We start from the raw sequence: 103,844 nt of genomic DNA on the forward strand, positions 1-103,844 counted from the left end.
GTCCAGCGAAGATTTTTTTCCGGATATACCACGGCCTCCTCTTCTCCGAATTTGTGGACCTGCTCAGCCAACAGCCCGCCAACTGTGAGATCCAACAATTCCGCCACTCGCCGCCGCCCCCTTTTTTCTGTGAAAATTTTTTGCTATTCCCTGTTAACAGCCGATCTCCCGCGCGATGATGTTGCGCTGTATCTCCGATGTCCCTTCCCCGATTTCCGTCAATTTGGCATCACGGAAGAAGCGCTCCACTTTATAATCGCGCATATAGCCCCAACCGCCGAGAATCTGCACCGCCTGTGTCGTCACCCACATCGCCGTCTCGGAAGCAAACAGTTTGCACATCGAGGCTTCTTTGGTAAATTTGCGCCCCTGATCCTTCAGCCAGGCGGCTTTATACACATAAGTCCTCGCCAATTCGATTTTCATATGCATATCGGCCAATTTATGGGCAACTGCCTGAAATTTGGAGATGGATTGGCCAAATTGAGTCCGTTCTTTGGCATATTGAAGAGCCAGTTCATAGGCTCCTTGGGCGATTCCCACAGCCATCGCCCCGATTCCGATTCGCCCTCCGTCGAGCGTGATCAAAAACTGTTTAAACCCTCTGCCGATTTCGCCCAGGCGATTTTCATCGGGAACCCGTACGTTTTCCAGAACCAGCTCCGTGGTATTGGAACTGTGAAGCCCCAATTTTTCATAATTATCAATCACCCGGAATCCCGGTTGGTCCGTTGAAACGATAAAAGAAGTGATTTCCCTTTTGCCTTGCGAGTTTCCCGTCACTGCGGTCAGGGCCAAGAAATCAGCGTAACTCGCATTGGTGATAAAGCATTTGGAACCGTTAATAATCCATTCATTGCCTTCTTTCACCGCACGTGTTTTGGTACCGCCTGCATCCGAACCGGCATTCGGCTCCGTCAGACCAAATGCCCCCAGTGTCTTCCCCTCACACAACGGAACCAGGTATTTCTGTTTCTGCTCCTCCGTGCCAAACAGGTAGAGCGGGGCACAACCGAGAGAAATATGGGCGGAATAGGTGATCCCAGTCGAAGCGCAAACCCGGCTCAGTTCTTCCACGGCAATCGCAAAGCTGACCGTATCCGCACCGGCCCCGCCATATTCTTCCGGAAAGGGCAATCCCATCAGCTTCAATTCGCCCATTTTCTCGAATATCTCTTTTGGAAATCGCTTGGTCCGATCCCGCTCATCCGCTCCGGGAGCAACTTCTCCTTCGGCAAAATCACGCATCAAGTTGCGAATCATCTTTTGTTCGCTCGTCAGTTCATAGTTCACCGCACTCCACTCCTCCCAGATGTATGACAGCGCTTTCATTTTCATTATAGGTTGACTTGTTTTATTACTTCAAGAATTTTTAAAAGTCAGTTGGATGCCTGCCAAATTCACAAAAATTGTCCGAAACTTATTTGCATTGGGGATTGAAAAGGGATAAAATTTAATCAACAAAAAACAAAAAAGCACCCAATCCGTGTGGGTGCCCAGTTTGCGGGAAAGAGTTATTCAAGGAAATCTTTAAGCCGTTTGCTGCGACTCGGGTGGCGCAGTTTCCGTAAAGCCTTGGCTTCAATCTGGCGAATCCGTTCCCGTGTAACACCAAAAACTTTTCCTACCTCTTCGAGAGTCCGGGTACGTCCGTCATCCAGCCCGAAACGCAGGCGCAAGACGTTTTCTTCCCGTTCCGAGAGAGTGTCCAGCACTTCTTTCAACTGCTCTTTCAGCAGTTCGTAAGCTGCAGCATCCGCAGGAGCTTGTGCATCGTCATCCGGAATGAAATCCCCCAGGTGAGAGTCGTCCTCTTCACCGATCGGCGTTTCCAGAGAAACAGGCTCTTGGGCGATTTTCATGATCTCACGCACTTTTTCCGGGCTGAGCCCCATCTCTTCCGCAATTTCTTCGGGAGACGGCTCTCGTCCCAACTCCTGAAGCAACTGCCTGGAAACACGTATCAATTTATTGATGGTTTCCACCATATGAACGGGAATCCGAATCGTCCTGGCCTGATCGGCAATGGCGCGGGTGATCGCCTGGCGAATCCACCAGGTTGCGTATGTGCTGAATTTGTATCCTTTGCGGTAATCGAACTTCTCAACGGCTTTGATCAAACCCATATTGCCCTCCTGAATCAAATCCAGGAACAACATGCCACGCCCGACATAGCGTTTGGCGATGCTGACAACCAGGCGCAGGTTTGCCTCAGCCAGCCTTCTCTTCGCTTCTTCATCCCCCTGTTCGATCCGTTTGGCCAACTCCACTTCTTCTTCCGCCGTCAACAGGGGAACACGGCCGATCTCTTTCAGGTACATCCGAACGGGGTCATTGATTTTAACCCCCGGGGGAGGGGTCAAATCCTCTTCCAGATAATCCTCGGCTTCTACGTCGACATCATCCGCATCTTCAAACTCATCGTCGTTGTCCTCGTTAATCACTTCAATTCCCTGATCGCTCAGATGTTCAAAAAACTCATCGATATGCTGGGAATCCTGCTCAAATGGAGCCATTTTTTCCATAATCAGCTTATATGTGAGAACCCCTTGTTTTTTCCCAAGTTCGACCAGTTGCTCTTTCACTTGGTCCAGAGTTAATTCCAACTCGGTATCCACATTTTGTTCCTTTGCCAAATTCGTCTTCCTCCTTTCTGATGAACTCGCTTACTTCATCCGCATTTGCAACTGCTTTCTGAGCTGCAAAATTTCCAAGGACAACTGGGCGGCTTTGACGGGTTCATCAGCACGCGATAATTGTTCAACCATTTTCTCTTTTTCTTCGATCTCTTTAAGAAGAGGAGCCATTTTCACATGCCGGACATAATCCAGAAGCGCATCCTCCGCAATCTCCTCCGGTAACTCGAGCATAGCCAGTTCGCTCGCTTTTGAAGACAGGCTCTCATCCTCGAGAGAACTTATAAAACGGCCAGGGTTTTCGGGATTTCCTTGGTCATAATAAGCATATAGATAAGCAGCCAGCGCTGCGTAAATTTCATTATAAAAGTCTGCTCCCAAATGATTTTTCACCCATTCGGTAACAGATTTGCTTCGGATCATATGGGCTATAAGAAACATCTCGGATTTTTCGGCAACCGATGCCGGACCACCACTACCGAGCAAATGTTTGCTAACCTCTCGATACCCATTATTCCACTTGGTTCCCTCTTTATCCCTTCTGGCCTCTCTCTTTTTTCGCGTTCGCGCCTTTCTTCTCTCTTCCTTCAGGGCCTCCAGCGACAGCTGAAACTCTTCGGACAAACGGCGCAGGTAGTGATCCTGTTCGATGGCCAGCGGCAGTTCGGCAATCGCATCAATAGCTTCAGCCAAATACTTCATCCGCTGGTCTTCGTCCTTAAGATCATAATTTTTCTTTAGACTTTCCAGTTTAAACGCAGTTAATGACAACGAGGCAGCCAAGATTTCCTCTTTAAAGGCTGTACCCCCAAATTGCCTGATGTAATCATCGGGATCAAGTCCGACAGGCATCTGCGCCACCTTGACGGCCACTTCACTCCCTTTCAGCACATCAAGACCGCGTACCGCGGCATTCTGTCCCGCGTTGTCCGCGTCATAGCAGATATAAACCGTATCGGTGTTTCGCTTGATCAAGCGCGCATGGGCATCGGTCAATGATGTCCCCAGGGTGGCTACGGTGTTGCAAATCCCCGCCTGCCAAGCAGTAATGACATCCATATACCCTTCAAACAAAAGGACAGACGCTTCTTTTCTCATGTGAGAACGTGAACGATGAAGATTAAATAAATGATTCCTTTTATGAAATAACGGTGACTCCGGACTGTTTAAGTATTTTGGACGTCCATCACCAAGCAGGCGACCGCCAAACGCGATCACTTTTCCCTGCGAATCGTGGATGGGAAACATGATCCGGTCACGGAAGAGATCAAAATACCTTTTCTTCGATCCTTTGTCCCGTGAGGTGATTAACCCTGCTTTTTCGAGCAGTTCTTCATGAAACCCTCTTTTTTTAAGAAATGGAAGAAGAAATTGATAAGAAGGAGGTGCATACCCGAGCTGAAACTCGGCAATTGCTTCCGGAGAGACATTTCGCCGGCGCAAATATTGTCTTGCTGCTTTTCCATACTCGGTTGCCACCAAGATGTGATGATAAAGCTTCGCTGCCAAGTCCAAGGCTTTGCGCATCTGCTGGCGTTCATCCTCTTCCGGATCACCAGGATCGGCGTCCGTATCCGGTATGTGAATGCCGGCTTGATCTGCCAAATGCCTGATCGCTTCGGCAAATGTGAGCTGTTCAATCTCCATAATAAATTTTATGCAATCCCCGCCCGCTCCACAGCCAAAACAATAAAAAATCTGCTTGTCCGGCGAAACTGAAAAGGAAGGGGATTTTTCGGAATGAAACGGACATAATCCAAAATAATTTCTTCCGCTTTTTTTGAGCTGAACATATTGTTGGACGAGATCGACAATATCAAAATGCTGCCTCACTTGGTCAATCAATTCGTCAGGGATTCTTCCTCCCATAAAAACCACTGCTTTCTACCCCAGACCATGGTATGACTCCTGATCAAACTCTTCCAGAAACGCGGAACGAATGTTATCATTCGCCACCATTCGGCAAAGTCCTTCCGATTTTTTCGCTCCCGCCACTGGTAATATATAGATATTAAAGTTCGTTCATTTCCTTATCCTCCTATTCTACAAAAAAATAGCTTCTCCTTCTGTTAACCTTTTTTTACAATAGAAGAAAACGAAAAAAATGTCGAGCCTGCCCAGTATGTTTTCTTAACAATTTATCTTACTTCGATCAAAGAATTATTTCAATAAAAAATGCCCAGGATCTGGCTGGGCATTTTAAGGGAATCTCTGTCAATTTTTTTGTTTTTGTTCCTTTTTAACGGATATTGCCGCTTGTGCTGCTGCCAACCGCGCGAGCGGCACCCGGAACGGCGAACAGCTCACATACTGAAGGCCGGCTTCATGGCAAAATTGAATGGAGTTTTTCTCCCCGCCGTGTTCCCCGCAAATGCCGACTTTCAATTCCGGTTTGACCGAACGCCCTTTTTCCACGCCCAGGCGGACCAACTGGCCGACGCCTTTCCGATCCAGCGTGACAAAAGGATTATCCGCCAGAATTTTATTTTCCACATACCCGTGCAAAAATTTCCCTTCCGCATCATCACGGCTGAAGCCAAATGTCGTCTGGGTCAGATCGTTGGTGCCGAACGAGAAGAAATCGGCTTCCGTTGCGATCTCATCCGCTGTCAGCGCAGCACGCGGCACTTCGATCATCGTCCCGACGGAATAGGAAATCGCTTCTCCCTCTTTTACCGTTTCCGCCGCCACGCGTTCGACCAGCTCCCGCATCCGTTTTAATTCGTTCACATGCCCGACGAGCGGAATCATGATTTCCGGCATCACGTTAATTCCTTCCCTCCGACATTCGTCGGCGGCAAGGAATATTGCCTTTACCTGCATTTCGTAGATTTCCGGATGAGTGAGCCCCAAACGGCATCCGCGGTGACCGAGCATCGGATTAAATTCGCTGAGCGCCCGAACTTTTTTCAGCAATTTTTCCTTTTCAAGGTATTCTTCTTCCTTGTCTCTGCCTTGCATTTGCATTTTGGTCAGTTCAACGATCAATTCCTCACTGTTCGGCAAAAATTCATGCAACGGGGGATCAAGCAACCGGATTGTTACCGGCAAACCGTCCATTTCGCGAAAGATTCCTTTAAAATCTTCTTTCTGCATGGGAAGCAGTTTGGCAAGTGCCCGCTCCCTTTCGGCAAACGTCTCCGCCAAAATCATTTCCTGGACGATCGGAACCCGTTCCGCCTCCATGAACATGTGCTCCGTCCGGCACAAACCGATTCCTTCCGCACCCAGCTGCCGCGCTTTCCCTGCGTCGACAGGATTGTCCGCATTGGCTCTCACGCCCAGAACGCGCCGCTCATCAGCCCAATTTAACAACTCCCGGAATTCGGCGGACAACTCCGGATCGATCAGCGGAACTTCTCCCCGAATCACCTGTCCCGTGCTTCCATCGATGGAAATGAAATCGCCTTCCTTGAGCCGAATTTCCCCGAGCACTGCTTCCTTCAGGCGCAGGTCGATTTTTAATTGTTCCAATCCGCAAACACAGGCTTTCCCCATGCCACGGGCAACCACGGCAGCATGGCTGGTCATTCCACCCCGTGTCGTCAGAATTCCCTGAGCCGCCAAAATCCCGTGAATATCTTCCGGCGTCGTTTCCGGACGAACCAGGATCACCTTTTCCCCTTTACCTGCCAACTGCTCTGCCTGATCCGCGTCAAATACGATTTTTCCGGAAGCCGCACCGGGGGAAGCGGGAAGCCCTTTCGCCAGCACCTCCTTGGGCGCATTGGGATCAATCCGGCGGTGCAACATTTGATCCAGTTGTTCCGGTGCGATGCGGAGAAGCGCTTCATCCCGGTCGATAATCCCCTCATACGCCAGATCGACGGCGATTTTCACCGCAGCCTGCGCTGTGCGCTTTCCGGCCCTGGTTTGCAGAATATACAGTTTTCCCCGCTCAATGGTAAATTCGATGTCCTGCATGTCCTGATAATATCGCTCCAGTTCCTGGCAGATCCTCTTCAGTTCTTGATCAATCTCCGGCATTTTCTCCTGCAAAACGCGGATGGGCTGGGGTGTGCGAATTCCCGCCACGACATCTTCTCCCTGGGCGTTAAGCAAAAACTCGCCGTAAAGCTCCCGGTCCCCGGAAGAAGGATTTCGTGTAAAGGCCACACCAGTTCCCGAATCCTCTCCCATATTGCCGAACACCATCATCTGAACGTTGACGGCGGTTCCCAGCGTATCCGGAATCCTGTTCATTTTGCGATAAACCTTTGCCCGGGCATTATTCCATGATTTAAATACGGCCTCGGCAGCCTGACGCAACTGCTCCATCGGATCTTCCGGAAAGCGCTTTCCCGTTTGCCGTAAAATCAGCTGTTTAAATCGGGACGTCACTTCTTTCCAGTCGGCCGCCTCCAATTCCGTATCATATTGAACTTTGGCTTTCTCTTTCCGCTCATTGATGATCTTTTCAAACAGATAATGGGGAATCTCCAGCACGACATCTCCAAACATCTGAATAAAGCGGCGGTAACAATCGTAAGCGAAGCGGGGATTACCGGTGGCACTCGACAGCCCTTCGACGGTACGGTCGTTCAGCCCCAGGTTTAAAATCGTATCCATCATCCCGGGCATGGAGAATTTTGCCCCCGAGCGAACGGAAACGAGCAACGGTGAATCAGGATCCCCAAATCTTTTTCCGCTCTCCTTCTCCAGGTGTTGCAAGGCTTCCTTCACTTGCTCCCACAAACCGTCCGGCAACATTCCCCCGTTGTTCATATAGAAGCGACAGGCGTCTGTTGTAATGGTAAACCCGGGAGGAACCGGGAGGCCGGCCCGGGTCATCTCCGCCAGATTGGCCCCTTTTCCTCCCAGTAAATCCTTCATGCCCGCATTTCCTTCATGAAAATGAACCACCCATTTCTCACGCATGCCTGTTTCCTCCTCTTTTTAAGATATCCAGGATGATATTCGCCGTTTCCTCAACCGCTTTATTGGAAACATCGATCATCGGGCAACCCAGACGGCGGATCACCTTTTCGGAATACTCCAGTTCATACAAAATCCGCTCCATGCTGGCATAATTGGCGCCGGAGGCGAGCCCGAGCGCTTTCAGCCGTTCGCGGCGAATATTATTGAGCTGGTTCGGATCGATCGTTAACCCGATCAGGCGGTGAACAGGCACACGATACAACTCCTCCGGCGGTTCAACCTCGGGAACCAAGGGCACATTGGCTACTTTGTATCGTTTATGCGCCAAATACATCGACAGCGGCGTCTTTGATGTACGTGATACCCCCACCAGCACAACATCGGCACTTAAAAGTCCCCTCGGGTCTTTTCCGTCATCATATTTCACGGCAAACTCAATCGCTTCAACCTTGCGGAAATACTCTTCGTCCAATTTATGAATCAAGCCCGGTTCCATTTTCGGGGTAAGCTGGTACAAACGGGACATTCCCTCCAGCATCGGGCCCATAATATCGACATAGATCACCTGCTTGCGCTCCGCCTCTTCAATCAGCAGCTGACGCAGCTCATGAATAACCAAGGTAAAGGCGATCATCGCATGTTCTTCTTTTGCTGCCTGTACTGTCTCGATAATCGTTTCGCGATCAGTGGCATAGGGGACACGGCGAATTTCAATGTCACCGCAACTAAACTGGCTGGAAGCAGCTTTTACAACAAGTTCAGCCGTCTCCCCGACCGAATCGGAGATGACGTAAACAATGGGTTGATTGTTCATGAAAATGGGTTTCCCCTCCTTCAGGTTTGTTTCTATGGTTGTCCGAGTTCCACAAAAACTTTGACCAGTGTTGTTTTGCTGATGCGCCCGATTACTTCCCATTCACCGGGCCTGTCGGCGAAGGGTCTGACCACGGGCAGCGAATCCACCTCGTGCCGCATCATGGACAGTGCAGCTTCAAACAGGGTGTCATCCGGCTGGCAGGTGATGATGTTGGGCATCCGGGTCATGACCACCCCCACCGGCATTGTGTGCAGATCCTGTTTTCCCATGGCCGCCTGCAACAAATCCTTTCTGGAAATGACCCCCGCCAGCTGCCCTTCTTTTTTGATTACGTAAAGGGAACCCACATCTTCCAAGAACATGCTGCAAATCGCGTCGTATACAGAAGTATCCTCCTGCACAACAACCGGCATCGATTTGTAATCTCTGACGTAGAGATTGCGAACATGTTCACCCATCAACTGATTTGCTGTTTTTCCCGAATAAAAATAGCCAACGCGCGGACGCGCCTCCAATAAGCCGGCCATCGTCAGGATCGCCAGATCCGGTCGCAGGGTTGCACGGGTCAGATTCAGCTTTTCAGCAATCGATTCACCAGTGATGGGCCCCTCCGCTTTTACGATTTCAAGGATTTTTTCCTGACGTTTCGAAAGTTCGATTTCAATCGCACCTCCAGATCACGGGGATGTAGTTAATTGTGACATACTTTTATTTTGATATCCACATATAGTATATACTAATCGACGAGCGAATTACCACCGTAAATTTTCTTCGGGAGAAAGAGCCCGTTTCACATCCTGCTTTGAATGGAATTTTTGTTTTGCGATCATCCTAACAAAAGAAGTTCGCAGCTCTTATTCTGCCTCGGCGATATTTTATCCCGATCGCAAGGGAAGCTATCAAAACAAATCATTCCCGATCAACCCACACCCTCTAATAACCTACAATCATACAGGCAGGTGTAAAACACATGATGAAAAGCAATCAAGACTTAAAACACACTCTTTCCTATCTACACTCTGAACTGAACCGCATTGAAACGATGGCGGGAACATTGGCCACGATTGAACAAGAACACTACGGCAAACTCACCAACTATGATCATCGTGAGTTGGTCGACATTGCCGTGGAAGAGCAACATGCGGCCCGTCAGCTGGGGACCATCAGGCAAATGTGCCTGGCGATGGCACAAAAGGTGGAAAGCCTCAAAAACGGGATCGACCGCGTGGGACCCAAGGAGCATACGGATCATGCTGAAATTCATTGAACGATGGATTCGGGCCACGATCAACGAAACAATCGATCAGGCGATTCTCCGGACCATTCGGGATCAGTACATCGAAAACCTGTTTGAAATGGTTCCCGCCACGACAAAAGTGGGGGTCACCAATCTGATGGAAATCGCCATGAGGGCAAATCAGGGCACTCCGGTTTCCCGTCCGTTGGGCAGCCCGATACACTTGTCCCCGTGGGAGAAAATCCTGTTTAATCCCGTCCATCTCTTCCGCTTCCCCACCCCTGAAAATGTCGGAATCAACACTTCGGTGACCATCGGCCCCCGCGCCAAAAAACCGATGACTATCTCCATTCCGATCATGATCGCCGCCATGTCGTTTGGAGGAGCACTGAGCAAACCGGCCAAAATCGCGCTCGCCAAAGCAGCCACTATGGTCGGGACAGCGACCAACTCAGGGGAAGCGGGACTCATGAAAGAAGAACGGGAAGCGGCCAATCTGTTTATCGGTCAGTACAATCGGGGCGGTTGGATGAACCAGCCCGAGAAATACAAGCTTCTGGATGCGGTGGAGATCCAGTTGGGGCAGGGGGCTCAGGGTTCGGCCCCGCAACGTACCGCCGCGCATAATATCGGGGAAGATTACAGGGAAGTGTTTGGTTTGCGACCGGGGGAAGATGCACGAATCCACTCACGGCTACCCGGTGTCAATTCCAAAGAAGACTTCATCCGGCTGGTGAGAAGGTTGCGCGAGGAGACCGGTGTACCTGTCGGTTTGAAAATCGCCGCTACGCATCACTTGGAAAAAGAATTGCAGATTGCTGTCGAGGCAGGAGTCGACTTTATCACGATCGATGGTGCGGAGGGGGGAACGCATGGGGGAGTTCCCACGTTGCAGGATGATGTCGGTTTGCCCACTCTCTTCGCCATCACCAGAGCTTCGGATTTCCTGGCGCGAAAAGGAGCCACACGCAAGATCAGCCTGATTGCCACCGGAGGGTTGGTCACTCCGGGTCAAATGTTGAAGGCACTCGCCCTGGGCGCAGACAGCGTTTATATCGGAACGGCGGCTTTAATGGCACTGGCGAGCGAGCAAATGGTAAAAGCACTTCCCTTTGAACCGCCAACCAGCCTGCTCGTTTACACAGGCAAAAAGACGGATCAACTGGATGTCGAGCAGGCGGCACGAAACTTGGTACGGTATCTGAACGCCGTGGTCCGGGAAATGGAATTGGTCATCCTATCGTTGGGCAAAACGGCTGTCGCCGACTTGTCCAAATCGGATTTATGCACGATTGATCCTTTTATCGCCAAAGCTACGGGAATCCAGTTAGGCTATGTCTCTCCCGAAGATCAATCCCGTTTCTTTGCGGAGACGGAACCGGCGTTTCATCATTTCCGCGATTTCCCTCAGCCGGAAAAGGAGCAACCTGTTATTCCCCCACACTAAACGTCATTGATCCGTTGCAGGGATATTCCTGCAACGGATCAATCAATCATAAAATTGGTTCCTGTTATTCGGGATTCACTGCTGCATCCCCAAAAAAGCTTCATACAGCCACTCTTCAATTTGTTCTGCACTCTGTGTGCCATCGGGGTTTTTCACAGCTTCCGCTTCTTCCCTGGTCACACCGTAAACTCTGGCCTCGCGATTGTTGGCTATCCCTTTGCTTATGTAATAAAGCTTGCTGTTTCCGAAAAAGGTTTCATCAAAGCCAAAAAAATCAGGCAGCTGATAGCTTTTTTCATCAAAAGCAACATGGCCGACCCTTTTCCATTCTCGTGTGGCTAAAGGCGCCCGGTCTGTGCAAAGAGTCCATAATATCGTTTTCTCTTTGTTTTTGAACTCGGTAAGCGTCCATTTCTTTTTGCTGAATAACGAGTAATATTCCAAATATAAATCCTCATCCTGTTTCCCGCCCCGAACGATCATGCCATAACCATAAACTTTTTTCCCGAGCAGTGGAATGGCCACCACATCGCCCGGTCTCCATTCAGCCTGCTTCGTCAGCTTTTTCTTCTTCAATTTTCCTTCCGTGATCTGATACCCGGTCAAATCAGCGATCACTTTTTCTTCCATCCCTTGGAAACCCAGGGCAATCATGCGCTCCCACTCTTCCAGAGAGGGAATCCTCCCGGTCAGGCTTTGGTACAGCTTTGCTGCTTCCAGAAAAGACTTTTGCAGAAATGTGCGCAATTCTCCCTCAACTGCACTGTTTAAATGTAGTTCGCTTTTGCTTTTGCTTTTCTTTTTCTCTCCCATCATGGTGCCTCGCTTTCCTGACTAGATCGTAAAAAAGCCCCTACGCAGAGGAAGGGGATAATTTTACCATGACATGAATCCCGACTGACTGCAAGCGGTTTTTGTGAATAACGATTTCCCTGGAAATAGTCCAGACGGGCCTCTGAAAAGAAAAGCGCATATCATCCCCGTGGACGACATGCGCTGATCGTTTTAAGCAAATACCAGATATTCAAAGGAAGCGAATCTCCTGGTCAACCGCATAATCCCGGCAAGCAGGGCCAACCGGTTAAAGCGGACTGCCGGATCATCGACCATTACCATGATCTCATCAAAAAAGCGGTGAATTTCCGGAACCATATGGGCAAGCGCACTGTAGAGAGCCGCCGGATCCTTTTGCTCGGCCGCACGCTCCCATAGTGCTTCCGCTTCTTCAAACGCCCGAAGTAAAGCCTGTTCTGCCGGTTCCGTGAGCGCCTCTTTGTTCAATTCTGCGCCATCTGCTTTGGCTGCGAGATTGGCAACGCGCGTAAACCCTTCAACTTCCTGTTTGAACGATTCGCGCGAAAGCTGATCCATCAGCACTCCGGCTTTTTCCAGCACTTCTGCCGGATGGGAAATGCCGGAAGCAATGACGGCATCGATGACATCATAGCGGATTCCCTCTTCCTGAAGCACCGTTTTGATGCGCAGGGAAAAGAACTCCGTCAGATCCTTTTTCACACCAGCCCTATCCTGTTTTAGCAGGCCTGCTTGCTCCAATTGTTCCAGAGAAAGCTCCAACAGTTCATCCAACGACAACGAACGGTATGCCGGAGACAGCAAAATTTGCACAATTCCTGCCGCTTTGCGCCGCAATCCGTATGGATCCTGCGAACCGGTCGGCTGAATGCCGATGCCAAAGCTTGAACAAATCGCATCCAGTTTATCGGCAAGGGCCAGGATCCCTCCGATTTTTGTTTGCGGCAGTTTATCGCTGGCGAATCGGGGCAAGTGATGTTCAAAGATCGCTTCGGCAACCGCCTCCTCTTCCCCTGCTTTCCGCGCATACGTTCTTCCCATGAAACCTTCCAATTCGGGGAATTCTCCAACCATTTGCGTGGCCAGGTCAAATTTGGCGATTTGGGCCGCACGGCTTAATTGCTGCAACTCTTTCTGCTCAAGGTTCAAGCGCTCACCGATGGCCGATGCAAGATTTGCCATCCGCCGAATCCGGTCTCCGACACTGCCCAAATTCTCTTGGTAAACGATCTGTTCCAGTTTGGCAACCGCTTGCCCGATCGGCTGTTTCAAATCTTCTTCATAGAAGAAACGCGCATCGGCCAAGCGGGCGCGGAGCACCTTCTCGTTCCCTTTGACCACTGTTTGCAGATAACGGTCATCGCCGTTGCGCACCGTCACAAAATAAGGGAGCAAATGCCCGTCCGCATCTTCGACGGGAAAATAGCGCTGGTGTTCCCGCATGGTGGTGATCAGCACTTCCTTGGGAAGCGTCAAAAATTCTTCGTTAAACGTTCCATACAGCGCTGTCGGGTATTCCACCAGATAAGTGACTTCCTCGAGCAGACCGGGGTCAACCGGAATAACCCAACCCCGTTGTTCCTGCAATTGGCGCAGTTGCTGCAAAATGAGCTCGCGCCGTTCGGTCGCGTCAACCAACACATATTGCTGTTTCAACGCATTCACGTATTCCGCCGCATGGGTGATCTCAATCTCATGCCCCAAAAAGCGGTGTCCACGCGTCTTGCGTCCGGCTGTCAACCCTGCCCACTCAACCGGTACAACCGCGTCATCGAAGAGGCAAACCAACCAGCGAACCGGGCGGATAAACCGGGTACGCCCCTGCCAGCGCATCGTTTTGGGGAAATGCAACGCTTGAAGCACCTCCGGCAACCCTTCCTGCAATTGGCGTACGGTGTCTGCCCCTTCATGGTGCACTTTGGCAAATACATAATTTTCTCCCTTGATCTCTTTAAACACGAGGTCGTCGACCGCCACTCCCTGTTTGCGCGCAAACCCCTCCGCTGCTTTGCTCCAGCTTCCATCCGGGGTTTTGGCAATCCGCTCGGCGGGCCCTTTTACTTCTTCATAGAGATCTGCTTGCCGTTCGGCCACTCCGTGAACGTGCACAGCCAAGCGGCGCGGTGTGGCATAGGTATGGTACGTCTCATATGAGATCCTCTGTTCATTGAGCCAATCGGCCAGCTTTTGGCCAAGTTGCCTGACTGCATCGCCGACAAAGCGGGCGGGAATTTCCTCACAACCAATCTCCACCAACAGGTCTCGCTTATTCATTCTCTTCCCCTCCCTTTCGGTTCATCAATGGGAAGCCCAGTTTTTCTCTCTCTTCGATGTACGCCCGGGCAATTTTGCGTGCCAGATTGCGGACGCGGCCGATGTAGCCCGTTCGTTCCGTCACACTGATCGCTCCGCGCGCATCCAGCAGGTTAAAAGTGTGGGAACATTTCAAAGCGAAATCATAAGCCGGAAATACCAAGTTTTCGCTCAATGCCCGTTTGGCTTCCCGCTCAAAATCATCGAATTGCCGGAACAGCCAATCCGGATCGGAAATTTCAAATGTATATTTGGAATGCTCATATTCCGGCTGGCCGAATACATCGCCGTACAGCACTCCGGGAACCCATTCCAATTCAAACACATTTTCTTTGTCCTGGATATAGGAAGCCAACCGCTCCAGCCCGTATGTCAATTCAACCGAAACAGGATCGACATCCAGGCTCCCTACTTGCTGGAAATAGGTGAATTGCGTCACTTCCATCCCGTCGAGCCAAACTTCCCAACCGAGGCCTGCCGCGCCAAACGTGGGGTTTTCCCAGTTGTCTTCCACGAAGCGGATGTCATGTTGCAACGGGTCCACACCCAGGGCGCGCAAACTGTTCAGATAAATTTCCTGAATGTCGGCCGGTGCCGGTTTCAAAATCACCTGGAACTGATGGTGCTGATACAAGCGGTTGGGATTCTCGCCGTAACGCCCGTCAGCAGGGCGACGCGAAGGCTCCACATAGGCCGCTTTCCACGGTTCAGGGCCGAGTGAGCGCAAAAACGTCATCGGGTTTAACGTCCCTGCCCCTTTTTCCACATCATACGGCTGGCAGAGGATGCATCCCTGTTCCGACCAGAAATCTTGCAATCGCTTGATCATTTCTTGCATATTCATCGCAGCCACCTCCAATAATTCCCCAAATTAAATAAACCTCCCGCCCTTATGACACGATTCGATGCCATAGGGACGAGAGGTTGTTCTCCCGCGGTTCCACCCTATTTGGTCAGCATGCAGCGTGCTGACCCGCTTTTTCTTCAAACCTTCATCCGCGCTCAAGAACTGCCATTCACCAAACACCAAGATCGGGCTTGCACCCTCCCCGACTCGCTATGCATGGCTCTTTTGGTTACTCCTTTTCTCTCATTGCGCTGTATATTGAAAAAATGTTAATTACAGATATAGCAAATCAATCAGACTTTGTCAACCATCGTTTGGCTTATTTTATCCAAGTTGCGCGAATCTGTTCCAACAAGTTGAGGGATTTGGACTGAAACGGCAAATATTCCTGCATAAAGGAACGGACAATCTGTTGCAATTGCGCTTCCGTTTCCGGTCTTACCTTTACTTCCCCCAACCGTTCCACCGGGATGCGCTCCAAAACCGGCAGAATTTTGCCCGTTGCCGCTGAAACCGGAATCGCCTCCGGATCGCGTTCCTGGCATTCTTCACACAAAAAACCGCCCTGACGGACACTGAAGCGAACAGGGCTGCGGTCCCGGCGGCAGATGACACAATGATTCAATACCGGCGTATATCCGGCCAATTTCAAGATGCGGAGTTCAAAAATCCGCGTCAAAATCTCCGGATTGGTTCCTTTTTCCAAACGTTTGAGCAGGGCGCTGAGCAATCGGTGAAGCGGCGGCAGGGGTTCTCTCTCTTCCGTGCATTTATCCAAAAGATCAAGCCAATAGGCGCCATAGGCTGTGAGCAGCAAATCGGAGCGAATCGGGTGATGGGAATCGAGCGAATCGGCCTGCGACAAGGTGGCAACCCCGCTCCCTCCCGTAAACAGGACAAATTGCGCCTCTGTAAACGGCTCCGTCACTGCACTGAAACGACTCTTTGTTTTTTTGGAACCGCGGGCCATCGCCGCCAGTTTTCCCTGCTCTTTCGTAAACAGCGTCAAAATTTGGTGGCTTTCGCCGTAATCTTTCGCTTTGAGGACAATCCCTTCCACTTTCACCAACATGAGATTCGCCCTTTCCTCTCAGCAGCAGTTTTCCTCCCCTTCTTCCTCTTGTTCCGCCCTTTCCGCAACATCCTCCAGTGTTTGGAGTTCCTTGAACAAGAGGTAAGCGTCGATACTGCCAGTCACTTGGAAACAATTCCAGACAAAATTTCGCAACTAGCATCATCCTTTCTCTATGCCTCATTACAACCATTAGGATGACCTAGAGCAGCGGGGAGTATTAGATGGAAAAATTGGCATTCTCCCTGTTATTGACTTTCACTCATGATGTTGTTCCTGCGTGCTCTCACGGGCCGGGTGGCGGTGTGCGTCCAACACTCGGCACGCAGGGAATTCCTCCGGGATCGAAAAAGTCATGATCATTTCCCGTACGGTTCACTCGTCTTCCGTATAACCAAACTGCCGCAGCATCAACACTTCATTGCGCCAGTCTTTTTTTACCTTGACCCACAAATCGAGAAAAATCCGGGTTCCGAGCAAATGCTCAATCTCCAGCCGGGCCCGTTTCCCCACTTCTTTAAGCAGTGCTCCTTTTTTGCCGATCAAGATTCCCTTTTGCGACGGACGTTCCGTGTAGATGGTGGCCCGCACATCGATGAGGTCTTTCTCCTCTCGTTTGCTCATCTCTTCCACCACAACCGCCACCGAATGGGGCACTTCCTCCCGGGTCAGTTCCAACACTTTCTCGCGAATCAACTCGCCTACGATGAAGCGTTCGGGATGGTCAGTGATCTGGTCAGCCGGGTAATATTGCGGCCCCTCCGGCAAGTAGCGAAAGATCTGCTCGACCAGTGTCGATGTATTATTGCCCTGGAGGGCGGAAATGGGAATCACTTCGGCAAACGAAAATTGGTTGCGGTACCGGTCGATGAGCGGCAGCAAATCATCCGGATGAACCTGGTCAATTTTGTTGACCACCAGAAAGACCGGCGTTTCGACTCCCTGCAAATTCTCCATGATAAAGCGGTCGCCCGGCCCCTCTCCTTCTGCCGCATCGATCAGAAACAGGATCAAATCGACTTCATCCAACGCATTCCGGGCTGTTTGTACCAGGAATTCGCCCAGCTTGGAGCGGGGTTTGTGGATGCCCGGAGTATCCAGAAAGACAATCTGCCCTTCTTCTCTGGTCAGAACTCCATGGATCTTGTTGCGCGTCGTTTGCGGTTTATCTGACATAATCGCGATTTTTTGTCCGATTAAATGATTCATCAATGTCGATTTTCCGACGTTTGGACGCCCGATCAGCGCCACAAATCCGGAACGAAAATCATCCTTGTGCATCTAAATCCCCTTTCTGAAACGCTCCTGGCAGCAAATCGGCCACCGTCGTTTCCTGAATCGCCCCTTTCAAGTTGGACAAAAATACTTTCATATCGGGAGGGCATAACTCAACCATGACCTGACGGCATGCTCCGCACGGTGAAACCGGTCCCTCGGTATCGGCGATGACCGCAATCCCCGCAAACTCGCGATAACCTTCGGAAATCGCTTTAAACAGGGCCGTGCGTTCAGCACAGTTCGTCAATCCGTAAGAAGCATTTTCCACATTGCATCCCCGGATAATCTCTCCGTCTTTGGTCAATACAGCCGCTCCCACCCGAAATTTTGAATAGGGAACATAAGCCATTTCCCTTGCTTGTTTCGCTGCTTCAATCAACTCTTTCATCTTTCCATGCTCCTTCTTTTGGCTGGGTGCCTCTATTATAGAGAAAGGATGGAATCATTTACAATAACTGCAGACCGATCGTCGCCACAAAAATGCCGAGAATGCCTCCGATCACCACGGACAGTCGCCGAGGCTGGTAACGAAGGCGCATGCCCACCAGCATCATGAGCAGGAGCAGAACCAAAAACGTAATATGCAGGTTGCCCGTTACCAGAATCAGCAGAGTTGAGATGCAGAGTGAAATCGAAGAGGTCATGCTCGGCTCCCATGTATGCTTTTCGACACGGTGGCACCAACCCTTTAAAAGCAGAGTGAGGAAAAAGTCGAACACGATGATCACGGCCAGCCCGATGTTGGCAGGATAAGAAGTACCCGCGGTCAGGCGGATAAACAGTTTATCGAGATACGGATAAAAGACACTGATTCCGACAATCACCGCAAGCCCAGCGGTCAACAGCACCGCTCCCGCAGCCACATCTTTCGCGATTTTGGCCAGCGGATGGTATTCCTCCGTCACCATGTCCACCACCGCTTCAACAGCGGTATTGATCAACTCCGCAAATAAAACCAGAATAATCGTGATAAACACGACAAGTACCTCCAACTTGCTGATCGGGAGGTACAAGGCGAAAAAAAGGACAGCGAGGGCAATGAGAAAATGGATGCGCATGTTCCGTTGCGTAATGACCGTATACTTTAGCCCTTCCAGAGCGTAAACAAAGCTGCGCAGCAATTTGGTCACCCACATGAGAAGAAGCCCCCTTCTATCGCTGAAGACCGATCCGGCTTAAAATCTCCTCCTGTCTTGAAAACATTTCTTTTTCTTCTTGCTCGGTCTCATGATCATAGCCAAGGAGATGCAAAAAACCGTGCACAGCCAAAAAACCGAGTTCACGGGCAAGCGTATGGCCGTATTCCGCAGCCTGCTCTTTTGCCTTCGGCAGGGAAATCACGATATCTCCCAGCATGACTCCCTCTTCTTCTTCATCGATTACCCACTCTTCATCGGGTTCCCACAGCGGAAATGACAAAACATCGGTCGGGCGGTCGATCCCGCGGTATTCCCGGTTCAGCTGGTGAATTTTTTCATTGTCAACAATGGTTACGGCCACTTCAACCGGCGGCAGCTCTTCAAAATCCGCGGCAGCCTGCAACGCTTTTTCCAGCGAGGAGATCGCTTCTCTCTCCTCTTCCGTCACCTCTAATTCTATACCCAGTTCCAAACGCAAATTCATCCTTGCTTTACTCCTTTTACTTTAACAGGTTCTTCCGGATATTCGATCCTGGAGTGAAAAATGCCCTGCAACGTTTCACAGATCGACTTTGTGATCATGTCCAGCTCTTTGAACGTAAGATCACACTCATCAAATTGCCCGTCCTCCAGGCGATCCTGCACAATTTTCTTGACCATGTTTTCAATCCGGGACGGGGTGGGCCGGGCGAGGGAGCGAACTGCTGCTTCCACACAATCGCAAATACCCACGATCGCCGCTTCCTTGAATTGAGCTTTGGGTCCCGGATAACGGTAATCCTCCTCCAACACCTGGGTCCCGCTATTTTGTTTCAACGCTTTATAATAAAAATATTTGAGCAAGGTGGTTCCGTGGTGTTGGGCGGCAATATCCTGAATCGGTTTCGGAATGCGGTATTGTTTTAACAATTCCACTCCGTCCCGCGCGTGGGAAATGATGATCGTTTTGCTTAAATTCGGCGAAATTTTATCATGCGGATTGGAGCGGTTCAGCTGGTTCTCGACAAAAAACTGCGGCCGTTTCGTCTTGCCGATATCGTGATAATAAGCCCCCACCCGGGCCAGCAATCCGTCTGCCCCGATCGCTTCCGCGGCTGCTTCCGACAAATTTCCGACAATGATGGAATGGTGGTATGTACCCGGGGATTTGATCAGCAGCTGCCTCAGCAGAGGTTGGTTGGGATTCCCCAGTTCCACCAAACGCATGGGTGACAGGATGCCAAAAGCCGTCTCAAAAAACGGCAAAAAACCGATCGTCAGCACGGCCGAAAAGATTCCGCCCAACATGCCGAACCCGATGGATAAAAACAGTTCGTTCATCGTTCCTTCCGTAGGATACATCATATAAAGGGCCAGGATGGCCAAACTGACGGAAAGTGCGGCGACCAGTCCCGCCCGTAAAATCCCGCTCCGCCTGCGGACATCGGTCAGAGCGAAGGCACTGGCTGCACCGCTGACCAGCGCGGTAAAACCAAAGCGAAAATCAAACAAAATATGATTATCCCCGTTAAAAAAGATGCTGGCAAAAACAGCGAGCAATACGTTGCACACCATGGCCACCTGAAGATCGAGGAGCAGCGTGATCAGCATCGCCCCGAAGCCGACCGGCGCGAGAAAACCGATCATACTACATTCCAAATTCTGCCCAATGGCCACCATCTTCATCCCGAGCACCGTCAACAGCAAAATTGAAAACAGGAGAAGCAGATTCATATTATTTTTATAAAGCCGGGGCTTATAATTGCGAATATAGGTAAAGATGGCAGCCAACACCACGAAAATAAAGAGCAGCAAGCCTAAATGCGGCCAAAAATTAGTCTCTTTGCGCAAAAGACCCAGTTCCTGCAGTTTATTGTACTGATCCGGAGTGACGACCTCACCCAGAGCGATGATAATTTGCCCTTTTCGAATCGGAATGGGCTGCACGGCATCTTTCGCTGCCTCACGCAAAGCCGTGGTTCGTTCCCGATCAAAAAAATCATTGGGAACAATGCTCTTTTTGGCCAATTCGCGCACAATCGAACGGGAACGATTGTCCAACGAGTCCTGATCCAGCAAAGTAGTAACCAGGACGCGGTCCACCGAATCCCTTTTGTTCTCCAGCTCCTCCTGGCGAACTCCCTTGTTCAGGATATCAAACACAATGTCCCTCGTCTTCAGCCGGATCGCCGTCAGATCGTCGGGAGAGATTTTCAGCAAGTTCGCATAAAAGGTATCGGAAAATGCATCGGAAAATGTTTCTTCCAAAATCAGTTTCACTTTCTGCTTTTTTTCATCATCGGACAAAGTGTGATCAGTCAGCACCTTTCTGACTTCGGCGAAAAAGCGGTCGATTTTGTCAATCTGCTGATTGGTAACCCGGTCATCCTTGGTGTAAACGCGTTCCACCTTTTCCGCCGCCTGCTCTTTTGCCATTTCGGTCGCATATTCATCGATCTTCGTGACGGGGGAAACGATCGTGGCCGGGCTGACTTGTCCCACGCGTATGACGTATTGTTCGGGCAATACATGTTTTAAGAGTAATAAATAGAACGCGATCCCTATGATCGCGTATAAGAGCAAGTGTATGCGAAAACTCGTTTTCCAGGTCTCAACCTTTTTCCCTTTTTTCTCCCGCTGGGATGACGGTTCCTTTTTCTCCTTCATCTTTGAACCGACTCCTTGCTGCTTATTCCTTTACTCGATCCTGTTCATAAGCATCAATAATTTTCTGCACCAACGTATGACGAACAACGTCTTCCTGTCCGAGATAGATAAACTGAATCTCCGGTACTGCCTTTAAAATCCGTTCAGCCTCTTTCAATCCCGAATTTTTGCCTCTGGGCAAATCCACCTGGGTCACGTCGCCGGTAATCACCATTTTAGACCCAAAGCCGAGGCGGGTCAAAAACATCTTCATCTGCTCGGGGGTCGTATTTTGCGCTTCATCGAGAATGACAAAGGAATCTTCCAATGTCCGCCCCCGCATGTAGGCCAGAGGAGCCACCTCAATCAATCCGCGCTCCATCATCTTCGCCACTTGTTCCGTTCCCAGCATGGTGTAGAGACTGTCATATAACGGGCGAAGATACGGATCCACTTTTTCCTGCAAATCCCCGGGCAAAAAGCCCAAATTTTCCCCGGCTTCCACAGCAGGACGTGTAAGGACGATCTTTTTCACGCTGTGCGCTTTCAGGGCAGATACGGCCAACACGACTGCGAGAAAGGTTTTTCCAGTACCGGCCGGCCCGATTCCGAAGACGATATCCGACTTCTTGATGGCGGACACATAATGGCGTTGTCCGAGCGTTTTAACGCGAATCGCCTTCCCTTTTTGCGTCGTGCCGATCTCTTCCTGATAAAGTTCGAGCAGTTCGTCTGCTTGTCCCTGTCTGGCCAGACGGTGGGCATAGACAATATCGCGATCTGATATCGTTTTTCCCTGCCTGATCAAGGACAGCAGCACACGAAACAGATGATCCAATATCTCCAGTTCTTCCTCGCTTCCGGTGATGATCACCACTTCGCCGCGCGAAAAGATCCTGGCGGAAGTATTGGCTTCAATCTGCTTCAGATAGGCGTCATGAGGCCCGAATAGACTAAGTGCTTCTGCGGCATCCCGCAAGCGAATTTTCAGCGAATGATCTTGATTTTGCAATGGCTCATTCTCCTTGCAGAATCGGTTGTATACTTGCAATATTTTCAATGGCATCAAAGTGCACTTTCAAATTCACTTTACCATTCTCCACGCGCTGGTGCAAAATTTTTTCTTCCAAAATTCGTCCGTTGCCCCCCAATCTCTGTTGAAGTTCCTCCCTCGCGCGCATTTTTCCCAACATCACGGCATCCTCGGGAGTCAGATCCTTCTTCACCCACTTCATCTCCAAAATCTCATCTTCGACCAATCCGAACGGGAGCCGCCATTTCCCCAAGTAACAGGAGTGGATTTTGCGAATCGTTTCCACCTTTTTGAATGGGACTTTTTCGGCAAAAGGGTTGGGAATGATCATGGAAAACAGATATGGCGACAGCTTTTTCACCCGCTCTCCCGTATACACCTTCCGCTTCTGCACAAGCGGAACCGATACATTGGATTCATACCAGACTTCCCCGATCACTTTTCCTTTTGCACCGACGATTTTTCCATGATCCGGATTTTCCGGGTCGCCGTAAATGCCGGAGACCAAGATCTGTCCCTTTTTCACCACCTGATTGACCTCAACGAGCGGATTTCCCCTCTCGACGCGCAAATCATAAACCATCGCGTTCTTTTTGGCGACCAGGTTTACGGGCCCCGGGTCCCGGTTCTCCTCTTTTTTTGTTTCCGGCTCTTTTTTCTCCACAATCGTGACAATCACCCTTGTCCCTTCCACGCGGAATCCTACCCACGAAGCCTTTGGAAGGTGCATGAGCAAATCGTGCTGGATAACTTCCGCTTCCGGTAGTTTTCCCTTAAGTTGCCCGACAAACACCCCTTCCTTCTTTAAGAGGGCTTGTACATATCGTTCCGGAATTTGCTCGTTTCCCTCAATTTGCACTCTCCAGACAAATGAAGAAAGAGAGAGCGTGAGCAGAATAAAAAGAGCGACACCGAGCAAAAACGCTTTACGCCGCTTCAGCTTGCGCATGAAAAACGGCACACCTTCTTTTTTGACTATTTTCAGTCTCACCTTGTTCCTGCGGGCGATTGAAACGAACGAAAAAAAATGCGTTAATGGTACGGTAAGGTGGAGCTTCTGCTCATGAACCCATTGAATATCTTCCAGATGTATGCCTGCCTGTACCGTTTGATTGATCAAACCGGTAACCCGTTCCCCCGTACAGGCCAAACGGACTTTTCCTTTGACTAATGCCGGATAACCCATCACTGCCACCGCATTTCTCCCCTTACTTCATATATCGCAACTCCTGAATCTCGCCTTCAATCCGCACACCATCCTGATAAATGACGGCGATCTTTAATTTCTCCCCCTTGATTTGCAGGGTTCCTTCCTTCACTTTCAGCTTCAATTCGGTTGGGCTGAATTTTTCAACTTCAAGATAGTTTTCAATCTGGAGCCGCCGCGAGCCGACCATCTCGATCCGTGGAACTTCTTCTGTCACTTCTGCCGGCAGGTCCAACCAATCCGAAACCCATTTGCGCATCAGCTCCCGCCCTCTCCCATCCGATCTTCTTCTTTTTTCACTCTTATGCGCCCAAAGGCCGATTTATGAAGCAGACACAAAAAGCGGCATAGAGACCTACTATGCCGCCGTCTTCCATCTTATTCCGTTTTCATTTCGTTTTGAGCCGCAGCGATCAGGCGTTTGGTAATTTCTCCTCCGACAGATCCGTTGGCGCGCGCGGCCGTATCCGAACCCAATTTCACACCGAACTCGGCCGCGATCTCTTCTTTAAATTGGTTAAGAACCAAAGCCGCTCCCGGCACCAACAGGCGATTGGAATTGGATCGACGTGCCATGCCTTTCACCTCCTTTGGTTTTTAGTATGAAATTTGAAGCAAAATCTAATAAACGCAGTTGTTTCCATGAATAATAAAAAAGACTCGTGAAATCTCTTCACGAGCCGAGTACAATTTGTTTTAATTTTAACGGAACAGCGAAAAACGATACGGTTTCAATGCGCGGGGCGGACCTAAAATCTCTCTCATCCGCATCCCTTCACGGAGCGAGCCAATCCTTTTGCCCGGCCTTTGCCCCCGTTCCAAGCCGGTTCTCACCGCCTGAAGCGATCCGCTCCGCAGCTTTTGCGCTGAGATGCGAATTTCCATGAAACCACCTCCCTTGGGTGAAGCGGGGACTGATTAATTTTCCGCATCCGCTTCCGGATCATCATCACCCAGCGAGCGGCGCATTTTGGTATCGGCTTCAATATTTTGCATCATGTAATAATCCATGAACCCCATTTTCCCGGACTTGAGCGCCTCGGCCAACGCGCGCGGCACTTCGGCTTCCGCTTCGATCACTTTAGCCCTCATCTCCTGCACCTTTGCCTTCATCTCTTGCTCCAGTGCCACGGCCATTGCCCGCCGTTCTTCGGCTTTCGCCTGAGCGATGCGTTTATCCGCTTCCGCCTGGTCGATCTGCAGTTTCGCCCCGATATTTTTCCCGATGTCAATGTCAGCGATGTCAATGGAGAGGATTTCAAAGGCGGTTCCGGCATCCAGCCCTTTGGAGAGCACGGTTTCCGAGATCATATCCGGGTTTTCCAACACATCCTTATGGCTGTCAGCGGAACCATTCGTCGTCACAATTCCCTCTCCGACACGGGCAATAATCGTTTCTTCTCCCGCTCCGCCCACCAAACGGTCGATATTGGCACGCACCGTTACCCGGGCAATCACTTTTACCTCGATTCCGTCTTTACATACAGCAGAGACTTCCGGTGTCTCGATTACTTTTGGATTGACGCTCATCTGCACGGCCTCGAGCACATCCCGACCAGCCAGGTCAATTGCCGCGGCCCGTTCAAAAATCAGATCGATATCAGCCCGCTGGGCGGCGATCAAGGCATCGACAACCCGGTCCACATTCCCTCCGGCCAGATAGTGCGTTTCCAATTGGGAAATATCAACATGCAAGCCGGCTTTGCGCGCCTTGATCAAGGGATTTACGATTCGTGCAGGAACAATCCGGCGAAGGCGCATCCCGACCAGCGTGGAGAGTCCCACATAAACCCCCGATGCCATCGCGCTGATCCAGAGCATTACCGGTACAAATGAGAAGAAAATCGATAAAACAATAACAATCAGGATGACCAACAAAACAGCCCCCAACGCTCCGCCCGTCATTCCCTTCACTCCTTCAACTGATTTCCTTTATTGACAATTCTATCATATCGCAAAAAAATTCCATAAGTCATGAAAAATGGAGATTCTCTTTGAATGAATGATCAGGAAAAGATGACTAGTCCTCGATCTTTCGTACGACGACTCTGGCCCCTTCAACGGCGATCACCTTTACCTTCGCACCTTGCGGAATGATCTCTCCTTCACTGACAACATCTTCTTTCCGTTCTCCAAACCGGGCAAACCCGGAAGGACGGAGCTGGGTGACGGCGACGCCTTCCATGCCCAACAGATCCCGACGCTTTTTTGCGGACACATACCCCTCTTCATTCCTTTGTTCCGCCTTCAGCACAATCCGGTTCCAGGACGCTTTTAACCCGATGAAGCGGATCAGCACCCATAAAATGATGCCGGCCAGCACAAAGCCGATGACAAGGGCCGTCAATCCCGCCCACAAATCGGCTGCCGCCATGACAATTGAGGCAAGAATCATCACAAATCCGATCACTCCCAAAATTCCAAGCGTCGGCAACATCAATTCCAAGACGAGTAAAACGGCCCCCAGCACAAACAGAGCCGGTGCTCCCCAGCTCACCGTTCCCATGGTGAAATGAGCCCAGAAATAGAAAAAGAAACAAATGAGCCCGATGATCCCTGGTGCCCCAAAACCCGGCGACATCAGTTCAACCGCAATTCCGATCAAACCGATGGCCACAATCACGCCCATGACATAGGGATTGGTAAGAAATTGAGCGATCTCATACATGCTTCTTCTCCGCCTCTCCCTTCCTGATTCAGTGGTCAGACTGAAAAAAAACAGCGTGTTTTGGTTAAAACACGCTGCTGCATAACTCAACTCAACGCTTCGGACACCAAGCGGTTGACCAATCTTCCATCCGCTCTTCCTTTTACCTTGGGCATGAGAGCACCCATCACCTTACCCATATCGGCTTTGGATGAAGCACCCAATTCCTGGATCACCTGCTGCACAAGTGCTTTTACTTCATCCTCGCTCATTTGTTCAGGCAAGTAAGCGCGGAGGATCTCCATTTCCTCTTTCTCTTTTTGCACCAAATCCTCCCGGCCTGCCTTTTCGTACTCGGAAAGTGAATCCTGGCGCTGTTTCACTTCGCGCAACACCACTTCGAGCACCTCTTCATCAGTAAGCGGACGCCGTTTATCGATTTCCGCTTTTTTGATGGAAGACTTCAGCATGCGAATCGTGGAGAGTTTGGTTTTTTCTTTATTTTTTAGCGCCAACTTCATATCTTCGTTTAATTGTTCCAAAAGACTCAAGAGTTGCCACCTCTTTAGCGACGCTTTTTGCGAGCGGCCTCTGATTTTTTCTTGCGACGTACGCTAGGTTTTTCATAACGCTCGCGCTTTCTTACTTCCGCCAATACACCGTCTCTGGCGCAAGAGCGTTTGAAGCGACGCAAAGCGCTGTCCAGCGATTCGTTTTTGCGCACACGGGTTTCTACCATGCTATTCCCTCCCTCCACGGGTCAGTTAGGCCGTTTGGGCGCGCAGCCATAGCTAAAGGAAAAGACCCACACATTTCCACGCAAGCATCGGCCTGATCCCCAGCGGAGAGTCAGCACGACAACTGCATCAGAAAACTACCAACGATGCCCAAATCAAGCCTTTCCCAGGCTTTTTCCAAAGCCCAAGCTCTGGAAACCGTTGGGACACAAAGAGTCATTTTATATTATAACGTACAAGTCCAAAACCTGTCAAAACGCTTCAGCCTGTTATTGAAGAAATCAGCCCGGAGGCCAAGTGAGGGTACGTCCGCCCAGCAGATGAAAATGGATGTGGAACACGGTCTGACCGCCATGTTCGCCGGTATTATTCACCACACGGAATCCTTTTTCATCCAGGCCGAGTTCACGGGCCAGCTTTTGGATGACCAGATGGATCTTGCCGACCAGTTCTTGATCTTCTTCCTCCAGGTGCATCAGCGATTGAATATGTTTTTTCGGAATGACGAGGACATGAGTGGGCGCGGCGGGTGCAATGTCATGAAAGGCAAGTACATCGCGGTCTTCATACACTTTTTTTGAAGGGATCTTCCCTTCGATAATCTGGCAAAAAATGCAGGATTCCACTGTTTGAACCTCCACTCTCGATTAGGATCAGTACATTCACCCATGGTTCTCATCAGCATATACTATAACACGTTGAGGAAAAGAGGTGAATAAATTGGTTCGTCGACCTTCTGCTTATGAATCCCATCTCCGGCGGCTGATCCGCAAAATGATCAAAGAGGAACTCCGGTCCTTGTCCGAAAGCGGACAAAACACGGAAGGAACGGAGGCTGAAACCGCCAGCACTTCTGCTGGAGAGCAAGCGGAGCAAATTGCCCCTCCCCGCTTTGCGGACGGATTTCAGACGGAGACGTGGGCGATTTTTGGTTCTCCCGAACCCGACCCGGAAAAGCAGTTGCTACCGAAAAGAGAACAACCGCGAGCCTTGCCGGGTTTCCCCGAACTGTACCGGCCCGATTTTACCGGATTTGATTCTCCCCCTTTTCTTCCCCGAAGGCCGCAACCATTTCAGGATTCTTGATCAATTTCCACGCGGACAAAAACCGGAACGGTGTTGCAGCCAAACTGGCATTTGTCCGCTCATCTCCCTTGAACGAACGGTTCTTTTCCATTTTACTGGTCATGCTCCCTGTCTGTCCACCATATATATAGGCAAAGGATCAGGAGGGGTGGGTGCAGACCATGTTCAGGGAAATCGGAATTCCATTTCTTATCGGGCTTTGTGTGTTCATGATCGGGCTACACTTTATGCGGACAGGCTTGGAAGCGCTGGCGGCCAATCGCCTGCAAGATATTCTGCTCAAGTTCACGCGCACCCCGTTCAGGGGGTTTGTGACCGGAACGATTACAACTGCATTCTTGCAGTCTTCAAGCGCGATCACGGTTCTGACAATCGGTTTTGTCAATGCGGGTGTTTTGACCTTCGCCCAGTCGATCGGCATCATTCTGGGGAGCAATATCGGGACAACCATTACAACGCAAATCCTCGCCCTTAAAATCGAGGATTTCGCGCTTCCCCTTCTCATCCTCGGCACCATTCTCTGGATGTTGCCGCAGCTCATTGTCTCCCGTCTGGGAAAAACGACGGCCGGTTTTGGAATGATCTTTCTGGGGATCGATTACATGCAGAAAATCGCTTCGCCGATCAAAGAACACGGTCTGATCCAGTGGGTGATCGACTATGGCGGCCATCCGATCCTGGCCGGGATTGTCATCGGGGCTGTTTTTACCGCGCTCATTCACAGCAGCAGCGCCTGCATCGCGATCACGATGGGCTTCTACGCCTCCCATGCCATCCCTTTGCCGTTTGCGATCGCGGTTGTTTTCGGCAGCAATGTCGGAACCTGTGTCACCGCCATCCTCGCGGCGGTCAACGCCAACACGGCCAGCAAACAAGTGGCTTTATCCCATTTTCTTCTAAATTTGGCCGGAGTGATCCTGTTTGCGCCGCTCATCCCGTTGATCAGCCAATTCACGCCTTATCTGTCCGATAATCCAGCCACCCAAATCGCCCATATCCAAACGCTGTTCAACGTGATTTGCTCCGTAGCCGTACTGCCGTTTTGCGAACCGTTCGCCCGGGGGATTACCTATCTGATCCCCGATGAAACCGTGACATGGAAAAGAGGCGATTTTCACCGCCTCCCTTAATACGAGCCGCTCCCCTGCCCGCCACTGACAATTGCGACGCTTGCGCTGGCTCCAATCCGGTTTGCCCCGGCTTCCACCATTTTTTTCGCCGTCTCCTGATCGCGAATTCCGCCGGAAGCTTTTACACCCAAATCGGTACCGACGGTTTTGCGCATCAACCGAACGGCTTCAACGGTTGCCCCTCCATTGCCAAACCCGGTCGATGTTTTGACAAAATGAGCGCCCGCTTCTTTGGCCAATTTGCTTGCACCCGCGATTTCTTCATCATTGAGCAGTCCGGTTTCGAGGATCACTTTGACCAATTTCCCCTCTGCCGCTTTCACCACCGCCTCAATATCGCGTTTGACCGTTTCCGAATCTCCTGATTTTAATGCTCCGATATTGATGACCATGTCGATTTCATCGGCCCCGTTTTTAACGGCATCCTTGGTTTCGAACACTTTGGTCTCCGTTGTGGTGGCTCCGAGCGGAAAGCCGACAACCGTACATACCTTCACATCCGTCCCGGCCAATAACTTCGCCGCCTCCTTTACCCAAAATGGGTTGACACAAACAGAGGCGAAGTGATATTGTTTTGCTTCCTCACACAAAACGCGGATTTGTTCCAGCGTTGCTTCCGGTTTTAAGAGCGTATGATCGATCATCGCTGCCAGTTCTTTTGCATTCATGATTCATTTCCTTTCCGTAACCTGATTTGCTCGAGAGCGAGTTTCATCACTTCATCATTGTTATCATAGCCAAATTCCCGCTGTTTTTGCCATGCCTCTTCGGCAGGCAACCAGACGACACCGTTAATCTCCTCCAACTGCGGTGTCTCCGTTCCGGTCAGCGCCTGCACGAGATAATAGACGACGCTCTTTTCCACTTGTCCATGCAGTTCATGTAGATAATGGTAAGTAACTGTTTGAAGCCGGGATTCAATCCGGCCCTTAATTCCGGTTTCTTCCTCGATTTCCCGTAAGGCGGTCTCCTCATCCGTCTCTCCCGGCTCTTTTTTTCCTTTGGGCAGCGTCCAACGGCCAAACCGATCTTCAATCATCAGAATTTCGGTCCGCCTGTCTCGTTGCCGGTAGACAACACCGCCGGCGGAAACTTCTCTCATCCTCGACCATCCCTTCCACTGTTTGCTATGAGATCATAGCACAATTTTCCCTTACGAGACAAGCCGGGAAGCGCTTAAACGGACAGATGATCTGCCTAAAATGCCGCAAATCCTTTTCATAAAAAAAGCCGTCAGCAAACACTCTGCTGACAGCCAGTGACCTAAACCGCACGAGCGGGACGCGGAACATCGTCGACAACGCGCACAAACGTGCCATGGCAATATTCGCCTTCCACCCGATCGATCCGCACGCGGCACACTTTTCCGACCATGTCTTCCGTTGCCGGAAAAGCAACTTGCAAATAGTTATCCGCATATCCCATATAAAGACCGCTGGTCGGATCTTCTTTAAAGGGACGCTCCGGGATCACTTCCAAGACATCGCCGACAAATTTTTGTGCGTAATCAACAGTCAGGCGGTTGGAAAGTTCAATCAGGCGGCGAACCCGCTCATGTTTCACTTCTTCCGGAACCTGATCCGGCATGCGCGCGGCCGGGGTTCCCGTGCGTTTGGAATAAGGGAACACATGCAATTGGTACATCTGCAGTTCCTCGATAAAGCGATAACCGCGCTCAAATTGTTCATCCGTTTCACCAGGGAAACCGACGATCACATCGGTGGTGATGGCCACTTGGGGCATCGCCTCGTGAAGTTCAAGGATTTTTTCCCTGAACTCAGCCGTGGTGTATTTGCGCCGCATCCGTTTCAAAACGGCATCATCCCCTGCTTGCAACGGGATATGAAGATGGCGGCACATTTTTTCAGAAGCGTTCAGCACTTCGATAATCCGTTCATCGATCTGGCTCGCCTCGATCGAGCTGATGCGAATCCGTTTCAGCCCTTCGATTTTATCGAGATCCCACAGGAGATCAGCCAGTTTATAGTTTTCAAAATCATCGCCATATCCGCCGGTATGAATGCCGGTGAGCACAATCTCCTTATAACCGGCGTCAACCAATTGGCGCGCCTGGGCCAGCACATTTTCCGGCTTGCGGCTGCGGGACAGCCCTTTGGCCCACGGAATAATGCAGAAGGTGCAGAAATTGTTGCAACCCTCCTGGATTTTCAGGGAAGCACGTGTGCGGTCCGCAAAGGCCGGTACATCCAGTTCTTCAAATTCCCGCTGTTTCATGATGTTGGCTACGGCGTTGATCGGTTGCCGTTCGTGGATAAATTTCTCCACATACTCAATTAACTTGTCACGCCCCTGCGTTCCCACCACGATGTCGACACCTGGAATCGCAGCCACTTCCGCCGGCGAGGTTTGCGCATAGCAACCGGTAACCGCGATCACCGCATCGGGATTGCGCCGGATCGCCCGCCGAATCACCTGACGGCTCTTTTTATCACCCGTATTGGTTACCGTACAGGTGTTGATCAGGTAAACATCCGCTTCTTCCTCAAACTCCACGCGTTCGTAGCCTGCTTTTTTGAACAGCTGCCACATCGCTTCCGTCTCATATGCATTAACTTTGCATCCCAATGTATGAAATGCCACCGTTCTCATCCATTTTCACCTCCCAAATCGTCTCTTGCAAACATGATGCAAGAAAGCGCCACAAGCGGAGCGGTTTCCGTGCGCAGTATACGTGCACCCAAAGAGACGGGGATTGCTCCCTTCTCTTTGGCCGCTGCAATTTCCCGCTCCTCGAATCCGCCCTCCGGCCCGATGATCACCATGATATTGTTCGCACTCACGGATGAGATCGCCGCCTTCAGAGGAATTCCACCTTTTTCATAAGCGATAAAACTCGCCTCAGCCTTCTCCGTTTGCTCCAGCAACTCTTCCCACGCAAGCGGCCGGGAGACAGTGGGAATTTGCCCGCGGTGTGCTTGTTCTGCCGCTTCTTTGGCAATTTTTTGCCACCGTTCCCGCTTCCTGTCTGCCTTGCGTGCATCTATTTTAACAACGCTTCGTTTTGAAATAAACGGAATAAACGAAACCGCACCCAGTTCCGTTCCTTTTTGGATGATCCATTCCAGTTTATCCCCTTTGGGCAGGGACTGTGCAATGATCACTTTGGTTCGGGGTTCACCGCGGGAAACGCTTCGGCCGATGATGCGGCAGCGCACTTCCTTTGCTGCGATCTCCATCACTTCCGCTTGGTAATCCAAGCCCTGACCGGCACAAACGATCAGGTTTTGCCCCGGCTTGGCCCGCAATACATTTTTCAGATGATGGACATCTTCACCCCGAATCACCAATTCATCATCAGAAATTTGCTCAGGTAAGACAAAATATCTCTGCATTTGACACTCCTGCCATTTTACCATTTTTTCGCGAGGATTGCCACCCAACCGTCCTGGTGTTTCGTTTCCAACACTTCAAGGCCGGCATCGAGGAGCGACGCTTCCACCCATTTTGCCTTTTCTTCGATAATCCCGGAAGCGATAAACGCTCCCCCGGTTTTAACACCCGTGGCAAATCGTGAACCAGAAGCACAATGATCTCGGCCAAAATATTGGCCACGACCAGATCGGCGGTTTGCCCCACACCTTTGAGGAGATCACCTTCCCTGGCCTCGATGACCCCGGATAAATGATTGGTTTCCACATTTTCTCGTGTTTTTTCGACAGCCAGGGGATCAAGATCGAGCGCCAGAACATGCTCCGCCCCCAATTTCCCGGCAACGATGCTCAGCACTCCGCTGCCACAGCCTACGTCAATCACACGGTCGCCGGGGGTTAAAGCCTGTTCCAGCAGGTGAATGCACAGAGCCGTGGTTGGGTGCGTCCCCGTGCCAAAGGCCATTCCGGGATCGAGTTCAATCACTTTTTCTCCCGGCGAAGGATCGTACTCTTCCCATGTCGGTTTAATCGTAATCCGGTCTGAAATTTTGCTGACCTTGTAGTATTTTTTCCATTCATCCGCCCAATCGTTTTCATTCACCATCCGGTGCGTGACCGTCCCCGGGGAGATGTTCAGTCCGCTGTGCTTCAGGTGCTCCAATCCTTCCCTCACCTTTTGCAACAGCTCCTCCGGGTCTACAGATAGGCTTTGATGCGAACCCCTTCTTCGGGATAATCATCCGGCGAAAGCTCGATTATTTCTCCATAGCGATTTTCCCATGCCCGATGGAGCACTTCGGGATCTTCGATCGCGACACCATCAGCCCCCAGCTCCTGCAACAAAAAGCTGACGGCTTCGACTGCTTCCTGATTTGTGTGTATGACAATTTCCATCCAGTCCAATCCGATTCACCCACCTCATCTGACAATAAATAAAAAACGGGCTGATCCACGCCCGTTTCATCTGTGATCAGTCCCCGCGAAACGCTTGCTTCATTTTGTCAAAGAAGTTTCCGCCGGACTGCTCATTGTTGATATACTCGCCGCAAAGGCGACTGAAGTTGCGCAGGGCTTCTTTTTGTTCTTCCGTCAATTTGGTCGGCGTCACCACACGGACTTTCACGCGCAGATCACCTTCGCCGTAGCCGCGCATACGCGGAACTCCTTTCCCCTGCAGGCGGAATTCTGTTCCGGTTTGCGTACCGGCCGGCACTTTCAGCCGCGCCCGCCCGTTCAGCGTCGGAACGATGACCTCATCCCCAAGCGCCGCTTGTCCGAAGGTGATAGGCAACTCGCAAACAAGATCATCGCCTTCTCGTCTGAAGAAGTCATGCGGCTTAATAAAGATGGTGATATATAAGTCCCCTGGCGGCCCGCCATTAATCCCCGGTTCTCCTTCCCCGGAAACTCGCAATTGCGCCCCTTCATGAATTCCGGCCGGAATTTTGACATTGATTTTTTTCTTTTGTTTCACGTTGCCGGAACCGCGACAAGCGGGGCATTTTTCGCGAATGATCTTGCCTGAACCGTTACAAGCATGACAGATGCGGCGGTTCACAATCCTTCCAAACGGTGTGTTTTGCACCATTTCCGCCTGACCCGATCCGTGGCATACCGAACATGTTTCCGGGTGCGTTCCCGGTTTGGCTCCGGTACCGCGGCACTGATCGCATTTTTCCGTGCGCGGGATCACAACATCCACATTTTTCCCAAAAATGGCATCCTTAAATTCAATCTGCAGGCGAAACTCCAGATCGGCACCTTGGCGAGGCGCATTAGGATTGTTGCGGCGACCCCCGCCAAAAAACATATCAAAGATGTCACCAAACCCAAAATCGGTGTCAAAACCGGTTCCAGCTCCGCCAAAACCGCCTCCGCCAAAGCCGGCACCCGGACCCTCATGGCCAAACTGATCATAAGATGCCCGTTTTTGGGGATCGCTCAAAACTTCGTATGCTTCTTTTACCTCTTTGAATTTCTTTTCGGCATCTGCTGCTTTGTTGACATCCGGATGGTATTTGCGCGCCAATTTTCGGTAGGCTTTACGAATCTCATCGTCAGTGGCACCTTTGCTGACTCCCAATATTTCGTAATAATCGCGTTTACTCACCGGGTCACCTCCTCTACCGATCACAAAGCTTTTGGTTCAATCCCACAAAAAGAGAAAAGCCATGTCAAGGCAGAGCCCCGACAATGACTTTCCTCGTCGAGGAGAACTCTTTCCTCTCCTCCGTAAATGATCTTTATTTATCTTCTTTTACTTCTTCATACTCGGCGTCGACAACGTTGTCATCCTTTTTCGAAGCCTTTTCACCGCCTTGGTTTTGCGCCGCCTGTTGCTGCATTTGTTCATAAAGTTTGATGGACAGTTGTTGAACCGCTTGTTCCAGCTCCTCTGTCGCTTTTTTAATCGCGTCGTCATCGTCCTGTTCCAACGCTTTTTTCAAATTGTCTTTGGCAGCGTTCGCTTTTTCCACATCGGCGCTGTCCACTTTGTCGCCAAGGTCTTTGATCGTTTTTTCTGCCGTGAAAATCAGTTGGTCTGCCTTATTGCGAAGCTCCACTTTTTCTTTGCGCTTCCGGTCTTGATCTGCGTACATTTCCGCTTCTTTTACCATGCGTTCAATCTCTTCGTCGCTCAATCCGCTAGAAGACTGAATGGTGATCGCCTGGCTTTTGCCGGTTGCCTTATCCTTGGCCGACACGTTCACGATTCCGTTGGCATCGATCTTAAAGGTTACCTCGATTTGCGGAATCCCGCGCGGAGCCGGAGGAATATCGGTCAACTGGAAGCGTCCGAGCGTCTTGTTGTCCGCAGCCATCGGGCGTTCTCCTTGCAACACGTGGATGTCAACCGAGGTTTGATTGTCAGCCGCAGTGGAGAAGATCTGCGATTTTTCCGTCGGAATCGTCGTGTTGCGCTCGATCAGTTTAGTGAAAACGCCGCCCAGCGTTTCAATTCCCAGCGAGAGCGGGGTAACGTCCAGCAATACGATATCCTTCACATCCCCGGAGAGCACGCCGCCCTGGATCGCTGCACCCATGGCCACTACTTCATCAGGGTTTACCCCTTTGCTCGGCTCTTTGCCAATCAGGCGTTTGATCGCTTCCTGAACAGCCGGAATCCGGGTCGATCCTCCGACCAGAATCACTTTATCGATATCGCTCGGCTGAAGACCTGCATCGCTCAATGCCTGACGGGTCGGCCCCATCGTGCGTTCAATGAGATCGGCACTCAGCTCTTCAAACTTGGCCCGCGTCAGGGTAACTTCGAGATGCTTTGGTCCCGTTTCATCGGAAGCCAGGAACGGAAGCGAAATCGTTGTTGTCAAAAGACCGGACAAATCTTTTTTCGCTTTTTCCGCTTCGGCTTTCAAACGCTGAAGCGCAGCGCTGTCATTGCGCAGATCAATTCCGTTTTCCTTTTTAAACTCCTCAATCAGATAATCAATGATCACTTGGTCGAAGTCATCCCCGCCCAGCTTGTTATCCCCGCTGGTGGCCAAAACTTCAAATACACCGTCACCAAGTTCCAAAATGGAAACGTCGAACGTACCGCCGCCGAGGTCAAACACGAGAATTTTCTGATCTTCCGCTTTGTCGAGACCGTAAGCGAGAGCAGCTGCGGTCGGCTCGTTGATGATGCGCAGCACTTCCAACCCGGCGATCCGTCCGGCATCTTTCGTCGCCTGACGCTGGCTGTCATTAAAGTATGCCGGCACAGTGATGACAGCCTGGGTAACCGGCTCTTCAAGATAAGCTTCGGCATCCTGTTTCAGCTTTTGCAGAATCATCGCCGAAATTTCCTGCGGGGTATATGATTTATCATCGATTTTTACCTTATGGTTGGTACCCATATGGCGCTTGATCGAAATCACGGTTTTGTCCGGGTTGGTAATTGCTTGCCGTTTGGCCGCTTCACCGACGAGACGTTCGCCCGTCTTGGAAAAACCGACCACGGATGGAGTGGTGCGGGCACCTTCCGCGTTGGGGATAACAACGACTTCGCTTCCATCCATGAAAGCAACGCAAGAGTTCGTTGTACCCAAGTCAATCCCGATAACTTTACCCATAGACTACTACCTCCTACCTGTTTTCACAAAGGTAAATGAACCTTTTCTCATTTGCTCACTTTTACCATGGAAGGACGGATCACACGATCCAAATAGCGATATCCCGGCTGAAGTTCTTCCACAATCGTTCCGGGTTCATGACTGCTGCTTTCAACTTGCATGACGGCATTATGTTCATGAGGGTCAAACGGTCTGCCCTCGGTTTCAATAAGGGTGAGTCCCGCCTGGGATAAAGCGTTCAAAAACTGGCGGTAAACCATTTCGATCCCTTCCTGCAACGTCTTTACATTCCCGCTGTCATCAGCTGCATCCAGAGCACGCTCGAAGTTGTCCAGAACGGGAAGAAGCGATTCCAAGAGAGGAACTACGCTATATTTTATAGCATCTTCTTTTTCTTTGCGCGCCCTGCGCCGATAATTTTCCAAATCGGCAAGCGCGCGCATGTAATGCTCCCGATGCTGCTCGGCCTTCGCCTGCCAGTTCTCAGCTTCTTTTTTTGCTTCCTCCAATTCCCGCTTCAAGGCGGAAATCACTTCATCGGGAGAAGCTGAATTTTCCGGAGAAGTATCTCCAGTATGTACGCTTTCTTGCCCCTCAGCTTCGTTCTTGCCCGAAAAAGGTTGGCTGCCAGCGTTTGGCTGGAGCTCTTCTCTTTCTCGATCCATTTTCAATCCTCCTATCCTGACTGTTCAGAGATCGGAACCGGCTTCATCTTCACGATGGTATGGATGCGCAAAATGGCAACGGCTACTTCACCGGCAGTTTTTAAGGCATTTGCCTTGACGGGAAGCGGATCAACAACACCCATTTCCACCATGTCCACAATCGTTCCGCGGTCGCAATCAATGCCCAGAGAATCGGATTGCCGTTTCATCTGAAGCGCTTTGACCGCCTCGATTTTTTCCAGCGGATTAAAGCCTGCATTGGCCACAACCTGACTCATCGGGCGTTCCAAACATTCTGCCACAACAGAAACGCCAAACCGCTCCATTCCCTGCACCATATCACGAAAGCGCTCAACATCGCGGGCGAGCGCCAATTCAACCGCACCTCCGCCGGGCAAAAATCCTCCGCACACGGCTGCTTGCACGGCCGATGCTGCATCTTTGGCAATCCTTTCCCGCTCTCTTACAACCTCTTCCGTTTGTGCACCCACGATCAATGTGGCCATCGGACGTCCTTTACCGCCGAGAATGCGCAGTTTGCCAAGGCGCTCATCATCGATCACGCCTGCACAGGAACCCAGAGTCGATTCCAAAGCCTCGAGCGACTTTTTCAGTCCGCTCCTTGTTACGATCCGTGCACCCGTATGTTCGGCGACCTCTTCCAGGTCCGCTTGGCTGACATCCGTTACCACAATCACTCCTGCATCGGTCAGAACCTCTTCCGCATAGGGATCCACCCCTTTGGAAGTGACGATCAGCCCCACTTGCAAATGGATCAGATGTTCCAATAGGACATAAAAAGCTTCATTTACATTTTCCTGTTTCGCCGAAGCTTCGCCAGCACCGTTCTTTTCCGCCGAATCAGGTTCCAGGGCATCGCTCAGAACCAAAACGCGCGTGTGATCCTTTTTGCGCGGCATTTGCTGATTCATCCGCTGCCGGTTGATCACCATTCCCGAAAAGACGCTGTTATCCACACGCGGATGAGCGATGATGCAATCGGCGAGCTTGAAGTTCTGATCCAATAATTTCTCGCGTCCCACCAAATGGGCAGCCTCAATGACGGCCATCGTAATATCTTCGTTTTCCCTGCTGGCGGTAAAAGCGATCCGTTGCAGCCATTCATCATCTAATTCGTAAATCGGTCTTGCTTTTTCCTTCATTTTACGCAACGCAAACCGAATTCCGCGATCGATTCCGGCGATGACCTTCGTCACGGGTACGCCCTTCACCACCTGTTTTACGCCTTCTTCCACCAGCGCTGCGGTTAGCAACGTTGCCGTCGTCGTTCCGTCTCCGACTTCTTCCTGCTGAGACTTGGCTACATTGACAATCATTTTGGCTGCAGGATGACTGATTTCCATACGATCCAGAATCGTGACACCATCATTGGTCACAATCACCCGATGGTTGTCATCGACCAGCATCGTGTCCAACCCTTTAGGTCCCAATGTGGAAGCGACTGCAGAAGCCACTGACCTGACTGCATCCGCATTGCTTTTTAGAGCTGAGAGCCGGGTCTCGTCCTTCACCGTTACGTATTCATGATCAGGCACCTTGGCTTCCCTTCCTTTCTATATATAGGGAGAGGGATTCAGCAACTGAACCCCCAAAGATGCGTAAACTCCTGTTCTCACTCAAACCATGCACTGATCCGTCTGGAAAAATCATGAGCCAAAAATTCAAGAACGCCGATCACCCGACCATAATTCATCCGCGTCGGGCCGAGCACACCGATCGTGCCAACAGGTTCGCCATTTATCATATAGGAAGCAGTGATAATGCTGCAATCATTTACTGCCTCCAAATCATTTTCATCCCCGATCCGCACTTGAACCCCTTCTTTGTCGGAGTTGAACAATTGAACCAGCACCGTACTTTCTTCGACCAGATCCAGGATCGATTTCATTTTTTCCACGTCCCGGAACTCCGGCTGGTCCAGAATTCGGGTTGTGCCACTGGTATAAACGCGTTCTTCCAGCTCTGCTTTTAAAATGGTATCCAACAGATCCGTCAACTTATCAAAATGCTCCACATGCCGTTTTAGCTCTTCTGACAGTTCATGCTTGACAATCGCCTTTAACTTCGCGATCGGTACCCCCGTCAGCCGATAATTGAGCAGATTGACTAATCGTTCAATTGCGGACAGAGAAACGCCCTCCGGGACGATCACATGCTGCCGATGAACATATCCCGTATCGGTCACCAGAATGCTGACAGCGGCACGATCATGCAACGGTACAATCTGCAAGGCTTTTAGCTTGCTCTCAGACAATCTCGGCCCCAGAATAAACGTCATGTAATTGGTCATTTGGGACAGAATGGAATTTGCGTGTTTAATCGCTTGTTCCACATGATCAACTTTCATGGCATAAAAATCGTGCAGGGCCATCAGATCATCTTTTGACCACATATACGGTTGTAACAAATGGTCCACGTAAAAACGATACCCTTTTTGTGAAGGTATTCTTCCGGCAGATGTATGCGGTTGCTCCAAAAACCCCATCTCTTCCAGATCAGCCATTTCGTTGCGAATCGTGGCCGCGCTAAACCCGACACCCTTCTTTTTGGAAACAGTACGGGAGCCGACAGGTTCAGCCGAAACGATATAATCGTCGATGACGGCCCAGAGAATCCGTTTTTGTCGCTCAGTTAACATCTGCCTCCCCTCCTTGTTAGCACTCCAAGGAAACGAGTGCTAAAAATACTAATTTAAAATTACCAAACGGGAAATATGATGTCAATTGGTCCGCTTATAATTCCACGCCACCGAGAAATGAGGCAAATACCTCATTGCCAAAGAGAAGCCCCTGTTCAGTCAGGGCGATGCGGTCTCCCTGCTGCACCAATCGCTTTTGTTCAAATAATTGCCGCAAAACGCTGCCAAACGCATCCTCGATGCTGACCCCGAAACGTTCCCTGAACCGTGACCGGCTTACACCTGCGAGCAAGCGCAAGCCCAGAATCATGAAATTCTCAATCTCTTCTTCCCGTTCGACGCGATACGATTCAGCCACAGGACGCCTGCCGGCCGTCAAACGCGCAATATATTCTTTGACCCCTTTGATATTGGCATAGCGAACCCCTTCCACGTATCCGTGCGCCCCTGTTCCCAGTCCATAATACTCTTCGTTGAGCCAATACGTGCAATTGTGCCTGCTCTCAAATCCCGGCTGCGCAAAATTGCTCACTTCATATTGCTCATAGCCGTGCTGTTTCAAATGGGAGCGCAGCATCTGATACATGGTGAACTCCTCATCATCGGAGGGCAACGGCAGTTCATTTCGTTCATACAAATGGTGAAAAAGCGTCCCTTCCTCGATTTTCAGGCTGTAGCAGGAAAAGTGCTCGGGTCCCAGTGCAATCGCCGATTCCAGCGTCTGTTTCATATCTTCCACTGTCTGTGTCGGCAGGCCGAACATCAAATCGAGGGAAATATTCGCAAAACCGGCCTCCCGTGCCAGCCGGACGCTTTGTCCGATCTCTTCAACCCCGTGAATGCGCCCGATCCGCTGAAGCAGATCAGGACGAAACGTTTGGGCGCCAAAACTGATGCGATTAACCCCGCCCTCGAGCATGGCTTCCAGCAGTTCCGGACCGGTGGTGCCGGGATTGGCCTCGACCGTGAATTCACAGTCGGCGGCCCGGTTCGGGAAATAGCGGCGAATATCGTCCAGCAATTTCCTCATCTGAGCCGGTGTCAGGACAGTGGGCGTTCCTCCGCCGATAAAAATCGAGCGGATCTCAGCCGGGGGAGTTTCTGCCACAGCGAGAGCCATCTCCCGTCCGAGGGCGGAAAGATAATCATCCACCGGCTGCCCGTTCACGACATAAGCAGTAAAATCGCAGTAATGGCATTTATTTGTACAAAAAGGAATATGAATGTATACGGCTTGGGGCGGCATTTGCCCACCTCCTAAAAATGCCGCAAGCAACAGGCCGCGTGTCCGGCAAATCGGGCAAGCCTTCCCTGCTGACGGACGTTCCGGCATCGATGCTTACGGCATGGTTGATGTGATTATTTGTCGTCGATTTTCAACACGGCCATAAAAGCTTCCTGCGGCACCTCGACGCTGCCGACCGCTTTCATCCGCTTTTTCCCTTCTTTCTGTTTCTCCAGCAATTTGCGTTTCCGGCTGATATCCCCGCCGTAGCATTTGGCCAGCACGTTTTTGCGCATGGCACTGATCGTTTCCCGCGCAACCACTTTATTGCCGATGGCCGCTTGGATCGGCACTTCAAACATCTGGCGCGGAATCAATTTTTTCAGTTTTTCCACCAGGGCGCGGCCGCGATGGTATGCGCGATCGCGATGCACAATAAAGGAAAGGGCATCGACGACTTCGCCATTCAGCAGGATATCCATTTTGACAAGATTGGACGGCTTGTAGCCGATCAGTTCATAGTCGAAGGAGGCATACCCTTTTGTCCCTGATTTCAGCTGGTCGAAGAAGTCATAAACGATTTCTGCGAGCGGCAATTCATAAACGAGGCTGACGCGGTTGGTATCAATATACGTCATATCGACATATTGACCGCGTTTGTTCTGGCAAATCTCCATTACAGCCCCAACATAATCATTCGGCACCAAAATGGTGGCCTTCACATAAGGTTCTTCCACCCGATCGATTTTTTGCTGCGGCGGCATCAGTGTCGGATTTTCGATCTCCAGCACGGATCCGTCGGTCTGATACACCTTGTAAACAACGCTTGGAGCAGTAGTGATGAGCTGCACGCCAAATTCGCGCTCAATCCGCTCCTGAATAATCTCCATGTGAAGCAGACCGAGGAAACCCGCGCGAAAACCAAATCCGAGCGCACTTGAGGTCTCCGGCTCGTAGGTGAGCGACGCATCATTCAGCTCCAATTTTTCCAGTGCTTCCCGCAAATCATCGTATTCGGAGGAATCGACCGGATACAACCCGCAAAACACCATCGGATTAATGCGGCGATACCCGGGCAGCGGCTCTTTGGCCGGGCGGTCCGCATCGGTGATCGTATCCCCCACGCGCGTATCCTTGACGTTTTTGATGTTGGCACAAACGTATCCAACCTCACCGACGGAAAGCTGTTCCATCGGAACCTGATGGGGCGTAAAAGCCCCCACTTCGGTAATTTCATATGTTTTACCCGTGGCCATCATTTTCATGCGCATGCCTTTTTTAATCGTTCCGTCGACGACACGCATATAAATGATGACACCCCGGTACGAATCATAAACGGAGTCAAAGATCAGCGCACGAAGCGGAGCATCGGGATCACCTTCCGGAGCCGGCACCTTTTCCACAATCCGCTCCAAAATCTCTTCGATGCCGATCCCCGCCTTGGCCGATGCGAGAACTGCATCGCTGGCATCCAGTCCGATCACATCTTCAATCTCCTGTTTGACGCGCTCCGGTTCCGCGCTGGGCAAGTCAATTTTATTGATAACGGGAATGATTTCCAGGTCATTTTCAAGCGCCAGATAAACATTGGCCAACGTTTGCGCTTCCACTCCCTGCGAGGCATCGACGACCAGCAGGGCGCCTTCGCACGCCTGAAGGCTTCTCGACACCTCATAGGTAAAATCCACATGACCCGGTGTATCAATCAAGTTCAGAATGTACTCTTTCCCGTCTTTTCCTTTATACGGAAGGCGAACCGACTGCAATTTGATGGTGATGCCGCGCTCCCGTTCCAAATCCATTTTGTCCAGGAACTGCTCCTGCATCTCCCGTTCGGTCAGCGCTCCCGTCTTTTCCAAGATTCGGTCAGCGAGTGTCGATTTCCCATGGTCGATATGGGCAATGATGGAAAAGTTACGAATCATTGCACGTTGTTCTTTGTTATCCATTCCCGTTCATTTCCCTCCTGCATCAATCGAGGACTGCATTGCTTAATTATATCAGCCCCAAACCCTCTCTTCAATGAGTTTCCTGTCCCTGACTCTCTGAAGCGATGACAAAATCGGTCATGACTCGCCGCCACAACCAGCGGAAAGCCAGACACGGCCGGGAAGCGAAACCGCCGAACGGACATCTGGAACACAGGGAGGCCGGAGCCGACGGCTGCTGCAACGCGTTTTCACACAAAACATTCTTATCTTATTAAATGCACAAATTAAATACACAAAAAAAGACAAAGGAACATCATGCTCCTTTGCCCCCGTATACAACTCCTGCCTATCTTTACTCGGCCAGGGCAAAAATGAAATTCATCACCTTACGGGAAAGGTTTTTGAGCCCCGTTCCCACTTCGTTTCCCACCACCGCCAAATAATTGGTTCCGTTTTTCTCCTGTTGGCTGGTTACCGTCTCTCTTACTTTCGCTGCCACCTTTGGCACGGGATTTTTCGTTTCAACGACTTGTCCCAGCACCGCGATTTCGATTTTTCCATCCTGTGGAGTAATCTGGATCGCGCGCGGCGCCCCCATGGTTCCCTGCATCTTTTGCATATTTTGCTCAGCCCTGTCGATTCCGACGAAAATCCCCGTCACCAACATTCCGATCATACAAACGATCTGCACCAAAACGCGCATCCTGTCACCTCATTTACCTGCCTCCGTTGCATCCGGCCGGGCTGTAACCACGGTTCCCTCATGGATTATATCGGCCAAAACCCGGGCCAAAACCTCAATCGACCGATTCGCTTCAGCGAATGAATTATCCACCCCGCCCACTTCAACCAGCATGCTGTTGGGCGATAAAGATTGATTATATTCCCCGTTGTTCCCATTTCCTCTCTCTTTAATAATCACCGCCCGGGACAAACCGGGATATAACTCGTTGATCCGCTTGTGCATCTCGCGGGCAAGGCTCAGGTTGTCCTCAAAGTGCGTGCTCGCCTTGCCGACTACAAACGCGAGCCTCGCATACGGTTTGCCGTCAAACACTTTTGTCGTCTTGTCGCGCCTGCGTGAATCGCGATGAATATCGATCATATAACTGATGCTGTGGTATTGCTTCAAGACAGAGAGCACCATTTTGCGCGATTGCACATACGCACCGGAATTCCATGTATACTTCCGTTCGGTTGTGACGGCGCCGATGCCCATCTTTTCCAGCTGCTTCGCCAAATGCTTGGAAACGAGGGTAATATTGCGATTCAGATCAGTGGCCTGGTCGGGATTTGTTTTATGGAGTTCCGGCAAAAAAGATTCCCAAAAATGGGTGTTATAAATAATCACTTGCTTCGTTTTGATACTTCCCGGGTCGGTGCTCGTTTTGTCTTCATCGGGATGCTCCATCGCCTTCATAATCTGTTTATCGAGGTCAGGCGGCGGCGGTGATTCGATCGGGATCGAAGTATAATCCACATCGCTGCTGGCCACGTCAATCTCGCTGTCGAACAATGCGTACAACGGCAGCTCTTTGCCCAGAAAAGTGCGTGGATCACGAAAATCGATACTCGTCATCAACTCAAACGCCGTCCGCGAGATAATCTCTTCCAAACCGGCCGTCTGAATTTTCTCCTGGAAATAGGGAATGCTTTCCCCGACGATCATGCTGAGCGTTTGCGGGGAAAGATGAGACGTCACCCTGCTGAGATCCGACCCTGTCAAACTCTGTTCCGCTTGAACCATTGCCAGCGCACCGACAAAGGAAAAAAGAACAGCCGCTGCCAAAAATAAAAACACAAACCTCTGCCTCGTTTTCGGACGCGCCATATTCAGCGTCAAGAAACCACGGTAGCGACTTCTCATTCGGTTCACCCTCTATCTGCTTGTCTCACCCTAATCTATGAAAACCGGCAAACAGGTAGAACCGATTAACTGAATTTGCTAGAAATAGATTGAGACCTCACGGCGGCCGGCAGAGAGCGGCAGGCGGAAAAGGATAAAAAATCTTGCTTTTGAAACTCAACGAGCCCCGTTCCACGCGGATGTCCCAAACTCCAAACAAGAATCCCGTTCCCCGGGGAAGCCGGACAACGGGATTCGCGCCAAATGGAAACAATATTTTGTTCTGCGAAAGTGCTTCTGCATTGCCCGCACATCTCCCGGATTAACCGGGAGGAAATCAAATGTTTTATTGCACATGCGAAGCCACATTTTTCATGGTTACAGCCTCATGCAGGGCGCAGTTCAGTCCGTTGGCGATCAATTTGGCCATATTGCCAATGAAGGAATCCACCTCCTTCGGGGTAACGATCAGATTTTGCCCCAAAGGTGCCAGCACTTCATGAATCAGTTGCCTTTTCTCATCCGAGTTCAGGCTGCCAAACATCCCCAGCATGCGGTTGCTGGTCTCCGGCGGAACTTGATAGTTTTCCAGATCTTTTACCGAAGGCCGGTTGTGAGGATCAAGCGGGTTATTTTTCACCCCGTGCAATTCCCGGCCAAGGTGGGAAATCACATAATCGATGGTGTCATGGGCAATGGTGACGGCATCCACGACGGTGGGAACACCAACGGCCAGAACGGGCACACCCAAAAACTCCTTGGTCAACGCCTTGCGATTGTTTCCGACACCGGACCCCGGCTGAATTCCCGTATCAGCAATCTGAATCGTCGTATTGACCCGGGACAAGGCCCTTGAGGCCAGTGCATCAAACGCGATCACAAAATCAGGCTTTGATTTCTGCACCACCCCGCGCACAATTTCACTCGTTTCTATCCCGGTCGTCCCGAGCACTCCCGGCGAAAGGGCGGAAACGCTGCGATACCCTTCGGCAACCGTTTCCGGCTGCAATTTAAAGAGATGACGGGTGACCAGGGTGTGCTTGACGACGAGCGGTCCGAGTGAATCCGGCGTTACATCCCAGTTTCCAATCCCCACTACCAGGCAGGAATCATTTGGCTTAATGCCGACTTCATCGAGGAAACGGCTGAATTGCTCAGCAAAATGTTGCGATACGCGCTTTTCCAGCATGGAATCTCCCGACCGAAGACCGGGCACTTCAATCGTCAGGTAAGTACCCGGCAGTTTGCCCATCTGCTCACCGGCATCTTCGCTGTCAATCCAGATCCAACTGGTCGTAATCCCGTCCTGTGTCTCTTCCTGTTTGCGAACGCCCGGAATGGAACTTCCCCGCCCTTGCTCCCGGGTCACCATGTCATGAGCTTCGCGGGCCAAATCCGTGCGAATATTGTACATACTCAAATCAATCTGGTGTTCCGACGCTTGATTCATCCAATATATCCCCTTTTTTTGCCTGTTTCCACTCTTAGTTTGCTTCTTTGCCTCTCATTTATTCTGCTCATGACCGTTGTTGCTTTTTGCAGAGCCTCATGCTAGAATATTGCATGTTGCATTATTGGGATGCGGAAACCCTTCCCTCAGGAGGTGAACGTCTTGGCAAACATTAAATCCGCAATCAAACGCGCCAAAACCAACGAAGTGCGCCGCGCCCGCAATGCTTCTCAAAAATCGGCGATGCGCACGGCCGTAAAAAAATTCTTGGCAGCCGTTGACCAACAAGATAAAGAACAAGCCGCTGTGCTTTTGAAAGCAGCAACCCGCAGCTTGGATAAAGCCGTAACCAAAGGTTTGATCCACAAAAATGCGGCTGCTCGCAAAAAATCCCGCCTCACCAAAAAATATCAGGCACTCGAAGCTTAATATCTTTCTTTTACATGAAAAAACGACCCACATCGATTGGGTCGCTTTTATTTTTTATCCGCCAATTTTCGCGCCGTCCGGCTCATCTCCACCCCGGATTCATCGGGAAAAGTCCGAAAAAGGTGATCCATGGCCGGATTGGTCACGCCAAACCAGTAATGCTCGTTCTTGAAATGGTGCAACAAATGATATTTTTTCAATTTCTTCCCCCCATGGGGTGAGAGGCTTGATCGGCCGGTGCGCGATATAATGTTTCCATTCATAATATAAATGATAGAGCACAGCACCGCTTAAAAAAGTGGTTGTGATCGCGATTTTCCCCGTCACCAGGTAAACGATGCTCCCGACGAGGACAAACTGGGGAACACTGTACCACAGCGGCAAAAAGAGCAATTCCAGTTTATCGGGGTCTTCATGATGATCATAATGTAACCGCTTTAACAGCTTCAACAAAAAAGGATGCTTCGGCGGAGGAAGATGAAATAAAAAACGATGGGCATATAGGGCGACTCCGCCCAAGAACACCGCCACCGTCACAAGACTGTTCGCCCATGCCAATGTCAACCCCAGACCGCAGACACAGACCAGACTCATCACGAAAATATCTGAAAAAAAGAAAAATTCAAATAAATAACGCCGCATCGGTTCACTCCTTTCGCGAACTTATCCTTTCTTTTCATTATAACATCCCGCGGGCGCTTCCTTCATAACTCCTTCACGGAAGATCTCGTGAATTCCCTGTCTTTCATCAATATTGATTCACCGCTTTCGGTGAGTTTCAAAATGAGGACATTCCGCCCATTGGAATGTCCTCCGCTTATTGACTCACTATAAAATCCCCATCGCATCTTTCATTTGTCGCAATGTCTTCTCCGCAACTGCACCTGCTTTTTCCGCACCGATTTTCAGCACATCATCCAAATAGGAAGAACCGCGGATTTCCCGGAACTTCTCCTGGATCGGCTGCAAGTGCTGAACAGTTGCTTCCGCCAGGTCTTTTTTAAACTGGCCATAACCGGCACCTTCATATTGCCGTTCCAGTTCGGAAATCGTTTTGCCGGAGAGCAGGCTGTAAATGGAAAGCAGATTACTCACACCCGGTTTGTTTTCCGGGTCATAGCGAACCAGGTTTTCCGAATCGGTAACGGCGCGCTTGATTTTTTTCTCAATCAATTTCGGCTCATCGAGCAGCGTGATGTTGCTGTACGCCCCTTCCGTGCTTTTGCTCATCTTTTTCTCCGGATTATCGAGGGACATGATGCGGGCTCCCACTTTGCCGATCAACGGCTCGGGGATTGTAAAGATTTCTTTGTAATCGCGGTTAAACCGTTCAGCAATATCCCTCGTCAACTCCAAGTGCTGCTTTTGATCCTCACCGACGGGAACATGTGTCGCATGATAGAGCAAAATATCACCGGCCATCAATACCGGATAGGTATACAAGCCTGCCGTCACCGCTTCAGATCCTTTGCTTTTCTCCTTAAATTGAATCATGCGGTTAAGCTCGCCAACGCGGGCTACACACTGCAACAACCAGCATGCTTCCGCATGGGCGGGAATCTGGGATTGGACAAAGATCGTCGCTTTTTCGGGATCAATCCCGATCGCCAGGTAAAGCGCCGCCACATCCCGCGTTTTCTCCAACAGCTGACGGGGATCCTGGGGAACGGTATGGGAATGGAGATTGACTACACAAAAATAACATTCCGCCTCATTCTGCAACTCAACGAATTGCTTCATGGCGCCAAGATAATTGCCTATATGGATATTGCCGGTCGGTTGGACACCGGATAAGACACGTTTCATCTTCTCACTCCTTTTGAACCATCATGATTTGCCGGCATTTGGCAGGATCGCGATTGACCCGGCCTGCAACAATTTCACACAAAAAAGCCCGTCCCCGGCAAGGGACGAGCTGATTCTCGCGGTACCACCCTTCTTTGCCTCTCCTGTACATCAGAGAGGCACACTCTTAGCTATAACGGGATCATCCCGGTTTTCCCTACTTGATATGGCATCGTTAAGGAAAACAGCTCCAAAGCCCATTCATGCGGCCGGCTGATTGGCTCGCACCCTCCGCCAACTCTCTGCACAGCCACTGCCGCATTACTATTCTTTCTCATCGCTGCTTGTTCTATGTTATTTTCGTTTGTACCGGCTCTAGGTATGAGGCAGGCATTGCCGGCAAAAGATACTTATTGAAATGTATTTTCCTGCAATTTTGCTGAAAAGTCAAGCATACTTATTTACAAACCCCGGGAATTGTGCTAGCTTTTTTCTAGAAACAGGAGGGACGGTTATGGTGCATTCCTTTCCGATCAGTTTAAATTTTGTAGCCCCGATTTTTGCTTTAATCATGGCCTCCATGGTGATTGTCATCCGCCTGCGGGCAACCAATAAGCCAACGAACGCGAGAAAAATTCTCATCCCTCCACTGGGCATGAGCACGGGTTTCCTGATGTTTCTCTACCCGCCGATGCGCGTTCCATGGGCTTGGGCCGGGGTCGCTTTTTTGGCCGGTGCCCTTTTGTTTTCGTACCCTCTGATCAAAACATCTCATTTTGAAATGATCGATGGCAAAGTTTATCTGAAACGTTCGCGCGCTTTTATTCTCATCCTGATCGGTCTGTTTATCCTGCGCATGGTACTCCATGACTATCTCGAACACCTGATCAGCGTGGAACAAACAGCGGCGCTCTTCTTCATCCTTGCGTTTGGCATGCTGTTGCCATGGCGACTGGCAATGTATCTGAAATACAGGAAATTGCAAGAGAAAAACTCCTTGGAAAAAGCCAATGCCGAAGCCTAGCCCCCACCTTGTCCGGGGGCTTTTTTTTCATGAAAATGCGCCGCAGATCGGGGGTTGGTCCTTTGTTTCGGATGGCTGGTCCGGGTGGCACCTTCTTCCGCCAAAAATGCAGGCTTTCATTCTTTATCATCGGATTTATTCTTTCGTTTCATCCATTATATTCTTTTTTCTGAAAAGGTGTCCTCCGAAATCACTTTAATCCCTTTTCGTCGCAGCAAGGCAGTGGTCACGCCGGCACCCGGGTTCGTTTTCCCCTGGAAAGTGCCGTCATAGATGCAGCAACTGCCGCAAGACGGACTTTTTTCTTTTAAAATGGCTTCGTTCGCTCCCACCGTCTTCGCGATGCGATACGTTTCATAGGCTCCCCGGATAAAGGCATCGGTTACATCATTGCCTTGGTTGTCGATCACACGTGCTTTTCCTTCCAGCACATCGTCCCCGTCACCGCCGACAATCTCAGCCGGATTTCTGGGAGTGGACAGTCCGCCGAGCTGTTCCGGACAGACCGGGATCGCCTCCCCTTCCCTGATCAATTTTTGAATCGCCTCCACCGCATTGTGCCGTCCGTCATAGCGGCAGTGAATGCCGGCAAAACAGGCACTGACCACTTTTTTGGTCACTTTGCCCCCTCCTTTGCTTCTCAGATGCTTTCGTTTATCTTCCTCAATCATAACACGCCTACAGATTCGCACGAAATTTGCGAACATGAATAAAACACTATCCGATTCATTTCAAACTTGTTACAATAGTGTAAGTGGTTGATACAAGATGGTTTAAAATGTAACCGTTTCCCAAGGAGTGTGTTTCTTGTGTCTGATAAAGTGATTGTAGTGGGTGGAGGACTTGCCGGACTGAGCGCCGCAGCTCGACTCGCTTACAATGGTTGCAAAGTAACCTTGCTGGAAAAGGCACCGAAGCTCGGAGGGCGCGCAATTTCCATTCCGATGAAAGGGTTTAATTTCAATTTTGGAGCCCATGCCATTTATGCGCGAGATAAATCGATCCTGCGCAAGTATGAACATGAAATCGGACTGAAGGTTGACTGGAAAGATTTTTCACCTTCCAAAGCCTTTTATGACATGGGAACTTTCACCACCCCCATGCCTGCAACACTCGAAGGATTGTATCGCACCAAAGTGTTGGATTCACAGAATAAATGGCGCTTTGCTTACGAAGTCTTCAAAACGATGTCTTCTCTTGAACGGGGAGAACCCGGCGTGTTAATCGGAGATTATCTGCAAAAGGAAACTCCCCAAGTGAGGGATCTTTTGTTGACCATCGCTTCATCCAACTTTTTTACCAATGAACCGGAAAAAATTCCGTCCCCCCTCTTTTTCCAATATTATAAACGGCTGTTTGCCACACAACGCGCTGTCAGCTACATCGGCGGCGGATGGCAGGCAATTGTTGATTCATTTGCGGAAATCATTGAAAAAAACGGCAGCAAAATCATCACCAAAGAAAAAGTAACCAAAATCGAACTCGATGGCAACCGGATTACCGCTGTTTATGGAAAAGAAGAAAAATACGAAGCTGATTATATTATTTTCTGCATTCCTCCAAAAGAGTTATGCCAATTGTTCGCCGACACTCCATTCGCCAAATATTTTGAGGAATACAGCCACTATGTGCCTACGCAAGTCGTTGTCTATGATGTCGGTTTAAGCGAGCGGATTTCCAGCCCGTTCACCTACATTTATCAAAAAGCGCAACGCGTCTTTATCACCGACATTTCCTACTACGATATAACCTGCGTTCCTGACGGGGGACAGCTGATGCAAGCGGTTGCCTACCTCAACGAACAAGAGATTGCAGAAGGAAAAGCGGATGAAAAAGTGGCGACTATCGAATCCGTCTATGACAAGCATTTCCCCGGCTGGCGTGAACGCCTTGTCGCCAAGCGCATTTCCAAAAAAGCGACTGTCCAGGAAATCAAATGCATTGAGGATCAACGCTTGATGCCGGTCAAATTTTACAGCTTGCCCAATGCCTACTTTGCCGGTGACTGGTGTGAAGGAGACGGACAGCTTTCGGAACTTTCCTTTAGCTCCGCTTACAACGTAACCAGCCATATCCTCGAGCATGCGGTTCCGGCGGAAGGAATGAAAAAAGCAACCAGCGCCTGATGCTGGTTGCTTTTTTACGCTCCCATCAATATGTAAACGATCGTGCCGATCAGGGTCATTCCGATGGCAACCGATGCGAACACCAATGAAAACAGCATTTTATCGCTGGCATAATCCTTTAACTCCTCCGGTGTTTTGCTGTCGATCCGACGCGCCTGACTACGCAAATGAACATTGCCGAGCAGGATCAAGAAAAGCAGAACAATAACAAAATACCACCACGAAATTCCTTCGCCAAACCGGATGTTCCCCTCGCGTATCCAAGCCTGGACGAAGAAAAAAATCCCGACGACGAACAGCAACAATGACGTGGAAGTGTAATAGGCTCCCCACTTCTCCCCCAGCTTGTCCCGTTCATACTGATAAAGCTCTCTCATCTCCGGAAAAAGATGAAGAAACGGATTGGGCGACTTCATCCACCAACTGATGAGCGGGAACAGGACAAACAGGCAACCCCAGATGAAATAAACAAGCCGGGCGGCAGGCTCCACTAAGAGGAAAACAAAGAGAAGTGCGATTATGCAAAGGTAGAACAGATTGGAGTAAATGGATTGTTTTTTTCGAAGTTCACATAAACGGTTTTCATCCATCGTTGGGGATTCCACCTTTTTTATATTTTCATAATCATTGGGCCAAAGGCCTCTCCGTGGCAACGGGAGGCTCAAGCAGAAAGGTTGACTTGGAAAAGCAGGCGTTCCACCGCCAAATGTTTGTCCACTTTTCCTGACTTGATATCTTGATCAGTCAAAATCGCCGTATCCAACAAGAGGCGCAGTTGCTGTTCGGAAAAGGCCGCTCCCTGTTTTGCCGCCAGTTTCACCGGGTAGGGATGAACCTTGAGAAATGCCGCCATCTCTTTGTCAGACATCCCCTGCCGCTGCAAGATCTTGACCTGCAGCATCAACCGAATCTGACGTGTAATCAGAGCCAGGATGCGAATCGGCTCTTCCTTTTGAAAAATCAGGTCACTCCAGATATGGAACGCTTCGTTCAATTGGCGCTTCGCTATTTTATCCGTCAGCTTAAATACATCATGCTCCAGGGTGCGCGGTACCAGTTCGGCGACAATGTCCGGTGTCACCTTTCCCCCCGCTCCGACGTAAAGGGCCAATTTGCTCACTTCCGCGTGGAGAAGCCGGAGATCAGGACCAGTCAGCATGATCAAATCAAGAACCGCTTGCGGATCTGCCTGGACATGCAATTTGGCAAACCGCCTTTCCACCCACTGAAGCAAATCCTTCCCCGCCAACAGGGGAAACTCAACGGCACGCGCATGTTTAAGCAGTTCCTTCACGATTTTTTTTCGCTTGTCAAGCTGCTCGCCGGAAACGGTTAAAACCACCACACTGGTGGACAGAGGCTGCTTTAAGTACTGGAGCAGGGCATCCGTTTCATGCTGAACGCCGCTTTTCCCTTTCCCGGCTGTCAAAAAGCGGGCATTCTGACCGATAATCAACCGCCTGTCCCCAAAAAAGGGCAGAGTTTCCGCCTCTTGCACCAGCATCTGCACCGGCGTCTCATCCAAATCAATCTGCATGAGATTACCAAAGGAGACTTCTTCCGGACTCCACCTTTTTTTCATCCATTCAATTGCTTCTTCAATCAAGAAACCTTCTTCACCATAAAAGAGATAAACGGGAGCGATGTTATCTTCCTGCCACTCTTTCAGCCATGAACGATCCATTTTCGCCACCTCTTCCTCCTAGTTTATCTCTTTTTTCTCCTTGACATCAATCATGACGGTCTGGTCGTCTTTTCCATCAGCAGACGGCAGGATCAGCCGAACGCGTTGTTTGTTTTGCCATACAACCGATGGCGAGCCGTCAACCTTCCGAAAAATGCGGCTGCGATATTGGACGCTTCCGTCCGCCTTGCGCACGATTAAATGATTTCCCTGCCAAATGGCGCAATATTGACGATCAGGTGACCAAACCTCCTGAATATTTTCCAGCTCGAATTTGGCAGCCCGATCTTTGCTCCCGTCTGTATGCTCCGGCGGAACCGGATCGGCAATTTTGGAGGCCGTATTGATGGGAATGCCCCCCCATTTGCTCAGATAAAACAGACCGATAAAGAGGAACAAGACGAGCGCAGCAGCCATCCTCCCTAATCGGAGCCAATTGTATCTCGGTTTGATCACTGTTTGCGGCTTCGTCTTCTTTTTGTCGTCCTCGATCGCCTCCAGCACCGCATCGACGACGCTGTGCGGTGGCTCCACTTTGGGAAGAAGGGATAGTTCACCGGACAGCCACTGCATCTCTTCCGCCGTTGCCCGGCATTGCGGCGACTGTTCCAGCTGCTTTTCCAGCATTTTCTTTTCTGCCGCAGTCAGATCACCATCCAAGTCACGTTGAATCCATTCCATCACTTTTTCATCTGCCAAGATACATCCCCTCCTTCCTGATATTCCGACAACCACTTTTGCAGTTGTTTGCGCGCACGAAACAAATGCGATTTGACCGTATTCAGGGGGAGTCCCATCGCTTCTGCTATCTCCTGGTAATGATAACCTTGTACATAGCGCAGGATAATCGCCGTTTGCTGTTGCAGGGGCAGACGGCGAATCGCCTGTCTCAAATCAGACAGGATCGCTCCCCGCTCCACCTCTTTAGCCGCTTTGCCATCCTCATGCTGCGGTTCTTCATCAAACAGTATGACGTTTTTCCGTTTGCGAAACAAATCGATGCATACATTGGTAACAATGCGCTGCGCCCATGTATGCAACAAAGCTTCTCCTTTATAGGAAGGGAGATATTTATATATTTTCAACAGAGCTTCTTGTGTGGCGTCCAAAGCATCCTGTTCGTTTCCCATCATATAATAAGCGGTGCGATAAAGCGATGTCTCCAATTGCTTAAGTATTTGCACAATCGCTTTCCTGTCGCCCGACTGAGCCTGTTTGATCAACTCTGAATCAAGCAACGAAATACCCCCTATATTCTTTTAGACCTGTTTGAACTGCGGCAGGTTGCAACACCCTATGTATGTACATAAATAATACTATTATATCGCGGGGCAAATCGGGCAAAAGACGAATCCTTTTTTACATCTTCAAGGAGAAGTGCTTTCCACCCGGATCTTTTGCTTTTCGACGTGAAAAATGATCGCTCCAAGCTGATCGGTTCGCAAGATCACGGCATGTCGGGCACGCAAGCGCTGAAGCACCAGGGGAGAGGGATGGCCAAACGGATTATGCCGCCCCACGGAGATAACGGCATAGCGCGGGGCCACGGCATCGAGCCATTCTGCACCGGTGGACGTGCGGCTCCCGTGGTGTGCCACCTTTAGCACCTGGACATGCGGCAACCTCCACCCGGCTAATATCCGCTTTTCCGCTTCACTGCTGATATCTCCTGTCATCAAGGTTTGAAAGCGGCCGATCGATAACAAAAAAACAACGGACTCATCATTTGCCGATCGGTTCGCGGTCGCCGGATGCAAAAATGTAAGGAACACACCGGGCGAAAATTGCCATCTCAATCCCGGCCGGGCGATCCGGATCGGAATTTTTCGTTCCCGCATCTCTCTTAACAAATCCAGTTCCAACGCGCTTTTCGGCGGAAGAGGGCCACGGATCACCATTTTCACCGGAAATCTTTGCACCACCGCTTTCGCTCCGCCAATATGGTCCGCATCGCCATGCGTTAAAATGAACAGATCAATCTGTTTGATACCCCGGTATTTGAGATAAGGAATAATCACATTTTCACCGGCATCAAAGCGGCGGCTACCTGATCCGAAGCGGTTTCCGCGCGAGGAAAACCCTCCGCTGTCGATGAGAATCGTCTTTCCTGTCTGTGTTTCCACAACTGCCGCATCTCCCTGACCCACGTCGAGAAATGCGATCCGGTTTTCCGCTCCCTCTCCGTTACGTTTCCCATAAGCAAATGCCACCAAACTGAACAGCAAAAGAACGACACCGATCCGCTTCCATTGAGGAACAAACGGCTTCATCCAAACGACGGCCAGACTTATGACTGTAAAGCAATAAAGTGCAAGCCACAGGGCGGACGGCCCGGCCCATGACGGAAATGCCCATGTCCATTGCAACATCCAGCGGACACCCTGATGAACCAGCTCCAGCAATTGGCTGGTGAGACAGGCAAGCCACGAAGCCAGCGGTCCCGGAACAAAAGCAAGCAGAAGCGAACCGAGAGACAGCGGAAGAATCAGGGAACTGATCAATGGAACGAACAGAAGGTTGGCCAGCCAAGAAAGAAGCGAAAACTCGTGAAAATGAAAGATGAGAACCGGGAACGACACCAGCTCTGCAATCAGATTGGCGGCCAAAAACTGACGAAGACTGCGCGACGGAACAGGAATGCGGCCGGCGACAGGCTCCGTCCCCACAACCAGAGCAGCGGTCACCAGATAGCTTAACTGAAAGCCGGCTTCTTCGATTTGAAAGGGATTCCATCCTAACTGGACCAGAAAGGAAACAGCCAAAAACGAAAGGGTATCCCGAAACTTTTTCAAAACGATGGCTAAAAGTGAAAAACCGGCCATGATCACCGCGCGGATCACCGGCGGACCAAGTCCTGTCAGAACGGCGTACACCGGAAGACACAAAAGGATTGCCAACGCCGATTTTTCCCGCGTCAGCCCCAGGCGCGTCAACAAAAAATAAAAACAGCCGATCACAACAGCCACGTGCAGCCCGGATACAGATAAAAGATGAATAATGCCCAATGTGGCATACTGGGTCTCCAAACTGTCGGGAACAGCTGATTGCTCTCCCAGCAGAAGGCCGCGAAGATATCCGCTCTGATCTCGGCCATACAGTTTCTCAATTCGTTGATCCAGCCAGGCGCGCCCTCGATCGATCAGTACCAGCGGATGATGCGGGACGGAAGCCAAAACCTTGATCCGTTCCGGCGAGTCAGATTGTCCGATCAAATGGATATGCCGACGATATAGATACGCGCCATAATCAAAGGCTCCCGGATTGCGCGGCCGGGGCGATTTGCTGAAGGTGAGCCTGATCCGGATCGTGGACAGCCGCTTTAACCGCCGGGCTTGTTCCCATTCGTCGTAAGAATGCAGCTTCCGCCTGACAGCACCCGTTCGGGAATCACTCTGCACCATCCCCGATCGGTTTTTACGTCGAAGACCATCATTTCGAACGTTAACTGGTCTCCCTCGATATCCGGAAGCGAAACAACCTTTCCGATCGCAACCTGAGGGCTGTTCAAAAACTGGCGCGGCAGATGGGAAACGTTGTTCGCCACGTCCCAGGCATAACGGAATGCTCCGGCAAACAGTCCGAGCAGCAGAAACAGGACAACCCGGCCTTTTCGATAATGATAGACGATCCAGCCTCCGGCCAGCGCGACCAGGACCGCTGCACATCCGTAAAAGAAAAATGCATTCCACCCGCGTGCGGCGAAAACCCCGGCAATCCATCCCGCGCTGACCCATACGAGCGGCCGCTTCACCCTCCTTCCCCTCCTTTTTTTTTACAAACTTCGGAGGATTTCTCCATTTTCCTACATTTTCCTTCTTCTTTTTCCATCCTGTCATTAATTTTCAAGGCACAAAAAAACGCCAATATCACCATTGGCGTGATGCTCAAACCGGAGCATAAGGAATCGGTGCTTTTCTGCTACGACTGATGCCAAAGGAACGGGAGAAAAGCGAACAGACTGGAAAATAAGCTGACCAGATCTCAATTGGCATTATTGTTCAGGGCATATCTCCTGTTTCTTCCCTGTACCTCAACAACCGTCACATAAGGCTTGATTCTTTCCATGATCCTTTTGGCCTTCAGCGGTTCATGGCGTTCATATCCGTTTGACAGCGTAATGGAGAGCCATTCCTCCAATTCATCAAGCGTGAGGTTGGAAGTGTAAATGGTCGGAAGCTGATTGGATACCCGGTTGTGCAAAACCACGGCCAATACACTGTCCCTCAACCAGGAAGTCAGGTTTTCCACCCCGATATCATCCAGTACCAATATGGGGACGTTGCTTAATGCTTCCAGTTTACTATTGAGCAATCCTTCTTTCTTGGCGATGGTATCCCTCAGTTCCTGGGCAAGTGCCGAAGTGTGAACCATCATGGAGGGAATTCCGTATTCAGCCAGGGTATTTAAAATAGCACCGGCAATATAACTTTTTCCCGTCCCGAATGATCCGCAAAAGTAAAGGCCTTTAACCGTTTCCCCGTTGGCTATTCTCAGGCAGAAATCCAAAGCGGCATCGATCGCCTTTTCCCGTCCATGATCCAATTCAATCGTTTGAAACGTTGCCTTTTGAATGTCCAGAGGAATTTGCTGACACTGAATTAAGTTTTTTCTCCGCTCTTCCTCTTTTTTCACCTTGAGCTTGCTGCATTCATTCATGACCAGATCCACAAAACCGCCGTATTCCCTTAAAGTCGGAAAGTGCCCTTTCATCAGGTTTGGACACTCACTCAAACGGAGACACTGTTTGCAGTTTTCATTTTCCTGGACGAATTGATGGAGCTTGGAGAACGAACGTTTTAAGATTGCCTCGGAAACTTCATGCTCCACCATATATTTGACCACTAAAGGGTGTTTTAACAACGCGTTTAATTGCCTTTCCATCTGATCCGGACTGAAGCGTTCTTTCATTTTTGAAGAGATAACGTTTCCCAGTTTTTTCAATTTCTCGAATCTCCCCGTTCTTATGGTCAGACATGCTGATTTTCCGTTTGTATGTGATCAACACGCCTGTCCACGAAGACTTCTGCATGTAATCTTATCACAAAACCGGGTGGCAATCACCCGATCGAATTTACGTTTTTTTCCGATCTGAAAAGCACATATCCAAGTGATCAGGGCAGAGACGGGTAATTCCCGCATCATCCTGAAATGACGATCGGATTTTTTCCTCTCACTCAAATCCTGGGATGAAAGAAGAAAATCGGAGACTGATGCATTCCTCACGATCCGGTCAATAAAGGCAAAAAAGACGGCCGATGGATTTCGCCGTCTGTTTGCATCATCTATGATCCTGTTATACCTTTGGCAGTGTAATTCCCGTTTGTCCCTGGTATTTCCCTTGTTTGGAGCGGTAAGAGACTTCACAAATCTCATCACTCTCCAAAAACAGAATCTGACAAAGGCCTTCATTGGAATAAATCTTTGCCGGCAGCGGTGTCGTATTTGAGATTTCCAACGTAACGTACCCTTCCCAGCCGGGTTCGAGAGGGGTCACATTGGTAATGATTCCGCAGCGCGCATACGTTGACTTGCCGACACACACGGCCAGGACGTTTTCCGGAATGCGAAAATATTCCACCGACCGCGCCAGGGCAAATGAGTTGGGAGGAATGATGCACACTTCTCCTTTAAAATCGATAAACGAATCGGAATCGATCTTTTTCGGATCGATGACGGGGTTCAGCGCATTGTGAAAAATCTTGTATTCATCCGCAACGCGCAAATCATATCCATAACTGCTGAGTCCAAAACTGACCGCTTCCCCTTTCCCCACGTTCCGATCGATAAACGGCTCGATCATTTGATGATGAAGCGCCATTTCGCGTATCCATTTATCCGATTTAATGGCCATTTCCTGCAATCTCCTTCTGTGCAAAATTTCCCTTCTCATTTTACATGATCATCTGCAAAAGAAAAACGCCCCCTGGAGGAGACGCTATAAATTACCAAAACCTGCCGGGATCGTCACCTTTTTTTCTTGCAAGGCCGCCGCCAGATCATCAATCAGATCATCCGCGTTTTCCAGTCCGACCGACAGGCGCAGCAGCCCGTCCGTAATCCCGTGACGATTCCGCACTTCCGCGGGCATTGCCGCATGGGACATCATCGCCGGATAGGAGAGAATGCTTTCGACCGCACCGAGACTGACCGCCACGATCGGCAGACGGACCCGTGACAGGATGCGCTTGGCTTTCTCCATGCTGCCGACATCGAAGGAGAGAACCGCTCCATGCCCGCTCGCCTGTTCATTTTGCAAATGATAACCTTCGTGTGACGGAAGGCCGGTATAGTAAACCCGTTTGACATCCGGATGCTGTTCCAGCCACAGCGCCACCTTTTCCGCGCTTTGCGTCGACAACTCCATCCGTGCCTGCAACGTCTTGAGACCTCTGAGCACCAGCCAAGAATCGTACACACCCAGGATGGCGCCAAAAGCATTTTGCAGCAGTCCGATCTCCTCGGCCAGTTCTTCATCCTTCACCACAACCAGTCCGGCCACAACATCACTGTGCCCGCTGATAAATTTGGTTGCGCTGTGAACCACGATATCGGCACCCAGCTCGAGCGGCCGCTGGAAATACGGGGTTAAAAAGGTGTTATCGACGATGGTTCGCAAACGGTACGCTTTAGCAATCCGCACAATGCCACGCAAGTCCGTCACCTTGAGCAGCGGATTGGACGGGGTTTCCACATAGATCGCCCGGGTGTTGGGGCGAATCGCAGCGGCCACCTGTTCCAAATCGGTCGTATCAACAAACGTGGTTTCAATTCCCATGCGGTCAAACACCTTTGTCAAGACGCGATATGTACCCCCGTACACATCTTGGGACACAATCAGGTGATCTCCGCGCGAGAACAAGAGAAATACCGTGGAAATCGCCGCCATTCCGGAAGCGAACGCATAGCCGCGACAGCCCCCTTCGAGTCTTGTGATCGTTTGCTCCAGCGCTTTGCGCGTCGGGTTGCCCGAACGGGCATAGTCAAATTCGCCCGGCTGGTCAATGGAAAACTGATGGTAAGTCGATGACTGGTAAATCGGAATGCTGGAAGCCCCCGTAAACGAATCAATTTCATTCCCGTTGTGCAAAAGCCTTGTCTCAAATCTCATCTTGCTCCCCTTCCTTTCTATTCCTGATCCGCTTTTTTCAGCGCTTGATCCAAATCAGCAATCAGATCTTCCTTGTGTTCAATTCCCACTGACAGTCGCAACAAGCGATCGCAGACCCCGATGCTCTCCCTGATCTCAACCGGCACATCCGCATGGGTCTGCCTTGCCGGATAGGTGATCAAACTCTCCACGCCGCCCAGACTCTCCGCATAAGTGATCACATTCAGATTTTCCAGGATTGAGGCAATCATCCCACTATTCCTGACCCGGAATGAAATCATCCCCCCGTATCCGTCCGCCTGTTCATCCAAAATCGCTTTTGATTCCGGGTTGAGCGAGGGATAAAAAACCTCGTCCACCAGCGGGTGTTGCTTTAAATATTCAGCGATCGCCAGCGCATTTTCCTGATGTTTTTCCATCCTCAAGGCCAATGTTTTCATCCCGCGCATCAATAACCACGTATCCAGCGGCCCCAGAGCAGCTCCGATCGAATTTTGAATAAAGCGCAACCGTTCAGCCAATTCATCTCCTTTTACGACAATCAACCCTGCCAGCACATCATTGTGGCCTCCCAGATACTTGGTCGCACTGTGGACGACGATATCGGCACCGAGCTCCAGCGGCCGCTGGAAATACGGAGTCATAAAGGTATTGTCAACAATGGTGTAACAGCCCGCCTGCTTTGCAATTTGCGCAATCTGCTTCAAGTCCGTTACCTGCATCAGCGGATTGGTGGGCGACTCGATAAAAACAGCCTTTGTATTCGGACCGATTGCCCGCTTTACATCATCCGACCGTCGCAAATCCACGTAAGTAAAGGACAGACCGAACCGGGTCAATACCTCTTCAAACAGACGATAGGTTCCACCATATAAATCAAGGGATACGACGAAATGATCCCCGGCGGAAAACAACCCCATCAATGTATGAATCGCCGCCATTCCCGAACTGCAGGCAAACCCGCCGTTTCCTCCCTCCAACTGGCTGATCGCCTCTTCCAGCACGTCCCGGGTCGGATTGGCTGTGCGCGAATAATCATAACCAGTACTAACTCCCAAAGAGATATGCTCATATGCTGTGGAAAAATACACAGGAAAGTTAACGGCCCCTGTCTTCTTCTCCTTCTTGTTGCCGATTTGTGCCAGTCTCGTTTCCAGTTTCACAGGTGATCCCTCCCAGAAGTTAGCCAATAAAAAAACCCCTTCCCTTATCCAGAGAAGAGGCAGAACCTGCGACGGTCAATCTCTCTTCTCTTATCTCTCAGAAACACTCGTTTCTGCAGGAATTGGCACCTTCCGGCAGCAAACGCCGCCGAGGTTGCCGGGCTTCATCGGGCCAGTCCCTCCGCCACTCTGGATAAGAGAACCTTTATCCCCTTTTAACTTTTCCGGTTTCAATTTTTCATCTTTCACAGATTATACTAAACAGTTCCGGCCACGTCAAGAGTGATATTTATACTTGTCATTGATAGAGTATACATTTCATTGATTTTCTTAACATACTTCCCTTACAATAAATTTGTAAATGATCAAATAGTTTTGAGCTAAGGGGGTAATTCCATGTCGCGCAACCAGGAACTCATTGAGCTTACGGATAAATTCGGGGCAAGGAACTATCATCCTCTGCCGATCGTTATTTCCAAAGCAGAGGGAATCTGGGTTGAGGATGCCGACGGTAACCGTTACATGGATATGTTAAGCGCTTACTCGGCTCTCAACCACGGACACCGCCATCCCAGACTGATCCAGGCGTTAAAAGAGCAGGCTGACAAAGTCACCTTGACTTCACGTGCCTTTCATAACGACCAATTGGGTCTCTTTTACGAAAAAGTGGCAAAACTGACGGACAAAGAGATGGTTTTGCCGATGAACACAGGAGCCGAAGCCGTTGAAACGGCGATCAAAGCCGTTCGCCGCTGGGCTTACGATGTGAAAAAGGTTCCGGACAACCAGGCGGAAATCATCGTTTGCGCCGACAACTTTCACGGCCGCACCGTCACCGCTGTTTCCCTCTCGTCCAACGATGAGTACAAACGCGGTTTCGGCCCCCTGACCCCAGGCTTCAAAGTAATCCCTTACGGCGATTTGGAAGCGCTTCGCCAAGCGATTACCCCGAACACGGCCGCGTTCCTTTTCGAACCAATCCAGGGAGAAGCCGGCGTCATCGTGCCTCCGGAAGGATTCCTCAAACAAGCATATGAATTGTGCAAAGAACATCATGTTCTCTTTGTCGCCGACGAAATCCAGACCGGTTTCGGCCGGACGGGGCAATTGTTCGCATGCGACTGGGAAGACGTAAAACCGGATCTGTACATTATGGGAAAAGCGCTTGGCGGCGGTGTGATGCCGATTTCGGCCGTAGCGGCAGACAGAGAGGTTCTCGGCGTCTTTGAACCTGGTTCCCACGGGTCCACGTTTGGCGGAAACCCTCTCGCTTGCGCCGTGGCCATTGCCGCCTTGGATGTGCTGATCGAAGAAGAGTTACCCAAGCGCTCCCGCGAGCTCGGAGCCTATTTTATTGAGGAATTGCGCAAAATCAACAACCCGAAAATCAAAGAAGTACGCGGCAAAGGCTTGTTTATCGGAATGGAGCTGACGGAAGCGGCACGGCCTTATTGTGAATCCTTGATGCAAGAAGGACTCTTGTGCAAAGAAACCCATGAAAATACCATCCGCTTTGCTCCCCCGCTCATCATCACCCGGGAAGAACTCGATCTGGCTCTCGATAAAGTGCGCAAAGTCATGGAGCGTTAATTTTTGCAAAAAGCGGCTTCCTGTCGAGGTTGCCGTTTTTTCTTTTTCAAATCCTCTTACAGGACGATCTGTGCGCGAAATTTCTCCAGTGTCTTTTCCCCGATGCCCGGAACATTCGCAATTTCCTCGATGGTGCGAAAAGGGCCGTGTTCCTGTCTGTACTGGAAAATGTTTTTCGCTTTTGACGGCCCGATCCCATCCAGTTTCTCCAGTTCTTCCAGGGTGGCCTGGTTGATATGGATCTTGTCCGATGATGATGTTCCTTGCATATTGCCTTGTCCCGATGCTATCCATCCTTCCGGAACCGCTTCCCCGCGCCTGGGTATGTAAACCACCATGCCGTCGCTCAGGGGCTGTGCCAGATTCACCTGGTTGAGATCGGCATCCTTCCCCGCACCGCCCGCTTTTTCCAACACATCGTATACCCTGGCCCCTGATTCGAGATGATAAAGTCCCGGATGGGAGACCGCTCCTTTCAGATCGATGACAATCACATCATTCTTCTGCTTTTTCTCTGCAGGCTCAACTTTCTCCGCCTTCGCCGATTGATACGGTTCAAGGCCCTCCGTCGGCAAATTCTCCGCGGATGGTTGAAAAACCCAGGCCGCAACAGCCACCAGCAATAAAATCAATACCGCTCCGGCCATTATTTTCTCACGCGGCGTCCAGTCCCATTGAACCAAAGGCAAACACCTCTGAATATTCCGTTATTTTATATCTAACAATGTACATGATGATCGCTTTTCAGACAAGTCTTTATGAACAAATTTCCAAAACAAAAAAACCCGCCTGCCAAACGCGGCAAGCGGGCTCCAATATGCTCTCTTCCTTGACAACAATGTCAGTTGGCAACGATGTTCACCAATTTGCCCGGCACGACAATCACTTTTCGCACGGTTTTTCCATCAATCCAGCCTTGAATCCGGTCGGTGGACAGCGCCTGTTTTTCCACTTCCTTGCGGGAAGCATTCGCGGAAACGACGAGTTTGTCCCTTACCTTGCCGTTGATTTGGACGGCGATCTCGATCTCGTCCAATACGAGGGCGCTCTCGTCATATTTCGGCCAAGACGCGAGATGAACACTTCCCTTCCGCCCGGTCATCTGCCACATCTCCTCGGCAATATGGGGGACGAACGGGGCCAAAAGCAGCACCAATGTTTCCAGCGCTTCTTTGTAAATGGCACGATCTGCCGTATCAGGGTAGCTGTACAGGGAGTTGACCAATTCCATGATACTGCTGATCGCCGTGTTAAAGTGACTGCGTTCGCCGATTTCGCCTGTCACTTTTTTGATCGTCTTATGAAGCACGCGGCGCAACTCTTTGCCCTCGGCGTCAAGCGATGCGGAAGGGGTGAATTCTTGCTTGAACAGCTCTTCATTCTGGACGATCAGGCGCCAAACCCGATTCAGGAAGCGATGGCTTCCCTCCACTCCTGTATCGCTCCACTCCAGGTCACGATCCGGCGGAGCTGCAAACAGGATAAACAGGCGGGCCGTATCCGCGCCGAACCGGTCGATGATCTCCAGCGGGCTGACCACATTCCCTTTGGACTTGGACATCTTGAATCCGTCTTTTAAAACCATCCCCTGGGTGAGCAAGCTCTTAAACGGCTCATCCACCTGAACCATGCCGGCATCGTACAGAACTTTGGTCACAAATCGGGAATAGAGCAGATGAAGTACCGCATGCTCGATCCCGCCGATATATTCATCGACTGGGAGCCATTTGTTTACTTCTTCCGGACTGAACGGAACCGTTTCATTATGTGCGTCGGTGTAGCGGAAATAATACCAGGAAGAGTCGACGAACGTATCCATGGTGTCCGTTTCCCGACGCGCCTGTTTGCCGCAGGAAGGGCACTTGGCATGGACAAAAGTTTCCGATGTAGTCAGCGGATTGCGCTTGCCGTCAAACACTACATCTTCCGGCAACACCACCGGCAAATCTTCTTTCGGAACCGGCTGCACGCCGCAATCATCACAATAAATCACGGGAATCGGGGTGCCCCAGTAACGCTGGCGGGAGATGAGCCAGTCACGCAAGCGGTAATTGACGGTGGAACCGCCCAATCCCTGCTCTTGCAGTTTGTCGGCAATCGCCTTGATCGCCGCACGATTGTCCAATCCGTCAAACGGCCCGGAGGAAATGAGGATGCCGTCTTCGGTATAAGCTTCCGCCAGCGGTTCGGCAGGCGCATCGCCGTCTTGGGGCCAGATGACTTGCTTGATCTCCAGCCCGTATTTGCGGGCAAACTGGAAATCGCGCTCATCGTGTGCGGGAACCCCCATCACCGCACCGGTACCGTAATCCATAAGCACATAATTGGCGATCCAAATCGGGACCAATTCCCCAGTAAGCGGGTGTTTGGCAAACGCGCCGGTCGGATAACCGACTTTTTCCGCATCCGTGGAAGTACGCTCAATCTCCGACTGTTTTTTCATCTCCTCAATGAACCGGAGAATCGGCTCTTCCTCTTTTTTCCCTTTGATCAGGCGCGGAACCAACGGATGCTCCGGTGCAAGGACCAGGTAGGTCACTCCGTAAAGCGTATCGGGACGGGTGGTGAAAACGGTCACCTTCTCATCGCCGCATTCAGGAACGGAAAACGTGACATGGGCACCTTCACTTTTCCCGATCCAGTTGCGCTGCATCGCTTTCACCTTTTCCGGCCAATCCGGCAGGCGATCCAGACCTTCGAGCAACCGTTCCGCATAATCGGTGATCCGCAAGAACCACTGCTCCAGCTCTTTTTTGGTCACTTCCGAATCACAGCGCCAGCATCTGCCGTCTTCCACCTGCTCGTTGGCCAAAACCGTATTGCAGGAAGGGCACCAGTTCACCGATGCTTTTTTGCGGTAAGCCAGCCCCCGTTCATAAAAGAGCAGGAACAGCCACTGGTTGAATTTATAATAATCGGGCAGGCAGGTGCCCACATAGCGGTCCCAGTCGTATGAAACACCGAGCAATGCTTGTTCTCTGCGAATCCGCTCCATATTGTTCAACGTCCATTCGCGCGGATTGACACCGCGGTTGATGGCCGCGTTTTCCGCCGGCAGACCGAAGGCGTCGGCTCCCATCGGATGAAGAACGCGGTAACCGTTCATGCGGCGGAAACGGGCCACCACATCACCGATGGAATAAACACGCATATGCCCCATGTGCAATCCTTCTCCGGAAGGATAGGGAAATTGTTCCAGGGCATAATATTTCGGCTTGGACGGATCTTCATCCGTTTTATATAAATCGGTATCTTGCCAAACCTTTTGCCATTTGGCTTCAATCTCTTTCGGGCTGTACTCTTTCATGTTCGTTCTCCTCCACAGTAAACTTCAAATATCCCTTTTTTCGCCAATGAAAAGTGAAAACCTCCCACCCCCAGCTTCCGTGCTAGGGACGAGAGGTTGACTGACAATTCCCGCGGTACCACCCTGCTTAGTGCATGTCGGATGACTGCACTCACTCAAATCCGGTAACGGAGATGAACCGCCAAAGAGTAGTGAGGAAATCCCCTTTCCCCTTTGGAGCGATGAGGCGAGTTCACCTGTGGCCCAGATTGACTCTCACCAACCGTCAACTCTCTGCGCTGGGCTTTACAGATTACTGCTCCCCATCCTTGCTTCGCTCAAATAGTTTATTAACATTATATGAACAAGGTTAAAGCAGTGTCAACGCTTTTTTAATCATTATCAACAAAAATATATTTTTATATTAACCCTTTTTTATGGAGAATATTCTTTTATTGTACTTTTAACTGTCTGGCATCGCCCCAGAGGCGTTCCAAATCATAAAACTCGCGTTCATCTTTGTGGAAAACATGGACAACCACATCACCGAGGTCAATCAGAACCCAGCGCGCATCTTGAAATCCTTCAATCCCTTTCAGGATGAGGTCGGATTCCAGCACTTTATCCTTGATTCCATTGACGATGGCTTGCACTTGTGTTTGCGAATTTCCATGGCAGATCACAAAGTAATCAGCAAACACGGACAGGCCGCGAATATCCAGGATGATGATATCTTGCGCTTTTTTCTCCTCGGCAGCGGTGGCCGCCAACTGAGCGATTTCCACTACGTTCAAAAAGATTCCTCCCTTATCGCTTTTGAGCTGTTTGCTCCAACATGTGATTGCGCGCATGCAGGGTGAGAGGATACACTTTCTGCCCGCGCTCAATCAAAAAGACAATCGTCTTGTCAAGTGCCGCCAGCACGGCACGATCCAAATCGGATTCCGCCGTTTTCCGCACTTCCTCCACCCCGGGAAAACGGCGTCCTGGTTCGATGTAATCGGCCAAAAAGACGATTTTCTCAAGAAGTGACATCTGCGGACGTCCCGATGTGTGGTAGCGGATTGCGTTCAGGATGTCTTCATCTTGGATCCCGAAACGAACCTCTGCCACTTCGGCACCGACCGGCGCGTGCCACAGTTCTTTGTTAAACTGAAGCAGGTCTTCCGGAAGACCCCTGTCCATAATCCAACGCACCAGTTGCTCGTCCGGCCAGAATTTGCAGTAATCATGCAAAATCGCCGCCACTTCCGCTTTCTGTTCATCTGCTCCAAACCGTCTGGCCAACCGGATTGACGTCTCGGCAACACGAAGCGTATGTTCCCATCTGTGCTGGGGAAGCTGTTCTTTTGTAGCTTGTAATAAAAGATCAAGTTCCATACAGACGATGCTCCTTTATATACTGGTAAACAGGGTCGGGAACGAGATAGCGCAAAGATTTGCCGCACTTGGCCCGCTGCCGGACGGCGGTCGAAGAAATCGAAGTTTCAATGGCCCCGGGGATCCACTGCAGGCGGTCAGTCACAAAATCGGGCAATCCCTCCGCCCGAACACCGGGCCGCCCCAATCCAATCACTTGGACCAGTTGAAGGATTTTCTTTATTTTATACCAATGAGGAAGATCTTTCACCGTATCAGCCCCCACCAGCAGAAAAAAATCATGTTCGGGCGTCGATTCCTTTAATATCTGAATGGTATCAACGGTATAGGAAGGACCTTCCCTTTTTAATTCCATCTCATTCACCAGAAATCGGGGATTGCCTTCGACTGCCAATCTGACCATTTGCAGCCGGTGTTGGGCCGGAGTGATTTCATTTTCCTGCTTATGCGGCGGTTCCCCGGCCGGAATAAACCAGACTTGTTCCAGAGATGCCGTTTCCATTGCCTGCTGGGCAAGCAACAGGTGCCCCATGTGGATGGGATCAAAGGTGCCGCCAAAAATGCCTACCCTCATGTCCAATTCACTCTTTCTTTACCTTTGTTCCTGTTAATGACGCTTCCAAAACCTCTTTCATCAGGGAAACCGGCGCTTTTTTCTGCAACCACATTTCCAAAGCGAGCGCCGCCTGATGAACCAGCATGCCCAATCCAGTATGGATGCGCGCTCCTTTTTCCTTCGCTTGTCGCAACAAAAGCGTTTCTTTTGGATGATAGACCAGATCGCTGACAATTTGCCCCTGCCGGAGCCAGTCGCAAGGAACCGGGCTTTCTTCCGTATGGGGATGCATTCCGACCGAAGTGGTATTGACCACCAGCTGTGCTTTCTCCACTTCTGCCCGGCTATCTGCCAGCAGGACGGCTTCGGTTTTGGTCCACTGCGACAAATGGGCCGCCAGCGCCTCCGCTTTGTCCAGGGTGCGATTGGCAACGGTGATTTTCGGCACACCTGCTGTCGCCAGTATATAACCGACCGCCCGCGCAGCTCCTCCCGCCCCCAGAATCACAGCCGACAGTTCAGAAAAAGCGGGATTCCACTCCTCGATGAGCGAACGCAAATAACCGGGACCGTCGGTATTGGTGCCGATCCACTTTCCTTCTCGCCGCACGACCGTATTGACGGCTCCGATCTCGGCAGCGGTCTGATCCAAATCATCCAGCAAATCCATGATCGCCACCTTGTGCGGTATCGTTACATTAAATCCGATCAAATCCTGTGCTTTTAACCGGTTTACCGCTTCTTCCAGCTCGGCCGGGGCAACCCGGAAAGCCTGGTATACATAAGGCAATCCGAGCTGCTCAAACGCCGCGTTCATCATCTCCGGCGACTTGGAATGGGCGACCGGGTCCCCGATCAACCCCATTGCCACAATCCGGCCAGCCTTTTTTTGTTTTTGCATCCCTTTCCCCTCCCTAATAAAAGAGCGCCCCATTGACGGGCGCAATGCTAAATGATAGCCGCTCGTGTACTCACCTGAATCCCTTCCGGCACCCAGAGTTCCACCCGCGCTTTTTCTTTTCCGCACGCCACCCATCCCAATCCGGCGATCACAATATCTTCTTTCTCCTTCCCGGACAGGGTGATCACATGTTTGGTCAGCGGCGGAATCGCAGCCGGGTCTTTTGGCGGAGCGAGCAGTTCCCCCCTGTGTTTTTGCCAAATTTCATCCGCTTGCGCCAGTTTAGTCCGGTGCACATACAGGCGGTTTGACATATAAGTGACAAACGGCTGCCTTGTCCCCTGCACATAATCCAACCGGGCCAGTCCGCCGAAGAACAGGGTCTGCCCGTCGTTTAACTGGTATACCTTCGGCCTCAGCACCGCGTTCGGCACGACGATCTTCAGTTCTTTTGGGTCAACCCATTCACTGATGCGGTCCTTACGGACGATTCCCGGCGTATCAATGATCTCCTTGCCATCTTCAAGCGGGATGCGAATCGTGTCCAAAGTGGTTCCCGGATAAGGTGAGGTGGTAATCATCTCGTCTTGAGTTCCGCCCGCTTCCCTGAGCAGCCGGTTGATCAAGGTCGATTTCCCCACGTTGGTGGTGCCGACAATATAGATATCCCTTCCCTCCCGATAATGCTCCATCGCCTGCATCACATCAGGAATTTTCAAGCCTTTGGCACTGCTGCACAGGAGGGTATCGACCGGGTGTACACCCATTTCCCTGGCCGAAGCGGAGACCCAGTCGCGCAGCCGCTTCCAATTGGCTGTTTTGGGAAACAGATCCACTTTGTTGGCGACGAGCAAAACGGGATTTTTTCCGATCCGCCGGCTGAATCCCGGAATCCAGCTCCCGGCAAAATCAAACAGGTCTACGACCAGCACCACCAGGCTGTCTGTCGCGGCAATCTCATCCAGTACCCGCAAATAGGCCTCCGGATCTTGTTCCACCGCACCCAAATCCCCGTAATGCCGGATGCGAAAACAGCGCTGGCACAGAATCACTTCGCGTTCCAACGCTTTTTCCGGTATATATCCTTTTTGTTCGGGGGACTCCGTCTGCACGGGAACGCCGCACCCCTCACAACGAACTGCTTTAACTTTGCTCAATGATGTCACAAACCTTCCTTTCAACCTTCTGTCCGCTTGTCTCAAGTCTGATCCCAGTTCAAAAGCCCTTTTCTTTCCATCCAGCGGAATACGAAGCGTTCCACCCGCCGGTTCAGCTTGGTGAAGAATCCTTCCACTTCAGAAACGGGCACCACCAAAATCGTATAAAGCCCGACGCGGTTTCCGCCAAGCACATCGGTCAACAGCTGATCCCCGATCACAACCGTTTCCTCTTTGGAAACCCCCAACATCCTCATCGCTTTGAGAAAAGAGAGGGACAACGGTTTTCGGGCCGCATGGATGTAAGGAACCTTTAAGGGAATCGCGAACCGGGACACGCGCGTCTTGTTGTTGTTGGATACAATCATCACCTTGAATCCGAGTTTTCGCACTTCATTCAACCATGTTACCAATTTCGGCGTGGCATCAGGGCGGTTTGATTCCACCAGCGTATTGTCCAAATCGACAATGACCGCTTTGATCCCACGCGCCTTTAACTCATCCAAATCGATATGGTAAATCGAATTGGCATACAAATCGGGTATCAGGGATCGAAACACAGGCTACACCGTCCATGATCAAACTCGTCGTTACTATATCATAGGCTTTACTCCGTTGTAAAAGCAAGACAAAACCGCTTGTGTCAGCCCGGAATCAAAATGCGCCCCGTTACTGTTTCGCTTTTTCTTGTTCCTGCCGCTCTTTTTCTTGCAGAACCGCGATAAAAAGATCTGCGTCGGCCAGATATTGAAACCATGCGATCACCTCGTCCGCTTCGCTGTCCACCACATTGTACCCCTTATCTTCCAAAGGTTCGCCAATTCGTTTCAGTACGTAACGTTCTTTCATCTCATTGCCTCCACTCCATATTATCATTTCCGATTTTACCCGGAATACCGGGCAACAGCAAGAAAGCAGGCAATGGGATGGGAATCGGCCGATGATCAGTTCCGTTGATCCGGGTGAACTCTTTCGTCCTGACTGCAAACCGGGCATCAGTGCTTCAACACTACAAATCCCATTGCCCCCTTCTCCGGGCAATGGGATTCCCTTTACCTCTCATATTCTCAGACCGGCTCCGCCAGCTTGTATTCTCCCCGTCAATAAGGGGATGACTCTCCCTTTCCCATCCGGATCTTCTTGGCGAAAATCCAGCCACTGCATGCCAAAACAAAGACGATCAAGGCAATTGTTCCTCCTTGTTTCAGCAGCTGGAGAAATTTCTGGATCGTTTCCAGGTTCCCCTGACGGCCGATAAACAAAAGTAATGTATTCCAAGGAAAAACTCCGATGAAGGTGAACACGAGATAACGACAAATCGAAATATTGCTCAATCCGCAGATGTAGGACATATAATTTCCAAAGCCGGTGGGTCGCGATAAAGCGATGCTCCAATCTCCGTATTTTTGAAACCAGTGTTGCGCCTTTTCAATTTTTTGGGGATCCAATTTCTTTTTTGACAATTTCCCGATCTTCATGCCGATATAATAAGGAATCAAGGAAAACAGTGCATAAATCAGGCTGTTTACCGCACTGAGCAACACCAGCTGCCACGTGCCGATCGGCATCAGATATCCATAAATCAAGAGAAACAAAGCGCCCGGGAACGGAACGGAAGTCGCTTCAATCGCCGTGGAACCGAATAATCCCCAGACACCGAAACTCTGTAAATAATGTAGAACCGTATGCAGCATAAGTCCACTCCCTGTAATAAAAACAGGCATCAGCCGGAGCCCAATGCCCATTCATATCCGAAAAATTATTCGCAAGTTTCGAATTCCGCTTCCACAGCAAGTTCCACATTTCCCCGAAGCGCGTTGGAAATCATGCAGGAGCGCTCGGCCATCTCCGTGGCGTGGCGGATCATTTCCCATTCTTTTTCTGTCGCTTCTTTCTTCACCAATAAATGCGGGCGGTGAATAATTTTTTCAAAAGTAAACTTGTTCTCGACTTTGACAATGCCCTCCGTTTCCAGGGAGAGTTTGGTCACCGGCAACTGTTTGCGCTCGATGATGGCTGCCAGGGTGATCAGATAGCAAGTCGCCGCAGCCCCGATGAGCATTTCATCCGGGTTGGTTCCCACCCCCGGGCCGTCCATCTCCTTGGGGATCGAGATTTGTTGTTGCAAATTGCCGGCGGCAATCGTTCCGGTACCATTCCGGCCTCCCTTCCATGTTGCCTTCAAGTGAAAATGATGGCGTGGCACGCTCTCACTTCCTCGTCTATGTAATTTTTGTCGTTTTATGATCAAAGGATCTGTTTTTATTTTAACCTGAAAAAGCAATTTTCAGGTGAACAACCGTTGAAAAGCGAGTGACGGTTTGGGAAACAAAACGCGGGAGGCAGTGCTTCTTCCTTCGCAGCACCACCTTCCGCGTTTGGGATTACAATTGGATCAGTTCTTTCGGATAATGGGTCAATACCTGACAGCCCTCTTCGGTAATCACCACATCATCTTCAATGCGAACGCCGCCTGAACCCGGCAAATAAATCCCCGGCTCGATGGTAAAGACCATTCCGGCCTGCAGGACTTGATCATTGGCCTGATGAATCGAGGGAAACTCATGCACATCGATTCCCAGACCGTGACCGAGGCGATGGGTAAAATACTGGCCATACCCCGCTTCCTCAATCACCCTGCGCGCAACCAAATCCAGATCGCCAAGCCGGACTCCCGGTTTGCACGCGGCGATGGCAGCCGTTTCCGCTTCCAATACAGTATGGTAGATCTCCTTCTGTTTTTCATCGATCGGCCCGAAGGCGACAGTGCGGGTAATGTCGGAACAGTAGCCGTCGACAACAACCCCCAGATCGAACAGAACGAGCTCACCTCTTTTTAAGGGACGCAAACCCGGAGTTCCATGTGGCAGGGCTGATTTTTCCCCAAACAGAACCGTCGTGGCAAAAGACATCGCCTGTACCCCTTTTTTCTTCATGGCCAATTCGATTTCTGCCACCACTTCCATCTCGGTAATGCCCGGCTTCAAGGCGTCGATTCCGACCGCAACCGCTTCATCGGCCAATTTGGCAGCTTTCTGCAAAATGGCAATCTCCGTTTCATCTTTCAGGACGCGCAATTCATTTAAGTATTCATCAACCGGACAGAGCTCCATCCGCGGAATCACTTGCTGCAATTGTTCCGCCCGGGCAACGGAAAGATGATCTTTTTCCACCGCGACGACTGCCCCTTCCCCGACCGAACATCTCACCAATTGCTCCCGGATTCTTTCCCACGGATTTTCCGCATCATCATAAGCGAGAATCTGATGCGCCCATCCTGACTGACGGGCATTTTCTTCCTCCAGCCGGGGACAAACGAGCAGCGGGTTCGCTTCCGGAAAAACGAAGATCCCCATCAGGCGTTCATGCGGATTACACATGAACCCGCTCAAATAAAAAACGCTGTGTGGTGAATGAATAAAAGCCAAGTCAGCGTTTTGCCGTTTCAGCCATGCTGAAATTTTCTCGATTCGTTTTTTCATATTAAAGCCACTCCTCTGCTGGGTTGCCAAAAATAAAAATCGGTAGTTTAATATTATCTTATCACAGATCCCGTTCAACACTTGTTTACCTGACTTGAAGAAAAAAGGTTTCGGAAAACAGAAGAAAGGGAATGAAGAAAATATTAATAAATTGACCGTTGTTTTCAGGATTTTGATCTGAGGAGAACAAGCCCCGTCAAGTTCGATCCTTATTTGATCACTGGAAAACAAACATTGGGTAAAGGAGGAAAGAAGCATGAAAAAAACGAGAGGCTATCTGTGTGAACACTGCCATGAAAAAGCGGCCAAATATGAAGCGTTTATGCAATATGAAGGGAAAAATATCCTGGTTTGCTGGGATTGCTTGCACAAACTGCACCATGTCAAACTGGACCATCGGCTCTTTGTCGGCGAAAAAAAACACCCTCTTCCCTGGGGAGGTTTTGCTGACAAGGAACGAACCCAAATACGAAATATTTAACCATTTTTGGGGTATGGGTATTTTCTTTCCCGTACCTTTTTATGTGCCTTTGCCTTAAAGGCACGAGCCAGGCACCGCTCCGTTGCCCCCCTTCGATTCACATCAATTACTGATCGGGAACAGTCGATCTTTCTGCGGACGACGGAATCCGTAACCGGCCGACCCGTCCATTCCCCAAACAAAACAGCTCCTCTATCGGAAAAGTCTGAATTTTTTCCGCAAACACAACCGTGCCATCTCCTTCCCGTTCACTTATTTGCCAAATTCGATGTGATTGAAATCACAGCACCCTCTTCATTCTTAAATTCATAATAAAATTACACTAAAACAACAGGAGTGAATGGAGTATGGCCCAACTGACAACGCTAAATCCGGCCTCCATGCGTCTTGTCATGGAAAGCGTTCCGTTTTTGAAACAACACGGTGAAAAAATCACCACCGTTTTTTACCAAAAATTATTCAGTAACCATCCGGAACTACTGAATCTCTTTAATCAGACCCATCAAAAACAAAAACAACAGCAAAAAGCGCTGGCGGAAATGGTCATGAGTGCCGCCATGCATTTGCAAAACCTTGAAGCGATTGCCCCGGCGATCACCCGCATCGCCCATAAGCATCGCAGTCTTGACGTAAAACCGGAACAATACCCGATTGTCGGTGAAAATCTGCTCGCGGCGATTAAAGAAGTTTTGGGAGAAAAGGCGACACCGGAAATTCTCAATGCCTGGGCTGAAGTCTACAGCTTTTTGGCTGATCAGTTTATTCGGATTGAGACTCAACTAGCGGAAGAACTTCTGCAGCAGCCCGGAGGTTGGACCGGCTTCCGCGAGTTTGTGATCGACAAAAAAGAAAAAGAGAGCGATGTGATCACTTCTTTTTATCTTGTGCCCAAGGACGGGAAAGCCATCTGCTCCTTTCAACCCGGACAGTATATCAGCGTGAAAATGGACATCCCGGGAGAAAAGATCACGCATATTCGCCAGTACAGTTTATCTGATTCTCCAAGCAAACCTTATTACCGGATCAGTGTGAAACGGGAAGACGGAAATGATCAGTTTCCCGCCGGCATTGTTTCCACCTTTTTGCACAACCGGATCCATGAAGGGGATTCTCTCATGATCAGCGCTCCGGCCGGAGACTTTGTTTTGCAGGAAAAAGAAAACCGCCCGGTGGTTCTCATCAGCGGCGGCGTCGGCCTCACTCCGCTGGTCAGCATGCTGAACACCCTGGCAGAGCGCAGACACGACGTCCCGGTCACCTTTATTCATGCCGCCCTGAACAGCCGGGTTCATGCAATGAAAGACCATTTGCGAAATCTGGCCGAGCAACATGACAACATCCGCTATTTTGTCTGCTATGAGCAGCCGAGCGATGAGGACCGCCGCCTGAAAAACTTTGACAAGGAAGGCTATCTTGATCTGGACTGGCTGAGATCGCTGATTCCTTCACCGGAAGCCGATTTCTACTTCTGCGGTCCCGTTCCCTTCATGAAAGTGGTCAAATCGCTCCTCGGCCAATTGGGCGTAAAAGATACCGATATGCACTACGAGATCTTCGGTTCCGCCATTCCCATTTAATCCATGTCGAAAACCCGTACTTCTTGGCTAATCTGCCTGTGAAATACGGGTTTTTTTCTCTGATCAAACACGGGTGTTTTTACTCTTTCTCGTAAATCGGCACCCATCCTTCTTTCGTTTTGAAAATCCGGACAGCCACCACTTTCCTGTCCTCCATCAAGGTAAAGTAATGGCGGTAACCCTCGGGAACGGAAATGAGATCGCCCGGCTCCAGCTCCACATCAAAATAACGGCCATTTGGTCCCTGGATGGCAAAAATGCCATGTCCGCTGACAATGAAGCGAACTTCATCGTCGGGATGATGGTGTTCTTTCTTGAAATTTTGCAGGAGTTGTTCCAAGTTTGGCGTTTCCGGGGACAAGGCCACGATATCTTCGGTGATGTAACCGCGCCGCTTGGACAACTCGTCTATCTCCGCGCGGAAAGTTTGAATGATCTCCGCTTTTTCCTCATCGGAGAGGTTATATTTTTCACTGAGGTGGGCGGGCAATTTGGAAATGTCCCAACGTTCGTAAATCACTCCTTGCCCGTTCAAATAGCGGCTCACTTCTGCCGGATCAGACAGGCGTTCGTTATTGTCGTGGAAGCGCAATTCTGCCATGATGTTTCCCCCTATGCATGAATGGTTTTCATAAACTCCGGATCAGACGACAATCTGCCCAAAATAGCCATTTTCAACTGATATGAAAACAAAAATTCCAAAGCCTCCAAATGCTTTTTGGCGGCAAATCCATTTTCACCCCAGACAGTAATGCCGTGATTGCGAATCAGCACTGCTTTTGTCTGCGGTGTGATAACACGCCCGACCTCTTTGGCCAATCGCTTCAGATCTGCGTGATTTTCCACAATCGGCACCGTCAGCTCACCGTCTTCTTCCCAGATGCCAAACGCTTTGATCAGCTCCTGCCCGCGAAAGGTGATTTCTCCTTGTTCCGCATACAACGCGGAGATCACATTGTTATCCACCGTATGAACATGCAGGATGCAACCGGCATCGGTCAACCGGTAAATTTCCAGATGAATCCCCGTTTCGGCCGACGGTTTCAGCGGGGTCTCTTCCAACGGGGTTCCATCTGCGCCGACCAGCAAAAAGTCTTCGTCGGTGCGCTTGCGCTTATCTTTTCCGCTGGCCGTAACCAGGCAGGAAAACGGAGAATCGCTCACCTTGATGGAGAGATTGCCGCTGGTTCCCGGAAACCAGTCCCTTGCCGCCAGCTCATCTTTGATCTCGGCCAGCTCGTTCCATCGCTTCAGCAAGTTGCTCACGCGATTACCTCCTTTCCGGCCAGGGCGTCACGAATATCAAAAAAAGAGGCAAACGGCGTATAAGCCAACCCTTCCTCTTCACATTTCTCCTGCAAAAAATCCCGGGCAAATACGTGATCGGCCATTTTCGCAGCTTCCAGATCCGTGATCGAATCCCCGATCACGATCCGCTGATACCGGTCACCGGCAAACTTTTTGAGAATCGCCGGTTTGCAGAGGCCGCAATCATTATGGCAGGTGTCATCACAGGGATGGGGCCAGCGGATTTGAATCGTTTCGCCGGAAAAATCGCTGCCGTTGCAGTAGATCTGCTCCTTTTCCACCAACCCTTCGAGCATGGGATAAACGAAAAAGTCGATCCCGCCGCTGACGATAAAGAGAGGGATCCCCCGCTCGCGGGTATAATCGACGAACTCCTGGAATCCTGCGCGAATCCTTGCTGTTCGCTGCACAAAGGAGATGATCTCCTGCTTGAGGCCGGAGGGGAGGAGGGCAAACATCTCTCCCACTCCCTGCCGGATCGAGACCCGTTTGCTGAGCACATCATCTTTGATTTGCTCCCAGCCAGGCGGGGCAAATTGCTTCATGATCGCGATAATGTTATCCGTCTCGGTGACGGTTCCGTCAAAATCACAGAAAATAACCGGTTTCTTCATTTTTTCACCACATTCCCCCACAATTCCAGCGCCTGTGCCAGTTCCGTCTCCGTTTTCGCGGCTTTCTCCAGGGTTTTACCGTTCAAAACAGCGTCCACCGCCTGGCGAAAAGCTTTTCCGCCCGCCTCTGCACCGCCCGGATGCCCGTGGACACCGCCTCCGGCATTGATCACGCTGTCGATGCCAAAATCCTGGATGAGCGCCGGGACCATTCCCGGATGGATACCCGCTGACGGTACGGGAAAGGCTTTTTTCACTCCTTCCCAGTTGCCAGTTAATTCACTCGCAATCCCAAGGGCTTTTTCCTTCGGCAGCGCGACGCTTCCGTAAGGAGACGGAAACAGCACGAGATCGGCACCGGCCAGACGGAGCAATTTGCCCATTAACAGAGCATGTTCAAAACCGTAAAACTCCGACGGGGTCAATGCGCCGGATACAGCGGGGTGCGCCATGATCGGAACCGTGATCTGCGGATCTTCCGCCAGTGCTTGCAATACATCGAGACCATAAGCAAAGACGTTGAACAACAGCGCACTGGCTCCCAATTCAACGGCGCGCCTGGCTTTCTCTTTCAATTCGTACGTGCGGCCGGTCAGATTGACCGCGTACAGCGTTTTTTCGCCCGTTTCCTCTTCCGTATCCAGCAATACCCTCACAGCTGTTTCAATTCGCTTTTCAAACGGGGTAAGGGAATTGTCAAAGAGAATTTCATCATCTTTGACCAGATCGACGCCGCCAAGAGCCTGCTCCCGGAGCTGGTTTTGGAAATAATCCAGATCGCGGCCGATGACGGCTTTAAAGATGCTCATCGTCAGCGGCCGGCCATAAACGCCGAGCCTTTCCCTGATTCCTTCAACCCCGTACTTCGGTCCGGGAAATGCCTGAAGCAGCTCTTCAGAAAAATCGAGGTCAATTAGTTTGACTTCTCCGTCCAGCGACAATTTTCCAAATACCGTCGTCAGAATCGCTGGCAGATCCGGACTGAAATTGGCCGCTGGATAGGCGATTTTGAGCAGGGCGCGCTTCCGGCTTTCGCCAAAATAACCGTTCACCCGTTCCTCTTCCGGCAGCTCCGTAATCCCAATCACATTACCCTTGTGCCGTTTTAACTGCTCTTGCTCGATTTGCGGCAAGTTGGTCCACGAGCCGACCGTCAGCCCAAGGGCAATGCCTTCCGCTTTTTTCTCCCACTCCCCTTTGCGGTCGTGAACGAGATAGGTCGCAATGATTTGACTCACTCTTTTCATCTCCTGCGCAAAAATTTTTGGAACGTTCGCAAACGGACAACTTCTATGTGAATAAATCCTGCTCCAAATATCATCCTATGGCGGTTCCCGGCTGCAAAAGAACCTTGCAAAATCGCTCCTACACCGGGACCAAATAAAAAAACCTCTCCCGCGGAGGAAGAGGCTTTTTCATTACGGTACCGCCCTTCCTCTCATCTTTCAGCTTACGCTGGCAAGAATTAGCACCGTGCCTTGCGCGGTTTTCCCGCGGCCCCAGACGTATGCTGGTGCCCCATCTCACGATGGCATTACGGTCGGTTGCTGGGTTTCATCGGGCTTGTCCCTCCACCGGCTCTTGATAAGAGAAAATAAAAAATTCCGTTCCAATTTTCATTTTTGCTTTATATTATGACAGGTTATTCTTTGGCTGTCAATCTCTTTTCAAACAAAGACAACTTGGCAATCCGATCTGCCGCTTCGATCAAACGCTCTTCCGGCGCCAGGAGCCCGATTCGCACGTATCCTTCCCCGTGCTCACCAAAGCCGATCCCCGGAGCCACCACCACATGGGCTTCATTCAACAAGCTGTCGGCAAACTGTTCGGAGGAAAGGCTATTCGGCACCGGCAACCAGCAGAAGAAGGAACCGCTCGGCGCTTTCACCTCCCAGCCGTTTTCCCGCAGCCGTCCAATAAAGGCATTTCGCCGCCGTTCATAGGTGGATGCCAGCTCGCTCACACAAGTTTGCGGCCCCAAGAGAGCAGCTTTCGCCGCTTCCTGAACGGCGCCGAACAGACTGCAATAAAAATGATCCTGAATGAGGTTGATCGCTTCGATCACTTGGGCATTTCCCACGGCAAACCCAACCCGCCATCCGGCCATGTTATACGTTTTGCTCAAGGTGTATATCTCAATGCCCACCTCTTTTGCACCCGGAATGCTTAAAAAGCTCGGCGGCTTTACGCCGTCAAAACCGATCGCCGCATAAGCGAAATCGTGAACCACACAAATGCCGTGCTTCTCCGCCAGACGAACCGTTTCCTGAAAAAATTCGGGTGTGGCCGAAGCGCCAGTCGGGTTATTGGGATAATTGAGAAAAAGCAGCTTGGCCCGGTTCAGCGTTTCTTCGGGGATGAACGCGTAATCGGGCAGAAAATCATGTTCCGCGATCAGTGGCATTTTGGCCATCTCCGCCCCGGCCATCGCAATCCCGGACCAATAATCGGGATAACCGGGATCAGGCACCAGCGCCACATCTCCGGGATTGAGCACGCATTGGCTGATTTCGACCAGACCCGCTTTGCCGCCGAACAGAACGGCCACTTCCTTCACCGGGTCGAGATCGACGCCGTATTCCCGTTTGTAAAAAGCGGCCACCGCTTCTTTGAGAAAATCATAGCCGCGGAAAGGAGAATATTTATGATATTCAGGATTGTCCGCCGCGCGTTTCAGCGCTTCGACGATATGGGGAGGTGTGGGGAGATCGGGATTTCCCTGCCCCAGATTGATCACATCATGACCGGCCGCAACAAAAGCCCTCGCTTTCCCGGTCAATTTGGCGAAAAATTGTTGCGGCAAACGCTTGAGCGCATCAGAGACTTCAAATTGCTTCAACTGCCTCACTTCCAATCTCTCGCAAATGTTCTTGAAATTCAATAGAGTTATGGTATATGTTTGATTAAAATCTGTCAAAACATTTTTGGGGGAAACCTTATGCGTCTTCAACTCGCTTTGATTCAGATGGATATTTCTTTTGGAAATCCCGAAGCGAACCGGCAGAAAGTGATTCAAAAAATCGGTGAAGCCGCCTCGCATAAAGCCGATATCATCGTTCTTCCCGAACTGTGGAATACGGGGTACGACCTGTCCCGCCTCGATGAAATCGCCGATCCTGACGGCACGGAAACGAAAACGCTGCTACAGGATCTCTCCAAAAAACACCAGGTTCACATCGTCGCCGGCTCGGTCGCCAAAAAAACCGCTTCCGGCTTTTACAATACCCTGTACGCCTTTGACAAACAAGGCATCCAAGCCGGTGAATACAGCAAGGCACACCTGTTCGGCCTGATGGAAGAAGATCGCTATCTGCAGGCGGGAAGCCGGCCGGGACTATTTACCCTCGGCGATCTTCCTTGTGCTGGCGTGATCTGTTACGATATCCGCTTCCCCGAATGGACGAGAACAGCGGCCTTAAGCGGAGCTGAACTGCTCTTTGTGCCGGCCGAATGGCCACAGGCGCGCCTGGATCACTGGCGGCAACTGCTGCTCACCCGCGCCATCGAAAATCAATGGTTTGTGATCGCCTGCAACCGTGCCGGAAGCGACCCGAACAATGTTTTTGCCGGCCATTCGCTCGTGAGCGACCCATGGGGCAAGATCATCGCCGAAGCGGGAAGCGAAGAAACGATCCTGTATGCGGAAATCGATCCCGAGCAAGTGGCGGAGGTCCGCTCGCGCATCCCGATTTTCAGCGATCGTCGTCCGGAATTGTATACGAAAGAGTGACAGTCAGAATTTGTCGGCAGGCTCATCATTTACGGATTGACATTCACCGGCAGAGCGTGTATTATTCGATTACGAATCAACCGAATTCCATGCGGATACAAAAATTTCATAACATAAAAGTCTCTTATCAAGAGCAGGTGGAGGGATTTGGCCCGATGAAGCCCAGCAACCGACCGTAATGCCATCGTGAGATGGGGCACCAGCACGCAGTCTGGGGCCGCGGGAAACCGCGCAAGGCACGGTGCTAATTCCAGCGAAACGCCCTTACGCGTTTTTGCAAGATGAGAGGCTTGGAGTGAAAATTCCGAGCCTCTTAAACAAAAGGGGCTCTTTTTTATTGCCCCATCGGAAACCCGAGTGACAGGAGCTGATTCATGATGAGCGCACCGGCAACAACCGGCTATCAAACCCTGACGGAAGAAACTGTCGTCAAAATCATCGAACCCTTGCGATTTTTCACCGGTGAAGGAGAATTGAGAGTAAAAGAAATCGGGGATGGAAATTTAAATCTTGTTTTTCATCTGACTGAACCGGCCAGCGGAAAGTCGCTGATCGTCAAGCAAGCGCTTCCCTATGCAAAAGTTGTCGGCGAGAGCTGGCCTCTCTCTCTCGACCGGGCCCGCATCGAAAGCGAAGCGCTCAAAAAAGCGGCAGAGTTTGTACCTGATTTGGTGCCGAAAGTGCTGTACAGCAATGCCGAACTGGCCGTTACGGTAATGGAGGATTTGTCGGATCACACCATTCTGCGTAAAGGGCTGATCGCGGGCAATCAATATCCGAAATTGGCCGAACACGTCGGCACCTTCCTGGCACAAACCCTTTTTCATACAAGTGATTTCTATCTGCATCCCTTTGCAAAAAAAGCACTGGTTCAATCCTTTATCAACCCGGATTTGTGCAAAATCACGGAGGACCTCGTGTTCACCGACCCGTTTTTCGATCATGAAACCAACGATTTCCCCGATGAGCTGAGACCGGATGCTGAAGCACTGTGGGGAGATCAGGAACTGAAACGGGAAGTGGCCCAACTGAAACTCGCCTTCCTCACCCGGGCAGAAGTACTAGTTCATGGCGATCTGCATTCGGGCAGCATTTTCGTCACCGGTGAATCAACGAAGATGATTGATCCTGAATTTGCCTATTACGGTCCGGCCGGCTTTGATCATGGGCACTTTTTTGCCAACCTCGCCCTGAGCGCCCTTTCGCACAATTATCACACAAAAGAGCCGGGCGCCCGGTCTGATTACCAGGAATGGCTGTTCAGCGTGATCCGCGATACCTGGCACCATTTCGCCGAACAATTCAGTGAACTGTGGAAAAACAAAGGAACGGAAACCTATACCAAAGTCCCGGGGACGCTCAACGACTTTTTGCAGCAAACATGGACAGATGCCATCGGCTTTGCCGGATGTGAGATCATTCGGCGCACCATCGGGCTGGCCCATGTCGCTGATCTGGACTCGATTGAAGACCAGGGTGTCCAAATTGAATTGAAACGGCGTGCGCTGCGCCTCGGCTCCTCTTTAATCAAACGGCGCAATCAGCTCCCCGATGTTGAATCGTTCATCGCCGCGCTGAAAGGAGGAATCTGATGACAACGGTTTTATCTGTCGAATACAGGCGGGATCATGTTCTCATTCTCGATCAAACCCTTCTCCCACAGCAACAGCATTTTATCCGCTGCACGACAACAAAAGAGGTGTGGGAATGCATTCATGCCCTGAAAGTGCGCGGGGCGCCGGCGATCGGGATGGCGGCCGCCTTCGGGCTGGCGGTATGGGCCAACCGCTTCCCCGGCCTCAACTTTTCCGATTTCCTGGTCAAACTGGAGCAGGAGCACCGCTTTCTGGCCAGCTCCCGTCCCACTGCCGTCAATTTGTTCTGGGCGCTGGAGAGGGTCACGGCAGCAGCGAAAAAGGCTTCATCCGTACCCGAGGCGGTTCAGGCCATCGAAAACGAAGCCATGCAAATCCAACAGGAAGATGAAGCGGTTTGCCGCAAAATCGGCGAACATGCGCTGGAGTTGCTAAAGGATGGCGATACCATTCTGACCATCTGCAATGCCGGAGCCATCGCCACCGCACGATACGGTACGGCACTTGCCCCGATGCACCTGGCAAAGGAATACGGCAAACAACTTTCCGCTTATGCCTGCGAAACACGTCCTCTTTTGCAAGGAGGAAGGCTGACCACCTGGGAACTGCTTCAGGCGGGGATCGACGTAACTCTGATCACTGACAACATGTCCGCCCACACGATGAGAACAAAGGGGATTTCGGCAGTGATCGTCGGATGCGACCGGGTCGCCGCCAACGGGGATACGGCCAATAAGATCGGCACATTCGGATTGGCGCTGCAAGCCCGGGCCTTAAATATTCCGTTTTATGTGGCCGCGCCGACATCAACCATCGATTTAAAAACACCTTCCGGAGAAGAGATCCCCATCGAGGAACGCAATCCGGAGGAGGTAACCCATTTCGGCGGTAAACGCATTGCCCCGGAGGGGGTCAAAGTATTTAACCCGGCCTTTGATGTCACTCCCCACGAATATATCACCGCCATCATTACGGAAAACGGAATCGCCCATGGAGATTACGCCCGGGAATTGCCGCGGCTGGTCAATCAGGAAAAGGCCGTCATCAAGAAATAAAGAAAAAATCATTGGACGACTGTTGATTAACCGTTTTGCCCTGGAATTTATGCGCAAGCATCCCGGTTAACCGAGCCGTTTTCCACATCAACGATGTGATCGCGTTTGCAGCAGGGCGTGCTCTTCCCCAAAGGATCACGCCCTGCTTCCTTGCAAGCCGGTTTCATGTTCTCGGCAATTTCCCTCTTCGGGCTCCCGGCATGATTCAATCACCCCTTCTCCATCATCCACCCCTGTGATCAAATCCAATTTAAGAAACCGCAATTTTCATCTTAGCTACTTTTCTCTTGCAAAAACGCGGCTGCCGGCAGTCTCTGTTTGATCCCGCCCTTTCCACCCCCATTCCCATTTCACCAAAGGAAAAAAATCCTGCAATCCCCCTCTCCTCCCTCTTCCACATCGCAGAGCAACGACCCGCTTCTTATATTTGTGATTCCGACAAAAAATAGAGGAATTCAAAATGAAACGTGAAAAAGATCATATCATCGGTTCATCCAGACCGGCACAGAGGAGGAACAAAATGACTACGATTGCGGAAGCGTTTGAGCGCGTAAACCGTGAAAAGTTTGTACGAAAGGAGGACGGGAGCCTGATTCCACAGATTTCATCTGATGATGCAATCCGTGCCAGCCTTGAATTGTTAGATGTACAAAACGGGCAACGAGTGTTGGAGATCGGAACCGGTTCGGGATATAGTACCGCTCTGTTAGCCTCCCTTGCAGGTTCCAATGGCAGGGTTGTCTCAGTTGATGTTGAACCTGAACTCACTGCTCGTGCTCGTCAGATGTTTAAAAAGCAAAATATACATCATGTGCAATTCGAAACACAGGATGGGCGAAAAGGCTGGGAAGCTGATGCCCCGTATGATCGTATTGTGGCTTGGACAACCCCCGATCAACTTCCGGAAGCGTGGAAACATCAATTGAAAGAAGGAGGTTGGATCGTATCTCCATTCCAAGTGCTTCCGATAGCGGACACCAATGTCGTAGTCCGGTTGATAAAAGTGAACGGTGAACTTAAAGCAGATGATGTGATTCCCGGCTCCTTCATTGCCATGACTGAAAAAACACCGGAGAAGTTTTTCGGTGCTTCGATTCATGCTCATTGGGCGGGAGAAGGAGAGAATCCGTGGTGGGTCAGTTCATCATGGATGAAAAAATCCTTTGATTCCAATTGGGTTAATCGCTTTCTCCATCTGAATCCGGCAACTCCTCCTTTTCCAGAAGTCGGCGATGACCTTCGGGCGTACTTACTGGCGATATCTCCCGACGGTCTGACTACTGCGAACCATCCGGAGCACGGGAGTTTCATCGGTTATAGCAGTCAGGCAGGGTTTGCATTGATCTCTTTAAGTCATCATCGATTGCTCGCCACAGACCAGAGGCATACAAACGTCTTGATCAGTTGGCGGGAGTCGTGGCAAAGACAAAAACGGCCTTCCTACAGCCGCATCCAAGCACATGTTATTGGAAACCAGGTTCGCGTTGAACTTAAGAATTCTGATGGCAAATCCAGTTGAAGTTATCTCAATATACAGACAAAACATCCGGTTTCAAACGGAGATAAGCGGAATAACCCTTTCGCATCCAGAAATTCCAGATCCATTTGGACGGCAACCGGCATACGTCAGATTAAATATTGATTCCAATTTTTTCTTTCGTGATATTCATCAGCTTGACATAAAATTGATTGTCGATACGAATAAAGAATTGCGCACAGAACCAAATCACCCCGAAACAAACAGGCTACCCAGGCAATTGGGTAGCCTCCTTTTCAAGGGCAGTGGCAGGTGTAGAGCGATTTTATTCTCAATTGGTCAAAAAACAGAAAAGAGACTTGCCTTGAAGTCATTTTGTTAAGCTACGATGTTGCTTTGTCGATTTTTCGTATACCTTTATTGACCCGCCATGAATACCATATGCTTCTGTTATATGAGTCCACCCATATTTTTCATAATAACCTTCCAGATCAGTAGCTAAATAAAGTTTCTCATATCCTTTTTTATAAGTCTCTTGAACGGCATGTTCAAGAAGGCGGGAACCCATTCTTTTCCCTCTGTGCTCCTGATCGACGTATAGACAAGCAAGCCAAGGGTATAGATCTTGACGACTGTTAAGATCGTTTCGGATTAACGCGTATGTGCCAATAATCGATTCGTTCTGCAGCGCAACGTAAAATCTGGGGATTTCATCTTCAGTCTGGCACGAATGAAACATACAATCTTGATAAAACTTGTAGTTTCGTTTATTTCCCCATTGTTTCCAAAATACACCGACAGCTTCATCAAACAAATCTTTTCTTTGACTCAATTCAAGTATCACAAGCATTTCCTCACCTTTTCATTTCAAGTATTCTCCCAATCCAGAAACAGGATAATATACAATTACCGGACAAACATGATTGCCCGCCTTGAGATAGAATCTGAAGCTGACGGGAAAATCCGCAGAGCGGACGGCAGAGGATGGGAAAAGAATTACCCGCTCTTACTCTCTTTCAGATCAATTCGGGATATTAGACACAATAACCCTATGAAAATAAAGATAAATCCTGGAATAAAAAGAACAGTAAGAGGATCATCTCCATTTGCCAAGCCGTTTGACCAGTCATGAACGGCAACCCATATACAGAAAAGGCCCAAAACGGTAAAAATCCATCCACATACGTTAGTATATACTTTTATTTGTTTGGGGAGCGAATAATACAGAGTCACTATTGTATAAAAAAGTGCAACCCAGAAAAATGCCGCATAAGCTTTTGATGCTTCAGCCACACTTTCTTTGAAAATGTCATCGCCGAATAAGACGAAGACTGAAGATCCAAGCAACATAAGCCCACTCAAAATATTAAGTACGGACATAATAATGATAACATTCTGTTTTTTAAGCATCTCCATAATACTACCTCCAACCTTGGTTTTCTTCACACTCTTTTAGGATTATCCCCGTTCCCCTTCTGATCCTTAAAATCGCTTTCTCCCTCGCCCTGTATTCCAACGCTTCGCATTGTCAGCGGTCGAAGTTTTCAGCACTCTATACCCTTTTGGCAAGCTGGAGCACCGTCATCGTACAGCCCGCCTGAATCCTCAACAATGGTTAATCTGGTATTCCAACCATTGCAGAAACAACAACTGCCAGAAAAGTCTACTATTGATTTTAATATTATCTGACTATTGCATACAATGAGAAAGCCCCGACAATTAGTCTGCCGGAGTTTAACCATCCTCCTACCGCAATGTATTGATTGGAGCAAAGAGGGATTTGTTAGCACATCTATTGTCACTAGTCAGAGCCGCGGTCAGGGGCGTTGACCGAGCAAGCTATGTCAAAGCCTCTATCTAATTACCTTGATTCATATTTCCTGATCCCTTTTGCCGCAAAATGAAAAATTAATGTCCATAACGTGAATGCCCAAAAGAACGTCCGAGCAATGAAAGAAAACGAAATATCCGGCTGAGTGCTTTCATCGTAATCATCCCTCTTTTTTAATAAAAACAGCGTCTGCCAAGGAGGATAAGACGGTCAAATTATTTCTCAGGAATTTCAAAGTCTGCTTTTGGCCGTGCTGAAATGCGGCCGGCTATGGCATAACACAGATGAGAAATTTTTCCCGCTTCCCCAGGATCTTTCCCCGCTGCTTCTTAAAGTGATTTCCACTCCCCTCCCGATTTTACTCCACTTTTATCACCGACGGGACACGATCGCTTTCCGTGAGAGGATTACCCCTTCTTTTCACCAATATACTTATATAACTGTCAAGACAGGGGTGAGTATATGGAAGCAGACTCAATCAGACGGATCTGCCATCTGGACCAGTTTCCGCGATGCGAAGGGGAAAGCGACGATACCCCCCGCTTTCGCCGGGCAATCGAGGCTGTTCCGGACGGTGGCTTGCTCATCATCCCCGACGGTCATTATTTCGTGAAGGAAATTGAGATCGGCAAAGCCGTATCCCTCCGCTTTGAAGGAGTGGCGCTGTTGGAAGCAACCGACACATCCACCCGCTATCTTTTGAAATATGCGGGGAAGGAAAGCCCGTGCGGCTACGTTCTGGCTGCTCCGGCCGCACGCGGTGACCGCAGTGTGATGATCGCAGGCAGCGCATGTGATTTACAGACCGGCGACATGATCCTCCTTGTTGACGATACCTGCCGCCACTCGGACCATCAGGCGGAAGTCAATGCAGAAACCCATGAAATCGCGGCGGTTCAGCCTGCGGAAAAACATACGGAAATCGTGCTGAAAGATTTCGTCCGCCTGCCCAAAACCATATCCAAAACCGGGCGAAACCTGGTAAAAATCGAACCGCTGGACCATGTGACTGTCGAAAACTTCCGCTATCGCTTGAAAGAAGGAGCCGTCTGCGGTTTTGGAATCTGGGCCAAGCATATGCGCCATTTTCGCGTCAGCGGCCTGGACGGGGAACGCAGCGTTGAATCGGGCATCCAGGTGCGGCGCAGCCTTTACGTTACGGTGGAGCGCTTTCACCTGCGCAATCCGCAACAGATCGGCTCGGGACAGGGGTATGGAATCCAGTTTTACGGCGGAAACAACCATGTGATCATCCGGGACGGAATTACCTGGAAGATGCGCCATTCGGTTGATTTGGAAGGAACATTCGATGCTTTGGTCGAAAACGTCACCGATTATGAGGGACAAGGAGTCTCCTTTCTGATCTCCCACAACGGATGGTGTTCCGATATCACCTTCCGGCAATGTCAAGCCATCCGGTCCCGCTCCTCCGGATTCGTCGCCGAATCCCAAGGCGTCCCGGATCCTTTCTCTCTTTTCCATCACAACATCCAAATTTTGGATTGCCGATGGCATCGGGATCGAAATCCATCCGATTTGGCCGGTTATGGTTTCGGGGTTTGGTTCAAATGCCCCGTCTCCGGACGAATCTCCAACTTTCTCGCCCGTTATGGCGAAGGCGGTTCCTATACCCCCGGTCAGGATAACGGCGCCATCCGCCTTTTGCCCGTCGGAGTGGATATGACACTGGAGGGGATTCGCGGGGAAGGGCTGAGACGAGGAATTATTCTCGCCCATACCGGCCCCTCAAGACAACTCTCCCCCTCCGACAGCATCCACCTGCAAAACGTCACCCTGAGCCATTGTTTCTCTGCCCTGTATATTCAGCATGGAACCGGCAAAAATCTCCTGATCCGCGATCTGACCGTGCATCATATCGAGAAATATCTGATCGAGGGAAACGCTGTGGGAGGATACCGCCTTTTCTCCATCGACGGATTAACCGTCACGGATTCTCCCAACCTTACACTTTTCGGCGCAATACCCAAACCGGATGTGAAAAAGGGTCTGGCCGGGTCGCTCGGTCACGTCCGTTCAGATCAGGAATGTTCCTTGACAGACTTGAAATCCGGGTGGTCATTAACCTATGAAGACATATTTTTGAGAGGAAACGGCCTTTCCTTGACTTTTTCGGGACGGATGGAAGATTCCGGAGCAAATGCCCTTCCCGACGGAATTATCGAAGGACAAACCCTGACCCTGATCTCGCTGTCCACAAAGCCATTTTGCATTCACAGCTGCAACATCCGGGCGAAAGGAAACGGCACCTCGCTGATCCTGTCACCGGAAAACCGGAGTGCCATGTTGTGCTGGCAAAAGGGTTACTGGATGGAAATCATGTAAAAACCCCGGTACAATACCGGGGTTTTTAAGCGGGACTCAGAAATTGAAATTGTCCGGGTCGGGTCCGAAGCGATGATCTTTGTTGAGAGCGTCCAGTTTAGCCATATCTTCCGCTGACAATTCAAAATCGAACACGTCGGCATTTTCCTTAATCCGATGTGCTTTGACCGATTTTGGAATCGTGACGACGCCGTGCTGAAGATCCCACCGCAAGACGATTTGCGCCGGAGTTTTCCCGTATTTTTCAGCCAGCTCTTTTATTTCCGGCACATTTACCACTTCCCCTTGCATCAGCGGGCTCCAGGCTTCCAGCTGAATCTGCTCTTCCTTGCAGAAGGCGCGCAGCTCTTTTTGCGTCAAGTACGGATGAAACTCCACTTGGTTTACCATCGGTTTTACTTCACAATCTGCCAGCAAATCTTTTAAATGATGCACTTGGAAGTTGCTGACACCGATGGCCCGTACGCGGCCTTCTTTATACAACTTCTCCAGCGCTTTCCAAGTTTCTTTGTATTTTCCCTTTACCGGCCAATGCACCAGGTACAGATCCACATATTCCAGTCCCAGTTTATTCAGGCTCGTTTCAAATGCCCGCAGGGTGGAATCATAGCCTTGATCCGCGTTCCACACTTTTGTGGTCACAAATAAATCTTCGCGGTTTACACCGGATTCTTTAATCGCCTTGCCCACACCTTCTTCATTTTGGTAAGCCGCCGCGGTATCAATGCTGCGATAACCCAATTTAATCGCTTCTTTGACCGCATTTTCCACTTCGGAGCCTTCTTGTACTTTCCATACCCCCAAACCGAGCCAGGGCATTTTCACACCGTTGGCCAGGACGGTTGTATCAGCGAGGTGTTTTGCCATATGTATCCCTCCGATTACCTTTTTTTAACTTAAACCGGCACTCCATCCAGTCAGAAACCGAAGTGCCCTAGTTTGATTCCCTGTTTTTATATTAACTAAACTTTAGACAGTTAATTCCATATGTACAGGCGTATTGATGTGCATTATTCCGGAAGATTTGGAGTGGATTTTTGGGTCTCTGTCTCTTGTCGCATTGCGCGGAAGCAATGAAAACCACTTCTGCACCAAACTTCGGGGGCGGGCAAAACTTGCGTTCGCTCAAATATTTGCCCGCGTTTTCCCCTGCGTTTGGTGCTTGTGCTCTGTGCGAAGACGACAATGGACGTTAAAAAATCCCCCCGTCTACATCCCGTATATCATTAATCAACATACCTGATTTCCCATAAACAGGAATAGCAAAATAAAAAATGAAAAACACTATTTTTATCATAGTAAAAGGCTGGGTGATAATCCATGTTCTTTTCCCGATACCGGAACCGGCAACCGGCCTCTGGCACCAAGAAAAATCAAAACGAACCGATTGATCCGTCATTGGATCAACTCTTTAGCTACATCAAACAAGAATTTAGCGAAAGCCCCGATTTCGTAATCCGCACTTTTTCCGCCGGGAATAACAATGAAACCCGATTCGGGATCATTTATTTAGAATGTCTGGTAGACGAAAAAGTAATCGATGAATGGGTGATTAAATCCCTCACCTTAGCCTCCGGGTTGCTCCCGAAGGAATTCGACGATGAAGCACTGTCATTTGATATGGTCAAAAATCGCGCTTTGAGCATCGGAAAAATCGCCATTCTCGAGACAAAGGAAAAAATCATCAAATCGATTATATCCGGCAATGCGGTGCTGGTCGGTGCCGGATGGAAAAAAGCCATTTCCTGTTCCACTGCGAGCGAGAAGTCGCGGCCAATTTCAGAGCCGACGGCACAATCTGTCATCCGCGGCCCTCTGGACAGCTTTACCGAATCGATAAAAGTCAATCTATCCCTTATTCGCCGCCGTATCCGCAGCCCTCATCTAAAAGTGAAATCTCTGGATCTTGGTCATTTTACGCACACGAAGATTTTTGTTTTGCATATAGAAGGGATCGCCAATCCTAAAATTGTCAAAGATGTGCTGAAACGACTGAAAGAAATTGATATAGACAGTGTGTTGGAATCCGGTTATATCGAAAGTTTTCTTGAAGAAAAGACCTTTACTCCGTTTCCGACCGTTCTTACATTAGGGCGACCCGATGATATTTGTGGGAATTTGATGGACGGGCGTGTCGCCATCCTGGTGGATAACACCCCTTTCGCACTGGTCGTTCCTTCTTCATTCAGACATCTCTTTATGGCCAGCGAAGATTACTACCAACGATATGATATTGCCAGTTTTCTTCGTTTGGTCCGCTTTGTCTCTTTTTTTGTATCGTTGGTTCTTCCCTCTCTCTACGTGGCCCTGATCACGCATCATCCGCAGATGTTACCTACTTCTCTCTTGATCAATCTGTCGGCGCAGCGCGAAAATGTGCCGATCCCCACCCTGTTTGAGGCGATAATAATGGAATTAATGTTTGAAGTGATACGGGAAGCGGGAATTCGCGCTCCGCGGGTATTAAGTACTGCGATCACCATTGTCGGAGCAATTGTGCTGGGGCAAACAGCTGTATCTGCGGGTTTAGTTACACCGGCCATGGTCATTGTCGTAGCGATCACGGGACTGGCCAGCTTCGTCAATCCTTCCTATGAGCTGGCAATCACGGCCCGGCTGATCCGCTTCGTGATGATGATTCTGGCCGCTACGTTCGGGTTGCTCGGCATTACGTTAGGGCTGGTCGTGATGATCTCGCACATGAATTCGCTAAGTTCCTTCGGCGTCCCTTATTTAGAGCCGTTCTCACCGCTCAACCTAAAAGCATGGGGAGACACCTTTATTCGCCTTCCCCTATGGATGATCAGAAAACGGCCGGCTGATCTTCATCCGCTGAAGAAAAACATGATAGCCAAATACCGTTTGCGCAATGGCCGACCTAGCAAAGAAGAGGATGGATCAGGATGAGATTAAATGGTAAAAAGCTAAGGCTCATCCAGCTGGGCATAATCATGTGCCTGACCTTTCCGATCTCCGGATGTTGGAATTACTTTGAATTAAATGAGCTGTCCTTTGTGACCGCGATCGGGTACGACCAAGGCAGTCACTATCCTTATCGCTTAACATTTCAAGTCATGAATCCTAATAATATGGTTCAACAGCCAATCGGCGGAAGTGGAAAGGGAGGTTCTCCTATCACGGTTTATACAGGAGAGGGCAATAATATCATTGAAGCCATTCAAAATGCATCCAATAAGATCAGCCGACACATGAACTTCTCTCATACACAAATCATCGTGATCGGCGAAGCTTTGGCGCGCAAAGGAATTGCTACGATCTTTGATGTAAAGGAACGCTCTATGGAAGGGCGCATCAATGTTCCGATTTTGATTGCCCGCGGGACAACAGCGGAAAACGTCATCAGCGCTCTCACTCCACTTGATCAGATCCCTGCTTACAACTTAGCTCAAAAAGTTTTAATAACAGAAGGGACACCGAGTAAAGCCTTGAATCTCATTGAAAACGACGTTGTTAGCATCTTATCAACACCAGGAATCGATTTAGTTTTAAGCGGCGTCGAATTATCCAATAACGGAAAGAAAGCAACCGAGCAGCAGTCGTTCCAATCAACCTCGCCGCCACTACTTGCTATCTCAAAAATGGGATTGTTTAAAAAGGATAAACTTGTGAGTTGGATCAATAACTCTGCCGCGATCGGAACCATATTTCTCTTGGACAAAATGAAACACGGAACATTTAGCATTAATTGTAAAAACAAGCCCAGTAAAGTAGCGATTCAAATTAATTATTCCAAAACAAAAGTAGAAGCGAGTATGGTCCATGGGACCCCCACTTTTCATATTACGGTTCGGACCAATGGCGATATAAAAGAAACCGAATGCCCCCTCAATTTGGAAGATCCAAAAGTCCTCAATATGCTGGGAAAACAGTCTGCCAAAAAGATTGGCGAATTTATCCAAAGTGCGATTCATGCTGCCAAACAGGTCAAGACCGATGTTTTCGGATTTGGTCAGGCCATCCACCGCGCCTCCCCACAATCTTGGAACAAACTGAAAAACCATTGGGACGATTTGTTTACCAAAGCGAAAGTAAACCTCGATATCTTTGTCAACATCACAGACTCGGGCTTGCGGAAAAAACCTTATGAGTTCAAATAGGAGAAAGGGAGAGAACATGACAAAGAATAAATGTACCCACACACAGCTTATCTTTCTCATTCTGCTGCAACAATTGAGCAGCAGCATCGTCGTCAGTCTGGGAATTCAAGCCAAGCAGGATGCATGGATTGCCATATTGGCCGCGTTGGTTGGCGGCCTTGCTTTGCTCTGGCTGCATATCAAATTGCATCAACTTCATCCCGATGTGCCCTTAACCGGGGTTATTCGAAAAATATTGGGAAAATGGCTTGGGTGGCCGCTTGCCCTTCTCTACGTTCTCTACTTTATTTATGTTGGAAGCAGGGTGTTGCGCGATCTTTCTGATCTGTTGAAAACAGCTTTGCTAGACTATACCCCTCTCTCTGCCATTAGTGCTTTTATTATGATCTGTATAGTCTATGTTTTAAGCCATGGACTCGAAAATCTGGGGAAGACCGGAGAGATTTTCGGCATGATCTATATTCTGAGCATCTTTTCCATTCTTTCTGTTTTGTTCATTACCAACGTTTTTAATCCGGACAGAATTTTACCCGTTGCCGAAGACCCCGTGCTTATTGTAAAAACAGCCTATCCTCTCGTCTATACGTTCCCGTATGGAGAAATCATTCTGTTCACCATGCTGTACCCTTATGTGCAAACCAATCAATCGCTGTATAAAATCACCGCGATAACCATGATCTTCAGCGGATTGCTTTTATCCTTGATCCTAGCTGTGATGGTGGGTGTACTGGGGCCTGAAGTGACAGCCCGTTCCACTTTTCCTTTATTGAGCTCGCTAGGCAAGGTCAACCTGCTTTACTTTTTGCAGCGTCTCGATAGTTTGGCGATTGTCATCTTGGTCATCGGTGGCTTCTTTAAAATCGCGCTCTTTTTAATGAGCGCTGTAATCGGAGCAACTGATCTGTTTAAAGGAGAGCAAAAAAAGTTAGTGACACCGATCGGTGCCATCTTATTTGTCCTTTCCCAATTTATCGCGGCCAATATTGCTGAACATCTGAGCGAAGGGGAATATTTTGTGCCCCGCTACCTGCATTTACCCATGCAAACGGTTATTCCGCTCTTGTTGTTCCTGATCGGATGGATCAAAAAGAAACGTGCCCATTCATCTGACCAGATTCATCCCCCACCAAATCAGGTTGCGCACTAGCGGATAAACTAAAAACGAAACGGTTAAAAAAATGGCCATATAATCCATCATCTCAAACGGAAAAAACATTTTTTCGATCGATTCCCCCAAGGGAAACCCGATCGCCAAATCAATTCCCACAATGAACAGAAGGGATGTTACCAATAAAAATAAATAAATGCCGATAGTTCTCATCTTCATCTCTCCTCTCTTCAATGCTAGTGTCTTGCTTTTAAGTTCAAGACATGCAAAAAATCACGACATGGAACAATTTTCTCCTTTACCCATAAAATAGAAATAACTTCTTTATGTAGGTAAAATCGAATTCCTTCTAAAAATAATGATTGAATAAATAACTATTTCCTTTTATTATTTGTATAAGGGAAACTTTTTTAACCTCCCTCTACAATTTAACCATAAGCAAAAAAAACAAAAGGCATGAAACACCTCTTGGAAAGATCCCTTCATTCAAGTCGGTGATTGGGTATAGCCATTCTGTCCTTTTCGGCCAAAATGAGATTTGGTTCTATTTTTTACCGCAAATTTTGCCCTGGCGCAAAAATAATGGCTCCGTACATAAAATAGAAGAGGAGTGTGTCAAGATGAAGAATTCGATGATGCGGATGGATTGGGGAGGGTGGAAAAAAGAACGGACCATTCCCAGTCTGCCGGAAGTTCACCGTTCTCTTCCGGTTCCGGCCAAAGGTTCCTGGTTTCGCAAATTCCTCGCTTTTGTCGGCCCCGGTTATCTGGTGGCGGTCGGTTATATGGACCCGGGCAATTGGGCAACCGACATCGCCGGCGGTTCCACCTTTGGCTACCCACTGCTCTTTGTCATTCTGCTCTCAAATCTGATGGCCATTTTATTGCAGACACTCGCCGGCAAATTGGGCATTGTCTGCGGTCGGGATCTGGCACAGGCATGCCGCGATCATTATTCCAGGCCGGTATCCCTTTTCCTCTGGGTCTTGTGTGAACTGGCGATTGCTGCCTGCGACCTGGCCGAACTGCTGGGAACTGCGATCGCCCTGCAACTGCTGTTTCATATTCCGCTGCTAATCGGCGTTCTGTTGACAGCGGTCGACATTATTCTGATTTTGCTCCTTCAAAACAAAGGGTTTCGCTATATTGAATCGATCGTCGTTTCGTTTATGGTGGTAATCTTTCTCTGTTTCGCCGTGGAACTGGCGTTGGCCCATCCCACATTGCACGAAATCGCCAAAGGGTTTGTGCCAAGCAGCCAAATCATTACCAATCCCGATATGCTTTATATTGCCATCGGTATCTTGGGTGCTACGGTGATGCCGCACAACCTTTATCTTCATTCATCCATTGTGCAAACGCGAGCCGTCCCCCATACGACGGACGGAAAAAGAGCGGCGATCCGCTTTGCCACCCTCGATACAACGGCCGCCTTGTTCTTTGCCCTGTTTATCAATGCGGCGATTCTGATTCTGTCGGCGGCCAGCTTCCACAGCTTCGGCATGGTTGTGGATGATATCAGCAAGGCCTACCAATTATTAAGCCCGATATTGGGCACCTCCGCCGCCAGCATTTTATTCGGCGTGGCCCTGCTCGCATCGGGGCAAAATTCCACCTTGACCGGCACTTTGGCCGGACAGATCGTTATGGAGGGTTTCCTTGATCTCCGGTTAAAACCGTGGTTGCGCCGTCTGATTACACGGCTGATCGCCATCATACCGGCTGCAATCATGACCGCTTTGTACGGGGCGCAAGGAGCCATGGATCTGCTGGTTCTGAGCCAGGTGATTCTCTCGTTGCAATTGCCGTTTGCCATTGTCCCGCTGATCAAGTTTACCGGTGACAAAAGCAAAATGGGAAGCTTCGCCAATCCCCGCTGGCTGCAAATACTCGCCTGGCTCGTCGCCGTCATTATCATCGCGTTCAATCTCGTTTTGCTGGTTCAGATATTTTACTCTTGATGATCAATGAAGTGATGACCGAACATCGGAGGAGGTTGGAGCTTAGGCTCTTTCCTCCTTTTATTTTAGAGAGAAATCAGATCGGACCGCTTCAGAACCAATGAGAAATTCCGTTTACACATCATACCGAAAAATCAGTTATGTAATTTCGAAACATGAGCGTTATCCACGTGTAACAATCTTGAAAAAATCGTAATAAAACAGACAAGTTTGTTTTTTTCGTGATATAATATAATCAAATCAAACAAATGCATAAAAAACCCAAGGCCCGCATCAAAACGAGCCTTGGGTTTCACTCACATTGTATTGTAGAGCATGATCCAGATTGAACCGGCCACCGTTGCAACCGCGACAAAAATGCCGTAGAGCAGATTGATGATCTGGAACACCTTGCTGTCTCCTTCACTGATGTGCATGAAGTAAACCAATTGAACGACAAACTGGAAAATGGCCAGAATCACAATAATCGTCAAGCGCAAACCCACGGGAATCGGCGCTTTTAATGTGACCCAAAGAGCCGCAAAGGTAAGGAGCAACGACCAGATAAACCCGATTATATGATGCTTTGGTGAATGATGCTGTGTTTGTTCCATATCAGGTCACCACCCCTGTCAAATATACGGCTGTAAAGATGAAGATCCAGACCACATCGAGGAAGTGCCAATACAATCCCGTAATGAATGCTTTACGCGCAGTCATCGGAGTAAAGCCGCGTTTGGCAATTTGGGCCATGACACACAAGATCCAGAGAACCCCGAGGCTGACGTGGGCACCATGCGTACCCACCAGAATGAAGAAACCGGACAAAAATGCACTTCGGGAAAGACCTGCCCCTTCCGATACATAAGTGACGAACTCACGGATCTCCATGCCGAGAAATCCGAGGCCAAGGAGAAGCGTTATCGCCATCCAGGCCATATAGCCCTTTTTATTTCCTTTTCTCATTTCCAGCACGGCCAAGCCGCAGGTAAAACTACTTGTCAACAGCAGCAACGTTTCAATCATGAAATCCCGTACTTCAAACAGCTCTTTGGAAGTAGGACCTCCGGCCGTTTGCCCGTGCAAAACCAGGTATGTGGCAAACAGCGTCGCAAACAGAACGATCTCCGCCCCCAGGAAAATCCAGAAGCCAAAAATCTTCAGGCTTCCTTCTTCCGTTGAGTACTCCAAGGGGCCGGAGGAGGTGGCCTTTTCGCTTATTGCAGCCATCCTGACATCCTCCTTACCGCATGATGATTGGTTTTAACTCGCCATTTCGTGTTTTTTGATTTCCTCCACCGATACATAATGGTGGGAGTCATAGTCGTTAAACGAACGCCACAGCATGCAGAGGAGCACACCGATCAGTCCGCCGATGGCCAGCAGATACCATTCGAAAACAAAGCCAAAACCGGCAACAAACATAAACGCGGACATGACAATCGGCATTCCCGTATTGTTCGGCATATGAATCGGTTTATAGGGTTCCGGTTTTTCTTTCTTTTTGCCTTTCTCCTTCTTCATGTGCCACCAAGCGTCGAGCGCCTCCACTTTCGGGATGTGCGCAAAGTTGTAGTGTGGTGCCGGAGAGGATAAGGACCACTCCAACGTGCGGCCGTCCCAGGCATCGCCAGTCACATCGCGCTCACCGAAGCGTGCGCTGTAGTAGACGCAGTAACAGAAGATGAGGAAGCCAATCCCCATGATAAAGGCACCGATTGTTTCCACCATGTTGATCGGACCCCATCCGGTTTCGGCCGGATACGTGTAAATGCGGCGGGTCATTCCTTGCAGTCCGACGAGGTACATCGGAATGAAGCAGAGGTGGAACCCGATATTGAAGACCCAGAATGCCCATTTGCCCAGACGTTCATCCAGCTTGTGCCCGAACATTTTCGGCCACCAGTAGGTGAGTCCGGCAAAGCAGCCGAAAACTGTACCGCCGATCAGCACATAGTGGAAGTGGCTGATCAGGAAGTAGCTGTTGTGGTATTGATAGTCTGCCGGTACTGCGGCGAGCATCACACCGGTCACTCCACCGATCAGGAAGCTGGGAATAAAGGCAAGTGCCCACAACATCGGCTGGGTAAACTCAATCCGCCCTTTGTGAAGGGTTAACAGCCAGTTGAACACTTTGACCCCGGTCGGAATCGCGATCAGCATCGTCGAGACACCAAAGAACGAGTTGATCCACGGTCCCTGTCCCATGGTGAAGAAGTGGTGCAACCAAACGATAAAGCTGAGTGCGGAGATCGCCACCATCGAATAAACCATCGCCCGGTATCCGAACAAACGTTTCCGAGCAAACGTACTGATAACTTCGGAGAAAATGCCGAATGCCGGCAAAATCACGATATAAACTTCCGGGTGTCCCCAAATCCAGAACAGATTCGCCCACATCATCGGCATACCGCCGGCCGTGACCGTAAAGAAGTGTGCACCAAACAGGCGGTCAATCGTGAGCAGGGCAAGTGCCACTGTCAAAACAGGGAAAGCAAAGATAATGATCACAGAAGTGATTAAGGTCGACCAGGTAAACAGCGGCATTTTCATGAGCGTCATACCCGGTGCGCGCATTTTGATAATCGTCACCAAGAAGTTGATCCCGGTCATCAGCGTACCGATCCCGGCAATCTGCAATCCCAGCAAATAATAGTTTTCTCCAGGTCCCGGATCAAGTTCATTTCCGGCAAGCGGTGTGTAACTGGTCCATCCAGCGTCCGGAGATCCACCGATGACAAATGAAATATTGAACAACATCGCCCCGGCGAAAAACAGCCAGAAGCTGACAGCGTTGAGTTCCGGAAACGCAACGTCGCGGGCCCCGATCTGAAGCGGAACTGCCACGTTCATCAAACCGACGATAAACGGCATCGCCATGAACAAAATCATGATCGTACCATGGGTGGTAAAGATTTCGTCATAGTGTTGGGCGTTGAGGAAATTCAAGCCCGGCCATGCCAGTTGCGTCCGCATTAAAAGCGCGTCCACCCCACCGCGGAATAACATGAGGAGCGCAGAGATGATATACATAATCCCAATGCGTTTATGATCGACGGTTGTCAACCATTCATCCCACAACCAACGCCATTTCTTAAAGTAGGTGAGGACGAAGATGATCCCCAACGTCACCAGAACGATCAACACGTCAGCCATGTAGATCATCGGCTCCCCGGTTACGAAGAAGCCGTGTTCCGGCATTTTAAAGCTAAATAAACTGCTCATGTTTCTCCTACCTCCTTTTCACCAGAATTCACTCCATATGGGTCATGGTTTCGGAGCCATCCATGCCATGGTTCATCCCACTCATGTCATGATTCATGGAGTTCGCCTCGGAAGTACCGTGATCCATGTCTTTCATGTCATGGTTCATGTTTGGATCTTCTTTCAGTTTCGGGTAGGAAGAGTAGGTTTGTTCCCCTACCAGACCGGGTTGAAGAAGTTTTTTCCATTGGGCCTCCGTTTGTTTTGGTGCCGTTTTCTTAACCTGCTCAACCCATGCGTTGAAATCTGCTTCTTTTTGCGCAATGACATCAAATTGCATATGAGTAAATCCACGACCGGAGAAGTTGGCACTGCGGCCGACATAGGTACCAGGCTTGTCCGCTTCAAGCCATAATTTCATGGACATACCGGGCATGGTATACTCCTGTCCGCCTAACTCAGGAACCCAGAAGGAGTTCATCGCACCAACTGCGTTCAATTCAAACCGGATCGGAACATCTGCGGGGATCTTCACATAATTGACTGTTTCGATCCCTTGCTCCGGATATTTGAAAATCCATTTCCAATCGGCTGAAGTCACTTCAATTACAAGCGGTTTTTTGTGAGGGCTCGGCGATTTCTCCAAATCAAACGTCATCGTTACGGTAGGAACTGCAATAAGCGCCACGATCACGATCGGGATCGCCGTCCAAATCATTTCCAACCATTTGTTTTCATGCACTTCGGGCGGTTCATAACCCTCGTTTTCCGGCTTTGCTCTATATTTCACAAGCATATAGACGAAAAGAATCCCAACCACGACAAAAATAAGGAGCATTAAACCCGAAGTCCACAAGATCAGGTCCAATTGTTTTTTCGCGACCGGCCCTTGCGGATTGAGAACCCCGGATTTGATCGGGGCACATCCGGTTAAGAGCAGGAATAATCCGGGAAGGATGGCCGCCTGCTTCAACCGGCGAAGTTTTTTTCCAAACATGGCTTGCTTTCACCCTTTCCTGACGAAGCTCAAGAAGTGACATTCATCCGCAGTTGCAGCAGAAAAAGTTAGGCTTCGCGATATATACATAAATTATAAATATTGGAAATTAATTCGTATGTAAGCCTGCGCAAAAGGATTAATCCGCAGGTTTACATAGCTCGTTCAAAATTAATCTATCACATCGCCACTTTTCATTTTATGACGAAATGTGTTGTATAAATGGACGAAATATGACAGTTTGATTAATTTTACAACGAAAATGCTAAAAATGACTATAATAAACAGGAGAATTACGAATAAATTACACGCAAATTACAAAATATTTCATCCCTCCTGATATTTTTTCAATACCAAAAAAAGACGAAAAATTCATCTTCCCTCCTCCTTCCCCTCTTCTCTGATCTTTCAACAAAAAATAGGAATCCGCCGCTACCAAAAAAACAGATTTCTCATAGATTAATAGAGACGAAGAAATGGCGCCAACAAGAGTTTTTGGCCTTAATTCCATTGAAATGACACTGATTTCCCGGAATGACATTTCAAAGAGAGGAGGGAGTTTGTATGCAAACTTTAAATAACCGCCGCCACAATCATAACAATCATGATAATCATAACGATCACAATGACAACAATGACCACCGCAGGCGAACCGTCATTTTACACCCTCACCGACGCGAAAACAGAACCGTTCACTTGCGCCGCAACCAGTCTGTTTTGGTAAAATGCAGAAGATCAACCACTTCCCGTCACCGAAGGATTCACCTTCGCCCAGGAGATGCCGTCAGGATCAGATGTGGCAACAGTTCGGTCGTGGTCACTTGCGGCCGCCCATTTGGACGGCTTCGGACCATTACCATCCATCCGCATGAATCGGTTCTCGTTACCTGCGGTTTCTAAACAAATCGACCGGCCGGGATCATCCCCCCCCTGAGGGAATGGTCCCTTTTTTTGATTGAACAACCATTCTGCTACATAAAAAAACAGAGCAGCCATGTGTAAATGGATGCTCTATTTTCCTTGGAAATATTCTTCCAGCGTAATTCCTTTCTGGGCGATTTCCTGGGCGATCTCTTTTCCGACATACCGGATGTGCCAAGGTTCGTACGCATAACCCGTAATCTGTGTTTTCCCTTTGGGATAGCGGATGATGAACCCATACTCGGCGGCATGTTCGGCCAGCCACTTTCCTTCTTTGGTTTCCCCGAATGATTCATCCAAAGCCAGATGGGCGCTGGGGCTGGAAACGTCGATTGCCAAACCCGTTTCATGTTCACTTTGTCCCGGATAAGCACTGAATTGTGACGTTCTTTCTTTCCCATTTTTTCTTACATTGTTTTCGTAGATTGCCTTTTGCCGGGCATAAGACCGATATCCCGAAATCCCGACCAGATGAAGATTCTGTTTCGCAGCTGCCTGTACCAGCTGTTCCAGCGCGTGGGCAGCTTCCTTGCGCAAGTGTTTCTTCTCCAGATCCCCCTGACCCGCAAACGGAATATTGGGCTGGATCAAATCAGCCGGAACATAATCGGCCGGCAGACTACGGTGTTTATTTACGACAACGGACAAATCCGCCGGGTTGGTAACCACAGCCAGTCCATTGCTATCGATCTTGATCGTGTCTTTTAACGGAACAATCACCCGGACGCGCATGGTTGCCCTAGTCTGCTTGTATACCGCCGTCACCCATACAGATGAGCCCGTCTTCGCCTGTTTGCTTACCGTGAGTCGCCCTTGGGAATCCACTTGTGCAACTTCGGGATTGCTCACCGTATAAGAAACTTGATCGGAATTCAGCTCCACTTTGCGGTTTGCCGGCGTAATCCCTGACAAGGTAAGAGAATAGGATGCTCCCGGAGCCAGTGTTTGCTCATCCGTTGGAAAGGCGATTGCCCGAAAAACCGGCTGTTCCTGCTTGGCTCCGTTTAATCGGTTTACCGCGGCATCGATCGGGCTTCCACATCCCGACAGAAAGATCAATACCCCCAAAGCAGCAACAGCCGCTTGCCAACTCCGATGTTGATATCGATTCACCCTTCCCCTCCCTCCTCTGCAAAGGTGATCCTGGAAGGCAATAAGGCATGCCATAAACGAACTGATTCTATAATATACTTCTTTGACCCAAGTTCATCCTTTTTTGCGAGATTGCAACAAAGTGTTCACGAATAAAATACCTGTTCAGCCTCCGGCAAATCCGGTAAAACAGGGACAACCTGCCGGCACAAAAAAAGCGGCTTCTTATAAAAAGAAAACACCGCAAAAAAAATGAAAAGAAAGATGGAAAGACTCAGCCTCTAGGCATGAGAAGCCCCTCCGCGATTATTCCCCACCCTGTAAAATTCATGAAACAACTTAATCAAAGCTCTCTTTTCGATCCTCGACACATACGAACGCGAAATTCCCAGCTCCTTGGCAATTTCCCGCTGCGTTTTTTCCTTTTCCCCTCCCAGTCCAAACCGCGCACGAATCACTTCCTGCTCCCTCTCATCAAGAATGTGGATATGGCTGTATATGTTCTTGCGCTCTATTTTTAACTGAACCGTCTCCACCACATCATCCCGCTCTGTGCCAAGAATATCAATCAGGGTGATTTCGTTCACCTTTTATGTTTA

General features: G+C 50.0%; 101 protein-coding genes, 2 pseudogenes, 3 riboswitches and 2 other annotated features (1 of these 108 running past the window's edge). Of the genes and pseudogenes, 20 read left to right on the plus strand and 83 right to left on the minus strand.

Translation table 11 applies throughout. From position 1 onward, the window contains the following. From JG50_RS0113940 to JG50_RS0113970, 7 genes are all read right to left on the minus strand, one after another. Positions 1 to 98, minus strand: the beginning of a protein-coding gene (locus tag JG50_RS0113940) for an AMP-binding protein (protein WP_033101815.1). It extends 1,534 nt beyond the left edge of the window; only the first 98 of its 1,632 coding nucleotides appear in the window; the start codon lies at positions 96 to 98; its stop codon lies beyond the left edge, outside the window. 55 nt (positions 99 to 153) lie between these two features. Continuing rightward, positions 154 to 1,293: an acyl-CoA dehydrogenase gene (locus JG50_RS0113945; RefSeq protein WP_033101717.1), complete on the minus strand. Its 1,140-nt coding sequence runs from the start codon at positions 1,291 to 1,293 to the stop codon at positions 154 to 156. 221 nt (positions 1,294 to 1,514) lie between these two features. Then, on the minus strand, positions 1,515 to 2,636 hold the full coding sequence (gene rpoD, locus JG50_RS0113950) for an RNA polymerase sigma factor RpoD (RefSeq protein WP_033101718.1): 1,122 nt from the start codon (positions 2,634 to 2,636) through the stop codon (positions 1,515 to 1,517). Positions 2,637 to 2,666: 30 nt separating this feature from the next. After that, a complete protein-coding gene (gene dnaG / locus JG50_RS0113955) occupies positions 2,667 to 4,505 on the minus strand; it encodes a DNA primase (RefSeq protein WP_033101816.1) in 1,839 nt (612 codons plus the stop codon). A gap of 345 nt (positions 4,506 to 4,850) precedes the next feature. After that, the gene (gene ppdK, locus JG50_RS0113960) at positions 4,851 to 7,514 is read right to left on the minus strand and encodes a pyruvate, phosphate dikinase (protein ID WP_033101719.1); all 2,664 of its coding nucleotides are present in this window, start codon (positions 7,512 to 7,514) and stop codon (positions 4,851 to 4,853) included. Next, positions 7,507 to 8,328: a pyruvate, water dikinase regulatory protein gene (locus JG50_RS0113965; protein ID WP_033101720.1), complete on the minus strand. Its 822-nt coding sequence runs from the start codon at positions 8,326 to 8,328 to the stop codon at positions 7,507 to 7,509. The genes ppdK and JG50_RS0113965 overlap by 8 nt, the downstream gene beginning before the upstream one ends. Positions 8,329 to 8,360: 32 nt before the next feature. Continuing rightward, positions 8,361 to 8,996, minus strand: a complete 636-nt coding sequence (locus JG50_RS0113970) for a helix-turn-helix transcriptional regulator (protein WP_033101721.1) — start codon at positions 8,994 to 8,996, stop codon at positions 8,361 to 8,363. A gap of 305 nt (positions 8,997 to 9,301) precedes the next feature. Between JG50_RS0113970 and JG50_RS0113975 the strand changes: the two genes are divergently transcribed. Both JG50_RS0113975 and JG50_RS0113980 read left to right on the plus strand, forming a co-directional pair. Next, positions 9,302 to 9,598 carry a hypothetical protein gene (locus JG50_RS0113975; RefSeq protein ID WP_033101722.1) on the plus strand — a complete coding sequence of 99 codons (297 nt, stop codon included), beginning with the start codon at positions 9,302 to 9,304 and terminating at the stop codon, positions 9,596 to 9,598. Continuing rightward, positions 9,582 to 11,015 (plus strand): FMN-binding glutamate synthase family protein, encoded by a 1,434-nt coding sequence (locus tag JG50_RS0113980; RefSeq protein ID WP_033101817.1) that lies wholly within the window; start codon positions 9,582 to 9,584, stop codon positions 11,013 to 11,015. The genes JG50_RS0113975 and JG50_RS0113980 overlap by 17 nt, the downstream gene beginning before the upstream one ends. A 75-nt stretch (positions 11,016 to 11,090) precedes the next feature. Here JG50_RS0113980 and JG50_RS0113985 read toward each other — a convergent pair whose 3' ends face one another. The 20 genes from JG50_RS0113985 to JG50_RS0114075 form a co-directional block, all read right to left on the minus strand. Then, complete coding sequence (locus tag JG50_RS0113985) at positions 11,091 to 11,828, minus strand: Imm26 family immunity protein (RefSeq protein WP_160173886.1); 738 nt, start codon at positions 11,826 to 11,828, stop codon at positions 11,091 to 11,093. 192 nt (positions 11,829 to 12,020) lie between these two features. Further along, the gene (gene glyS, locus JG50_RS0113990; protein WP_033101724.1) at positions 12,021 to 14,102 is read right to left on the minus strand and encodes a glycine--tRNA ligase subunit beta; all 2,082 of its coding nucleotides are present in this window, start codon (positions 14,100 to 14,102) and stop codon (positions 12,021 to 12,023) included. Continuing rightward, positions 14,095 to 14,985 (minus strand): glycine--tRNA ligase subunit alpha, encoded by an 891-nt coding sequence (gene glyQ / locus JG50_RS0113995; protein WP_033101725.1) that lies wholly within the window; start codon positions 14,983 to 14,985, stop codon positions 14,095 to 14,097. The genes glyS and glyQ overlap by 8 nt, the downstream gene beginning before the upstream one ends. 322 nt (positions 14,986 to 15,307) lie before the next feature. After that, positions 15,308 to 16,060 carry a DNA repair protein RecO gene (gene recO, locus JG50_RS0114000; protein WP_033101726.1) on the minus strand — a complete coding sequence of 251 codons (753 nt, stop codon included), beginning with the start codon at positions 16,058 to 16,060 and terminating at the stop codon, positions 15,308 to 15,310. Between the two features lie 18 nt (positions 16,061 to 16,078). Continuing rightward, positions 16,079 to 16,216, minus strand: a complete 138-nt coding sequence (locus JG50_RS19450) for a YqzL family protein (protein ID WP_081943948.1) — start codon at positions 16,214 to 16,216, stop codon at positions 16,079 to 16,081. A gap of 219 nt (positions 16,217 to 16,435) precedes the next feature. Further along, on the minus strand, positions 16,436 to 17,341 hold the full coding sequence (gene era / locus JG50_RS0114005) for a GTPase Era (protein ID WP_033101727.1): 906 nt from the start codon (positions 17,339 to 17,341) through the stop codon (positions 16,436 to 16,438). Next, complete coding sequence (locus JG50_RS0114010) at positions 17,328 to 17,762, minus strand: cytidine deaminase (protein ID WP_268745629.1); 435 nt, start codon at positions 17,760 to 17,762, stop codon at positions 17,328 to 17,330. The genes era and JG50_RS0114010 overlap by 14 nt, the downstream gene beginning before the upstream one ends. 22 nt (positions 17,763 to 17,784) lie before the next feature. Further along, positions 17,785 to 18,474 carry a diacylglycerol kinase family protein gene (locus tag JG50_RS0114015; protein WP_052154347.1) on the minus strand — a complete coding sequence of 230 codons (690 nt, stop codon included), beginning with the start codon at positions 18,472 to 18,474 and terminating at the stop codon, positions 17,785 to 17,787. 16 nt (positions 18,475 to 18,490) lie between these two features. After that, complete coding sequence (gene ybeY / locus JG50_RS0114020) at positions 18,491 to 18,955, minus strand: rRNA maturation RNase YbeY (protein ID WP_370589220.1); 465 nt, start codon at positions 18,953 to 18,955, stop codon at positions 18,491 to 18,493. Between the two features lie 2 nt (positions 18,956 to 18,957). Then, entirely contained in the window at positions 18,958 to 21,123 is a 2,166-nt protein-coding gene (locus tag JG50_RS0114025) for an HD family phosphohydrolase (protein ID WP_033101730.1), read from the minus strand. A gap of 22 nt (positions 21,124 to 21,145) precedes the next feature. Next, positions 21,146 to 22,114, minus strand: a complete 969-nt coding sequence (locus JG50_RS0114030; protein WP_033101731.1) for a PhoH family protein — start codon at positions 22,112 to 22,114, stop codon at positions 21,146 to 21,148. A gap of 4 nt (positions 22,115 to 22,118) precedes the next feature. Beyond that, on the minus strand, positions 22,119 to 23,321 hold the full coding sequence (yqfD, locus tag JG50_RS0114035) for a sporulation protein YqfD (protein WP_232330942.1): 1,203 nt from the start codon (positions 23,319 to 23,321) through the stop codon (positions 22,119 to 22,121). Positions 23,322 to 23,343: 22 nt separating this feature from the next. After that, complete coding sequence (gene yqfC / locus JG50_RS0114040) at positions 23,344 to 23,601, minus strand: sporulation protein YqfC (protein WP_033101733.1); 258 nt, start codon at positions 23,599 to 23,601, stop codon at positions 23,344 to 23,346. A 119-nt stretch (positions 23,602 to 23,720) separates the two neighbouring features. Continuing rightward, on the minus strand, positions 23,721 to 23,918 hold the full coding sequence (locus JG50_RS0114045; protein WP_033101734.1) for an alpha/beta-type small acid-soluble spore protein: 198 nt from the start codon (positions 23,916 to 23,918) through the stop codon (positions 23,721 to 23,723). 126 nt (positions 23,919 to 24,044) lie between these two features. Continuing rightward, entirely contained in the window at positions 24,045 to 24,227 is a 183-nt protein-coding gene (locus JG50_RS0114050) for a hypothetical protein (RefSeq protein ID WP_033101735.1), read from the minus strand. 33 nt (positions 24,228 to 24,260) lie between these two features. Next, positions 24,261 to 25,247, minus strand: coding sequence for a flotillin-like protein FloA (gene floA / locus JG50_RS0114055; protein ID WP_033101736.1), 987 nt, complete (start codon positions 25,245 to 25,247; stop codon positions 24,261 to 24,263). Between the two features lie 115 nt (positions 25,248 to 25,362). Continuing rightward, positions 25,363 to 26,010 (minus strand): NfeD family protein, encoded by a 648-nt coding sequence (locus tag JG50_RS0114060; RefSeq protein ID WP_052154348.1) that lies wholly within the window; start codon positions 26,008 to 26,010, stop codon positions 25,363 to 25,365. Positions 26,011 to 26,096: 86 nt separating this feature from the next. Further along, positions 26,097 to 26,540 (minus strand): GatB/YqeY domain-containing protein, encoded by a 444-nt coding sequence (locus JG50_RS0114065; protein WP_033101737.1) that lies wholly within the window; start codon positions 26,538 to 26,540, stop codon positions 26,097 to 26,099. Between the two features lie 14 nt (positions 26,541 to 26,554). Beyond that, on the minus strand, positions 26,555 to 26,728 hold the full coding sequence (gene rpsU, locus JG50_RS0114070; protein ID WP_033101738.1) for a 30S ribosomal protein S21: 174 nt from the start codon (positions 26,726 to 26,728) through the stop codon (positions 26,555 to 26,557). Between the two features lie 279 nt (positions 26,729 to 27,007). Further along, positions 27,008 to 27,352 (minus strand): histidine triad nucleotide-binding protein, encoded by a 345-nt coding sequence (locus JG50_RS0114075; RefSeq protein ID WP_033101739.1) that lies wholly within the window; start codon positions 27,350 to 27,352, stop codon positions 27,008 to 27,010. Positions 27,353 to 27,446: 94 nt separating this feature from the next. Here JG50_RS0114075 and JG50_RS0114080 point away from each other — a divergent pair, with 94 nt between their 5' ends. After that, positions 27,447 to 27,812: a hypothetical protein gene (locus JG50_RS0114080; protein ID WP_033101740.1), complete on the plus strand. Its 366-nt coding sequence runs from the start codon at positions 27,447 to 27,449 to the stop codon at positions 27,810 to 27,812. A gap of 161 nt (positions 27,813 to 27,973) precedes the next feature. Further along, positions 27,974 to 28,942 (plus strand): Na/Pi cotransporter family protein, encoded by a 969-nt coding sequence (locus JG50_RS0114085; protein WP_033101820.1) that lies wholly within the window; start codon positions 27,974 to 27,976, stop codon positions 28,940 to 28,942. Here JG50_RS0114085 and deoC read toward each other — a convergent pair. The 15 genes and pseudogenes from deoC to gpr form a co-directional block, all read right to left on the minus strand. Next, positions 28,939 to 29,610 (minus strand): deoxyribose-phosphate aldolase, encoded by a 672-nt coding sequence (gene deoC / locus JG50_RS0114090; RefSeq protein ID WP_033101741.1) that lies wholly within the window; start codon positions 29,608 to 29,610, stop codon positions 28,939 to 28,941. The genes JG50_RS0114085 and deoC overlap by 4 nt on opposite strands. After that, positions 29,607 to 30,044 (minus strand): NUDIX hydrolase, encoded by a 438-nt coding sequence (locus JG50_RS0114095; protein ID WP_033101742.1) that lies wholly within the window; start codon positions 30,042 to 30,044, stop codon positions 29,607 to 29,609. The genes deoC and JG50_RS0114095 overlap by 4 nt, the downstream gene beginning before the upstream one ends. Positions 30,045 to 30,205: 161 nt before the next feature. Beyond that, complete coding sequence (gene mtaB / locus JG50_RS0114100) at positions 30,206 to 31,552, minus strand: tRNA (N(6)-L-threonylcarbamoyladenosine(37)-C(2))-methylthiotransferase MtaB (protein WP_033101743.1); 1,347 nt, start codon at positions 31,550 to 31,552, stop codon at positions 30,206 to 30,208. Then, a complete protein-coding gene (locus JG50_RS0114105) occupies positions 31,549 to 32,295 on the minus strand; it encodes a 16S rRNA (uracil(1498)-N(3))-methyltransferase (protein WP_033101744.1) in 747 nt (248 codons plus the stop codon). Before JG50_RS0114105 ends, mtaB begins: the two co-directional genes overlap by 4 nt. A gap of 17 nt (positions 32,296 to 32,312) precedes the next feature. Continuing rightward, positions 32,313 to 33,237, minus strand: a pseudogene (prmA, locus tag JG50_RS18360) (50S ribosomal protein L11 methyltransferase). Positions 33,238 to 33,304: 67 nt separating this feature from the next. Further along, positions 33,305 to 34,444: a molecular chaperone DnaJ gene (gene dnaJ, locus JG50_RS0114115; RefSeq protein WP_033101745.1), complete on the minus strand. Its 1,140-nt coding sequence runs from the start codon at positions 34,442 to 34,444 to the stop codon at positions 33,305 to 33,307. Positions 34,445 to 34,577: 133 nt separating this feature from the next. Beyond that, the gene (gene dnaK / locus JG50_RS0114120; RefSeq protein ID WP_033101746.1) at positions 34,578 to 36,407 is read right to left on the minus strand and encodes a molecular chaperone DnaK; all 1,830 of its coding nucleotides are present in this window, start codon (positions 36,405 to 36,407) and stop codon (positions 34,578 to 34,580) included. Positions 36,408 to 36,454: 47 nt separating this feature from the next. After that, positions 36,455 to 37,072 (minus strand): nucleotide exchange factor GrpE, encoded by a 618-nt coding sequence (gene grpE / locus JG50_RS0114125; protein ID WP_052154349.1) that lies wholly within the window; start codon positions 37,070 to 37,072, stop codon positions 36,455 to 36,457. A gap of 11 nt (positions 37,073 to 37,083) precedes the next feature. Next, positions 37,084 to 38,628 carry a TCP-1/cpn60 chaperonin family protein gene (locus tag JG50_RS0114130; RefSeq protein ID WP_052154350.1) on the minus strand — a complete coding sequence of 515 codons (1,545 nt, stop codon included), beginning with the start codon at positions 38,626 to 38,628 and terminating at the stop codon, positions 37,084 to 37,086. A 77-nt stretch (positions 38,629 to 38,705) separates the two neighbouring features. After that, positions 38,706 to 39,731, minus strand: a complete 1,026-nt coding sequence (hrcA, locus tag JG50_RS0114135) for a heat-inducible transcriptional repressor HrcA (protein WP_033101748.1) — start codon at positions 39,729 to 39,731, stop codon at positions 38,706 to 38,708. 94 nt (positions 39,732 to 39,825) lie between these two features. Then, the gene (gene hemW, locus JG50_RS0114140) at positions 39,826 to 40,977 is read right to left on the minus strand and encodes a radical SAM family heme chaperone HemW (protein ID WP_033101749.1); all 1,152 of its coding nucleotides are present in this window, start codon (positions 40,975 to 40,977) and stop codon (positions 39,826 to 39,828) included. A 113-nt stretch (positions 40,978 to 41,090) separates the two neighbouring features. Further along, a complete protein-coding gene (lepA, locus tag JG50_RS0114145; RefSeq protein WP_033101750.1) occupies positions 41,091 to 42,905 on the minus strand; it encodes a translation elongation factor 4 in 1,815 nt (604 codons plus the stop codon). 334 nt (positions 42,906 to 43,239) lie between these two features. Then, on the minus strand, positions 43,240 to 43,590 hold the full coding sequence (locus JG50_RS0114150; RefSeq protein WP_033101751.1) for a DUF3679 domain-containing protein: 351 nt from the start codon (positions 43,588 to 43,590) through the stop codon (positions 43,240 to 43,242). Positions 43,591 to 43,599: 9 nt separating this feature from the next. Next, on the minus strand, positions 43,600 to 44,754 hold the full coding sequence (spoIIP, locus tag JG50_RS0114155; protein WP_033101752.1) for a stage II sporulation protein P: 1,155 nt from the start codon (positions 44,752 to 44,754) through the stop codon (positions 43,600 to 43,602). Between the two features lie 325 nt (positions 44,755 to 45,079). Next, entirely contained in the window at positions 45,080 to 46,183 is a 1,104-nt protein-coding gene (gene gpr / locus JG50_RS0114160; RefSeq protein ID WP_033101753.1) for a GPR endopeptidase, read from the minus strand. 162 nt (positions 46,184 to 46,345) lie between these two features. Here gpr and rpsT point away from each other — a divergent pair, with 162 nt between their 5' ends. Next, positions 46,346 to 46,612 (plus strand): 30S ribosomal protein S20, encoded by a 267-nt coding sequence (rpsT, locus tag JG50_RS0114165; RefSeq protein ID WP_033101754.1) that lies wholly within the window; start codon positions 46,346 to 46,348, stop codon positions 46,610 to 46,612. Positions 46,613 to 46,659: 47 nt separating this feature from the next. On the opposite strand, the pseudogene JG50_RS18365 reads toward rpsT, so the two are convergent. After that, positions 46,660 to 47,254 (minus strand): annotated as a pseudogene (locus JG50_RS18365) (sterol desaturase family protein). Between the two features lie 186 nt (positions 47,255 to 47,440). Next, positions 47,441 to 48,418 (minus strand): tryptophan--tRNA ligase, encoded by a 978-nt coding sequence (gene trpS, locus JG50_RS0114175; RefSeq protein ID WP_033101755.1) that lies wholly within the window; start codon positions 48,416 to 48,418, stop codon positions 47,441 to 47,443. 97 nt (positions 48,419 to 48,515) lie between these two features. Beyond that, positions 48,516 to 48,744, minus strand: a binding site (T-box leader). Between the two features lie 167 nt (positions 48,745 to 48,911). Here trpS and JG50_RS0114180 point away from each other — a divergent pair. After that, positions 48,912 to 49,421: a CcdC family protein gene (locus tag JG50_RS0114180; protein ID WP_033101756.1), complete on the plus strand. Its 510-nt coding sequence runs from the start codon at positions 48,912 to 48,914 to the stop codon at positions 49,419 to 49,421. A gap of 155 nt (positions 49,422 to 49,576) precedes the next feature. Here JG50_RS0114180 and JG50_RS0114185 read toward each other — a convergent pair whose 3' ends face one another. After that, the gene (locus tag JG50_RS0114185) at positions 49,577 to 50,041 is read right to left on the minus strand and encodes a DUF523 domain-containing protein (RefSeq protein WP_033101757.1); all 465 of its coding nucleotides are present in this window, start codon (positions 50,039 to 50,041) and stop codon (positions 49,577 to 49,579) included. A 189-nt stretch (positions 50,042 to 50,230) separates the two neighbouring features. On the opposite strand from JG50_RS0114185, the gene JG50_RS0114190 reads away from it, so the two are divergent. Continuing rightward, on the plus strand, positions 50,231 to 51,547 hold the full coding sequence (locus JG50_RS0114190; RefSeq protein ID WP_081943951.1) for a phytoene desaturase family protein: 1,317 nt from the start codon (positions 50,231 to 50,233) through the stop codon (positions 51,545 to 51,547). 14 nt (positions 51,548 to 51,561) lie between these two features. On the opposite strand, the gene JG50_RS0114195 is transcribed toward JG50_RS0114190, so the two are convergent. From JG50_RS0114195 to JG50_RS0114240, 10 genes are all read right to left on the minus strand, one after another. Beyond that, positions 51,562 to 52,137 (minus strand): hypothetical protein, encoded by a 576-nt coding sequence (locus tag JG50_RS0114195; protein ID WP_033101759.1) that lies wholly within the window; start codon positions 52,135 to 52,137, stop codon positions 51,562 to 51,564. A 71-nt stretch (positions 52,138 to 52,208) separates the two neighbouring features. Beyond that, positions 52,209 to 53,231, minus strand: a complete 1,023-nt coding sequence (gene holA / locus JG50_RS0114200; RefSeq protein WP_033101822.1) for a DNA polymerase III subunit delta — start codon at positions 53,229 to 53,231, stop codon at positions 52,209 to 52,211. Positions 53,232 to 53,249: 18 nt separating this feature from the next. Continuing rightward, entirely contained in the window at positions 53,250 to 53,930 is a 681-nt protein-coding gene (locus JG50_RS0114205; protein WP_033101760.1) for an anti-sigma factor family protein, read from the minus strand. After that, on the minus strand, positions 53,912 to 54,469 hold the full coding sequence (locus JG50_RS0114210) for an RNA polymerase sigma factor (protein WP_033101761.1): 558 nt from the start codon (positions 54,467 to 54,469) through the stop codon (positions 53,912 to 53,914). Before JG50_RS0114210 ends, JG50_RS0114205 begins: the two co-directional genes overlap by 19 nt. 129 nt (positions 54,470 to 54,598) lie before the next feature. Further along, positions 54,599 to 56,629: a DNA internalization-related competence protein ComEC/Rec2 gene (locus JG50_RS0114215; RefSeq protein WP_160173887.1), complete on the minus strand. Its 2,031-nt coding sequence runs from the start codon at positions 56,627 to 56,629 to the stop codon at positions 54,599 to 54,601. After that, positions 56,551 to 56,982 (minus strand): DUF4131 domain-containing protein, encoded by a 432-nt coding sequence (locus JG50_RS0114220; protein WP_033101763.1) that lies wholly within the window; start codon positions 56,980 to 56,982, stop codon positions 56,551 to 56,553. The genes JG50_RS0114215 and JG50_RS0114220 overlap by 79 nt, the downstream gene beginning before the upstream one ends. Before the next feature lie 230 nt (positions 56,983 to 57,212). Further along, on the minus strand, positions 57,213 to 58,172 hold the full coding sequence (gene dnaI / locus JG50_RS0114225) for a primosomal protein DnaI (protein ID WP_033101764.1): 960 nt from the start codon (positions 58,170 to 58,172) through the stop codon (positions 57,213 to 57,215). A gap of 352 nt (positions 58,173 to 58,524) precedes the next feature. Continuing rightward, the gene (gene dcd / locus JG50_RS0114230; RefSeq protein ID WP_033101765.1) at positions 58,525 to 59,082 is read right to left on the minus strand and encodes a dCTP deaminase; all 558 of its coding nucleotides are present in this window, start codon (positions 59,080 to 59,082) and stop codon (positions 58,525 to 58,527) included. Between the two features lie 84 nt (positions 59,083 to 59,166). Then, the gene (locus JG50_RS0114235) at positions 59,167 to 60,339 is read right to left on the minus strand and encodes an aminotransferase class I/II-fold pyridoxal phosphate-dependent enzyme (RefSeq protein ID WP_033101766.1); all 1,173 of its coding nucleotides are present in this window, start codon (positions 60,337 to 60,339) and stop codon (positions 59,167 to 59,169) included. A gap of 17 nt (positions 60,340 to 60,356) precedes the next feature. Further along, on the minus strand, positions 60,357 to 61,502 hold the full coding sequence (locus tag JG50_RS0114240; protein ID WP_033101767.1) for an aminotransferase class I/II-fold pyridoxal phosphate-dependent enzyme: 1,146 nt from the start codon (positions 61,500 to 61,502) through the stop codon (positions 60,357 to 60,359). A gap of 87 nt (positions 61,503 to 61,589) precedes the next feature. Continuing rightward, a riboswitch (SAM riboswitch) is annotated at positions 61,590 to 61,702 on the minus strand. Positions 61,703 to 61,898: 196 nt separating this feature from the next. Here JG50_RS0114240 and JG50_RS0114245 point away from each other — a divergent pair. Further along, positions 61,899 to 63,092: an ornithine--oxo-acid transaminase gene (locus tag JG50_RS0114245; protein WP_033101768.1), complete on the plus strand. Its 1,194-nt coding sequence runs from the start codon at positions 61,899 to 61,901 to the stop codon at positions 63,090 to 63,092. A gap of 56 nt (positions 63,093 to 63,148) precedes the next feature. Here JG50_RS0114245 and JG50_RS0114250 read toward each other — a convergent pair whose 3' ends face one another. From JG50_RS0114250 to JG50_RS0114305, 12 genes are all read right to left on the minus strand, one after another. Next, positions 63,149 to 63,775 (minus strand): helix-hairpin-helix domain-containing protein, encoded by a 627-nt coding sequence (locus JG50_RS0114250; RefSeq protein ID WP_052154353.1) that lies wholly within the window; start codon positions 63,773 to 63,775, stop codon positions 63,149 to 63,151. 158 nt (positions 63,776 to 63,933) lie between these two features. Next, on the minus strand, positions 63,934 to 66,399 hold the full coding sequence (gene leuS, locus JG50_RS0114255; protein ID WP_033101769.1) for a leucine--tRNA ligase: 2,466 nt from the start codon (positions 66,397 to 66,399) through the stop codon (positions 63,934 to 63,936). An 81-nt stretch (positions 66,400 to 66,480) separates the two neighbouring features. Beyond that, positions 66,481 to 66,717: a binding site (T-box leader), on the minus strand. Positions 66,718 to 66,830: 113 nt separating this feature from the next. Further along, positions 66,831 to 67,172 carry a ribosome silencing factor gene (gene rsfS, locus JG50_RS0114260; RefSeq protein ID WP_033101770.1) on the minus strand — a complete coding sequence of 114 codons (342 nt, stop codon included), beginning with the start codon at positions 67,170 to 67,172 and terminating at the stop codon, positions 66,831 to 66,833. A gap of 13 nt (positions 67,173 to 67,185) precedes the next feature. Next, positions 67,186 to 67,758, minus strand: coding sequence for a bis(5'-nucleosyl)-tetraphosphatase (symmetrical) YqeK (gene yqeK / locus JG50_RS0114265; RefSeq protein WP_033101771.1), 573 nt, complete (start codon positions 67,756 to 67,758; stop codon positions 67,186 to 67,188). Beyond that, positions 67,748 to 68,332, minus strand: coding sequence for a nicotinate-nucleotide adenylyltransferase (locus JG50_RS0114270; RefSeq protein WP_033101772.1), 585 nt, complete (start codon positions 68,330 to 68,332; stop codon positions 67,748 to 67,750). Before JG50_RS0114270 ends, yqeK begins: the two co-directional genes overlap by 11 nt. 7 nt (positions 68,333 to 68,339) lie before the next feature. After that, positions 68,340 to 69,215, minus strand: coding sequence for a shikimate dehydrogenase (gene aroE, locus JG50_RS0114275; RefSeq protein ID WP_052154354.1), 876 nt, complete (start codon positions 69,213 to 69,215; stop codon positions 68,340 to 68,342). Between the two features lie 47 nt (positions 69,216 to 69,262). Further along, positions 69,263 to 70,372, minus strand: coding sequence for a ribosome biogenesis GTPase YqeH (gene yqeH / locus JG50_RS0114280; RefSeq protein WP_033101773.1), 1,110 nt, complete (start codon positions 70,370 to 70,372; stop codon positions 69,263 to 69,265). Between the two features lie 41 nt (positions 70,373 to 70,413). Then, positions 70,414 to 70,932 carry a YqeG family HAD IIIA-type phosphatase gene (locus JG50_RS0114285; RefSeq protein WP_033101774.1) on the minus strand — a complete coding sequence of 173 codons (519 nt, stop codon included), beginning with the start codon at positions 70,930 to 70,932 and terminating at the stop codon, positions 70,414 to 70,416. 109 nt (positions 70,933 to 71,041) lie between these two features. After that, positions 71,042 to 71,221, minus strand: a complete 180-nt coding sequence (locus tag JG50_RS0114290) for a hypothetical protein (RefSeq protein ID WP_033101775.1) — start codon at positions 71,219 to 71,221, stop codon at positions 71,042 to 71,044. A 251-nt stretch (positions 71,222 to 71,472) separates the two neighbouring features. Further along, on the minus strand, positions 71,473 to 72,066 hold the full coding sequence (locus JG50_RS0114295) for a DedA family protein (protein ID WP_052154355.1): 594 nt from the start codon (positions 72,064 to 72,066) through the stop codon (positions 71,473 to 71,475). A 65-nt stretch (positions 72,067 to 72,131) separates the two neighbouring features. Next, positions 72,132 to 72,578, minus strand: coding sequence for an OsmC family protein (locus JG50_RS0114300; RefSeq protein ID WP_033101776.1), 447 nt, complete (start codon positions 72,576 to 72,578; stop codon positions 72,132 to 72,134). Positions 72,579 to 72,756: 178 nt separating this feature from the next. Further along, positions 72,757 to 73,854, minus strand: coding sequence for a M24 family metallopeptidase (locus JG50_RS0114305; RefSeq protein WP_033101777.1), 1,098 nt, complete (start codon positions 73,852 to 73,854; stop codon positions 72,757 to 72,759). A gap of 256 nt (positions 73,855 to 74,110) precedes the next feature. On the opposite strand from JG50_RS0114305, the gene JG50_RS0114310 reads away from it, so the two are divergent. Beyond that, positions 74,111 to 74,335: a hypothetical protein gene (locus JG50_RS0114310; protein ID WP_033101778.1), complete on the plus strand. Its 225-nt coding sequence runs from the start codon at positions 74,111 to 74,113 to the stop codon at positions 74,333 to 74,335. A gap of 347 nt (positions 74,336 to 74,682) precedes the next feature. Next, positions 74,683 to 75,912: an NO-inducible flavohemoprotein gene (hmpA, locus tag JG50_RS0114315; RefSeq protein WP_033101779.1), complete on the plus strand. Its 1,230-nt coding sequence runs from the start codon at positions 74,683 to 74,685 to the stop codon at positions 75,910 to 75,912. A gap of 79 nt (positions 75,913 to 75,991) precedes the next feature. Here hmpA and JG50_RS0114320 read toward each other — a convergent pair whose 3' ends face one another. From JG50_RS0114320 to JG50_RS0114340, 5 genes are all read right to left on the minus strand, one after another. Then, complete coding sequence (locus JG50_RS0114320; RefSeq protein ID WP_033101780.1) at positions 75,992 to 76,513, minus strand: 1,2-dihydroxy-3-keto-5-methylthiopentene dioxygenase; 522 nt, start codon at positions 76,511 to 76,513, stop codon at positions 75,992 to 75,994. A gap of 11 nt (positions 76,514 to 76,524) precedes the next feature. Next, complete coding sequence (locus JG50_RS0114325; protein WP_033101781.1) at positions 76,525 to 77,178, minus strand: methylthioribulose 1-phosphate dehydratase; 654 nt, start codon at positions 77,176 to 77,178, stop codon at positions 76,525 to 76,527. Further along, entirely contained in the window at positions 77,175 to 77,834 is a 660-nt protein-coding gene (locus JG50_RS0114330; RefSeq protein WP_033101782.1) for a 2-hydroxy-3-keto-5-methylthiopentenyl-1-phosphate phosphatase, read from the minus strand. The genes JG50_RS0114325 and JG50_RS0114330 overlap by 4 nt, the downstream gene beginning before the upstream one ends. Then, complete coding sequence (locus tag JG50_RS0114335; RefSeq protein WP_033101783.1) at positions 77,831 to 79,072, minus strand: 2,3-diketo-5-methylthiopentyl-1-phosphate enolase; 1,242 nt, start codon at positions 79,070 to 79,072, stop codon at positions 77,831 to 77,833. The genes JG50_RS0114330 and JG50_RS0114335 overlap by 4 nt, the downstream gene beginning before the upstream one ends. Before the next feature lie 197 nt (positions 79,073 to 79,269). Beyond that, positions 79,270 to 79,425: riboswitch (SAM riboswitch) on the minus strand. Positions 79,426 to 79,476: 51 nt separating this feature from the next. Further along, entirely contained in the window at positions 79,477 to 80,673 is a 1,197-nt protein-coding gene (locus JG50_RS0114340; protein ID WP_033101784.1) for a pyridoxal phosphate-dependent aminotransferase, read from the minus strand. 99 nt (positions 80,674 to 80,772) lie between these two features. On the opposite strand from JG50_RS0114340, the gene JG50_RS0114345 reads away from it, so the two are divergent. The 3 genes from JG50_RS0114345 (at position 80,773) to mtnA (ending at position 84,214) form a co-directional block, all read left to right on the plus strand. Beyond that, entirely contained in the window at positions 80,773 to 81,564 is a 792-nt protein-coding gene (locus JG50_RS0114345; RefSeq protein ID WP_033101785.1) for a carbon-nitrogen family hydrolase, read from the plus strand. 121 nt (positions 81,565 to 81,685) lie between these two features. Next, a riboswitch (SAM riboswitch) is annotated at positions 81,686 to 81,852 on the plus strand. Between the two features lie 89 nt (positions 81,853 to 81,941). Beyond that, positions 81,942 to 83,156: an S-methyl-5-thioribose kinase gene (gene mtnK, locus JG50_RS0114350; protein WP_033101826.1), complete on the plus strand. Its 1,215-nt coding sequence runs from the start codon at positions 81,942 to 81,944 to the stop codon at positions 83,154 to 83,156. Continuing rightward, positions 83,156 to 84,214: an S-methyl-5-thioribose-1-phosphate isomerase gene (gene mtnA / locus JG50_RS0114355; protein WP_033101786.1), complete on the plus strand. Its 1,059-nt coding sequence runs from the start codon at positions 83,156 to 83,158 to the stop codon at positions 84,212 to 84,214. The genes mtnK and mtnA overlap by 1 nt, the downstream gene beginning before the upstream one ends. A 47-nt stretch (positions 84,215 to 84,261) precedes the next feature. Here mtnA and JG50_RS20195 read toward each other — a convergent pair whose 3' ends face one another. Continuing rightward, entirely contained in the window at positions 84,262 to 84,423 is a 162-nt protein-coding gene (locus JG50_RS20195; RefSeq protein WP_160173888.1) for a hypothetical protein, read from the minus strand. A gap of 251 nt (positions 84,424 to 84,674) precedes the next feature. Between JG50_RS20195 and JG50_RS18985 the strand changes: the two genes are divergently transcribed. Further along, positions 84,675 to 85,733 carry a protein-L-isoaspartate O-methyltransferase family protein gene (locus JG50_RS18985; protein ID WP_052154356.1) on the plus strand — a complete coding sequence of 353 codons (1,059 nt, stop codon included), beginning with the start codon at positions 84,675 to 84,677 and terminating at the stop codon, positions 85,731 to 85,733. 328 nt (positions 85,734 to 86,061) lie between these two features. Here the strand turns inward: JG50_RS18985 and JG50_RS0114365 are convergent, their stop codons facing one another. Then, a complete protein-coding gene (locus JG50_RS0114365) occupies positions 86,062 to 86,541 on the minus strand; it encodes a GNAT family N-acetyltransferase (RefSeq protein ID WP_033101787.1) in 480 nt (159 codons plus the stop codon). Between the two features lie 146 nt (positions 86,542 to 86,687). Continuing rightward, positions 86,688 to 87,107, minus strand: coding sequence for a hypothetical protein (locus tag JG50_RS0114370; RefSeq protein ID WP_033101788.1), 420 nt, complete (start codon positions 87,105 to 87,107; stop codon positions 86,688 to 86,690). 877 nt (positions 87,108 to 87,984) lie between these two features. On the opposite strand from JG50_RS0114370, the gene JG50_RS0114375 reads away from it, so the two are divergent. Next, on the plus strand, positions 87,985 to 89,865 hold the full coding sequence (locus JG50_RS0114375) for a right-handed parallel beta-helix repeat-containing protein (RefSeq protein WP_033101789.1): 1,881 nt from the start codon (positions 87,985 to 87,987) through the stop codon (positions 89,863 to 89,865). Positions 89,866 to 89,901: 36 nt separating this feature from the next. On the opposite strand, the gene JG50_RS0114380 is transcribed toward JG50_RS0114375, so the two are convergent. Further along, positions 89,902 to 90,732, minus strand: coding sequence for an aldo/keto reductase (locus tag JG50_RS0114380; RefSeq protein ID WP_033101790.1), 831 nt, complete (start codon positions 90,730 to 90,732; stop codon positions 89,902 to 89,904). Positions 90,733 to 91,185: 453 nt separating this feature from the next. Here JG50_RS0114380 and JG50_RS0114385 point away from each other — a divergent pair, with 453 nt between their 5' ends. Genes JG50_RS0114385 through JG50_RS0114395 form a run of 3 tightly spaced genes read left to right on the plus strand, consistent with a single transcriptional unit; the run spans position 91,186 to position 95,130 of the window. Then, positions 91,186 to 92,772, plus strand: a complete 1,587-nt coding sequence (locus JG50_RS0114385) for a spore germination protein (protein WP_052154357.1) — start codon at positions 91,186 to 91,188, stop codon at positions 92,770 to 92,772. Continuing rightward, a complete protein-coding gene (locus JG50_RS0114390) occupies positions 92,769 to 93,983 on the plus strand; it encodes a Ger(x)C family spore germination protein (protein ID WP_033101791.1) in 1,215 nt (404 codons plus the stop codon). The genes JG50_RS0114385 and JG50_RS0114390 overlap by 4 nt, the downstream gene beginning before the upstream one ends. A 16-nt stretch (positions 93,984 to 93,999) precedes the next feature. Beyond that, complete coding sequence (locus JG50_RS0114395) at positions 94,000 to 95,130, plus strand: GerAB/ArcD/ProY family transporter (RefSeq protein WP_052154358.1); 1,131 nt, start codon at positions 94,000 to 94,002, stop codon at positions 95,128 to 95,130. Here JG50_RS0114395 and JG50_RS0114400 read toward each other — a convergent pair. Next, the gene (locus tag JG50_RS0114400) at positions 95,086 to 95,304 is read right to left on the minus strand and encodes a hypothetical protein (RefSeq protein ID WP_033101792.1); all 219 of its coding nucleotides are present in this window, start codon (positions 95,302 to 95,304) and stop codon (positions 95,086 to 95,088) included. The genes JG50_RS0114395 and JG50_RS0114400 overlap by 45 nt on opposite strands. 407 nt (positions 95,305 to 95,711) lie before the next feature. On the opposite strand from JG50_RS0114400, the gene JG50_RS0114405 reads away from it, so the two are divergent. After that, complete coding sequence (locus tag JG50_RS0114405) at positions 95,712 to 97,052, plus strand: Nramp family divalent metal transporter (RefSeq protein ID WP_033101793.1); 1,341 nt, start codon at positions 95,712 to 95,714, stop codon at positions 97,050 to 97,052. 296 nt (positions 97,053 to 97,348) lie between these two features. Here JG50_RS0114405 and qoxD read toward each other — a convergent pair whose 3' ends face one another. From qoxD to qoxA, 4 genes are read right to left on the minus strand one after another with little or no spacing between them, the layout of a single operon-like run. Continuing rightward, positions 97,349 to 97,645 (minus strand): cytochrome aa3 quinol oxidase subunit IV, encoded by a 297-nt coding sequence (qoxD, locus tag JG50_RS0114410; protein WP_033101794.1) that lies wholly within the window; start codon positions 97,643 to 97,645, stop codon positions 97,349 to 97,351. A gap of 1 nt (position 97,646) precedes the next feature. Beyond that, a complete protein-coding gene (gene qoxC / locus JG50_RS0114415; protein ID WP_033101795.1) occupies positions 97,647 to 98,261 on the minus strand; it encodes a cytochrome aa3 quinol oxidase subunit III in 615 nt (204 codons plus the stop codon). A gap of 33 nt (positions 98,262 to 98,294) precedes the next feature. After that, positions 98,295 to 100,232, minus strand: coding sequence for a cytochrome aa3 quinol oxidase subunit I (gene qoxB, locus JG50_RS0114420; RefSeq protein ID WP_033101830.1), 1,938 nt, complete (start codon positions 100,230 to 100,232; stop codon positions 98,295 to 98,297). 52 nt (positions 100,233 to 100,284) lie between these two features. Then, positions 100,285 to 101,232, minus strand: a complete 948-nt coding sequence (gene qoxA / locus JG50_RS0114425; RefSeq protein WP_081943956.1) for a cytochrome aa3 quinol oxidase subunit II — start codon at positions 101,230 to 101,232, stop codon at positions 100,285 to 100,287. Between the two features lie 564 nt (positions 101,233 to 101,796). Here qoxA and JG50_RS19760 point away from each other — a divergent pair. After that, positions 101,797 to 102,132, plus strand: coding sequence for a hypothetical protein (locus JG50_RS19760; RefSeq protein ID WP_152568594.1), 336 nt, complete (start codon positions 101,797 to 101,799; stop codon positions 102,130 to 102,132). Positions 102,133 to 102,243: 111 nt separating this feature from the next. On the opposite strand, the gene JG50_RS19765 is transcribed toward JG50_RS19760, so the two are convergent. Both JG50_RS19765 and JG50_RS0114445 read right to left on the minus strand, forming a co-directional pair. Further along, a complete protein-coding gene (locus JG50_RS19765; RefSeq protein ID WP_052154359.1) occupies positions 102,244 to 103,266 on the minus strand; it encodes a D-alanyl-D-alanine carboxypeptidase family protein in 1,023 nt (340 codons plus the stop codon). Between the two features lie 260 nt (positions 103,267 to 103,526). After that, positions 103,527 to 103,832 (minus strand): sigma-70 family RNA polymerase sigma factor, encoded by a 306-nt coding sequence (locus JG50_RS0114445; RefSeq protein ID WP_235281695.1) that lies wholly within the window; start codon positions 103,830 to 103,832, stop codon positions 103,527 to 103,529. Positions 103,833 to 103,844 lie beyond the last annotated feature (12 nt).

The organism is Thermoactinomyces daqus (assembly GCF_000763315.1).
Lineage (GTDB): Bacteria > Bacillota > Bacilli > Thermoactinomycetales > Thermoactinomycetaceae > Thermoactinomyces_A > Thermoactinomyces_A daqus.

Excerpts from the sequence above, each read along its gene's own strand:
- yqfC (WP_033101733.1), bottom strand. The coding sequence starts at position 23,601 with ATGCGCAAATGGGTTTCGGATTGGTTGGACCTGCCGGCAGAAGTGACA.
- JG50_RS0114380 (WP_033101790.1), bottom strand. The coding sequence starts at position 90,732 with ATGGCAAAACACCTCGCTGATACAACCGTCCTGGCCAACGGTGTGAAA.
- JG50_RS0113985 (WP_160173886.1), bottom strand. The coding sequence starts at position 11,828 with ATGGGAGAGAAAAAGAAAAGCAAAAGCAAAAGCGAACTACATTTAAAC.
- hmpA (WP_033101779.1), top strand. The coding sequence starts at position 74,683 with ATGGCCCAACTGACAACGCTAAATCCGGCCTCCATGCGTCTTGTCATG.
- mtaB (WP_033101743.1), bottom strand. The coding sequence starts at position 31,552 with ATGAGAACGGTGGCATTTCATACATTGGGATGCAAAGTTAATGCATAT.
- JG50_RS0113975 (WP_033101722.1), top strand. The coding sequence starts at position 9,302 with ATGATGAAAAGCAATCAAGACTTAAAACACACTCTTTCCTATCTACAC.
- JG50_RS0114395 (WP_052154358.1), top strand. The coding sequence starts at position 94,000 with ATGACAAAGAATAAATGTACCCACACACAGCTTATCTTTCTCATTCTG.
- JG50_RS0114400 (WP_033101792.1), bottom strand. The coding sequence starts at position 95,304 with ATGAGAACTATCGGCATTTATTTATTTTTATTGGTAACATCCCTTCTG.
- JG50_RS0114375 (WP_033101789.1), top strand. The coding sequence starts at position 87,985 with ATGGAAGCAGACTCAATCAGACGGATCTGCCATCTGGACCAGTTTCCG.
- trpS (WP_033101755.1), bottom strand. The coding sequence starts at position 48,418 with ATGAAACGTGTCTTATCCGGTGTCCAACCGACCGGCAATATCCATATA.
- JG50_RS0114310 (WP_033101778.1), top strand. The coding sequence starts at position 74,111 with ATGAAAAAAACGAGAGGCTATCTGTGTGAACACTGCCATGAAAAAGCG.
- JG50_RS0114385 (WP_052154357.1), top strand. The coding sequence starts at position 91,186 with ATGTTCTTTTCCCGATACCGGAACCGGCAACCGGCCTCTGGCACCAAG.
- JG50_RS0113980 (WP_033101817.1), top strand. The coding sequence starts at position 9,582 with ATGCTGAAATTCATTGAACGATGGATTCGGGCCACGATCAACGAAACA.
- JG50_RS0114045 (WP_033101734.1), bottom strand. The coding sequence starts at position 23,918 with ATGGCACGTCGATCCAATTCCAATCGCCTGTTGGTGCCGGGAGCGGCT.
- qoxC (WP_033101795.1), bottom strand. The coding sequence starts at position 98,261 with ATGGCTGCAATAAGCGAAAAGGCCACCTCCTCCGGCCCCTTGGAGTAC.
- dnaK (WP_033101746.1), bottom strand. The coding sequence starts at position 36,407 with ATGGGTAAAGTTATCGGGATTGACTTGGGTACAACGAACTCTTGCGTT.
- qoxD (WP_033101794.1), bottom strand. The coding sequence starts at position 97,645 with ATGGAACAAACACAGCATCATTCACCAAAGCATCATATAATCGGGTTT.
- JG50_RS0114290 (WP_033101775.1), bottom strand. The coding sequence starts at position 71,221 with ATGAAAGAACGTTACGTACTGAAACGAATTGGCGAACCTTTGGAAGAT.
- JG50_RS0114330 (WP_033101782.1), bottom strand. The coding sequence starts at position 77,834 with ATGAAGAAACCGGTTATTTTCTGTGATTTTGACGGAACCGTCACCGAG.
- glyQ (WP_033101725.1), bottom strand. The coding sequence starts at position 14,985 with ATGAATATGCAAGAAATGATCAAGCGATTGCAAGATTTCTGGTCGGAA.
- spoIIP (WP_033101752.1), bottom strand. The coding sequence starts at position 44,754 with ATGAGAAGTCGCTACCGTGGTTTCTTGACGCTGAATATGGCGCGTCCG.
- JG50_RS0114025 (WP_033101730.1), bottom strand. The coding sequence starts at position 21,123 with ATGAAGGAGAAAAAGGAACCGTCATCCCAGCGGGAGAAAAAAGGGAAA.
- JG50_RS0114060 (WP_052154348.1), bottom strand. The coding sequence starts at position 26,010 with ATGTATGAGATCGCTCAATTTCTTACCAATCCCTATGTCATGGGCGTG.
- gpr (WP_033101753.1), bottom strand. The coding sequence starts at position 46,183 with ATGAATCAAGCGTCGGAACACCAGATTGATTTGAGTATGTACAATATT.
- JG50_RS0114015 (WP_052154347.1), bottom strand. The coding sequence starts at position 18,474 with ATGTGGGTGACCAAATTGCTGCGCAGCTTTGTTTACGCTCTGGAAGGG.
- yqfD (WP_232330942.1), bottom strand. The coding sequence starts at position 23,321 with ATGGGTTATCCGGCATTAGTCAAAGGAAAAGTCCGTTTGGCCTGTACG.
- recO (WP_033101726.1), bottom strand. The coding sequence starts at position 16,060 with ATGTTGGTGAAAGTGGAAGGGATTGTCCTCAAAGCGAAAGATTACGGC.
- JG50_RS0113965 (WP_033101720.1), bottom strand. The coding sequence starts at position 8,328 with ATGAACAATCAACCCATTGTTTACGTCATCTCCGATTCGGTCGGGGAG.
- mtnK (WP_033101826.1), top strand. The coding sequence starts at position 81,942 with ATGAGCGCACCGGCAACAACCGGCTATCAAACCCTGACGGAAGAAACT.
- JG50_RS19760 (WP_152568594.1), top strand. The coding sequence starts at position 101,797 with ATGCAAACTTTAAATAACCGCCGCCACAATCATAACAATCATGATAAT.
- JG50_RS0114105 (WP_033101744.1), bottom strand. The coding sequence starts at position 32,295 with ATGCAGAGATATTTTGTCTTACCTGAGCAAATTTCTGATGATGAATTG.
- holA (WP_033101822.1), bottom strand. The coding sequence starts at position 53,231 with ATGGATCGTTCATGGCTGAAAGAGTGGCAGGAAGATAACATCGCTCCC.
- qoxB (WP_033101830.1), bottom strand. The coding sequence starts at position 100,232 with ATGCCGGAACACGGCTTCTTCGTAACCGGGGAGCCGATGATCTACATG.
- rpsU (WP_033101738.1), bottom strand. The coding sequence starts at position 26,728 with ATGGTAGAAACCCGTGTGCGCAAAAACGAATCGCTGGACAGCGCTTTG.
- glyS (WP_033101724.1), bottom strand. The coding sequence starts at position 14,102 with ATGAATAAGCGAGACCTGTTGGTGGAGATTGGTTGTGAGGAAATTCCC.
- JG50_RS0114345 (WP_033101785.1), top strand. The coding sequence starts at position 80,773 with ATGCGTCTTCAACTCGCTTTGATTCAGATGGATATTTCTTTTGGAAAT.
- JG50_RS0114295 (WP_052154355.1), bottom strand. The coding sequence starts at position 72,066 with ATGCTGCATACGGTTCTACATTATTTACAGAGTTTCGGTGTCTGGGGA.
- JG50_RS0114305 (WP_033101777.1), bottom strand. The coding sequence starts at position 73,854 with ATGAAAAAACGAATCGAGAAAATTTCAGCATGGCTGAAACGGCAAAAC.
- JG50_RS0114235 (WP_033101766.1), bottom strand. The coding sequence starts at position 60,339 with ATGAGATTTGAGACAAGGCTTTTGCACAACGGGAATGAAATTGATTCG.
- dcd (WP_033101765.1), bottom strand. The coding sequence starts at position 59,082 with ATGGCCATTAAATCGGATAAATGGATACGCGAAATGGCGCTTCATCAT.
- JG50_RS0114405 (WP_033101793.1), top strand. The coding sequence starts at position 95,712 with ATGAAGAATTCGATGATGCGGATGGATTGGGGAGGGTGGAAAAAAGAA.
- grpE (WP_052154349.1), bottom strand. The coding sequence starts at position 37,072 with ATGGATCGAGAAAGAGAAGAGCTCCAGCCAAACGCTGGCAGCCAACCT.
- JG50_RS0114320 (WP_033101780.1), bottom strand. The coding sequence starts at position 76,513 with ATGGCAGAATTGCGCTTCCACGACAATAACGAACGCCTGTCTGATCCG.
- ppdK (WP_033101719.1), bottom strand. The coding sequence starts at position 7,514 with ATGCGTGAGAAATGGGTGGTTCATTTTCATGAAGGAAATGCGGGCATG.
- dnaG (WP_033101816.1), bottom strand. The coding sequence starts at position 4,505 with ATGGGAGGAAGAATCCCTGACGAATTGATTGACCAAGTGAGGCAGCAT.
- JG50_RS0114270 (WP_033101772.1), bottom strand. The coding sequence starts at position 68,332 with ATGAGGGTAGGCATTTTTGGCGGCACCTTTGATCCCATCCACATGGGG.
- JG50_RS0114150 (WP_033101751.1), bottom strand. The coding sequence starts at position 43,590 with ATGCGCGTTTTGGTGCAGATCGTTTGTATGATCGGAATGTTGGTGACG.
- yqeK (WP_033101771.1), bottom strand. The coding sequence starts at position 67,758 with ATGGAACTTGATCTTTTATTACAAGCTACAAAAGAACAGCTTCCCCAG.
- floA (WP_033101736.1), bottom strand. The coding sequence starts at position 25,247 with ATGACGGGCGGAGCGTTGGGGGCTGTTTTGTTGGTCATCCTGATTGTT.
- JG50_RS0114370 (WP_033101788.1), bottom strand. The coding sequence starts at position 87,107 with ATGGAGATGCTTAAAAAACAGAATGTTATCATTATTATGTCCGTACTT.
- leuS (WP_033101769.1), bottom strand. The coding sequence starts at position 66,399 with ATGAAAGAGTACAGCCCGAAAGAGATTGAAGCCAAATGGCAAAAGGTT.
- mtnA (WP_033101786.1), top strand. The coding sequence starts at position 83,156 with ATGACAACGGTTTTATCTGTCGAATACAGGCGGGATCATGTTCTCATT.
- JG50_RS18985 (WP_052154356.1), top strand. The coding sequence starts at position 84,675 with ATGAAACGTGAAAAAGATCATATCATCGGTTCATCCAGACCGGCACAG.
- JG50_RS0114180 (WP_033101756.1), top strand. The coding sequence starts at position 48,912 with ATGGTGCATTCCTTTCCGATCAGTTTAAATTTTGTAGCCCCGATTTTT.
- aroE (WP_052154354.1), bottom strand. The coding sequence starts at position 69,215 with ATGCAAAAACAAAAAAAGGCTGGCCGGATTGTGGCAATGGGGTTGATC.
- lepA (WP_033101750.1), bottom strand. The coding sequence starts at position 42,905 with ATGGATAACAAAGAACAACGTGCAATGATTCGTAACTTTTCCATCATT.
- hrcA (WP_033101748.1), bottom strand. The coding sequence starts at position 39,731 with ATGTTAACTGAGCGACAAAAACGGATTCTCTGGGCCGTCATCGACGAT.
- JG50_RS0114195 (WP_033101759.1), bottom strand. The coding sequence starts at position 52,137 with ATGGATGAAAACCGTTTATGTGAACTTCGAAAAAAACAATCCATTTAC.
- JG50_RS0114390 (WP_033101791.1), top strand. The coding sequence starts at position 92,769 with ATGAGATTAAATGGTAAAAAGCTAAGGCTCATCCAGCTGGGCATAATC.
- JG50_RS0114085 (WP_033101820.1), top strand. The coding sequence starts at position 27,974 with ATGTTCAGGGAAATCGGAATTCCATTTCTTATCGGGCTTTGTGTGTTC.
- JG50_RS0114245 (WP_033101768.1), top strand. The coding sequence starts at position 61,899 with ATGTCGCGCAACCAGGAACTCATTGAGCTTACGGATAAATTCGGGGCA.
- JG50_RS0114365 (WP_033101787.1), bottom strand. The coding sequence starts at position 86,541 with ATGCTTGTGATACTTGAATTGAGTCAAAGAAAAGATTTGTTTGATGAA.
- JG50_RS0114050 (WP_033101735.1), bottom strand. The coding sequence starts at position 24,227 with ATGGAAATTCGCATCTCAGCGCAAAAGCTGCGGAGCGGATCGCTTCAG.
- JG50_RS0114095 (WP_033101742.1), bottom strand. The coding sequence starts at position 30,044 with ATGAGAGAAGTTTCCGCCGGCGGTGTTGTCTACCGGCAACGAGACAGG.
- deoC (WP_033101741.1), bottom strand. The coding sequence starts at position 29,610 with ATGAATGCAAAAGAACTGGCAGCGATGATCGATCATACGCTCTTAAAA.
- era (WP_033101727.1), bottom strand. The coding sequence starts at position 17,341 with ATGCACAAGGATGATTTTCGTTCCGGATTTGTGGCGCTGATCGGGCGT.
- qoxA (WP_081943956.1), bottom strand. The coding sequence starts at position 101,232 with ATGTTTGGAAAAAAACTTCGCCGGTTGAAGCAGGCGGCCATCCTTCCC.
- hemW (WP_033101749.1), bottom strand. The coding sequence starts at position 40,977 with ATGCCGCCCCAAGCCGTATACATTCATATTCCTTTTTGTACAAATAAA.